The 114,217-nt window shown below is 65.9% G+C and carries 103 protein-coding genes, 3 tRNA genes and 2 pseudogenes (1 of these 108 cut by a window edge); 78 read left to right on the forward strand and 30 right to left on the reverse strand.

The genetic code is table 11. The annotated features are described in order from the left end of the window. The 15 genes and pseudogenes from ACW9UR_RS22360 to aroQ form a co-directional block, all read left to right on the forward strand. Positions 1–372 (forward strand): AMP-binding enzyme (locus ACW9UR_RS22360; RefSeq protein ID WP_458919299.1); only part of this gene is annotated, 372 nt, incomplete at its 5' end. A gap of 13 nt (positions 373–385) precedes the next feature. Continuing rightward, positions 386–1,075 carry an adenylate kinase gene (locus ACW9UR_RS22365; RefSeq protein ID WP_458919300.1) on the forward strand — a complete coding sequence of 230 codons (690 nt, stop codon included), beginning with the start codon at positions 386–388 and terminating at the stop codon, positions 1,073–1,075. A gap of 105 nt (positions 1,076–1,180) precedes the next feature. Beyond that, positions 1,181–1,438 carry a DUF4212 domain-containing protein gene (locus ACW9UR_RS22370; RefSeq protein ID WP_458919301.1) on the forward strand — a complete coding sequence of 86 codons (258 nt, stop codon included), beginning with the start codon at positions 1,181–1,183 and terminating at the stop codon, positions 1,436–1,438. Between the two features lie 12 nt (positions 1,439–1,450). Then, positions 1,451–3,232, forward strand: coding sequence for a sodium:solute symporter family protein (locus tag ACW9UR_RS22375; RefSeq protein ID WP_458919302.1), 1,782 nt, complete (start codon positions 1,451–1,453; stop codon positions 3,230–3,232). A gap of 114 nt (positions 3,233–3,346) precedes the next feature. Continuing rightward, complete coding sequence (locus ACW9UR_RS22380) at positions 3,347–5,176, forward strand: DUF294 nucleotidyltransferase-like domain-containing protein (RefSeq protein ID WP_458919303.1); 1,830 nt, start codon at positions 3,347–3,349, stop codon at positions 5,174–5,176. Between the two features lie 4 nt (positions 5,177–5,180). Beyond that, positions 5,181–5,687, forward strand: coding sequence for a hypothetical protein (locus tag ACW9UR_RS22385; RefSeq protein WP_458919304.1), 507 nt, complete (start codon positions 5,181–5,183; stop codon positions 5,685–5,687). Positions 5,688–5,706: 19 nt separating this feature from the next. Beyond that, positions 5,707–6,090: a response regulator transcription factor gene (locus ACW9UR_RS22390; protein WP_458919305.1), complete on the forward strand. Its 384-nt coding sequence runs from the start codon at positions 5,707–5,709 to the stop codon at positions 6,088–6,090. Next, positions 6,083–8,140 carry a 3'-5' exonuclease gene (locus ACW9UR_RS22395; protein WP_458919306.1) on the forward strand — a complete coding sequence of 686 codons (2,058 nt, stop codon included), beginning with the start codon at positions 6,083–6,085 and terminating at the stop codon, positions 8,138–8,140. Before ACW9UR_RS22390 ends, ACW9UR_RS22395 begins: the two co-directional genes overlap by 8 nt. A gap of 135 nt (positions 8,141–8,275) precedes the next feature. Further along, complete coding sequence (locus ACW9UR_RS22400) at positions 8,276–9,409, forward strand: ABC transporter substrate-binding protein (protein WP_458919307.1); 1,134 nt, start codon at positions 8,276–8,278, stop codon at positions 9,407–9,409. A gap of 48 nt (positions 9,410–9,457) precedes the next feature. Beyond that, complete coding sequence (locus tag ACW9UR_RS22405; protein WP_458919308.1) at positions 9,458–10,378, forward strand: branched-chain amino acid ABC transporter permease; 921 nt, start codon at positions 9,458–9,460, stop codon at positions 10,376–10,378. After that, entirely contained in the window at positions 10,375–11,358 is a 984-nt protein-coding gene (locus ACW9UR_RS22410) for a branched-chain amino acid ABC transporter permease (RefSeq protein ID WP_458919309.1), read from the forward strand. The genes ACW9UR_RS22405 and ACW9UR_RS22410 overlap by 4 nt, the downstream gene beginning before the upstream one ends. Before the next feature lie 64 nt (positions 11,359–11,422). Then, positions 11,423–11,869, forward strand: a pseudogene (locus ACW9UR_RS22415) (ATP-binding cassette domain-containing protein); the annotation flags it as partial. Positions 11,870–11,968: 99 nt separating this feature from the next. Beyond that, positions 11,969–12,100, forward strand: coding sequence for an ABC transporter ATP-binding protein C-terminal domain-containing protein (locus ACW9UR_RS22420; RefSeq protein WP_458919426.1), 132 nt, complete (start codon positions 11,969–11,971; stop codon positions 12,098–12,100). Then, the gene (locus ACW9UR_RS22425) at positions 12,097–12,783 is read left to right on the forward strand and encodes an ABC transporter ATP-binding protein (protein ID WP_458919310.1); all 687 of its coding nucleotides are present in this window, start codon (positions 12,097–12,099) and stop codon (positions 12,781–12,783) included. Before ACW9UR_RS22420 ends, ACW9UR_RS22425 begins: the two co-directional genes overlap by 4 nt. A gap of 81 nt (positions 12,784–12,864) precedes the next feature. Next, positions 12,865–13,305: a type II 3-dehydroquinate dehydratase gene (gene aroQ, locus ACW9UR_RS22430; RefSeq protein WP_458919311.1), complete on the forward strand. Its 441-nt coding sequence runs from the start codon at positions 12,865–12,867 to the stop codon at positions 13,303–13,305. 58 nt (positions 13,306–13,363) lie between these two features. Here aroQ and ACW9UR_RS22435 read toward each other — a convergent pair whose 3' ends face one another. Then, positions 13,364–13,777, reverse strand: coding sequence for a RidA family protein (locus ACW9UR_RS22435; RefSeq protein ID WP_458919312.1), 414 nt, complete (start codon positions 13,775–13,777; stop codon positions 13,364–13,366). Positions 13,778–14,029: 252 nt separating this feature from the next. Between ACW9UR_RS22435 and ACW9UR_RS22440 the strand changes: the two genes are divergently transcribed. Genes ACW9UR_RS22440 through ACW9UR_RS22485 form a run of 10 tightly spaced genes read left to right on the forward strand, consistent with a single transcriptional unit; the run spans position 14,030 to position 24,046 of the window. Next, the gene (locus ACW9UR_RS22440) at positions 14,030–15,037 is read left to right on the forward strand and encodes an ABC transporter substrate-binding protein (protein WP_458919313.1); all 1,008 of its coding nucleotides are present in this window, start codon (positions 14,030–14,032) and stop codon (positions 15,035–15,037) included. Between the two features lie 53 nt (positions 15,038–15,090). After that, on the forward strand, positions 15,091–15,828 hold the full coding sequence (locus ACW9UR_RS22445) for an ABC transporter ATP-binding protein (protein ID WP_458919427.1): 738 nt from the start codon (positions 15,091–15,093) through the stop codon (positions 15,826–15,828). Further along, entirely contained in the window at positions 15,825–16,721 is an 897-nt protein-coding gene (locus ACW9UR_RS22450) for an ABC transporter permease (RefSeq protein ID WP_458919314.1), read from the forward strand. The genes ACW9UR_RS22445 and ACW9UR_RS22450 overlap by 4 nt, the downstream gene beginning before the upstream one ends. A 1-nt stretch (position 16,722) precedes the next feature. Further along, on the forward strand, positions 16,723–18,018 hold the full coding sequence (locus ACW9UR_RS22455; protein ID WP_458919315.1) for a cytosine deaminase: 1,296 nt from the start codon (positions 16,723–16,725) through the stop codon (positions 18,016–18,018). Further along, positions 17,991–19,388: an FAD-binding oxidoreductase gene (locus tag ACW9UR_RS22460; RefSeq protein WP_458919316.1), complete on the forward strand. Its 1,398-nt coding sequence runs from the start codon at positions 17,991–17,993 to the stop codon at positions 19,386–19,388. Before ACW9UR_RS22455 ends, ACW9UR_RS22460 begins: the two co-directional genes overlap by 28 nt. Further along, positions 19,385–19,969 carry an NAD(P)H-dependent oxidoreductase gene (locus tag ACW9UR_RS22465; RefSeq protein ID WP_458919317.1) on the forward strand — a complete coding sequence of 195 codons (585 nt, stop codon included), beginning with the start codon at positions 19,385–19,387 and terminating at the stop codon, positions 19,967–19,969. The genes ACW9UR_RS22460 and ACW9UR_RS22465 overlap by 4 nt, the downstream gene beginning before the upstream one ends. Before the next feature lie 3 nt (positions 19,970–19,972). After that, positions 19,973–20,611 (forward strand): NAD(P)H-dependent oxidoreductase, encoded by a 639-nt coding sequence (locus tag ACW9UR_RS22470; RefSeq protein WP_458919318.1) that lies wholly within the window; start codon positions 19,973–19,975, stop codon positions 20,609–20,611. Positions 20,612–20,623: 12 nt separating this feature from the next. Next, on the forward strand, positions 20,624–21,415 hold the full coding sequence (locus ACW9UR_RS22475; RefSeq protein ID WP_458919319.1) for a creatininase family protein: 792 nt from the start codon (positions 20,624–20,626) through the stop codon (positions 21,413–21,415). Positions 21,416–21,452: 37 nt separating this feature from the next. Further along, entirely contained in the window at positions 21,453–22,463 is a 1,011-nt protein-coding gene (locus ACW9UR_RS22480; RefSeq protein ID WP_458919320.1) for a ligase-associated DNA damage response exonuclease, read from the forward strand. After that, the gene (locus ACW9UR_RS22485; RefSeq protein ID WP_458919321.1) at positions 22,460–24,046 is read left to right on the forward strand and encodes a cisplatin damage response ATP-dependent DNA ligase; all 1,587 of its coding nucleotides are present in this window, start codon (positions 22,460–22,462) and stop codon (positions 24,044–24,046) included. The genes ACW9UR_RS22480 and ACW9UR_RS22485 overlap by 4 nt, the downstream gene beginning before the upstream one ends. Here ACW9UR_RS22485 and ACW9UR_RS22490 read toward each other — a convergent pair whose 3' ends face one another. The 4 genes from ACW9UR_RS22490 to kynU all read right to left on the reverse strand — a co-directional run bounded on the left by ACW9UR_RS22490 (position 24,047) and on the right by kynU (position 27,733). Next, a complete protein-coding gene (locus ACW9UR_RS22490; RefSeq protein WP_458919322.1) occupies positions 24,047–25,408 on the reverse strand; it encodes an alpha,alpha-trehalose-phosphate synthase (UDP-forming) in 1,362 nt (453 codons plus the stop codon). Between the two features lie 26 nt (positions 25,409–25,434). After that, on the reverse strand, positions 25,435–26,154 hold the full coding sequence (otsB, locus tag ACW9UR_RS22495) for a trehalose-phosphatase (RefSeq protein ID WP_458919323.1): 720 nt from the start codon (positions 26,152–26,154) through the stop codon (positions 25,435–25,437). Positions 26,155–26,157: 3 nt separating this feature from the next. Next, on the reverse strand, positions 26,158–26,394 hold the full coding sequence (locus ACW9UR_RS22500; protein WP_458919324.1) for an Lrp/AsnC ligand binding domain-containing protein: 237 nt from the start codon (positions 26,392–26,394) through the stop codon (positions 26,158–26,160). 145 nt (positions 26,395–26,539) lie between these two features. Further along, on the reverse strand, positions 26,540–27,733 hold the full coding sequence (gene kynU / locus ACW9UR_RS22505) for a kynureninase (RefSeq protein ID WP_458919325.1): 1,194 nt from the start codon (positions 27,731–27,733) through the stop codon (positions 26,540–26,542). Positions 27,734–27,830: 97 nt separating this feature from the next. Here kynU and ACW9UR_RS22510 point away from each other — a divergent pair, with 97 nt between their 5' ends. Then, positions 27,831–28,130, forward strand: coding sequence for a hypothetical protein (locus ACW9UR_RS22510; protein ID WP_458919326.1), 300 nt, complete (start codon positions 27,831–27,833; stop codon positions 28,128–28,130). Here ACW9UR_RS22510 and ACW9UR_RS22515 read toward each other — a convergent pair. Beyond that, the gene (locus ACW9UR_RS22515) at positions 28,120–28,656 is read right to left on the reverse strand and encodes a hypothetical protein (protein WP_458919327.1); all 537 of its coding nucleotides are present in this window, start codon (positions 28,654–28,656) and stop codon (positions 28,120–28,122) included. The two genes, ACW9UR_RS22510 and ACW9UR_RS22515, sit on opposite strands and share 11 nt — an antisense overlap. Before the next feature lie 330 nt (positions 28,657–28,986). Here ACW9UR_RS22515 and ACW9UR_RS22520 point away from each other — a divergent pair, with 330 nt between their 5' ends. The 11 genes from ACW9UR_RS22520 (at position 28,987) to ACW9UR_RS22570 (ending at position 40,311) form a co-directional block, all read left to right on the forward strand. Beyond that, entirely contained in the window at positions 28,987–30,030 is a 1,044-nt protein-coding gene (locus tag ACW9UR_RS22520; protein ID WP_458919328.1) for a TRAP transporter substrate-binding protein, read from the forward strand. Positions 30,031–30,102: 72 nt separating this feature from the next. Further along, positions 30,103–30,876: a TRAP transporter small permease subunit gene (locus tag ACW9UR_RS22525; RefSeq protein ID WP_458919329.1), complete on the forward strand. Its 774-nt coding sequence runs from the start codon at positions 30,103–30,105 to the stop codon at positions 30,874–30,876. Between the two features lie 3 nt (positions 30,877–30,879). Beyond that, positions 30,880–32,328: a TRAP transporter large permease gene (locus ACW9UR_RS22530; RefSeq protein ID WP_458919330.1), complete on the forward strand. Its 1,449-nt coding sequence runs from the start codon at positions 30,880–30,882 to the stop codon at positions 32,326–32,328. Then, complete coding sequence (locus tag ACW9UR_RS22535; RefSeq protein WP_458919331.1) at positions 32,318–33,232, forward strand: hypothetical protein; 915 nt, start codon at positions 32,318–32,320, stop codon at positions 33,230–33,232. Before ACW9UR_RS22530 ends, ACW9UR_RS22535 begins: the two co-directional genes overlap by 11 nt. A gap of 35 nt (positions 33,233–33,267) precedes the next feature. After that, positions 33,268–34,161, forward strand: a complete 894-nt coding sequence (locus ACW9UR_RS22540) for a hypothetical protein (protein ID WP_458919332.1) — start codon at positions 33,268–33,270, stop codon at positions 34,159–34,161. Between the two features lie 104 nt (positions 34,162–34,265). After that, the gene (locus ACW9UR_RS22545; RefSeq protein WP_458919333.1) at positions 34,266–35,270 is read left to right on the forward strand and encodes an ABC transporter ATP-binding protein; all 1,005 of its coding nucleotides are present in this window, start codon (positions 34,266–34,268) and stop codon (positions 35,268–35,270) included. Then, positions 35,263–36,255: an ABC transporter ATP-binding protein gene (locus ACW9UR_RS22550; protein WP_458919334.1), complete on the forward strand. Its 993-nt coding sequence runs from the start codon at positions 35,263–35,265 to the stop codon at positions 36,253–36,255. The genes ACW9UR_RS22545 and ACW9UR_RS22550 overlap by 8 nt, the downstream gene beginning before the upstream one ends. A 68-nt stretch (positions 36,256–36,323) precedes the next feature. Then, positions 36,324–38,021: a peptide ABC transporter substrate-binding protein gene (locus ACW9UR_RS22555; protein ID WP_458919335.1), complete on the forward strand. Its 1,698-nt coding sequence runs from the start codon at positions 36,324–36,326 to the stop codon at positions 38,019–38,021. Positions 38,022–38,109: 88 nt separating this feature from the next. Further along, positions 38,110–39,123, forward strand: coding sequence for an ABC transporter permease (locus ACW9UR_RS22560; protein ID WP_458919336.1), 1,014 nt, complete (start codon positions 38,110–38,112; stop codon positions 39,121–39,123). Beyond that, positions 39,116–40,054, forward strand: coding sequence for an ABC transporter permease (locus ACW9UR_RS22565; RefSeq protein ID WP_458919337.1), 939 nt, complete (start codon positions 39,116–39,118; stop codon positions 40,052–40,054). The genes ACW9UR_RS22560 and ACW9UR_RS22565 overlap by 8 nt, the downstream gene beginning before the upstream one ends. A gap of 59 nt (positions 40,055–40,113) precedes the next feature. Further along, positions 40,114–40,311 (forward strand): CsbD family protein, encoded by a 198-nt coding sequence (locus ACW9UR_RS22570; protein WP_458919338.1) that lies wholly within the window; start codon positions 40,114–40,116, stop codon positions 40,309–40,311. Between the two features lie 48 nt (positions 40,312–40,359). Here the strand turns inward: ACW9UR_RS22570 and moaA are convergent, their stop codons facing one another. Beyond that, the gene (gene moaA, locus ACW9UR_RS22575) at positions 40,360–41,373 is read right to left on the reverse strand and encodes a GTP 3',8-cyclase MoaA (RefSeq protein WP_458919340.1); all 1,014 of its coding nucleotides are present in this window, start codon (positions 41,371–41,373) and stop codon (positions 40,360–40,362) included. A 103-nt stretch (positions 41,374–41,476) separates the two neighbouring features. Between moaA and ACW9UR_RS22580 the strand changes: the two genes are divergently transcribed. Genes ACW9UR_RS22580 through ACW9UR_RS22590 form a run of 3 tightly spaced genes read left to right on the forward strand, consistent with a single transcriptional unit; the run spans position 41,477 to position 45,567 of the window. Further along, on the forward strand, positions 41,477–43,108 hold the full coding sequence (locus ACW9UR_RS22580; RefSeq protein WP_458919341.1) for an AMP-binding protein: 1,632 nt from the start codon (positions 41,477–41,479) through the stop codon (positions 43,106–43,108). Further along, positions 43,105–43,752, forward strand: a complete 648-nt coding sequence (locus tag ACW9UR_RS22585) for a YdcF family protein (RefSeq protein ID WP_458919342.1) — start codon at positions 43,105–43,107, stop codon at positions 43,750–43,752. Before ACW9UR_RS22580 ends, ACW9UR_RS22585 begins: the two co-directional genes overlap by 4 nt. 3 nt (positions 43,753–43,755) lie before the next feature. Next, positions 43,756–45,567 carry a cation:proton antiporter gene (locus tag ACW9UR_RS22590; RefSeq protein WP_458919344.1) on the forward strand — a complete coding sequence of 604 codons (1,812 nt, stop codon included), beginning with the start codon at positions 43,756–43,758 and terminating at the stop codon, positions 45,565–45,567. Between the two features lie 69 nt (positions 45,568–45,636). Here ACW9UR_RS22590 and glmS read toward each other — a convergent pair whose 3' ends face one another. Next, entirely contained in the window at positions 45,637–47,460 is a 1,824-nt protein-coding gene (glmS, locus tag ACW9UR_RS22595) for a glutamine--fructose-6-phosphate transaminase (isomerizing) (protein ID WP_458919345.1), read from the reverse strand. Next, positions 47,460–48,812, reverse strand: coding sequence for a bifunctional UDP-N-acetylglucosamine diphosphorylase/glucosamine-1-phosphate N-acetyltransferase GlmU (glmU, locus tag ACW9UR_RS22600; RefSeq protein WP_458919346.1), 1,353 nt, complete (start codon positions 48,810–48,812; stop codon positions 47,460–47,462). Before glmU ends, glmS begins: the two co-directional genes overlap by 1 nt. A gap of 125 nt (positions 48,813–48,937) precedes the next feature. On the opposite strand from glmU, the gene ACW9UR_RS22605 reads away from it, so the two are divergent. Next, positions 48,938–49,597, forward strand: coding sequence for an HAD-IA family hydrolase (locus tag ACW9UR_RS22605; protein ID WP_458919347.1), 660 nt, complete (start codon positions 48,938–48,940; stop codon positions 49,595–49,597). Positions 49,598–49,680: 83 nt separating this feature from the next. Then, on the forward strand, positions 49,681–55,347 hold the full coding sequence (locus ACW9UR_RS22610) for a VWA domain-containing protein (RefSeq protein ID WP_458919348.1): 5,667 nt from the start codon (positions 49,681–49,683) through the stop codon (positions 55,345–55,347). Between the two features lie 35 nt (positions 55,348–55,382). Here ACW9UR_RS22610 and ACW9UR_RS22615 read toward each other — a convergent pair whose 3' ends face one another. After that, complete coding sequence (locus tag ACW9UR_RS22615; protein WP_458919349.1) at positions 55,383–57,002, reverse strand: acyl-CoA dehydrogenase family protein; 1,620 nt, start codon at positions 57,000–57,002, stop codon at positions 55,383–55,385. Positions 57,003–57,138: 136 nt separating this feature from the next. Here ACW9UR_RS22615 and choX point away from each other — a divergent pair, with 136 nt between their 5' ends. After that, positions 57,139–58,059, forward strand: coding sequence for a choline ABC transporter substrate-binding protein (gene choX / locus ACW9UR_RS22620; RefSeq protein ID WP_458919350.1), 921 nt, complete (start codon positions 57,139–57,141; stop codon positions 58,057–58,059). A 49-nt stretch (positions 58,060–58,108) separates the two neighbouring features. Here the strand turns inward: choX and ACW9UR_RS22625 are convergent, their stop codons facing one another. After that, on the reverse strand, positions 58,109–58,423 hold the full coding sequence (locus tag ACW9UR_RS22625) for a hypothetical protein (protein ID WP_458919351.1): 315 nt from the start codon (positions 58,421–58,423) through the stop codon (positions 58,109–58,111). Positions 58,424–58,753: 330 nt separating this feature from the next. Here ACW9UR_RS22625 and choW point away from each other — a divergent pair, with 330 nt between their 5' ends. From choW to ACW9UR_RS22655, 6 genes are all read left to right on the forward strand, one after another. Next, positions 58,754–59,587: a choline ABC transporter permease subunit gene (gene choW, locus ACW9UR_RS22630; RefSeq protein ID WP_458919428.1), complete on the forward strand. Its 834-nt coding sequence runs from the start codon at positions 58,754–58,756 to the stop codon at positions 59,585–59,587. Then, the gene (locus ACW9UR_RS22635; RefSeq protein WP_458919352.1) at positions 59,584–59,994 is read left to right on the forward strand and encodes a GFA family protein; all 411 of its coding nucleotides are present in this window, start codon (positions 59,584–59,586) and stop codon (positions 59,992–59,994) included. Before choW ends, ACW9UR_RS22635 begins: the two co-directional genes overlap by 4 nt. Further along, positions 59,991–61,016, forward strand: coding sequence for a choline ABC transporter ATP-binding protein (choV, locus tag ACW9UR_RS22640; RefSeq protein WP_458919353.1), 1,026 nt, complete (start codon positions 59,991–59,993; stop codon positions 61,014–61,016). The genes ACW9UR_RS22635 and choV overlap by 4 nt, the downstream gene beginning before the upstream one ends. A 63-nt stretch (positions 61,017–61,079) precedes the next feature. Next, the gene (locus ACW9UR_RS22645; protein ID WP_458919429.1) at positions 61,080–61,940 is read left to right on the forward strand and encodes a DMT family transporter; all 861 of its coding nucleotides are present in this window, start codon (positions 61,080–61,082) and stop codon (positions 61,938–61,940) included. Positions 61,941–61,976: 36 nt separating this feature from the next. Next, positions 61,977–62,050: transfer RNA gene (locus ACW9UR_RS22650), tRNA-Gly, on the forward strand. Between the two features lie 278 nt (positions 62,051–62,328). Beyond that, complete coding sequence (locus tag ACW9UR_RS22655; RefSeq protein ID WP_458919354.1) at positions 62,329–64,029, forward strand: alpha/beta hydrolase; 1,701 nt, start codon at positions 62,329–62,331, stop codon at positions 64,027–64,029. A 613-nt stretch (positions 64,030–64,642) separates the two neighbouring features. On the opposite strand, the gene ACW9UR_RS22660 is transcribed toward ACW9UR_RS22655, so the two are convergent. Then, positions 64,643–64,879 (reverse strand): hypothetical protein, encoded by a 237-nt coding sequence (locus tag ACW9UR_RS22660; protein ID WP_458919355.1) that lies wholly within the window; start codon positions 64,877–64,879, stop codon positions 64,643–64,645. A gap of 148 nt (positions 64,880–65,027) precedes the next feature. On the opposite strand from ACW9UR_RS22660, the gene citF reads away from it, so the two are divergent. From citF to ACW9UR_RS22705, 9 genes and pseudogenes are all read left to right on the forward strand, one after another. Continuing rightward, positions 65,028–66,524 carry a citrate lyase subunit alpha gene (gene citF, locus ACW9UR_RS22665; RefSeq protein WP_458919356.1) on the forward strand — a complete coding sequence of 499 codons (1,497 nt, stop codon included), beginning with the start codon at positions 65,028–65,030 and terminating at the stop codon, positions 66,522–66,524. Positions 66,525–66,529: 5 nt separating this feature from the next. Continuing rightward, complete coding sequence (locus ACW9UR_RS22670; protein ID WP_458919357.1) at positions 66,530–68,035, forward strand: fumarate hydratase; 1,506 nt, start codon at positions 66,530–66,532, stop codon at positions 68,033–68,035. A 383-nt stretch (positions 68,036–68,418) separates the two neighbouring features. Beyond that, a complete protein-coding gene (locus ACW9UR_RS22675; RefSeq protein ID WP_458919358.1) occupies positions 68,419–69,450 on the forward strand; it encodes a BMP family protein in 1,032 nt (343 codons plus the stop codon). Then, positions 69,451–70,998 (forward strand): ABC transporter ATP-binding protein, encoded by a 1,548-nt coding sequence (locus ACW9UR_RS22680; protein WP_458919359.1) that lies wholly within the window; start codon positions 69,451–69,453, stop codon positions 70,996–70,998. It begins immediately after the preceding gene. Further along, on the forward strand, positions 70,988–72,037 hold the full coding sequence (locus ACW9UR_RS22685; RefSeq protein ID WP_458919360.1) for an ABC transporter permease: 1,050 nt from the start codon (positions 70,988–70,990) through the stop codon (positions 72,035–72,037). The genes ACW9UR_RS22680 and ACW9UR_RS22685 overlap by 11 nt, the downstream gene beginning before the upstream one ends. 3 nt (positions 72,038–72,040) lie before the next feature. Then, positions 72,041–72,985 (forward strand): ABC transporter permease, encoded by a 945-nt coding sequence (locus ACW9UR_RS22690; RefSeq protein ID WP_458919361.1) that lies wholly within the window; start codon positions 72,041–72,043, stop codon positions 72,983–72,985. A gap of 82 nt (positions 72,986–73,067) precedes the next feature. Continuing rightward, positions 73,068–73,184: pseudogene (locus ACW9UR_RS22695) on the forward strand (IS3 family transposase); the annotation flags it as partial. 672 nt (positions 73,185–73,856) lie between these two features. After that, positions 73,857–75,647, forward strand: coding sequence for an ABC transporter transmembrane domain-containing protein (locus ACW9UR_RS22700; RefSeq protein ID WP_458919362.1), 1,791 nt, complete (start codon positions 73,857–73,859; stop codon positions 75,645–75,647). Between the two features lie 101 nt (positions 75,648–75,748). Then, positions 75,749–77,647, forward strand: a complete 1,899-nt coding sequence (locus tag ACW9UR_RS22705; protein WP_458919363.1) for an acyl-CoA synthetase — start codon at positions 75,749–75,751, stop codon at positions 77,645–77,647. Positions 77,648–77,672: 25 nt separating this feature from the next. Here the strand turns inward: ACW9UR_RS22705 and ACW9UR_RS22710 are convergent, their stop codons facing one another. The 5 genes from ACW9UR_RS22710 to ACW9UR_RS22730 all read right to left on the reverse strand — a co-directional run bounded on the left by ACW9UR_RS22710 (position 77,673) and on the right by ACW9UR_RS22730 (position 80,989). Beyond that, positions 77,673–77,855 carry a hypothetical protein gene (locus ACW9UR_RS22710; protein ID WP_458919364.1) on the reverse strand — a complete coding sequence of 61 codons (183 nt, stop codon included), beginning with the start codon at positions 77,853–77,855 and terminating at the stop codon, positions 77,673–77,675. A 124-nt stretch (positions 77,856–77,979) separates the two neighbouring features. After that, positions 77,980–78,567 carry a MarR family winged helix-turn-helix transcriptional regulator gene (locus ACW9UR_RS22715; RefSeq protein ID WP_458919365.1) on the reverse strand — a complete coding sequence of 196 codons (588 nt, stop codon included), beginning with the start codon at positions 78,565–78,567 and terminating at the stop codon, positions 77,980–77,982. Between the two features lie 110 nt (positions 78,568–78,677). Further along, positions 78,678–79,664 carry a polysaccharide pyruvyl transferase family protein gene (locus tag ACW9UR_RS22720; protein ID WP_458919366.1) on the reverse strand — a complete coding sequence of 329 codons (987 nt, stop codon included), beginning with the start codon at positions 79,662–79,664 and terminating at the stop codon, positions 78,678–78,680. Continuing rightward, the gene (locus ACW9UR_RS22725; protein ID WP_458919367.1) at positions 79,661–80,797 is read right to left on the reverse strand and encodes a glycosyltransferase; all 1,137 of its coding nucleotides are present in this window, start codon (positions 80,795–80,797) and stop codon (positions 79,661–79,663) included. The genes ACW9UR_RS22720 and ACW9UR_RS22725 overlap by 4 nt, the downstream gene beginning before the upstream one ends. Positions 80,798–80,914: 117 nt before the next feature. Next, positions 80,915–80,989: transfer RNA gene (locus ACW9UR_RS22730), tRNA-Thr, on the reverse strand. A gap of 157 nt (positions 80,990–81,146) precedes the next feature. Between ACW9UR_RS22730 and ACW9UR_RS22735 the strand changes: the two genes are divergently transcribed. The 12 genes from ACW9UR_RS22735 (at position 81,147) to ACW9UR_RS22790 (ending at position 88,294) form a co-directional block, all read left to right on the forward strand. Then, positions 81,147–81,338 (forward strand): hypothetical protein, encoded by a 192-nt coding sequence (locus ACW9UR_RS22735; protein ID WP_458919368.1) that lies wholly within the window; start codon positions 81,147–81,149, stop codon positions 81,336–81,338. Then, on the forward strand, positions 81,331–82,599 hold the full coding sequence (gene murA / locus ACW9UR_RS22740) for a UDP-N-acetylglucosamine 1-carboxyvinyltransferase (RefSeq protein ID WP_458919369.1): 1,269 nt from the start codon (positions 81,331–81,333) through the stop codon (positions 82,597–82,599). The genes ACW9UR_RS22735 and murA overlap by 8 nt, the downstream gene beginning before the upstream one ends. After that, the gene (locus ACW9UR_RS22745; protein WP_458919370.1) at positions 82,596–83,069 is read left to right on the forward strand and encodes a DUF2948 family protein; all 474 of its coding nucleotides are present in this window, start codon (positions 82,596–82,598) and stop codon (positions 83,067–83,069) included. The genes murA and ACW9UR_RS22745 overlap by 4 nt, the downstream gene beginning before the upstream one ends. Before the next feature lie 4 nt (positions 83,070–83,073). Beyond that, the gene (locus tag ACW9UR_RS22750; RefSeq protein WP_458919371.1) at positions 83,074–83,565 is read left to right on the forward strand and encodes a GNAT family N-acetyltransferase; all 492 of its coding nucleotides are present in this window, start codon (positions 83,074–83,076) and stop codon (positions 83,563–83,565) included. 44 nt (positions 83,566–83,609) lie between these two features. Next, positions 83,610–84,917 (forward strand): histidinol dehydrogenase, encoded by a 1,308-nt coding sequence (hisD, locus tag ACW9UR_RS22755; protein ID WP_458919372.1) that lies wholly within the window; start codon positions 83,610–83,612, stop codon positions 84,915–84,917. Continuing rightward, on the forward strand, positions 84,917–85,405 hold the full coding sequence (locus tag ACW9UR_RS22760) for a UPF0262 family protein (protein ID WP_458919373.1): 489 nt from the start codon (positions 84,917–84,919) through the stop codon (positions 85,403–85,405). Before hisD ends, ACW9UR_RS22760 begins: the two co-directional genes overlap by 1 nt. A 6-nt stretch (positions 85,406–85,411) precedes the next feature. Then, positions 85,412–85,897, forward strand: a complete 486-nt coding sequence (locus ACW9UR_RS22765; RefSeq protein ID WP_458919375.1) for an arsenate-mycothiol transferase ArsC — start codon at positions 85,412–85,414, stop codon at positions 85,895–85,897. A gap of 206 nt (positions 85,898–86,103) precedes the next feature. After that, a complete protein-coding gene (gene infA, locus ACW9UR_RS22770; RefSeq protein ID WP_154447907.1) occupies positions 86,104–86,322 on the forward strand; it encodes a translation initiation factor IF-1 in 219 nt (72 codons plus the stop codon). 10 nt (positions 86,323–86,332) lie between these two features. Continuing rightward, a complete protein-coding gene (locus ACW9UR_RS22775) occupies positions 86,333–86,905 on the forward strand; it encodes a Maf family protein (protein ID WP_458919430.1) in 573 nt (190 codons plus the stop codon). Further along, positions 86,902–87,972, forward strand: coding sequence for a ribonuclease E/G (locus ACW9UR_RS22780; RefSeq protein WP_458919376.1), 1,071 nt, complete (start codon positions 86,902–86,904; stop codon positions 87,970–87,972). The genes ACW9UR_RS22775 and ACW9UR_RS22780 overlap by 4 nt, the downstream gene beginning before the upstream one ends. Beyond that, a complete protein-coding gene (locus tag ACW9UR_RS22785) occupies positions 87,953–88,126 on the forward strand; it encodes a DNA gyrase inhibitor YacG (protein WP_458919378.1) in 174 nt (57 codons plus the stop codon). The genes ACW9UR_RS22780 and ACW9UR_RS22785 overlap by 20 nt, the downstream gene beginning before the upstream one ends. 93 nt (positions 88,127–88,219) lie before the next feature. After that, a tRNA-Phe gene (locus ACW9UR_RS22790) sits at positions 88,220–88,294 on the forward strand. A 125-nt stretch (positions 88,295–88,419) separates the two neighbouring features. Here the strand turns inward: ACW9UR_RS22790 and ACW9UR_RS22795 are convergent. Beyond that, positions 88,420–91,290, reverse strand: coding sequence for an H-type lectin domain-containing protein (locus ACW9UR_RS22795; protein ID WP_458919379.1), 2,871 nt, complete (start codon positions 91,288–91,290; stop codon positions 88,420–88,422). A 383-nt stretch (positions 91,291–91,673) separates the two neighbouring features. Further along, positions 91,674–93,284 carry a GMC family oxidoreductase gene (locus ACW9UR_RS22800; RefSeq protein ID WP_458919380.1) on the reverse strand — a complete coding sequence of 537 codons (1,611 nt, stop codon included), beginning with the start codon at positions 93,282–93,284 and terminating at the stop codon, positions 91,674–91,676. Between the two features lie 174 nt (positions 93,285–93,458). On the opposite strand from ACW9UR_RS22800, the gene ACW9UR_RS22805 reads away from it, so the two are divergent. Next, entirely contained in the window at positions 93,459–94,928 is a 1,470-nt protein-coding gene (locus ACW9UR_RS22805) for an aldehyde dehydrogenase family protein (protein WP_458919381.1), read from the forward strand. Positions 94,929–95,193: 265 nt separating this feature from the next. After that, entirely contained in the window at positions 95,194–96,171 is a 978-nt protein-coding gene (gene iolC / locus ACW9UR_RS22810) for a 5-dehydro-2-deoxygluconokinase (RefSeq protein WP_458919382.1), read from the forward strand. 6 nt (positions 96,172–96,177) lie between these two features. On the opposite strand, the gene ACW9UR_RS22815 is transcribed toward iolC, so the two are convergent. Beyond that, the gene (locus ACW9UR_RS22815; RefSeq protein ID WP_458919383.1) at positions 96,178–97,188 is read right to left on the reverse strand and encodes a LacI family DNA-binding transcriptional regulator; all 1,011 of its coding nucleotides are present in this window, start codon (positions 97,186–97,188) and stop codon (positions 96,178–96,180) included. A gap of 95 nt (positions 97,189–97,283) precedes the next feature. On the opposite strand from ACW9UR_RS22815, the gene ACW9UR_RS22820 reads away from it, so the two are divergent. Further along, on the forward strand, positions 97,284–98,471 hold the full coding sequence (locus tag ACW9UR_RS22820; protein ID WP_458919384.1) for a phytanoyl-CoA dioxygenase family protein: 1,188 nt from the start codon (positions 97,284–97,286) through the stop codon (positions 98,469–98,471). On the opposite strand, the gene ACW9UR_RS22825 is transcribed toward ACW9UR_RS22820, so the two are convergent. From ACW9UR_RS22825 to ACW9UR_RS22835, 3 genes are read right to left on the reverse strand one after another with little or no spacing between them, the layout of a single operon-like run. After that, entirely contained in the window at positions 98,465–100,024 is a 1,560-nt protein-coding gene (locus ACW9UR_RS22825) for a CRTAC1 family protein (RefSeq protein ID WP_458919385.1), read from the reverse strand. The genes ACW9UR_RS22820 and ACW9UR_RS22825 overlap by 7 nt on opposite strands. Next, positions 100,017–100,796, reverse strand: coding sequence for an ATP-binding cassette domain-containing protein (locus ACW9UR_RS22830; protein ID WP_458919386.1), 780 nt, complete (start codon positions 100,794–100,796; stop codon positions 100,017–100,019). Before ACW9UR_RS22830 ends, ACW9UR_RS22825 begins: the two co-directional genes overlap by 8 nt. 11 nt (positions 100,797–100,807) lie before the next feature. Further along, a complete protein-coding gene (locus ACW9UR_RS22835) occupies positions 100,808–102,031 on the reverse strand; it encodes a sugar ABC transporter permease (RefSeq protein ID WP_458919387.1) in 1,224 nt (407 codons plus the stop codon). 131 nt (positions 102,032–102,162) lie between these two features. Here ACW9UR_RS22835 and ACW9UR_RS22840 point away from each other — a divergent pair, with 131 nt between their 5' ends. Continuing rightward, entirely contained in the window at positions 102,163–103,194 is a 1,032-nt protein-coding gene (locus ACW9UR_RS22840) for a substrate-binding domain-containing protein (protein ID WP_458919388.1), read from the forward strand. 129 nt (positions 103,195–103,323) lie between these two features. Here ACW9UR_RS22840 and ACW9UR_RS22845 read toward each other — a convergent pair whose 3' ends face one another. The 4 genes from ACW9UR_RS22845 to iolD form a co-directional block, all read right to left on the reverse strand. Then, on the reverse strand, positions 103,324–103,680 hold the full coding sequence (locus tag ACW9UR_RS22845) for a hypothetical protein (RefSeq protein ID WP_458919389.1): 357 nt from the start codon (positions 103,678–103,680) through the stop codon (positions 103,324–103,326). Between the two features lie 233 nt (positions 103,681–103,913). Continuing rightward, a complete protein-coding gene (locus tag ACW9UR_RS22850) occupies positions 103,914–104,729 on the reverse strand; it encodes a class II fructose-bisphosphate aldolase (protein WP_458919390.1) in 816 nt (271 codons plus the stop codon). Then, positions 104,726–105,568 carry a 5-deoxy-glucuronate isomerase gene (locus ACW9UR_RS22855; protein WP_458919391.1) on the reverse strand — a complete coding sequence of 281 codons (843 nt, stop codon included), beginning with the start codon at positions 105,566–105,568 and terminating at the stop codon, positions 104,726–104,728. The genes ACW9UR_RS22850 and ACW9UR_RS22855 overlap by 4 nt, the downstream gene beginning before the upstream one ends. A 15-nt stretch (positions 105,569–105,583) precedes the next feature. Then, positions 105,584–107,452: a 3D-(3,5/4)-trihydroxycyclohexane-1,2-dione acylhydrolase (decyclizing) gene (gene iolD / locus ACW9UR_RS22860; protein ID WP_458919392.1), complete on the reverse strand. Its 1,869-nt coding sequence runs from the start codon at positions 107,450–107,452 to the stop codon at positions 105,584–105,586. A 130-nt stretch (positions 107,453–107,582) separates the two neighbouring features. Here iolD and ACW9UR_RS22865 point away from each other — a divergent pair, with 130 nt between their 5' ends. Both ACW9UR_RS22865 and ACW9UR_RS22870 read left to right on the forward strand, forming a co-directional pair. Further along, the gene (locus tag ACW9UR_RS22865; protein WP_458919393.1) at positions 107,583–108,473 is read left to right on the forward strand and encodes a TIM barrel protein; all 891 of its coding nucleotides are present in this window, start codon (positions 107,583–107,585) and stop codon (positions 108,471–108,473) included. Between the two features lie 8 nt (positions 108,474–108,481). Beyond that, entirely contained in the window at positions 108,482–109,633 is a 1,152-nt protein-coding gene (locus tag ACW9UR_RS22870; protein WP_458919394.1) for a Gfo/Idh/MocA family protein, read from the forward strand. Positions 109,634–109,643: 10 nt separating this feature from the next. Here ACW9UR_RS22870 and ACW9UR_RS22875 read toward each other — a convergent pair whose 3' ends face one another. The 3 genes from ACW9UR_RS22875 to ACW9UR_RS22885 form a co-directional block, all read right to left on the reverse strand. Further along, a complete protein-coding gene (locus ACW9UR_RS22875; protein ID WP_458919395.1) occupies positions 109,644–110,639 on the reverse strand; it encodes a LacI family DNA-binding transcriptional regulator in 996 nt (331 codons plus the stop codon). 80 nt (positions 110,640–110,719) lie between these two features. Further along, positions 110,720–111,727, reverse strand: coding sequence for an inositol 2-dehydrogenase (gene iolG / locus ACW9UR_RS22880; protein ID WP_458919396.1), 1,008 nt, complete (start codon positions 111,725–111,727; stop codon positions 110,720–110,722). Further along, positions 111,721–112,686 (reverse strand): aldo/keto reductase, encoded by a 966-nt coding sequence (locus tag ACW9UR_RS22885; protein ID WP_458919397.1) that lies wholly within the window; start codon positions 112,684–112,686, stop codon positions 111,721–111,723. Before ACW9UR_RS22885 ends, iolG begins: the two co-directional genes overlap by 7 nt. A 172-nt stretch (positions 112,687–112,858) precedes the next feature. Here ACW9UR_RS22885 and ACW9UR_RS22890 point away from each other — a divergent pair, with 172 nt between their 5' ends. Together ACW9UR_RS22890 and ACW9UR_RS22895 are read left to right on the forward strand one after the other, a co-directional pair. Then, the gene (locus ACW9UR_RS22890) at positions 112,859–113,887 is read left to right on the forward strand and encodes an NADP-dependent oxidoreductase (RefSeq protein WP_458919398.1); all 1,029 of its coding nucleotides are present in this window, start codon (positions 112,859–112,861) and stop codon (positions 113,885–113,887) included. Between the two features lie 206 nt (positions 113,888–114,093). Beyond that, positions 114,094–114,217, forward strand: the 5' end (the start) of a protein-coding gene (locus ACW9UR_RS22895; protein ID WP_458919399.1) for a hypothetical protein. 230 nt of this gene lie beyond the right edge of the window; 124 of the gene's 354 nt are visible here — the first part of the coding sequence; it begins with the start codon at positions 114,094–114,096; the stop codon falls past the right edge of the window.

Here is a 114,217-nt window from a genome sequence, read left to right on the forward strand (position 1 = left end):
CACCGGATGGGCACCGCCGAGGTGGAAAGCGCCCTGGTCGCCCACCCCAAGGTCGCCGAGGCCGCCGTCGTCGGCTACCCGCACGACATCAAGGGACAGGGCATCTATTGCTACGTCACCTTGATGGAAGGCGTGGAGGAAACCGAGGACCTGCGCGCCGAGCTGGTCAAATGGGTCCGGACCGAGATCGGCCCGATCGCGAAACCCGACATCATCCAGTGGGCGCCGGGCATGCCGAAGACCCGCTCGGGCAAGATCATGCGCCGCATCCTGCGCAAGATCGCCGAGAACGACTTCGGCTCGCTGGGCGATACCTCGACGCTCGCCGATCCGTCGGTGGTCGACGAGCTTATCGCCAACCGGCCGGCCTGAGGGGGAGCGGACGATGACCGTGCAATCCACCAAGGCTGACGGCGTAACGCTGATCCTGCTCGGCCCGCCGGGAGGCGGGAAGGGCACCCAGGCCCGTTTGCTCGCCGAGCGCATGGGACTGGTGCAGCTCTCGACCGGCGATCTGCTGCGCGCCGCGGTGGCGGCGGGCACCGAAACCGGTAAAGCCGCGAAGGCGGTGATGGAGGCCGGCGGCCTCGTCAGCGACGAGATCGTCATCGCCTTGCTGAGAGAGCGGATGGAGCAGCCCGATTGCGCCCGCCGCGTGATCCTCGACGGTTTTCCCCGCACCCGCGTGCAGGCCGAGGCGCTGGACGCGCTGCTGGCGCAGTCGGGTAAGAAGGTCGACGCAGTGGTCAGCCTCGATGTTCCCGACGCGATGCTGGTCGAGCGGATCTCGGGGCGGTTCACCTGCAAAGGCTGCGGCGAGGGCTATCACGACAGCTTCAAGCCGACTGCGAAAGAGGGCGTCTGCGATGCCTGCGGCGGCACCGAGATGGTGCGCCGCGCAGACGACAACGCCGAGGCGGTGAGCGAGCGACTCAAGGCGTTCCATGCCCAGACCGGGCCGCTGATCGCCTACTACCAGGATCAGGGCGCGCTGAAGCGCGTCAACGCCGTCGGCGATATCGAGGCGATCTACGACCGGGTGGCGGCAACGCTGCGCCCGGCGGTGGCCGCCTGACTTCAGACTGCTGACTGCGGCGGGCCGAGCTGCTCGCCGGCGAAGGAATTCGGCGGGCCGAGTGGGCCGCCGGGCAACGAACTCGATACATCGAGAGGGAGAAAAATGTCCGACGAACAGAACAACGACTATTGGAAGGCCAACTTGCGCCTGATCAAGTGGAGCCTCGCTATATGGGCCCTGGTGTCCTTTGGCTTCGGCATCCTGCTGCGCCCGCTTCTGTCGGGCATCACGGTGGGCGGCACCGACCTGGGCTTCTGGTTCGCCCAGCAGGGGTCGATCCTCGTCTTCCTGGCGCTGATCTTCTTCTACGCCTGGCGGATGAACAAGCTGGACCGCCAGCACGGCGTCGACGAGCAATAAGGAACGGGACACATGGATCAGTTCACGATCAACCTGCTGTTTGTGGGCGCGAGCTTCGCGCTCTACATCGGCATCGCGATCTGGGCCCGCGCCGGGTCCACATCGGAGTTCTACGCCGCCGGACGCGGCGTGCACCCTGTCACCAACGGCATGGCTACCGCGGCAGACTGGATGTCCGCGGCCTCGTTCATCTCCATGGCGGGTCTCATCGCCTTCGTCGGCTATGACAACTCGACCTTCCTGATGGGCTGGACCGGCGGTTACGTGCTGCTTGCGCTGCTGCTCGCGCCGTACCTGCGGAAGTTCGGCAAGTTCACCGTGTCGGAGTTCATCGGCGACCGGTTCTACAGCCCGACAGCGCGTCTCGTGGCCGTGATCTGCCTGATCGTCGCCTCGGTGACCTATGTGATCGGTCAGATGACCGGCGTTGGCGTGGCCTTCGGCCGCTTCCTGGAGGTGTCGAACACAACCGGCCTGCTGATCGGTGCGGCGGTCGTCTTTGCTTACGCGGTGTTCGGCGGCATGAAGGGCGTGACCTACACGCAGGTCGCCCAGTACGTCGTGCTGATCCTGGCCTACACGATCCCGGCGATCTTCATCTCGCTGCAGCTGACCGGCAACCCGATCCCGGGCCTGGGCCTCTTCGGTGACACCACCAGCGGCGAGCCCCTGCTGGCGAAACTCGATCAGATCGTCACCGACCTGGGCTTCAACGAGTACACCGCACACAACGGCGACACGTTCAACATGGTGCTCTTCACCCTGTCGCTGATGATCGGCACCGCCGGTCTGCCGCATGTCATCATGCGCTTCTTTACCGTTCCCAAGGTCTCGGACGCGCGCTGGTCGGCGGGCTGGGCCCTGGTCTTCATCGCGCTGCTGTATCTGACGGCCCCGGCCGTGGGCGCGATGGCGCGGCTGAACATCACCGAGATGTTCTGGCCGAACGGTGCCGACGGTCAGGCCGTCTCGGTCGAGACGATCGAGAACGATCCGGCCTATGACTGGATGGCCACCTGGCAGAAGACCGGTCTTCTCGGCTGGGAAGACAAGAACGGCGACGGCATGATCCAGTACTACAACGACGCCAACCCCGCGATGGAGGAGAAGGCGGCGGCTGCGGGCTGGGCCGGCAACGAGCTGACCAACTTCAACCGCGACATCCTGGTGCTCGCCAACCCCGAAATCGCCAACCTGCCCGGCTGGGTCATCGGTCTGGTGGCTGCGGGTGGCCTGGCGGCGGCGCTGTCGACGGCTGCGGGTCTGCTGCTGGCGATCTCGTCCGCCGTGTCCCACGACCTGATCAAGGGGGCGATCAACCCCGGCATCAGCGAGCGGGGCGAGCTGCTCTCGGCACGTATCGCGATGGCGGTGGCGATTGCGGTGGCGACCTACCTTGGTCTGAACCCGCCGGGCTTTGCGGCCCAGACTGTGGCGCTGGCCTTCGGTCTTGCCGCAGCTTCGATCTTCCCGGCTCTGATGATGGGGATCTTCTCGACCAAGATCAACAATCGCGGTGCCGTGGCGGGGATGCTGGCCGGTCTGCTTACCACCCTGATCTACATCTTCCTGCACAAGGGCTGGTTCTTCATTCCGGACACCAACAGCTTCACAGATGCGGATCCGCTGCTGTTCACCGTCAAGTCGACTTCGTTCGGCGCGATCGGTGCGGTGATCAACTTCGGTGTGGCTTACCTTGTCGCCGGGATGACGAAGGAAACCCCGGAAGAGATCAAGGAACTGGTGCGCAGCGTCCGCATCCCACGTGGTGCCTCGGCTGCCCAGGCTCACTGACCGAGACCGGAGGGGGCTCTGCGGCCCCCTCCACCCCGGCGGGGAATTTCCCCTTCGAGGCCGGATCCCTTTTAGGATGATTACCGTTCGCAACCACTTCTTGGAGCCGCGCCCGTGCCCGAGGACAGCCCCAGCATCGCCGAAGGCCTGATGCGACACGCCCCCTTCGACCAACTTCCCGATGAGGCGCGCACACGCCTGGCCGGGTCGGTTGAAAGCGTGACCTGCGCGGCGGGGGAGGTGCTGTTTGACAAGGGCGGGGAACTCGAGGGTCTTTATGTCATCGAAAGCGGCATCGTGCATTCCGAGGCCGCCGGCGGCGAGGTCGTCTCCCGCCGCGGTCCGGGGGACATCCTGGGTGAGCGCGGCCTTTTGCGGGACGGCAAGGCTCAACTGACGGCACGTGTGATCGAGCCTGCGCGGCTCTGGCTGGTGCCTGCGGCCAGCTTCCGTGAACTGGTTCGGACTGTCCCCGTGTTCAGCGAGTGGTTCGGCCGCCCGAAGGCCGAGGACAGCGGCCCCTACGCAACCGGCCTGACCGCGCTGCGGGTCGAGGACCTGATGGCGACGGAACCGGTGTCCTGCTCTCCCGATGCGTCGATCACCAAGGTTGCCCGGATCATGCGCGACCGCGGTATCAACTCGGTGCTGGTGATGGAGGGCAACCAGATCCGCGGCATTGTCACTGCGCGCGATCTGACCGGCAAGGTGCTGGCCGAAGGCCGTGATGGCACTGTGCTTGTGTCCGAGATCATGACCCCCGGTCCGATCACAATCCCACCCGAGGCGTTGGGTATCGACGCGCTGGTGACGCTGGCCGATCATGGCATCAGCCATCTGCCCGTCGAGCAGGGCGGGCGGATTGTCGGGATGATCGGCAAGACCGACCTCTTCCGCCGCCAGGCCGCCACCGCAAGCTACATGATCGCCGAGATCGTCGAGGCGGAGAGCGCCGAGGACATGGCCGCAGTCGTTGCCCGCACGCCCGCGCTGCTGGCGCAGCTCGTGGCCGCCGGGGTACGTCACGACGCGATAAGCCGGCGGATCACAGACATCACCGATGCCGTCACCCGCCGGTTGCTCACCTTGGCCGAAGCACGGCTGGGTCCGCCCCCGGTGCCGTACCTGTGGCTCGCCTGCGGCAGCCAGGGGCGACGTGAGCAGACCGGCGTCTCGGACCAGGACAACTGTCTGATCCTGGACGATGCCGTGGCGGAGGACGACGACGCCTATTTCGCCGCGCTTGCGCAGTTCGTTTCGGACGGGCTGAACACCTGCGGCTTTGTTTACTGCCCAGGCGACATGATGGCGACCGTGCCGCGATGGCGGCAACCGCGCCGGGTCTGGCGGGAGTACTTCGCCGGCTGGATCGCGCAGCCTGACAACGAGGCGCAGATGCTGGCTTCTGTCATGTTCGACCTCCGCCCGATCTCGGGGGCGATGGGGCGGTTCGACGAGCTACAGGAAGAGACGCTGGCGATGGCACGACGCAATTCGATCTTCGTCGCGCACATGATTTCGAACTCGCTCAAGCACACCCCGCCGCTGAGCCTCTTCCGGGGGTTCGCGCTGATCCGCTCGGGCGAGCATAAGAACACGGTCGATCTGAAACACTCTGGCGTTGTGCCGGTGGTGGACCTGGGCCGCGTCTACGCCCTGCAGGCGGGGATCACGAGCGCTGGGACGCGTGATCGGTTGAAGGCGGCGGGCGAGGCCGGGCTGATTTCGGCCGCCGGTGCGGCGGACCTGCTGGATGCGTTCGACCTGATCGCGCAGACGCGGCTGCAGCACCAGGCGGCGCAGGTGCGCAAGAACAAGACGCCGGATAACTTCATGTCGCCTGCGACGCTTTCCGAACTGGAACGCAATCACCTGCGCGATGCCTTCATGGTAGTGAAGACCATGCAGTCGGCGCTTGGGTCCGGCAAACAGATGCTGGGGTAGGATCATGTTCCTTGAACTCGTCGCAACCTTCGCCGCCGCTCTCGTCGCCGCTGGCCTCGCACTGATCCTCCGGCGGATCACGGGCGGACGCCTGCCACGCTGGCTGGTGCCGATCTTCGCGGGCCTGGCGATGATCGGCTACACGATCTGGTCGGAATACACCTGGGCCGGGCGAACCGCTGGCGGGTTGCCCGAGGGCGTCACCGTGGTCGACAGGGTGGCCGAGACCTTCGTCTACAAGCCCTGGACCTACCTCGCGCCGCAGACCACGCGGTTGATCGCACTGGACCATGCGGGGATGCAGACGAACCCGGCCACGCCCGATGTCCGGTTGGCCGATGTCTACCTTTTCGAACGCTGGCAACCGACCGCGCGCCGGCCGCAGCTGATCGACTGCGCGGCCGCAGCCCGCGCCGACGTGACCGAAGCCGCCATCGACGCGCCGGAGAGCGCGGAATGGCTTGCCGTGGGGGCGGAAGATCCGCTTGTGCAATCCGCCTGTGGCGGGTGAACGATATAAGGGGGGAGCAATGCAGCAGAAGAACATCCTGCTGGTCGAGGACGAGGACAACATCGCCTTCGCGTTGGAGTTCCTGATCGGCCGCATGGGCCACAAGCTTCACCGTGTCGACGACGGCGAGGCCGCGCTGGAAGCGCTCGAGACCGAGCCGGTGGACATGGTGGTGCTCGACGTGATGCTGCCCAAGCGGTCCGGTTACGAGATCTGCCAGTACATCCGCAGCAAGGACGCGCTGAAGGACGTGAAGGTCCTCATGATGACTGCAGGCGGCGGTGCTATGGAGCGGCGCAAGGGCCTGGCGCTGGGCGCGAACGCCTTCCTGACCAAGCCTTTCGCGAACACGGAACTGACCGAGAAGATCACCGAGCTTCTGGGCCAGGATACCCATGCATGAGCGCTGGGGACTGCGCCGCCGCTTCGCCCTGTTCTTCGCGGCGCTCGCGCTGGGTGGATGCGTTGCGCTTGCGGTCGGTCTCTGGCTCGGCGCGCGGCGCGGCGGTGGCTCGGTGGACAGCTATGTCATCGCCGGGGTGGTTGGTGGACTGGGGCTGATCGGCCTTTCGGCCTGGATCGGGCTGCTCTTCGACGAGAACGTCGCCAAGCCGATCCTCGCGCTGGCGAAGGATCTCGAGACCCGCGCGACCGTGGACGTACGCGGCACCCGCATCGATGAGCAGCCCGCGCGCTACCTGGGTGCGCTCGCCCCGGCGGCGAACGCGATCAACGAGGCGCTGACCAAGGCGCGCGAGGCGCAGGAACGCGCCGTGGCCGAGCAGACCCGCCGTCTCCAGCGCGAGAAGGTCATGTTCGAGGCGCTGGTCCGCGACCTCGCCGAGGGTGTCGTCGTGGTCACCCCCGACAACCGGGTGATGCTCTACAACCGCGCGGCGCAGGAGTTGCTGGGCGGTTTGGGGCTCGACAGGCCGCTCGACAGTGTGTTGCGTGGCGGGCCAGTGAGGCAGGCGCTTGAGCGGCTCTCTGCCCGGCGCGCGCGTGGTGAACACGGGGCCGAGCCGTTCCTCGCCACCAGCCGCGACGGTGGGAGGATGCTGCTCGGGCAGGTAAGTCATATCGACATGGCCCCGGCGGATCATGTGCTGATCCTGCGCGACACGACTGAGGAACTGGCCGTACGCTCCGAGCGGGACCACCTGTTCCACGCTTTGCTGGAAGGGGTGCGCCGGCCGGTCTCGGCGATCGGCGCGATACTCGATGCGCTCGAAGTCAGCCCGGAGATCGACGCCCCGACCCGGGAGCGTTTCACCGAGGCACAGCAGCAGGAGATGGCCAGGCTCTATGGCGTGTTGCGCGAACTCGAAGAACGCTATGCCGCGCTGGCCCGCCGTCGCTGGCCGATGTCCATGGTCGCCGCCAGCGATCTGATGCACGGGCTCGCCGGGCGCGGGATCGACTGCGGAACCGAGAAGCCGCGGGACCTATTCGTCCGCTGCGACGCGTTCGCGGTGATCGAGATGCTCTCGAACGTCGTCGAGGGCATGCGCGAAGGCGGCACCCGCGAAGGGTTCGCCGCCCGAGTCGAGGCCCGCGGCGACGAAACCCGGCTGGAGGTCCGCTGGGCGGGCGCGGCGCTGCCGGATGGCGAGTTGCAGGATTGCCTGGAGCGCCCGCTTTCGCCCGGATACGGCGCCTACACCGGGCGTGATACCCTGGCGGCCCACGGCACCGAACTCTGGTCCGAGCCTGCAGACGACGGGCACCGGCTTGTGCTTCCGCTGGAGACCGCGACGCCCGGCGCAAGCGAGGCCTCGGACGTGCGGCCCGAATTCTATGATTTCGACCTGCCTCCGGCAGCAGCGGCAGGCGATCTGGCGGAGCGTCGTCTGGCGGAATTGCCGTTCGTTGTCTTCGACACCGAGACCACCGGCCTGTCTCCCAGTAGCGGCGACCGGATCGTGCAGATCGCCGGGGTGCGGATCGTGAACAGCCGTCTGCTTCGCGGCGAACGGTTCGAGACGCTGGTGAACCCGGAGCGATCCATACCCGCCGCCTCGACCGAGGTGCACCGGATCACCGAGGCGATGGTCGCGCACGCGCCCGGCATGGCGGAGGCGGGGCGCGACTTTCACGACTTCAGCTCGGGCGCGGTCCTGGTCGCCCACAACGCGCCTTTCGACATGGCTTTCCTGACCGCCGAGGAGGCGCGCAGCGGTATCCATTTCGAGAACCCGGTACTGTGTACGGTGCTGCTTTCCTCGGCGCTTTTCGGCGAAGGGGCCGAGCACAGCCTCGACGCGCTCGCCGCCCGGTTCGGAATCGAGATCCCGGAGGCCGACCGGCACACGGCAATGGGGGACGCGCTGGCCACGGGCGAGGTGTTCTGCCATCTGCTCGACCTTCTGCGCGAAGCGGGGATCGAGACGCTGCAACAGGCGATTGATGCGAGCGCCAGGCAGACCAGCATCCGCAAGCGGCAGGCCTATTGATATCCGAACCCTGTGGCGCACCGGGCGGAGTTGCACTAACAAGTCTTTGGACGGGTAATATCGTGCACGCGTGCGCGGTGCGCCCGGCAACAAAAAGACAGTGCAACAAGAAGACAGTATCGACAGGGGACAGACATGAACTTGAAAACGCTCGCTCTCGCGTTGTCGACGGTGGCGTTCGCCGGCTCGGCACTGGCGGATGTGAAGGTCGGGATGATCACCACGCTCTCGGGCGGTGGCGCCGGTCTCGGCATCGACGTACGCGACGGCTTCCTGCTGGCAGTGAAGCAGTCGGGCCGCGATGACATCGAAGTGGTGATCGAGGACGATCAACGGAAGCCGGACGTGGCCGTGCAGCTGGCCGACAAGATGATCCAGTCCGAGAAGGTCGACGTGCTGACCGGGATCATCTGGTCGAACCTGGCGATGGCTGTGGTGCCCGCCGCGACCGCGCAGGGCAAGTTCTATCTGTCGCCGAACGCCGGTCCCTCGGCGCTGGCCGGGAAGGGCTGCCACCCGAACTATTTCAACGTCGCCTGGCAGAACGACAACCTGCACGAGGCCGCGGGCGCTTATGCCAACGGTGCGGGTTATGCCAACAGCTTCATCCTGGCGCCGAACTACCCGGCCGGGAAGGACGCGCTGACCGGGTACAAGCGCTTCTTCGAGGGCGAGGTCGCATCCGAGATCTACACCGACCTCGGGCAGACCGACTATGCGGCCGAGATCGCGCAGATCCGCGCGTCGGGCGCCGACAGCGTCTATTTCTTCCTGCCGGGCGGCATGGGGATCTCGTTCCTCAAGCAGTATGCGGACAGCGGCGTGGACATCCCCGTTGTCGGACCGGCCTTCTCGTTCGACCAGGGCATCCTGCAGGCGGTCGGGCCGGCAGCGCTGGGCGTGATCAATACGAGCCAGTGGAGCAAGGACCTCGACAACCCGGCCAACGTGGCCTTCGTCGAGAGCTTCGAGGCCGAGTATGGCCGTCTGCCCTCGCTCTACGCCAGCCAGGGGTTCGATACGGCGAACCTGCTGATCTCGGCGCTGGACAAGGCCGACGTGGCGGATGCCGACGCGTTCCGCGCCGCGCTTGAGGCGGCCGATTTCGAGAGCACCCGGGGGGAATTCTCGTTCGGCCCGAACCATCACCCGGTGCAGACGATCTATGCCCGCGAGGTGATCGAGGAGAACGGCGTTTTCACCAACCGCATCATCGGCACCGCGCTGGAGAACCACTCCGACGCCTACGCCGCCGAATGCGAAATGTAAGCCCTTCGGCGCGGGCCTTTGCCGGCCCGCGCCCCGTTTCCTGAATTCATGACCTCAACACTTCTGGCCGAGCAGATCCTGAACGGGGTGCAGTTCGGCGTCATGCTGTTCCTGATGGCCGCCGGTCTGACCCTGATTTTCGGCGTCATGGGGCTGATCAACCTGGCGCATGGCTCGCTTTACATGATCGGTGCCTTTGCGGCCGCCGGCGTCGCTGCGGCGACGGGCTCGTTCCTGCTGGCGCTGGCCGCCGCGATGACCGCCGCCGCCGTTGCCGGGGCGCTGGTCGAGCTGACGGTGATCCGAAGGCTCTATGACCGCGACCACCTGGACCAGGTGCTGGCGACCTTCGCGCTGATCCTGATCTTCTCCGAGGGCACGCGGCTGGTGTTCGGTTCGTTCCCGCTGTTCCTGGAAATCCCGCCCGCGCTTTCCGGCCCGGTCAGCCTGCCCGGCGGGATCGAGTATCCGCGCTACCGGCTGGCGCTGATCGGCGTCGGTCTGCTGGTGGCGGCGGGCCTTGGCCTGTTCATCGCGCGCACCCGGGTCGGCATCCGCATCCGCGCGGGCGAGAACGACCGCGAGATGGTCGCGGCGCTGGGCGTCGACATCGGGCGGCTCTACACGCTTGTCTTCGCTTTGGGCGCGGCGCTGGCGGGTTTGGCGGGCGCGCTGGTCGGCGCGATACAGTCCGTGCAGGTCGGCATGGGCGAGCCGATCCTGATCCTCGCCTTCGTGGTCATCGTCATCGGCGGCATCGGCTCGATCCGGGGCGCGCTCATCGGCAGCCTTCTAGTGGGACTGACCGACACGCTGGGCGGCATTTTCCTGCCCGAGCTGTTCAAGCTGGTGATGGAACCGGCGCAGGCCACGGCGGTCGGCTCGGCACTGGCGTCGATGGCGATCTACATCCTGATGGCTGGGGTGCTGGTCTGGCGCCCCACGGGCCTCTTCGGGGCGCGCGCATGACCCGCGAGCATCTGACAAACGCCGCCCTTCTGGCGCTGCTGGTCGCCGTGCCGCTTTGGGCGCAGGTCGCGGACGAGCCATTCACGATCACCCTTGCCACCCGCGCCGCGATCCTGGCGCTGGCGGCGGTGGGGCTGAACATCGCGTTGGGCCTCGGCGGGCTGGTGAGCCTGGGCCATGCGGTCTATTTCGGCATCGGCGGTTATGCGATGGGGATCCTCGCCCATCATGCGCAAAGCTACACTCCGCTGATGGAGACGCCGTTCCTGATCGAGGGGACAAAGTCGATGCCGGTGATCTGGCTGGTGGCGATGGCCGCTTCGGCGCTGGCTGCGCTTGGGATCGGGCTGCTGTCGCTGCGGACCTCGGGCGTCTACTTCATCATGATCACGCTGGCCTTCGGGCAGATGTTCTATTTCTTCGCGATCAGCTGGCCCGCCTATGGCGGCGAGGACGGGCTGTCGATCTATGTCCGCAACGAATTTCCGGGGCTGAACACGCTCGACCCGATCCAGTTCTTCGGCATCTGCCTGGTGCTGTTGTGCGCGGCGCTGTGGCTGAACGCCCGGCTGGCGCGCTCGGCCTTCGGGCTGGCGCTGAACGCCGCGCGGCAGGTGCCGCACCGGGTCGAGACCGTGGGGCTCGATCCGTTTCGGCTGAAGCTGACGGCTCTAGTGATCTCTGGCGCGATCACCGGGCTGGCGGGTGCGCTGTTCGCGGATCTCAACCGGTTCGTCAGTCCGACGATGTTCAGCTGGCAGATGTCCGGCGAGATCATGGTGTTCCTGATCCTAGGCGGCGTCGCGCGCCTGTTCGGCCCGGTCGCGGGCGCGGCGCTGTTCGTTGTGCTGGAGCACGCGCTGGGCGGGCTCAGCGACTACTGGCTGATGTTCCTCGGCGCGCTGCTGCTGGCGGTGGTTCTGTTCGGGCGCGGCGGGGTGATCGGCATTGCCGCCGGGCGGGGGCGGGCGCATGGCTGAGCCGGTTCTCGAAACCCGCGCGCTGTCCAAGACGTTCGGCGCGGTTGCGGCCAGCCGCGACGTCTCGCTGACGCTGCTGCCCGGAGAGATCCATGCCGTCATCGGGCCTAACGGCGCGGGCAAGTCCACGTTGATCGGGCAGATCTGCGGCACGCTGAAGCCGGACGCTGGCACGGTGCATTTCCTGGGCCGCGACGTGACCGGGGACACCACCCGGCAGCGGGCGCGGGCGGGGCTTGGGCGGACGTTCCAGATCTCGGCGCTGGCGATGGAGGATACGGTCCTGCAGAACGCCCTGCTGGGCGCAGTCGGAGCGGCTGGCGCGGCGAGCAGTCTGTTCCGCCCGGTGCTGAAGAACCGGACCTTGCGCGAGCGTGCCGAACAGGCGCTGGCGCGGGTCGGCCTTTCGGATCTCGCGGCTGCCCGCACTGGCGAGATCAGCCACGGGCAGCGACGGTTGTTGGAGGTTGCCGTGGCGCTGACGCTGGCACCCAAGGCTTTCGTCATGGACGAACCGATGGCAGGGCTCGGCACTGAAGGCACTCGGCAGCTGACAAATTTTCTGGATGCGCTGCGGCACGAAGCACCGATACTGCTGGTCGAGCATGACATGGATGCGGTGTTCTCGTTGGCCGACCGGATCACGGTGCTGGACTACGGGCAGGTGATCGCTACCGGCACCGTTGCCGAGATCCGCGCCCATCCGGAGGTGCGCCGCGCCTATTTGGGAGAGGACGCATGAGCCTGCTGTCGCTTTCGGGCGTGACCGCCGGTTATGGCGGCAGCCAGGCGCTGCACGGCATAGATCTGGACGTGGCCGAGGGCGAGGTTGTCGCGCTGATGGGCCGCAACGGTATGGGCAAGACGACAACGGTGAAAGCGATCTGCCGAATGCTTCCCGCCAAGGGGGGGCTCAGCTTCGCCGGTCAGGACCTGTCCGCGCTGCCAAGCCACCGGGCCGCGAAACTTGGCATCGGGTTGGTGCCCGAGGGTCGCCGCTGCTTTCGCGACCTGACGGTGGCCGAGAATCTGGTGGTCGCTGCGCGCCCGGGAGATTGGTCGATGCCGCGCGTCTTCAGTTTGTTCCCGCGCCTGCAAGAACGCCAGGGGCAACGGGCCGCCTCGCTCTCGGGGGGAGAGCAGCAGATGCTTGCGATTGGGCGCGCGCTGATGACGAACCCGCGCCTGCTGATCCTAGACGAGGCGACCGAGGGGCTGGCCCCGATCGTCCGGCAGGAAATCTGGGCCGCCATCGCCGCGCTGAAGGCCGAAACCGGGCTGTCGATCCTGGTGATCGACAAGGCCCTGCGCGAGATGCGCGGCGTCTGTGACCGGGTGGTGATCCTCGAGCGCGGGCGGACCGTCTGGACCGGCGCAATGGCTGCCCTGAGCGCGGAGATCGGCGAGCGTCACCTTGGAGTTTGAGCCGCGCGCCTGCGGCTGTCGGCTTGCACGGGGCGGGCAAACGGATAGGGTGCGGCAGCAACGAACCGCGAGGAGATGCCGATGCCCACGATCCTGGTCCTGAACGGGCCCAACCTGAACATGCTGGGCACGCGCCAGCCGGAAGTCTACGGTTCCGAGACCCTGTCCGACGTCGAGCGCATCTGTGCTGAGGCCGCCGGTGGGTCTGGGCTTGAAGTGGACTGCCGCCAGTCGAACCACGAGGGCGAGTTGGTGACCTGGATTCAGGAGGCGCGGCAGTCGGCTGCCGGGATCGTCATCAACCCGGGGGCCTACAGCCATACCTCGGTAGCGATTCTGGATGCGCTCAACATGTTCGACGGGCCGGTGATCGAAGTGCACATCTCGAACATCCACAAGCGCGAGGCGTTCCGCCACCATTCGTTCGTCTCGGGGCGTGCGGATGCGGTGATCGCGGGGGCGGGGACGCAGGGCTACCTGTTCGGGATCGAGCGGGTTGCGGCGCTGCTGGCCAAGGGCTGAGACCGTGCCGAGTCGGGCGCACCTTGCAAGATAGGGACGGTTGGACGCGCCAACCGGGTCAGAGAAACGGATTGCGGGGCGGACGCTGGATTGTTGCCAGGACCTCGATCTCGACCAGGAATTCCGGGCGTGCGAAACCGGACACGATCATCAGGGTGGAGGCCGGCGGCGGCGTGACCGCGCCAAGGTAGCGGTCGCGGGCCTCCATGTAGGGCGCGAGGTACTCGCGCGCGGTTACATAGGCGTTGACGCGCAGGATCGCGCTGCGGTCCGTTCCGGCCTCGGCCAGGATGGCGTCGATGTTGGCGAAGCAGAGATCCGCCTGTGCTCCCGCACCCTCGGGAACGCTTTCGTCGAGCGCGATGCCGAGCTGGCCCGAAAGCGCGATCAGGCCATGCCCGGCAGGGGCTTCTGCCGCGTGCGAGTAACGGGCGAAGGGCGGGCGGATGCCGCCGGGCGTATGTGCTTTCACAAGGAATCTCCGTTCGGTAGGCGCGGTCACGCTGCATCGGAAATTTGCCGCGCTCAAGGGTCGGCGGCGCTTCGAAAGCGGCACGTGGCGGCAATCTGCCCCGGATCGGGCAATGACCTTGATCGAACGGTCAAATTCTGTGCAACAGGCCTTTCCTAGCGCGACGATATGCGAAACGCTTGTGTTCACCGCCCGCATTGGGAACGGTTCGCACACGCGTGACCGCAGCGGAACAACACGGAGGGATCCCCCATGAAACGCATTCTCGTCTCGGCGCTGGCGTTGGCCGCCGCGCTTCCGGCCGCAGCCCAGGACCTGACCGAGGTCAGCTTCGGCACCAACTGGGTCGCCCAGGCCGAGCATGGCGGCTACTATCAGGCCGTCGCAGATGGCACATACGAGGCCTGCGGGCTGAAGGTCACCATCGTCCCCGGCGGGCCGCAGGTGAACAACCGCGCCCTGATGCTGGCCGGGAAGATCGACTTCCACATGGGCGGCAACCTTCTGCAGGCCTTTGCCGCCGTGAAGGAGGGGATTCCGCTGAAAGTGGTCGCCGCCCACTTCCAGAAGGAGCCGCAGGTCATCCTGACCCACCCTGGCGCCGTAGGCAGCTGGGAGGAGCTGGCCACGCTGGACACGCTGTTCATCGGCGATAACGGCTTCCAGAGTTTCTATCAGTGGATGATGGCGGCCTACGACTTCCCGGCCGAGATCCGTCGTCCCTACACCTTCAACCCTGCGCCCTTCATCGCCGACGAGCGCTCTGGCCAGCAGGGTTACGTCACCTCTGAGCCGTTTGCGGTCGAACGCGAGGCCGGGTTCAAGCCCGACGTTTACCTGATGGCGGACCACGGTTTCACAACCTACGCCACCACGGTCGAGACTATGCAGACCACCATCGATGAGACACCCGAGGCGGTGAAATGCTTCGTCGAAGGGTCGGCCATTGGATGGGCGAACTTCCTCTACGGCGACAACAGCGCGGCGCTCGAGGCGATCAAGGCCGACAATGCCGAGATGTCAGACGAGCAGCTGGCCTACTCGGTAGAGGCGCTGAAGGAGCATGGCATCGTCGATTCAGGCGACAGCCTCGAGCTCGGCATCGGTGCGATGACCGACGCGACCTTCAAGGACTTCTATGACAAGATGGTCGCCGCCGGTGTGGTCGAGGAAGGTATCGACATCGCGCAGGCCTACACGCTCGACTTCGCCAACTCGGGCGTGGCACTGGACGTGAAGAAAGAACTGGTCGGAGAGTGAGCTTGACCCCGACACCGATTGCGGAGGCCGGATCCCGGCCTTCGCTTCTGCAGATGCAGGGCGTGACCAAGGTTTTCGGCAAGGACGTGGTTGCCTTGCGCGGCATGGACCTCGACGTGCGCTTGGGCGATTTCATCAGCCTGCTCGGCCCTTCGGGCTGCGGCAAGTCGACGGCGCTGCGACTGATCTCGGGGCTGATGCACCCGACCGCCGGGCGGATCAACTGGACCGGCGCGCATGGCGCCGACGATCTGGGCGTTGTCTTCCAGGAGCCGACCCTGATGCCCTGGGCCACGGTCGAGGACAATGTCTACCTGCCGATGCGCCTGAAGGGGAAACGAAAGGCCGAGGTGCAGACCGCCATCGACGAGGCGCTTGAGCTGGTGGGTCTCGACGGCTTCTCGAAGTCCTATCCGCGCGAGCTGTCGGGCGGGATGAAGATGCGTGTCTCGATCGCGCGGGCGATGGTGACCCGCCCCCGGCTGATCCTGATGGACGAACCCTTCGCCGCACTGGATGAGATCACCCGCTTCAAGCTGAACAACGACCTTCTGGCGATGCGGCAGGCGATCGGCTGCACTGTAATATTCGTGACGCACTCGGTTTTTGAGAGCGTCTTCCTGTCCGACCGTATCGTCATCATGGCGGCGCGCCCGGGCCGGGTAATCCGCGAACTTCAGGTGGACGCGCCCTATCCACGCACCGAGGAATTCCGCACGTCTGCCGAATACGCCGCACATTGCCGCTCGGCCTCGGACGCGCTGCACGAGGCGATGGGAGACGCCGCATGAGCACGATCACCGATCCCGCCGTGAGTGCCGCCACCGACCTGCGCGATGACGAGGAACTGCGCCGCGCGCGGGGGCGCCGCGTCAACAAGATCGCGCGCTGGGTGCTGCCCATCGGCCTGCTGACGCTGACGCTCTTCTGGTGGCACTGGGTGGTCACCGTGAATGAGATTCCGCACTACGTGCTGCCCGGCCCGATGCTGGTCGCGCAGACGCTGGTCGAGGATTTCGCGACGCTTGCGGGCAGTTGGTGGATCACCATCCAGGTGACCTTCATGGCGCTGTTCCTGGCGGTGACCGTGGGCGTGGGGCTGGCGATCCTCTTCAACCAGTCGCGGTTGGTCGAGATGTCGTTCTTTCCATACGCCGTCGTCCTGCAAGTCACGCCGATCATCGCCATTGCGCCTTTGATCTTCATCTATGTCGCAGACATCAACCTGGGACTTTTCACCATCGACGCGCAGCTTGTCGGCCTGCTGATCTGCGCCTGGATCGTGGCCTTCTTCCCGATCCTGTCGAACACGACGCTGGGACTGAACTCGGCCGACCACAACCTGCGCGACCTGTTCTCGATCTACGGTGCGACGCGCTGGCAGAAGCTGCGCTACCTGCAACTGCCCTCGGCGCTGCCGTACTTCCTCGGTGGTCTGCGTATTGCGGGGGGCCTCAGCCTGATTGGCGCGGTGGTGGCGGAGTTCGTCGCCGGCACCGGTGGCGTCGGGTCGGGGCTGGCGTTCCGCATTCTCGAATCGTCCTACCGGCTGCAGATCCCGCGCATGTTTGCGGCGCTGTTCCTGATCGTGCTGACCGGGGTGGCGATCTATCTTGTGATTACCTGGCTGACCCACGTGCTGCTGCACAAATGGCACGAGAGCGCGATCAAGCGGGAGAATTGATTTGGATTTCATCGCATTGCCTGAAACCGGCCGATACCGGCTGGAGAATCTTGTCACGCCCGCCTGCCTGATGGGCCAGCCGGGCGCGGGCTTTGTCCCCGCGCCGGTGACGGTCGAGGACGGGCGGATCGTCGATGGCCTCGCCGACACGGTGCTGGACATGGGCGGGCGCATCCGCCTGCCGCTGGGCGTGGACATGCACACCCACCTGGACAAGGGCCATATCTGGCCGCGTGCCGCCAATCCGGATGGCAGTTTCGACGGCGCGCTTTCGACCGTCGGCGCGGACCGGGTGGCGAACTGGTCCGCAGAGGACGTGCGCACCCGGATGGAGTTCAGCCTGCGTTGCGCGTGGGCGCACGGGACGCGGGCGGTCCGCACACATCTGGACAGTCTTGCGCCGCAGGATGCGGTCTCGTGGCCGGTGTTCGATGAGGTACGCGCCGACTGGGCCGGGCGGATCGACCTGCAGGCCGCCTGCCTCGTGCCCATCGACATGGTCGAGGATGGCGGCGACTTCCGCGTGCTGGCCGACCGCGTACAGAAATATGGCGGTGTCCTGGGCTGCGTTGCGTTCCCGGCGCCGGATCTGGACGACCGGCTGGATACGTTCTTCCGCATGGCGATGGCGCGGGGGCTGAAGGCCGATTTCCACGTCGACGAGACACTGGACCCGGAAAGTACCGCGCTCGACGCCATAGCGCGGTCTGTGCTGCGCACCGGTTTCGGGTCTGGCGTGGTCGTCGGGCACTGCTGCTCGCTGTCCACGCAGGACGAGGGTGTGGCCGAGCGCACACTGGATCGTGTGGCCGCGGCCGGGATCGCCGTCGTCAGCCTGCCGATGTGCAACCTCTATCTGCAAGACCGGCAGCGGGGCCGTACGCCGCGCTACCGGGGCATCACGCTGGTGCACGAGATGCGGGCGCGCGGCATCCCCGTGGCTTTCGCCAGCGACAACACCCGCGATCCGTTCTACGCCTATGGCGACATGGACACGGTCGAGGTCCTGCGCGAGGCGACGCGGATCGGGCATCTCGACCATTCGCGCGGCGACTGGGCCGCGACGGTCAATGCCGCACCTGCCGAGATCTGCGGGTTCGACCCGGTCAGCATGACCACCGGCCCCGCCGACTTCATGCTGCTCAACGCCCGGTCGTGGACCGAACTGTTCGCGCGCCCCCAATCCGACAGGGTGGTGGTGCGCCAGGGCCGTGCCATCGACCGAACGTTGCCCGCATATTCCGAACTCGACGCATTGATGGAGACGACATGTCAGCCGACATCGCAGGCGCAATAGCCGCCCTTTCGCATCTGGATATCGACCAGAAGCCTGCCTCGGTGAAGGCGAAAAGCCGGGACTTCTTCTGGTATTCCCCGGTGCTCAAGGCCCGGATGGATCATCTGGAGGCGGATTTCGTCGTCTCGCCCCGGTCCGAGGCCGAGGTGATCGAGGTGCTGAAGGTCTGCTACGCCCATGACGTGCCGGTGACGACGCGCGGCGCGGGCACCGGAAACTATGGCCAGGCGATGCCGCTTGCGGGTGGCTGTGTCATGCACATGCGCCACATGGCCGAGGTGAAAGAGGTTCATCCGGGCCGCGTCATCGTCGAGCCGGGCTGCCTGCTTAAGGACCTCGACGCGCACTGCAAGGCGCATTCGGGGCAGGAAATCCGAATGTTCTCGTCCACCTGGGCGACTGCGACCATTGGCGGCTTCATCGCCGGCGGCTCGGGCGGTGTCGGGTCGTGCCGCTGGGGCGCGCTGCGCGACCTCGGCAACATCATCCGCCTGCGCGTCGTGACGATGGAGGAGGAACCGCGCGTGCTGGAATTCCGGGGCGAGGAGCTTCACCGCGTCAGCCACGCCTATGGCACCAACGGCATCATCACCGAGATCGAGATGCCGCTGGCCCCGGCCTATGAGTGGGTCGAGATGTTCGTGGCCTTCAAGGATTTCATGGATGCCGTCGAATATGCCCGCGATCTGACCGACGAAAGCGGCATCCTGATCAAGCTGGCGACACCCATCCAGGCCCCCATCGCGCATGACTATTTCCAACGCGTGAAGCCATATGTCGAGCCGGACGACAACCTTGTCGCGCTGATGGTCGCGCCGCAATCGATGGACGGGTTCATGACCTTCCACGCGCGGCGGGACGCGAGGATCATCTATCGTTCGGACGACAACGACTGGGCGAAGAACCCCGGCCCGGTCTTCGAATACGGTTGGAACCACACAACGCTGCGGGCGCTGAAAGTGGACCCCTCGATCACCTATCTGCAGGTGCGCTTCGCGGGCGACGACATGCTGGACAAGATCCGCAAGGTCTCGGAAACCTTTGGCGACGAGATCATCCAGCATCTCGAAGCGATGAAGGAAGGCGGGCGGACCATGTTCGCGAGCCTGCCGATCATCAGGTTCACGACCGAGGAGCGGCTGGACGAGATCGTGCGCATCCACGAGGAACTGGGCTGCATGGTCTTCAACCCGCACCGCTACACGCTGGAGGAAGGCGGGCGGCAAACGGTCGACGACCGGCAACTGGCCTTCAAGCGCGAGGCGGACCCCAAGGGCCTGCTGAACCCCGGCAAGATGATCGCCTGGGATGACCCGAACTGGGCCTATGACAAAATGTACGCCTATCCCGGCATGACGGCCGCGGAATGACCCGCGCGCTGGTATTGTTCTCTCACCCGGTGCCCGAAAGCTTCTCGGCCTCGCTGCACCGGGCGACGGTCGATGTGCTGAAGGGCCGTGGGTGGGAGGTCGACGATTGCGATCTCTACGCCGAGGGCTTCAACCCGGTCCTGTCCTGCGAGGAACGGCGGATCTATCACGATGAGCCCGCAAACATCGAGCCCGTGGCCGAGCATGTCGAGCGTTTGCAGGCCGCCGAGGCGTTGGTGATGGTCTTCCCGGTCTGGAACTTCGGCTATCCGGCGATGCTGAAAGGCTACCTCGACCGGGTGTTTCTGCCCGGCGTTTCCTTCGGGATGCGCGATGGCAAGGTCGGCGGCTGCCTGCACAACATCCGCAAGGTGGCGGCGGTCACGCATTACGGCACGACGCGGCTGCGGGCGACGGTCCTGGGCGATCCGCCCCGGCGCAGCGTCACGCGGCATATCCGCGCCGTCGTTCACCCGCGCGCCAAGATGCGATACCTTGCCCTATATGACATGAATCGGGCCGACGCCGCACGGCGAGAGCATTTCATGGCCCGCGTCACCCGACAGATGGAGTCCTTCTGAGCCATGCGCGCCCTGGTCGTCTATTGCCACCCAAGCCCCGAAAGCTTCACCGCCGCCGTGCGCGACCTCGTCGTCGGGCGGCTGACCGGGGCCGGAGCCGAGGTGCAGGTGCTCGACCTCTATGCCGAAGGGTTCGAGCCGGTTCTGTCCCGGCAGGAGTGGGAGGATTACCTCGATGGCCCCGAGACCGGCAGTCAGCTGGCCGGGCACATCGCCGCCCTGCGCTGGGCCGACACGCTGGTTTTCGTCTATCCGACCTGGTGGTACGGGCTGCCGGCGGTGCTGAAGGGCTGGTTGGACCGGGTGTTTCTACCCGACGTCGCCTTTCGCCTGCCGGAGAAGGGCGACATCATCCCGACGCTGACGCATATCGACCGGCTGGCGGTGTTCACCACCTGCGGTGCAAGCTGGTGGCTGACCCGTTTCATCGGCGCGCCGGGGCGACGCACCATCCTGCGCGGAGTCAAGTTGCTGTGCGGACGCTGTAAGACCGCCTTCGCCGCGCATTACAACATGGACAATTCGACGCCCGAGACCCGCGCCGCGCATCTCAAGCGCGTCGACCGGGTGCTGGATGGACTGATCGGGCAGGGCCGGGCCTCGACCCCCGGCGAGCCGCGCGCCGCGGGCGCTGGCGGCTGAAAAGGAGTAGACATGCGCCGTTACTGGGCGGAATACCGCACAACCGAATACGCCGATATTGATCCGGCGAAGACTATCGCGATCCTGCCGACCGCCGCAATCGAGCAGCACGGGCCGCATCTGCCGGTGGGCGTCGACACGATGATCGCGCAGGGCATGCTGGACCGACTGATTGCCGATGCGCCCGACGACCTCGATTTCCGCATCCTGCCGATCCAGGCGGTCGGCAAGTCGAATGAGCATCTGCACGCCCCGGGCACGCTGACGCTGGCCGCGGATGTTGCGATGAAGGCCTGGATCGACATCGGCCTTTCGGTCGCCCGCGCCGGGGTGCGCAAGCTGGTGATCGTGAACTCTCACGGCGGCAACACCGACATGAACGCGATCATTGCCCGCGAGTTGCGAGTCCACGCCGACATGCTGGTCGCCCGCTGCCACTGGGGCGCGTTCGGCCATCCCGAGGGAATGTACCCGCCCGAGGAACTCGCCTACGGCATACACGGTGGCGACATGGAAACCAGCCTGATGCTGCATTTCCGCCCCGAGCTGGTCGACATGGACAAGGCGCGCGACTTCCGGTCCTCGGCGCAGGATATGGACGACTTCCGCCACCTGCGGCCGACCGGCGGCACCGCATACGGTTGGGTCGCGACCGATCTGAACGCCGCCGGGACCGTGGGCAACGCCTCGGTCGCGACGCCTGAAAAGGGCGCGGCGACCTGTGCGCATCACGTTGCCGGGTTCATCGAGTTGCTGCGCGATGTCGAGCGTTTCGACCTAGGAAAGCTGGGCAACGCGCCCTGACACGCGACAGGCGCGCCGCAGCGCCTATATTCTGGGCATGACGCCCGATGATCTGCTGCACCCGCGCCCCGAGGGGCTCTATTGCCCGTCCGGCGATTTCTACATCGACCCTGTGCGCCCGGTCCCGCGCGCGCTGATCACGCACGGCCATGCGGATCATGCGCGGTCGGGGCACGGCTCGGTGATGGCGACGCGCCGGACGCTAGACATCATGGCGCTGCGCTACGGGGCGGAGTTCGCCGGTACCACGCAGGAGGGGACCCGCGATCCGGTGGACGTGAACGGCGTCACCGTTTCCTTTCACCCGGCGGGGCACGTGCTGGGCTCGGCGCAGATCCGGGTGGAGCGCAAGGGGCTCTCGATCGTCGCGGCAGGGGACTACAAGCGCGGGGTGGATCCGGCATCCGAGCCGTTCGAGCCGGTGCGGTGCACCGTCTTCATCACCGAGGCGACGTTCGGTCTGCCGGTCTTCCGCCACCCGGACCCGATGCAGGAAATGGCCAGGCTGCTCAAATCGCTCGAACAGTTTCCCGAGCGCGCGCACATGGTCGGCGTCTATGCGCTGGGCAAGGCGCAGCGGGTGATCAGGCTGATCCGGGCGGCAGGCTACGAGGACACGCTTTTCATCCACGGCGCGCTCAAGAAACTCTGCGACTACTACCAGTCCGAGGGCGTGGACCTCGGCCCGCTGGAGCCGGCAACCGAGGCGGGCGGCGACAAAGCGCGTTTTGCAGGAAAGATCGTGCTCGCCCCGCCCTCGGCTTTCGCGGCGAAATGGGCGCAGCGCTTCCCCGATCCGCTGATCTGCTTCGCCAGCGGCTGGATGCAGGTCCGCGCCCGCGCAAGACAGCGGGGGGTGGAACTACCGCTGGTGATCTCGGATCATTGCGACTGGCCCGAGCTGACGCGGACGATCACCGAGCTCGACCCCGAGGAGGTCTGGGTCACCCACGGCCGCGAGGAGGCGCTGGTCCGCTGGTGCGCGCTCCAGCAGCGCCGCGCGCGGCCGCTGCACCTGGTGGGCTATGAAGACGAGGCCGCGGAATGAGGCGCTTTGCCGATCTGCTCGAACGGCTGGCCTTCACCCCGCAGCGCTTGGGCAAGCTGCGCCTGCTGCGCGATCATTTCGCTGCCGTGCCGGACCCGGATCGGGGTGTCGCCCTCGCCGCACTGACCGGTGATCTGGATATCCGCGGCGTGAAACCCGCCATGCTGCGCGCGCTGGTCGCCGAGCGACTGGACGAGGAACTGTTCGCGCTCAGCTACGACTATGTCGGCGACCTGGCCGAAACCATCGCCCTGATCTGGGAGCCGCAGGGCACTTTGACCGATCCCGGTCTCTCCGAAACCGTGGACCGTCTGAACGCTGCCGGGCGTCAGGGGGCGCCTTCGGTGGTGCGGGACCTGTTCGACAGCCTCGATACGCCGATGCGCTATGCGTTGCTGAAACTGGCGACCGGTGGGCTGCGCGTCGGCGTCAGCGCGCGGCTGGCGAAACAGGCGCTGGCCGAGTTCGGACAGGTCGACGTCACCGAGATCGAAGAACTTTGGCACGGGCTGAAACCGCCCTATACGGAGCTGTTCGCCTGGCTCGAGGGTCGCGCCGACAAGCCGGTGCAGGCGGCGCTTGCGCCCTTCCGGCCGGTTATGCTGGCGACCCCGCTCGAGGGAGGTGACCTCGGCACGCTTGATCCCGCCGAGTTTGCCGCCGAATGGAAATGGGACGGCATCCGCGTGCAGGCGACCGGTGAGGGCGGCGAGCGTCGGCTTTATTCCCGCACCGGAGACGACATTTCGGGCGCGTTCCCGGATGTGCTGGCGCATCTCGACTTCGATGGCACGCTCGACGGCGAACTGCTGGTGCGGAGCGCCGATGGCGGAACCGCCTCTTTCGGAGATCTGCAACAGCGACTCAATCGGAAAACCGTCGGCAAGGCGTTGATGGCGAAGCACCCGGCCTTCATCCGGGCCTATGACCTGCTGCAGGCGGGGGAGGAGAACCTGCGCCCGTTGCCCTTCGCAGAGCGCCGCGCGCGGCTGGAGTCCTTCATGAAAGACCTCAACCGCGAGCGTTTCGACGTCTCACCACTGGTCCCGTTCGACGACTGGGAGGCGCTGGCCAGCCTGCGCGCCGAGCCACCGCATCCGGTCATCGAAGGGCTGATGCTGAAGCGGCTCGACAGCGTTTATGTCCCTGGTCGCCCGAAAGGCCCCTGGTTCAAGTGGAAGCGCGACCCGTTCCTGATCGATGCGGTGTTGATGTACGCCCAGCGCGGCCACGGCAAGCGGTCGAGCTTTTATTCCGACTACACCTTCGGCGTCTGGACCGAGGAAGAGATGCTGGTCCCCGTCGGGAAGGCCTATTTCGGCTTCACCGACGAGGAGCTGAAGCGTATCGACAAGTTCGTCCGCGACAACACGACTGAACGTTTTGGCCCGGTTCGCTCGGTTCGCGCCGAGGCGGGCTTCGGCCTGGTGCTGGAAGTGGCGTTCGAGGGGCTCAACCGTTCTACCCGCCACAAGTCGGGCGTCGCGATGCGTTTTCCGCGCGTCCATCGCTTGCGGTGGGACAAACCTCCGGGCGAGGCCGACCGGTTGGCAACCCTGCAGGCGATGCTGCCCGAGTCCTGATCAGGCGAAAATCGTCTGCCGCTCCAGCGCCGAAAGAAAGCGTTTCGACCACCAGCGCACGTCCTGCGTCTCGACCACAGACATCAGCCGCTCCCACCGACGCTTGCGTTCCTCGAGCGGCATGTGAAGCGCCTGAGCCATCGCCTGCGCCACCTCCCACGCGTTGTGCGGGTTGATGATAAGCGCCTCGCCCATCTGCTCGGCCGCGCCGGCGAAGCGCGAGAGGATCAGCACCCCCGGATCCTCGGGGTCCTGGGCGGCGACATATTCCTTGGCGACCAGGTTCATGCCGTCCGCGAGCGGCGTGACCAACCCGATCGACGCCTGCCGGTACAGGCCGGCCAGCGTGTCGCGGGGCAGGGGGCGGTGGATGTAGCGGATCGGCGTCCAGTTGATCGTGGCGAACTGTCCGTTGATGCGCCCGGCCAGGTGCTCGGTTTCCTCGCGCAGGTCTTGGTAGGCGGCGATGTCCTCGCGCGTAGGCGGGGCGATCTGCAGGAACGAGATCTTCTCGTGCAACTCCTCGTGATGCTCCAACAGCATCTGGAAGGCGCGGAAACGGTGCGGGATGCCTTTCGAGTAGTCCAGCCGGTCCACGCCGATCATCAGCGCGGCCCCGGTCAGGGACCGCAGCTGGTCCTCGGGGGCGGCATTGCGCGCGGCGCGGGCGAAATCCTCGGCGTCGATCCCGATGGGGCAGCTGGCGACCCGCATTGGCCGGCCGTTCAACTTCAGCCGCCCTTTGCCGAAATCCTCTAGGTCGCCCAACTGCCAGGCGCAATCCAGGAAACTGAGCACGTCGCGGTCCGCCTGCATGCCGAACAGGTCGAAATGCGACAGCCAGTCGATCACTTCGGCGGCGTTCGAGAGGGCCGACAGGTTATGGACGTCCGGGAAAGGGATGTGCAGGAACAGGCCAATGGCGTTCTCGACGCCCAGTTTGCGCAACTCCTGCGCAAGCGGCAGCAGGTGGAAATCCTGCACCCAGATCCGGTCGTCCCGGCGCAGACGGGCTGCGACCTGCCGGGCGATGCGAGCGTTCACGGCGCGATAGGTTTCCAGGTGACCGGGGCGGATGTCGCACAGGTCCGCGCGCCCGTGGAAGATCGGCCACAGCTCGGAATTCGCATAGCCGCAGTAGTAGCCGTCGTACTCGGCCTGGGTCAGATCGAACGCCGCCCTGTCGAAGGGGGCGCCCGGCAGATCCGTCAGGCTGTCGGATGGCGTCTCCGAGGTTTCGCCCCTGTAGCCGATCCAGAGCCCCCCGGTGTCCTTGAGCGCGGAGTCCAGCGCAACCACCAGCCCGCCGGAGGGGTTCGGCCCCAAAGGCAGACGGTTCGAAATGCAGACCAGTCTCGACATGACTTCGCCCCCAAAGTCGTCAATGATTACACGGCGCGTCCCAGCCACTTCAGGAACGCCGCCGGATCCCGCAGCCGGTGCGCGGCCACGCTTGATCCCTCGCCGATCTTGATGCCACAGCCGCCGAACTCTGCCGCAACGCACATCGCGGCCTCGTCGGTGGTGTCATCGCCAGCATACACGGGAAACTTTCCCTGGAAAGGATCTGCGTCCATCAGGTCGCGGACGGCGACGCCCTTGTCGGCGGATCCTGGCCGAAGTTCCCAGGCCATCTTGGCTTCCTGCAATGCGAAGTCGGTATACCGGTCGGCAAGCTCGCCCATGAAACGCGCGACCTCGGGGCCGAGTTCCGGGGCCTGGCGAAAATGCAGGACGACGCTGTGGGTCTTGGATTCGACCAGTAGATCGGGACGTGTCACAGCGTAGTCCGCGACCGCCGCGCGCAATTCCTCGAGGCCTTCGGTGCCGACGGCGACCTCGGGCGTTTCTCCGCGGGCTGCCCGCTCGGCGCCGTGGCTGCCGACGATCGTGCCCGGGAACTCCGGCAGATACCGCCGAATATCCTCGACCGAACGTCCCGAGACCAGCGCCACCGCGCCTTCCAGCCGGTCGTGCAACCGGTCAAGAAGTGCGGGCAAGTGTGGCGGCACGGTGATCGCGTCGGGGCGCGGCGCGATCTCGACCAGAGTGCCGTCGAAATCGAGCAGCAGGGCGCTTTCTCCGGGGATCAGCGCGGGTAGGGACATGGCTCAGAACGCCTTGAACGTCAGCGTGGTCAACGAGCGGTCGATATCCGGGATCGTCAGAACGTTGTCATTGACGTATTTGCCGATGTCCACGCCGTCCTCGATATAGAGCTTCATCAGCAGGTCATACTCGCCGGATGTGGAGTAGAGTTCCGACGCGATCTCCTTGTCATAGAGCGCGTCGGCGACGTCATAGGTACGACCGGGCTTGCAGCGTAGCTGGACGAATACGCAGTGCATGGGAACTCCTTGCGGGTGTGATCTCGCCGCGAAGGTAGCCCGCGCTCGCCGCAGTTCCAAGCCTTCGGCGTGCCTCGCTGGCTTCCACTTTCCGGCAAATATCTCCGCCGGAGGCCCACGCTTGGGCAGGGCGCCGCGCTGGGGATCAGGTCACTGCCGCGCGGGCGTGGAATTCGGGGCGATCCCAGCCACGGGTTTCGAGGATCTCGGCCAGGATTGCCACAGCTTGCCGCACGTCATCCGCGCCCAGGTAGAGTGGCGTCAGCCCGAAGCGCAGCAGGTTCGGCGCACGAAAATCGCCGATCACCCCGCGCGCGATCAAGGCTTGCATCACCGCATAACCCTGCGGGTGCGCAAAAGAGACCTGGCTGCCGCGTGCATTTGCATCGCGGGGCGAAGCCAAGGTCAGTTCGGGGCAATGGGCTTCGACTTCGGCGATCAGCAAATCCCCCAGTTCCTGGCTGGCACGACGGATGTCGGCCATGGACACGCCCTCCCAGACGTCGAGCGCCGCATCGAGCGCTGTCAAGGCGATCACCGGGGGCGTGCCGACCCGCATCCGGCTGCGCCCTTCGGCAGGACGGTAGTTTTGTTCGAAAGCGAAAGGTGCGGCATGGCCCATCCAGCCCGACAGGGCAGGGCGGGCGCGATCGGCCAGCCGGGGCGCGACGTGGATGAAGGCCGGTGCGCCGGGGCCGCCGTTGAGGTACTTGTAGGTGCAGCCCACCGCGAAATCCGTATCGCACCTCGCGAGGTCGACTGGCAGCGCGCCAGCGGAATGCGCAAGGTCCCAGACCGTGACCACCCCAACCGCATGGGCCTTCGCGGTCAGCGCCTTCATGTCGTGCAGCCGTCCGGTGCGGTAGTCCACCTGCGTCAGCATCAACACCGCTATCTCGTCGGTGATTGCTTCCTCGACCTCCTCCGGCGCAACCACCCGCAACTCGTGGCCACGCCCCAGGCTGCGGATCAGTCCCTCGGCCATGTAGAGATCCGACGGGAAGTTGCCGCTGTCCGAGAGGATCACCTTGCGCTCCGGCACCATGTCGAGCGCCGAGGCGAGCGCCTGGTAGACCTTGATGGACAGCGTGTCGCCCACGGTGACGCTGCCTTGCTGTGCGCCAATCAAAGTAGCGATCCGATCGCCCAACCGCTCCGGCAGAGTGAACCATTCGGCACTGTTCCAGCCGCGGATAAGTTGCTGCCCCCATTCGTCGGCCATCATCCTCGCCACGCGCTCGGTAGCGTGACGGGGCAGGGGGCCAAGGGAGTTGCCGTCGAGGTAGATCACCTCCTCGGGCAGATCGAACAGGGCGCGGGTGGCGGAGAAATCGGTCATAACGGGGATGTACCCGCCTTCGCGCCCGCGGGGAAGGGGCGCTAACCGCCTATTAACTCTGATCGCGGAGCTTGTTTCGGTAGCGATGGAGGATGCGATGCGTGTTGTGGCAGTCTTTGTGATGGTGCTGGCGGGCTGTGCCTCTCCCGCGATGCAGTACCAAGGGGTGGAGCCCCAGGTAATGCGGGTCGGCGGGTATGTCTTCAGCGTCTATGCGGGGACTGATGAGGCACAGGTGATCCGCACCAACTTCGTGCCAGTGCCAGATCGGGGCGAGGTGCTGGCCGCCGCGACCGTCGCCGCCGAACAGGCGACCGGCTGCCGGGCGCGCAAGAACGGAGCTGACGGCGATGCAGCCTTGGTCGATGTCAGGTTGATCTGCCCGCCTAGCGGCTGACCGCGCCAACCGAGGTGCGCGGGTTTTCGGGCACCGCGCGCAGCGTCACGATCTCGTAGTCCCAGATCGTTTCGCCTTGTGGAACCGGGACGTCGCGAAAGCTGAACACGGCGTGGAAACTGCGGGCCTGACCCGGCGGGACATCCACCCGCGCGATGCCGTCGTCCTGTGCGATCACCGCGCACTCCGCCAGCGCGCTGTCGGCCGAGGGGCAGTCGTTGAGCGTCGCGAGTATCGTGAATTCGCGCAGTCGGAATTCCTCGGAACCGTTCTCGACCCGCCCCGAGACGCGGAGTAGGCGCGGATCCTGCTCGATCCGTAGATCACTCAGCAAAAGGTCGTCCACCGCCATCTGCGGCGCATCGGGAGTGGACCTGAACAGCTGGTCCCACGTCACGTATACCAGCAGCGCGGCCATGATCGCCGAGAAGATCAGCGCCACGGGACGCAGCTGCCGATCCGAGACGGCGACGATCAGCGAGCCGGCAAGGGCTGCGAAGAAGATGGCAATATGCATGCGTGTCACGGCGGTTCGTCAAAACCCCTAGATAGGGCATGAACCCGGAAATTGCACCTGCGGACGTGTCGCAGGTGGTCGAGCCTCCGAATCTTCCCCGATGTTTTCCGTCGTCTATCGAGGATTGTTAGCAATATTAGAATGTTGTGGTGGGATGTTTGTTTATTTTTTAGAGATTATCGATGATTAAAGCGCTCACTGTATCCAAAAATGGGCGAAATGCCGGCTCCGGTAAAATTTGCCCCTGCGTCGCCCGTATTGCCATTTGGCTATCCGGCAAGCTGTGGTTACGGTGCGGTCGACACATGAAGTTGTCGAACCAACAGGGAAGGAAAACGGATGTACAAGAAGATCCTGGCGAGCACAGCTCTGGCCGGCGCACTGGCTCTTCCGGCGCAGGCGCAGGAGCTGTTCGAGATGACCTCGGGCTACTCGGCCAACCTGCCGATCCTCGGCACCGCGAGCGTGGCGTTCGTCGACAAGATCAACGGCATCTCGGAAGGCGTGGAGTTCGAGCACTTCAACCCGGGCGAGCTGGTCCCCGCGCTGGAGATGCTTGACGCCGTGTCCAACGGCTCGGTCGACGCCGCGTATTCGACCTCGGGCTACTGGCAGGGCAAGATGCCTGCCGCGGGCCTCTTCGCCGCCGTGCCGTTCGGGCCGGAGCCGGGCGAGATGCTGGCATGGATGCTCTACGACGACGGCATGACCATGTTCCAGCGTCTCTATGACGACAACGGGTACAACGTGAAGGTGCTACTCTGCGGCATGTATGCGCCCGAAACGTCGGGCTGGTTCAAGGAAGAGATCACCTCGCTCGAGGATCTCAAGGGCCTGAACATGCGCTTCTTCGGCCTCGGCGCCGAGGTGATGCAGAAACTGGGCGTGTCGACCTCGCTGCTGGCGGGCGGAGACATCTTCCCGGCGCTCGAGCGTGGCGCGATCGACGCGACCGAATTCTCGATGCCGATCGTGGATGCGAACCTCGGCTTTTACAACATTGCGAAGTACAACTACTTCCCTGGCTGGCACCAGCCTGCGACGATGTTCGAGCTGCTGATCAACAAGGATCGCTGGGAGAGCCTGGACGAGCGTGCGCAGAAGCAGATCGAGGTTGCCTGCATGGCTAACCTGGCCGACAACTTCGCCGAGGGCGAGGCCAAGAACTTCCCAGCCATGGTCGAGAACGTCGAGCAGCACGGCGTGACCATCAAGCAGTGGAACGAGGAAGAACTGGCCGCCTTCGAGGCCGCATGGAACGAGGTCGCCGAAGAACTGGCCGCCGAAGACCCGTACTTCGCCGAGGTCTATGCCGACCTGAACGAGTTCCGCGAAGGCTACGCCACCTGGTTCAACAACATCTACCTGCCGCGCCCGCGGTAAGGACCTGAACCCGAAAATGAGCCCCGGTCGGCCTGCCGGCCGGGGCGTCCCGTTTTTCACGGAACGCGCTGTATGGAAAAACCAGAAGAGCTGATCTCGATCTCCGATCCGGGAAAGGTCGGGCGGAACGAGCACAATGCCGCCGACCGCGCCGTCGTCTACGTCGCAAACATCTTTGCCTGGATCTTCCCGATCCTGATCATTGCCATTGTCGCCCAGGTTATCCTGCGGCAGGCGGGCATGAACCAGGCTTGGCTCGACGATCTGCAATGGTGGCTTTATGGCGCCGCGATGATGATCGGCATCGGCTATGCCGTCACCACCAACAGCCATGTGCGGGTGGACATCTTCTTCGCCAATTACAGCACGAAACGGCAGTTGCGGATCGAGATTTTCGGCCTCGTCTGGCTGTTCCTGCCCTTCATCATCTTGTCCTGGGATCTGACGCTGCACTACGCGTTTGCCTCGATCCAGGCGCGCGAAGGGTCCGATAGTCCCAACGGGCTGCACCACCTCTACCTGCTGAAGACGTTCACCAATCTGGCGTTCATCTTCGTCGCCGTAGCGATCTGGGCGGCATACGTGCGTTTCCTCGGCAAGCTGACCTACCCGGCGCTGTGGAAGCAGTTCCTCTTCGCGTTCCCCTCGACCATGTTCCTTCTGAACCTGGTAATTTTCTACGCGCTCTACTGGTGGGTCTTCCTGACCGGTCCCGAGGATCTGAACCCGCGCCAGATCACCAATGAGCCGGTGTTCGAACACACGGTACTGGCATCGGCCATCGCCACCGTCCTGCTGATCGCGCTGGCCTGGGTGCTGCGCCGCAAACCCGCCGAGGACGCCTGATCCATGCAGATCCTGGAATTTCTGGGCCAGTACCTGACCCTCAACGAGCTTGCCGTCGCGGCGATGTTCCTCACCTTCATCGTGCTCCTGTTCCGCGGTGTGCCGGTCGCTTTCGCGCTGGTCGGCGTCGCGCTGATCTTCACTCTGGTGGCCGAGGTGCTGCTGGATCCGAACCGGCAAGCCTTCCGTGATATCATCGAATTCGACCGGACCGGCATCGACTACCGCCGGCTCGGAACGCTCGGCGGGCGGCTGTTCGGCTCGATCATCAAGAACCCGGTGCTCGTGGCGCTGCCGATGTTCATCTTCATGGGCCTGATGCTGGACCAGTCCGGCGTGGCGCAGCGGATGATGCACTCTATGCAGCGGCTGTTCGGCGCGCTGCGCGGCGGTCTTGCGCTCACCGTGCTGCTGATCGGGATCATCCTCGCCGCTTCGACCGGCGTGATCGGGGCCTCGGTGACGCTGCTGGGCGTGATGGCGCTGCCGCAGATGTTGCAGCAGAACTATCACAAGTCGATCGCAACCGGCACGATTGCCAGCGCCGGGACGCTGGGTATCCTGATCCCGCCATCGATCATGCTGGTGATCATGTCGGACCAGCTGGCGATCAGCCTGGGCGATCTGTTCATGGGGGCGCTGTTCCCCGGTCTGCTGTTGGGGGCGCTCTATATAGTCTTCATCGTGATCTACGGCCTGCTGAACCCGCAGGCCATGCCGCTGCCCGAGAAGCACGAGCATGTTGGCTGGCCCGTGGTTCGCGAGGTGCTGCTGTCGGTCGTCCCGCCGATGTTCCTGATCCTGCTGGTGCTGGGCTCGATCTTCGTGGGCCTTGCCACGCCGACCGAGGCTTCGGGGCTTGGCGCGATGGGCGCGACGCTGCTCGCGGCGCTCAACGGCAAGCTCAGCTACACGGTGCTGAAGGAGGTGTCGCGCTCGACGCTCAACACCTGCGGTTACATCGTCGGCATCTTCCTGGCGGCGAACTTCTTTGCCTTCATCCTGCGGCGCTACGGCGGGGACGAGATCGTCGAGGCGCTGGTCACCTCGGCCTTCACCGAGCCCTACATGGTCGTCATCTTCATCCTGTTCATCATCTTTCTGCTGGGCTTCCTGCTGGACTGGATCGAGATCACGCTGATCGTCATGCCGCTGATGCTGCCGATCATTCTGGGCCTTGGACTTGAAATCGACGGCTTCGGCGTGGTGCGGAACCCGTCGATTGTCTGGTTCGCGATCCTCGTTGCCGTGACGCTGCAGACCTCGTTCCTGACACCGCCGGTGGGGTTTGCGCTATTCTACCTCAAGGGCGTCTGCCCGCCACAGGTGAGTCTGTCGCATATCTACCGAGGCATCATCCCGTTCGTCATCTTGCAGCTGATCGGACTCGCGATCGTGTTCAAGGTGCCCTGGCTGGTGACATGGCTTCCTTCGGTCGCCTATGGCAACTGAGGCACCGCCCATCGTGGCGGTGCACCTGGGCGCGCAGAAGACCGGATCGACCTGGCTGCATCAGTTGATGCAGGCGAACGCCGTAGCGCATGCCGAGGTAAGCGTGCGTCTGGTCGACCGGGCCGAGGTTCGGGCCCGCATCACCCGCCCATTGCTCGACCGCAACGCGGTCAGGCCAATGCGGTCGCTTGCGGCTGTCGGCGCGCGGCGATGGCTGGCTGGCGAGGGGCGCGGCGCGGCGCGGCTGGTGATCTCGGACGAGAACCTGATCGGCGGCATCACCGAGGTTTTGCGTACGGGGATGCTCTATCCCTCAGCCGAGCGGCGGATGAGGGCGTTCGCAAGGCTGCTTGGCGCGGGCCCGGTGGCGCTTTTCCTCGGCATCAGGCCGCAGGACCGGTTCTCGTCCTCGCTGACTGCAGAGGCGGTGCGGATAGGCTCTGCCCGGCGCCAGACACCCGAGAGCATCGCCGAACGCTGGTGGCAGAACCGCCCGCGATGGACGCCTGTTGTCGAGGCGTTGGCCACGGCACTGCCGCAGGCGACGATTACGGTCTGGGATTTCGATAGACTGGTTTCCGACCCGGCGGCGGCAGTCAACGCGTTGGCGGGCCTGCCGCCGGATGCGCCTGTTACGAGGCGCGCCCGCTTCCGCCGCGAGAGCCTCTCGGGCCGGGCGATTGAGGAACTGCTAAAGATCCGCGACAGCCGGGGAGTCGACGCCGCCCGCGCCGCCGAGGCGGAAATCCGCGGCCGCTTTCCACGCAGCGATGACTGGCCCGCATTTACGCTCTGGGACCAAAACCGGGCTAACGCGCTGCGGCAGGATTACGCCGAGGACTTGCTGAGGATCGCTGCTCTCGGGCCGCGGGTGCATCTGGTCACCGCGCCGGATCCGGAATAGGAGCGGATACAAGACGGGCGGATCAGGATCACGGTATGAAGATCGCATTGCACCTGGGGGCGCATAAGACGGGCTCGACGTTCATTCAGGATGCGCTGGATGCGGCCCGGCCGATGCTGGAGGAACGAGGTGTCGCCTATGTCCCGCGCCTGGAGTTCCGCAGCGAGGTGACCCGCAAGGTCGGTCTTCATCAGAAACGCGCGCCGGAGCAACGCGCCGCGAAACATGCCGAAGGCGCTGCCGCTCTGGGCACTATGATAGAAGCGGCCTCCGGACTGGATCGGCTGATCCTTTCGGACGAGAACCTGATCGGAAACCCGAACGAGCTGGTTCGGACACGGAAGCTCTACCCGTCTGCCGAACGGCGCCTGGCGATTCTTGCCCCGCTGCTCACCGGGCACGAGGTCGAGATATTCCTGGCGATCCGGCACCACGGGCAATTCGCACGTTCTCTCTATGGCGAGGCGTTGAACGTGCGGTTGCCCCGGTTCATTGGTCCGGACGAGTTTTGCGACGGCTGGGAAGCGGGGCGCCCAAGTTGGGTGCCCCTGATAATCTCTGCGCTGAAAACCTTTCCGACGGCCCGGCTGACGGTCTGGAACTTCCTCGACTTCAAGAAGGATCCGACCCGGTTCCTGAACCTGATCGCCGGACTTGAACGACCCCTCGAATTCGACACCACCGACGCCAGCCGTCGGCCGAGCCTCAGTCACGACGCCACCGAGGCCTTGTTGGAGATCGGAGCGCGCGACGGTATCGAGGCCATGCTCGCCGCGCGCCGGTCTATCGTCCGCAAGTTCCCGAAAGGGCAGGGGAACTGGACCTACCGCATGTGGAGTGACGCCCAAGAGAAGGCGTTTCAGCAGTTGCTCCGCGAGGACCTGAAGCGGATTTCGTCGATTGACGAAAGGGTAACGCTCGTGAGCTGATGTCGTGCATCCGGGCGGGATCGCTCCTTGCAAATTCAAGGGGTTGGTGCATAGTCCGGGCGAGGCGCCGGTATCGTTGTCGCGCCTTCGAAAAGGAGCAGGACATGCCGGATGGCTTCGCGCCGATCCTGGACGTCGAGGATTTGCGCGTTGTGTTCCACATGCGGCAGGGCGCCGTGCATGCGGTCAACGGCATTTCCTTCACGGTCCGGCCCGGCGAGGTGCTCGGCATCGTGGGCGAAAGTGGCTCGGGCAAGTCGGCGGCGATGATGTCGATCCTCGGGTTGCTCCCCAGCCCGCCGGCCGAGGCCTTCTCGAAGCGGGTGCTTTTCGATGGTGCGGACTTGTCTGCGCGGGGCAGCGAAGGCATGCGGGCGCTGCGTGGTGGCGAGATCGGGTTTGTGTTTCAGGACCCGATGACTTCGCTGAACCCCGTTCTGAGCATCGGCTATCAGATCGCGGAACCCATGCGCCTGCATCTGGGCCTGTCGCGCCGCGCGGCCCGCGCCCGTGCAGCCGAACTGCTATCGCTCGTCGGTCTGCCAGACACGAAGCGCCGGCTCGACCAGTTCCCACATGAGCTCTCTGGCGGCCAGCGGCAGCGGGTCATGATCGCCATGGCGCTGGCCTGCGAGCCTCGTCTGCTGATCGCAGATGAGCCGACGACTGCGCTCGACGTCACCATTCAGGCACAGATCCTTGAACTATTGCGTGGTCTCCAGCAGAAGCTCGGGATGGCGATGGTCTGGATCGCGCACGATCTGGGCGTAATCGCCGGTATCGCGGATCGGGTGCTCGTCATGTACGCCGGTCAGATCGTCGAGCATGCGCCGGTGACAGAACTGTTCGCGCGCCCCGTGCATCCCTATACCCGCGCCCTGATCGATGCGCTGCCCCGGACCGACGGGCCGCGTTCTGCAAGGCTCTCGGCGATACCAGGACAACCGCCCGTGCTCCATGCCCCGCCCGCCGGCTGTCCATTTCGGCCGCGCTGCGCGCAGGCGTTCGAGGCGTGCGACGGCCCTTTGCCGGGGCTGCGCGCGACCTCTCCGGGCCACGAGGCCGCCTGTCACCGGGTGCCGCTGCAAGCGGAGACGGTTCTTGTCTGAGCCCGCCGGATCACTGCTGGTCCAAGCCGAAGGGCTCAGCAAGCACTTCCCGGTACGCAGCGGGCTGCTGCGCCGCCAGACGGGGACTGTGCGTGCGGTGGACGGCCTCGATCTGCAGATCAGGGCGGGGGAAACAGTCGCACTGGTCGGCGAAAGCGGCTGCGGCAAGACGACCGTCGGCCGCCTTCTTCTGCGCATCCACCGCCCCACCTCGGGCCGGATAGAAGTCGCTGGTACCGATATCTCGACACTTGAGGGCGAGGCCCTGAGGTCCATGCGGCCCCGAATGCAGATGATCTTCCAGGACCCGATGGCCAGTCTCAACCCCCGGCTGAAGGTTGGCGAGATCATCGCGGAACCTCTGCGCGAGCACAGCCGGATGCGCGCCGTCGAACGGCAGGACAGGGTGGCGGAGCTGATGCAGGCGGTGGGTCTCGACCCGACGCTGATGCGCCGCTATCCGCATGAGTTTTCGGGCGGTCAGCGCCAGCGCATCGGGATCGCCCGCGCCTTGGCGCTGAACCCCTGTTTCGTGGTCTGCGACGAGCCCATCGCAGCGCTCGACGTCTCGATCCAGGCGCAGGTGGTGAACCTGCTCGAAGACCTGCAGGAACGTTTCGGCCTGACTTATCTCTTCATCAGCCACGACCTGGCGGTGGTTCGGCACATAGCCGATCGTGTCGCGGTCATGTATCTGGGCCGAATTGTCGAGATCGGCCCGCGTGACGCCCTCTACGAGAACCCTCAGCACCCGTACACCCGTGCACTTCTATCAGCGGTGCCGCGTCCGGACCCGGTACACGAGCGCAGCCGGGCGCGGATCATACTGTCCGGTGACGTGCCCAGTGCAGAGGCACCGCCGAAGGGCTGCCCGTTTCGTACACGCTGCCCGGTCGCCATGGACATATGCGCGCGGGACCGCCCGGAACTCACCCTGCGCGGCGAGATGCATGCAACCGCTTGTCATCTGCACGACGTCGCGTAGCATGGTGACTATTGTCACGGTCGCGTATCGACCTCTTACCCCCAAACGAGTGCAAGATGGAGCCATCGATGGGACTCAAGATTTTACTGGGTAGCGCTGCGGCGCTGGGCCTCGCCGCCACTTCGGCCTCGGCCGAGCGGGGCAGTGACGGTCAACTCAACCTGCTGTACTGGCAGGCCCCGTCGATTCTGAACCCCTACCTCTCGGGCGGGACCAAGGATCTCGAGGCGTCGTCGATGATCCTCGATCCATTGGCGAATTATGACGAGGCCGGCAACATGGTGCCGGTCCTCGTGACCGAGATCCCAACGGTCGAGAACGGCGGCGTGTCGGAAGATCTGACGTCGATCACGTGGACGCTGCGGGATGACATCCTATGGTCGGACGGCACGCCACTCACCGCCGAGGACGTGAAATTCTCGGCCGAATACTGCATGCATCCCGACGGGGGCTGCAATTCTGCTGCGAAGTTTACGGACGTCGAGACCCTCGAGGTGATCGACCCGCACACTGTGAAGATCACCTTCTCGGTCGCCAAACCGTTTCCCTACGGCCCGCTGGTCGGTGCGATGTCGCCGGTTATTCAGAAGGCACAGTTCGCCGAGTGCACGGGCGCGCGGGCACCAGAATGCACCGAGGCGAATTTCAACCCGATCGGGACCGGTCCGTTCCGCGTGACAGAGTTCCGTGCCAACGACTCGGTGATGCTCGAGGCCAACCCGAACTACCGTGATGCGGACAAGCCTGCCTTCGCGACAGCGCTTCTAAAGGGGGGCGGTGACGCGGCCAGCGCGGCGCGGGCAGTGCTCGAGACCGGCGAATTCGACTATGGTTGGAACCTCCAGGTCGAGCCCGAAATCCTTGCCGGTATGGAGGCTGCGGGCAACGGGGTCGTGGTGTCCTCGTTCGGCCCGGCCGTCGAGCGGTTGCTGGTGAACCAGACTGACCCGAATCTGGATCTCGGCGAAGAGCGCTCCACCGTGGCGCATCCGCACCCCTTCCTGACCGATCCGAATGTGGTGCGGGCTCTCAGCCTCGCCATCGACCGGCAGATCCTGGTCGACGCGGGCTACGGCAGCGCGGGGAAGGTGACCTGCAACATCCTGCCGGCGCCGGACATGATGGTCTCGAGCGCGAACGACTGGTGCATGACCCCGAATGTCGAGGAGGCCAACCGCCTGCTGGACGAGGCGGGCTGGGTGCTCGGCTCGGACGGCGTGCGGGAGAAGGACGGAATGCGCCTGTCGCTTCTCTACCAGACGTCGACCAACTCTGTGCGGCAGGGCACACAGGCGCTCATCAAGCAGATGTGGCAGGCGATCGGGGTCGAAACCGAGTTGCGCAATATCGACGCGTCGATCTTTTTCGGGAACGACCCGGCCAGTCCGGACACGATCCAGAAATTCTATGCCGACATCGAAATGTACACCAATACGTTCGACGGTACCGACCCCGAGAAGTACATGGCGAACTGGCTCTGCGCGGAAGTCCCGTCGCCGAAGAACCAGTGGATCGGCTCCAACAATCCGCGCTTCTGCAATGACGATTACGATGCGCTGGTCGCTCAGATGGGGCAAACCGCCTCGCTGGAGGAACGTGCCGATCTCGCCAAGCAAATGAACGACCTGCTGATCGGCGAAGGCGCATTTATCCCGCTGGTCCACCGAGGCGACGTCTCGGCGCATGCCGTTTCGCTGGAAGGAGTGCGCATGAACTCCTGGGACAGCGAATTGTGGAACGTCGAGGACTGGACCCGCGCAAAGTGACGCCGGACTGCCCTGACTCATGCAGCCCCTCGCCGTGTGCTCGGCGGGGGGTGAATTTTGACAGGAGCGCGCCCGACGCGGCCAGCCGATGTTGACCTATTCTATCCGTCGGCTGCTGTTCGCGATCCCGACACTCCTGCTGATAAGCTTCATCATCTTCGCGGTTCTCGACACCGCGCCGAACGATCCTACCGGCCAGCTGCCATTCACCATCCCGCCAGAGGTCCGTGCGCAAATCCGCGAATCTTTGGGTTTGGATCAGCCGATGCCTGTCCGGTACTTCCGCTGGTGCATTCAGTTCTTCTGGTATGAGCCGCTAAACCTTATCGAGACGTGGACCGGTCTGACAATCGGCGACACGGACGACCGGATACGGGTCCTGAGCTGGCAAACCCGCTCGCCTGTCGTGGACCTGATCGCCGAACGCACGCCGCAAACCCTTTGGGTGATCGGCATGTCGTATGTCTTGGGTGTGTTGATTGCGCTGCCGATCGGGATCATTTCGGCCTACCGGCAATACAGCTGGTTCGACCAACTCGGCACTTTCGTCTCCATGGTCGGCTTCTCGGTGCCGACCTTCTTCTCGGGTCTGGTGCTGATCGTGATCTTCTCGGTGCACCTTCAATGGTTGCCCTCGGTCTACGACACCAGCCACAAGGTCACGGACTGGAACAGTTTCTGGTTCCAGGTCCGGCAGATGCTGATGCCCGTGACGGTCCTGACGCTCTACAACGCCGCGCAGATCAGCCGGTATCTTCGGGCCTCGATGCTGGACAATCTCGGGCAGGACTATGTCCGCACCGCACGTGCCAAGGGCCTGCGGGAGCGCGGCGTGGTCGTGATCCACGTCCTGCGCAACTCGTTGATCCCGGTGGTCACGGTAATCGCGCTCGGCTTTCCGCAGGCGTTGGGCGGCGCAGTAATCACCGAGCAGATCTTTCGCATCAACGGCCTCGGGCAGCTGTTGATCGGCGGAATCCAGGCTGCCGACATCCCGCTGGTGCAGACGCTGACCTTCATGTTTGCCGTGATGATTGTGCTGTTCAACCTGGCGGCCGACCTGATCTACGGCATGCTCGACCCGCGGATCCGCTATGACTGAGGGTGCGGCAGAACCCAATGCGTCGCCGCGACGTAGCGTCTCTGCCAGAGCGGATGTCTGGGCGCAGTTCCTCTCCCATCGCGGAGCGGTCGCCGGGTTGCTTGTGCTGGCCGTCATCGTCGTTTGCGTGATGTTCGGCCCGCTGGTGCATACGGTGGATCCGCAATTCCTGGACTACCTCGACAAGAACCAGGGCATGTCCTGGAAGCACCCGTTGGGCACAGACAACCTTGGCCGCGATACGCTGGCCCAGGTCCTGCAGGGCGGACGGGTCTCGCTTGCGGTGGGGCTGGCCGCGATGCTTTTGAGCCTTGCGCTCGGCGCATTGATCGGAGTTCTGGCGGGCTATGTACGCTGGCTCGATGGACCGCTGATGCGGTTGACGGACCTGTTCCTCGCGCTGCCGCTTCTACCCCTGCTGCTGGTCATAATCATGCTCTATCGCGAGACGTTGCGGGCGCTCTTTGGCCCCGAAGCGGGCGTCTTCCTGCTGATCGTCTTCGTCATCGGAATCACCAGCTGGATGCAGACCGCGCGTATCGTTCGGGGCGAGGTGCTGGCCCTGCGCGAGCAGGAATTCATCCTCGCCGCGCGCTCCATCGGCACGCGGCCGCGGCGGATCATCACCCGGCACATCCTGCCGAACGTGCTGTCCCCGATCATGGTATCGGCGACCCTGGGGGTCGCGAACGCGATCCTTCTGGAAAGCGCACTGTCCTTCCTGGGCCTCGGTTTCCCGTCGGATTTCCCGACCTGGGGGCGGCTTTTGAATGACGGAGTGCAGTTCATGACGGTGACGCCGCAACGGGTGATCTGGCCCGGGCTCGCGATCACGCTGACGGTTCTGAGCGTCAACTACATCGGCGATGGCCTGCGAGATGCGCTGGATCCGCGCATCCGGGGCCGGCGCGGAACCGGCCCGCGGCCCTAGGCGTTTCTCCTTCGACGCGGCGGATGGACCGCCCGTCCTCAGATCAAGGGGGAATGGACATGAATAGCGATCAGTTGGAAGGCAACTGGAAGCAGATCAAAGGCCGCGTGCAGGAAGCCTGGGGCGAACTTACCAACGACGATCTCGATCGGATCGAGGGCAAGCGCGATCAGCTTGTCGGGGTGATCCAGGAACGTTACGGCAAGGAGCGTGCCGAGGCCGAACGCGAGGTGGACGAGTTCCTCTCGCGCCACTGATCGGCCGCAACGACGGGACCCCGGCATCAACGCCGGGGTCTTTTCGTATCAGCCGCCCGTGTGGCTCATGTGTCGTGTCATTGTGCCGCCGACCTTCTGCCGAGAATAATCGAAATCGTGGCCCTTCGGCTTCCGCTCAATCGCGGCGCGGATCGCGGCATCGACCGGTGCGTCGTTGTCATTCTCGCGCAGAACGCGGCGCAGGTCGGCGTCGTCCTCCTGGCCGAGGCACATGTAGAGTTGCCCGGTGCAAGTCAGCCGGACGCGGTTGCAGCTCTCGCAGAAATTGTGGCTGAGAGGTGTGATGAAACCGATCCGCTGGCCGGTCTCTTCGACCCGGACGTAGCGGGCCGGACCGCCGGTCGAGAGGGGAATGTCGGTCAGCGTCCACTGCTTCGCCAGATGCGCCCGCACGTCATCGAGGCTCCAGTACTGGTCAAGGCGCAACCCGTCGCCCATGTCCTCGCCCATGGGCATGACCTCGATGAAGGTCAGGTCGAACCCGCGCTCGCCGCACCACTCGACGAAACGGTAGGCCTCGTCGTCGTTGACGCCCTTGAGTGCCACCGCGTTGATCTTGACGCGAATTCCCGCCTCTTGCGCCGCGTCGATCCCGTCCATCACCTGCGCGAAACGGCCCCAGCGGGTCACGGCCCTAAACTTGTCCTCGTCGAGCGTGTCGAGCGAGACGTTCACGCGCTTCACTCCGCAATCTGCCAGCGGCTGCGCGAAGCGGCGCAACTGGCTGCCATTCGTGGTCAGGGTCAGCTCGTCCAGATCGCCCGAGGCCAGGTGCCGCGACATTCCCTCGAAGAAGGTCATGATGCCCTTGCGCACCAACGGCTCGCCCCCGGTGATGCGCAGTTTCCGCACGCCGAGACTGACGAAGCGCGAGCACAGCCGGTCGAGTTCTTCCAGCGTCAGCAACTCGGCCTTGGGCAGGAAGGTCATGTTCTCGGACATGCAGTAGACGCAGCGGAAATCGCAGCGGTCGGTGACCGAGACGCGCAGATACGTGATCGCGCGCGCGAACGGGTCGATGAGCGGCGGTGTGTCGGACATGATCTTCTCCCTCCCACGAAACCTAGTCCCCGTGCCGGCCCGCTGCAAGCGATAGACCGGCTGCAAACGGCGGGGTAGGGTGCGCCGCAGCAAGGGAGACCTGATGATCCTCGACCGCACCATCGCGGGGCCTGCCCCCTGGGACGAGATGCGCGCCCGCTTTCGCTGGCCGCGTCCCGAACGCCTGAACATCGCCGAGTTCGCCTGCGAGGCGTGGGCCAGGGCCGAGCCTGACCGCCGGGCGCTGACGCTGCTACGCCCCGATGGGGAGGTGCGGCACTACAGCTATGTCGAGCTGTCACGCGCCGCAAACCGGTTCGCCAATGTGCTGCGCGGGCACGGTATCGCGCGGGGCGACCGGGTCGCTGTTCTGCTGCCACAGACCCCCGAAACGGTCATCACGCATCTGGCGGTTTACAAGCTGGGTGCCATTGCCGTTCCGCTGTTCACACTTTTCGGTGAGGACGGCCTGCGTTTCCGCCTGTCCGACAGCGGCTGCAAGGCCTTGGTGACGGACCGGGCGAATCTCGAAAAGGTGCAGGCGATCCGGCCCGAACTGCCGGACCTGGCCGAGGTCTTCTCGATAGACGGAACAGAAGGCGGCGTGCATGCCTTCTGGCAGGAACTGGGCCGGGCCGCCGATGCCTGCCCGACCGCCGACACCGGCCCCGATGATCCGGCGCTGATCTGCTACACCTCCGGCACAACCGGACCGCCCAAGGGTGCGCTCCATGGCCATCGTGTGCTGCTGGGCCACCTGCCCGGCGTGGAGCTTCCGCACGAGTTCCTGCCGCAGAAAGGCGACAGGCTCTGGACCCCAGCCGACTGGGCCTGGATGGGCGGGCTGATGAACGTGATGCTGCCCGCGCTGACCCTCGGCGTGCCGCTGGTGGCGCATCGAATGGCGAAGTTCGACCCGGAACATGCCTGGTGGCTGATGGACCGGCTCGAGGTTCGCAATGTCTTCCTACCGCCCACAGCGCTGAAACTGATGCGGCAGGTGCCGCCACCCAAGCCTCCCGCGCTGCGCTCGGTCGCCTCGGGCGGCGAAGCGCTGGGTGCCGAGATGCTGGACTGGGGCCGGGCGACATTCAGGCGCGACATAAACGAGTTCTACGGCCAGACCGAATGCAACCTGGTTCTGTCCAACGCCGCCAGCGTGCTGCCGCCCAAGCCTGGCTCGATGGGGCGCGCCGTGCCGGGGCACGAGGTGGCGATTCTTGATGCGACCGGGCAGGTGCTGCCATCGGGCGAGCAGGGCGAGATCGCCATCCGCCGTCCCGATCCCGCAATGTTTCTCGAGTACTGGGGCCGGCCCGATAAGACGGCAGAGAAATTCTCCGGCGATTGGATGCGTACGGGCGATGTCGCGGTGATGGACGACGAGGGGTATGTCCACTTCGCGGCGCGCACCGATGATGTGATCACCTCGTCGGGCTACCGCATCGGCCCGACCGAGATCGAGGACTGCCTGGCCGGACACCCGGACGTGGCCATGGCCGCCGCCGTGGGCGTCCCTGACCCGATCCGGACCGAAGCTGTGAAGGCTTTCGTGGTCCTGCGCAGTGGCGCGGTCGCGGACGGGCTTGCCGACGCGTTGATTGACCGCGTCCGCACCCGCATCTCGCCCCATGTCGCGCCGCGCGAGGTGGTCTTCGTGGAAGACCTGCCGATGACCGCGACCGGGAAGATCATGCGCCGCTCGCTGCGCGATGCCGAAGAGGTCGACGCATGATCCTGCGCCTGGTTCTGCTCGGCGGCGGCACCTTCGTGCTTGTTCTGGGGTTTGTCACTGTAAGCGCGCTCTGGCAGGCGCGGGGCCGGCTGCCAGAGAAGGCCGACGTGATCATGGTGCTGGGGGCCCAGACACTAGAAGACGGAACGCTCGCGCGCGCGGCAGTCGAAAGGGTCGAGACGGGTGTCGATCTCTGGCGGCGCGGCCTTGCGCCGAGAATCCTGTTCACCGGCGGGCCTGCATTGCCCGAATACCGTCCCCATGCCGACCTGATGGCCGATGTTGCCCGGAACCTCGGCGTGCCCGAAAATGCGATCATCGTCGAGGATGGCGCGCACTCGACCCTTCAGAACGCGCTCCTCAGCGAGAGACTGATCCCGGGACAGGATGTCATCCTTGTGACCCACGGTTACCACATGGCGCGCTCGCGCCTGTCCGTCGCCTGGGCCGGTATTCCCGTTGCGGGCTATGCTACCCCCGGCGCCTTCACAAACGGCAAAGATGTCGTGCGCGAGGCGCTGGCGACTCCGTTCAACGTCGGGCGCGTCGCGCTCTGGCATGTGCTGGGATGGACGGGGCTTGGCGATCGGGCACGGCTGAGGATGCTGGCGCAGGCGCCCGGCAAGCGGCATCACAAGGGGTAGGGCATGGATCCGGTCACCATCTTCGCTATCATCGGCGTGCTCGGCATAGGCGCGCAGTGGCTGGCGTGGCGTCTGCAAATGCCCGGGATCGTACTGATGTTGGGCGCGGGCCTAGTTGCGGGCCCGGTCACTGGCCTGCTGGACCCCGCCGCCGCGTTCGGAGACCTGCTCAGCCCGATCGTTGCCGTGGCCGTCGCCGTCATCCTGTTCGAGGGCGGGCTGACACTGAACCTGCACGAGTTGCGGGCGACTGGTCCTGTCGTTCGCCGGATGGTCTTGCTCGGCGCGCCGCTCGGTTGGCTGTTCTCGACACTGGCGTGCCACTATGCGGCGGGGCTCGACTGGGCCAGTTCGGCGGTATTCGGCGGCATTCTCGTGGTCACAGGCCCAACCGTCATCATCCCGTTGCTGCGGCAGGCCCGGATGAAGTCCCGCCCGGCGCAGATCCTGCGGTGGGAGGCGATCGTCAACGACCCTGTCGGCGCGCTTTGCGCAGTGCTGGCGTTCGAGGTCATAGCCGCGCTCGCCGGGGCCAGCACGTTGGCCAAGGCGGCCGAGCATTTCGCGCTGGGCATCGGCGTCGCGGCGCTGGCAGGGCTTGTCGGTGGACGTGCCATCGCCTGGGCCTTCCGCCGCGGGCAGGTGCCCGAGTACATGAAGGTGCCGGTGCTCTTCGGCGCGGTGCTGGCCGTCTACGCGTCGACCGACAGCGTTCTGCACGAAAGCGGGCTGCTTGCGGTGACCGTCATGGGCGTGGTGCTGGCGAATGCCAACCTTCCCTCGTTCGACGAGCTGCGCCGCTTCAAGGAGCATGTCACCGTCATCCTGGTCTCGGGCGTGTTCATTCTGCTGGCGGCCTCGCTCGAGGTGGAGCAGATCTCCCAACTCGACTCGCGCGCGGTTCTGTTCATTCTTGCAATCGTCCTTCTGGCACGCCCGCTCGCCGTCGCATTGTCGCTGATCGGCACGGGCTTGCCTTGGCAGGAGAAGCTGATCACGGCCTGGATCGCGCCCCGTGGCATCGTGGCCGTGGCCGTTGCAGGGTTGTTCGGCACCCGCCTCGTCGAACTGGGTTTCGAGGACGGGGCGCGCCTGCCACCGCTCGCCTTCGCCCTGGTCGCAGCGACGGTCGTGCTTTCGGGCTTCTCGATCCGGCCCGTGGCGCGTGCGCTGGGCCTAGTCTCGACAGACGTGCCGGGCGTGCTGTTCGTCGGAGGCAGCCCTTGGGCGGTCGCGCTGGCCGAGCGCCTGCAGGAGGCGGAGCTTCCGGTGCTGATCGCGGACCGCAACTTCCATCGCCTGATGCAGGCGCGGGCAGCCAAGCTGCCCTATTACCACGGCGAGATCCTCTCAGAGGCGGCAGAGCACCACCTCGACATGAATGCCTACGGCACGCTGATTGCCGCCACTGACAACGACGCTTACAACGCGCTGGTCTGCACCGACTTCGCGCCCGAGTTCGGCCGCAACAATGTCTTTCAGCCCGGACGTGCCGACCCGGACGGCAGCCAGCGCGGACTGCCGGCAACGCTCGGTGGGCGCGCCTTCGGCGGCGGCCTGACCCATGCCGAGGTGGCCCGGCGGGCCGCAAATGGCGAAGGCTTCATCTTGACCGACGTAGCCGGTGAGAAACCCGATTGGGACGGCTGGCACGCGGATCACCCCGGCGCGGCGGTCCTCGCGGTGCTGAACGGCGGCACGATCACGTTCCTCGACAAGGCCGCGCCTCCCCGCCTGCGCAGCGGAGACCGGGTACTATGGCTCGCGCCCACGCGGACCGTCCAGCCATCTCCGGCCGACGACGAGGACGACTGACGCCCCTGCCTTCCGCTTTCCTCAAATATTCCCGCCGGAGGCATCCGACGGGGGCCACCGGGCGCCGTGCTACTCGACCGTGACCGACTTCGCCAGATTGCGCGGCTGGTCCACGTCCGTCCCCTTGGTGACCGCCGTGTGATAGGCCAGTAGCTGGGCCGGAACCGCGTAGAGGATCGGCGCGACGAACGGGTCGATCTCGGGCAGGCGCAGGGATTGCCAGATGCCTTCCGAGGCGCGCTCCAGTCCGGGGCGGTCCGAGATCAGCAGGATCCGGCCGCCGCGGGCCATGACTTCCTGCATGTTGCTGACGGTCTTGTCGAAAAGCGTGTCCGACGGCGCAAGAACGATAACCGGTACGGTCTCGTCGATCAGCGCGATGGGCCCGTGCTTCAACTCGCCGCTGGCATAGCCCTCGGCATGAATATAGCTGATTTCCTTCAGCTTGAGCGCGCCTTCCAGCGCCAGCGGGTACATCGCGCCGCGGCCGAGGAACAGCACATCCGAGGCCTTTGAAAGATCCCAACAAAGCGGCCCGTAGACCTCTTCGCGGGCCAGTACCTGCGCCATCGCCGCCGGCACGGATTCCAATGCTGAGACCAGCGCCCCCTCCCGGTCCTCCTCGATTTGCCCGGTCTGACGCGCTGCCAGGATAGCCAGTGCCGCCAGCACGGTCAGCTGACAGGTGAACGCCTTGGTCGAAGCGACGCCGACCTCGACACCTGCGTGGATGGGGAAGACCAGATCCGACTCCCGCGCGATCGAGCTTTCGGGCACGTTGACCACCGCCGCGATCGCCGCGGCCTTGCCCTTCATGTAGCGCAGCGCGGCCAGCGTGTCGGCGGTCTCGCCCGACTGGCTGACGAAGATCGCCAGCGTCCGGGGCGCGACGGGGGGCTCCCGGTAGCGAAACTCCGAGGCGACCTCGATCTCGACCGGGATCCGGGCCAGCTGTTCGAACCAGTATTTCGCGACATGACAGGCAAGGTAGGCGGTACCGCAGGCCACCATCACCACGCGGTCGAAACCGGTAAAGTCGATCTCGATCCCCGGCAGCGCGACGCCGGCACGATCGGCCGCGGTGTACTGCGACAGCGCATAGGACATCACCGTCGGCTGCTCGTGGATCTCCTTCGCCATGAAGTGTTTGTGGACGCCCTTGTCCGCGTAGGCGTTGGCGGCGGCGACCGTGGTGCGATCGCGCATGACCGGGGCGTTGGTCTCGTCATAGACCTGAGCGCCGTTGCGGCTGATCACGGCCCAGTCGCCTTCTTCCAGATAGGTCAGTTCCCGCGTAAGTGGCGCGAGCGCCACGGCGTCCGAGCCTACGAACATCTCGCCCTCGCCGTGTCCGATCGCAAGCGGCGAGCCGCGACGGGCGGCGATCAGCAGGTCCTCTTCGCCCTCGAAGAGGAACAGCAGCGCGAAGGCCCCATCGAGCCGGGCAAGCGTTGCCTCGGCAGCCTCGATCGGCGTGCGGCCGTTGCGAATCTCGCGCGCGGTCAGGTGGGCGACCGCCTCGGTGTCCGTGTCGGTATCGAAGGTGACGCCCTCGGCTTCCAGTTCGGCGCGCAGATCGCGGAAGTTCTCGATGATGCCGTTATGCACGACGGCCACCGGACCCGACCGGTGCGGGTGCGCGTTCGCCTCCGTAGGAGCGCCATGTGTCGCCCAGCGAGTGTGCCCGATGCCGACATGGCCTCGGATCGGGTCCCGCACCAGCAGATCTGACAACGCCCAAAGCTTGCCGGTCGCACGGCGTCGGTCGAGTTGACCCTCGTGAACGGTGGCGATGCCCGCACTGTCGTAACCGCGGTATTCCAACCGCCGCAGCGCGTCCAGGATCAGGGGCGCGACCTCGTGCTGGCCGAGGATGCCTACAATCCCGCACATCAGGCTTTTCCCTTCTGCTTGAGCGATCTCAGACGTTCCATCATCCGTGCGCCTAGCCCCGGCTTGTTGACCTGACGTGCCCGCGCAATCGCAAGATCACCGGCCCCGACGTTCGATGTGACTACGGATCCCGAGGCGACATAGCCGCCATCGGCAATGCTGACCGGGGCGACCAGCGCGCTGTTCGAACCGATGAACGCGCCGGCGCCGATCTCGGTCCGATGCTTGAAGACCCCGTCATAATTGCAGGTGATTGTGCCGGCGCCGATGTTCGCACCTGGGCCGACCGAGGCATCACCGATGTAGGTCAGATGGTTGACCTTGGCGCCCTCGGCGATTTCCGACGCCTTCACCTCGACGAAATTGCCGATCCGGGCCTGCGGTCCGACCCGCGCGCCGGGGCGCAGCCGGGCATAGGGGCCGACAATGGCGCCCGCACCAACGCAAGCGCCCTCGAGATGACTGTAGGCGCGGATACGCGCGCCGTCGGCGACAGTTACACCGGGGCCAAACGTCACGAAGGGCTCGATCGCAACGTCACGGCCAAGCTGCGTGTCATGGGCGAAGAAAACGGTCTCCGGCGCCGTCAGGGTCGCACCGTTGGCCATCGCCTGTGCGCGCGCGCGTCCTTGGAAGATCGCCTCGGCCTCGGCCAGTTCGGAGCGGGAATTCACGCCCAGCGTTTCGGCCTCGTCGCAGGTCACCGCGCGGCAGGGCAGGCCTCGTCCGCGGGCGATCGCAACGATATCCGTGAGGTAATATTCGCCCTTGGCATTGTCGTTGCCGACGGCATCCACCAGCGAAAACAGCGTCTGGGCATCGGCGCAGACGACACCGGAGTTGCAGAGGGTAATCGCGCGCTGCGCCTCGGTCGCGTCCTTGTGCTCGACGATCGCCTCCAGCGCGCCGTCTGCATCGGTGATGAGGCGGCCGTAGCCGGTTGGGTCATCCGCTTCGAAGCCCAGCACCACGACCGCTGCGCCCTGCGCCCGCGCGTCCTGCATGGCCTGGAGCGTTTCGGGGCGCACGAATGGCGTGTCACCGTAGAGCACCATGGCGTCGCCGGAAAAGTCCTCCAGTGCCGGGCGTGCCTGAGCCACCGCATGGGCCGTGCCACATCGTTCTGCCTGCAGGGTGGTTTCTGCATTCGGGTCCAGCGCCTGAGCGGAGTCAGCCACCGCTTCGGCGCCGTTGCCCACGACAATCACGGTCCGGGTCGGGTCCAGCGCGGCGGCAGCGCCCATCACGTGGTGCAGGAGCGGCGCGTGCGCGACCTCGTGCAGGACCTTGGGTAGGTCCGATGCCATGCGTGTTCCCTGGCCGGCCGCCAGAACGATGATCGCGGTGCTCATGGGTGCTCGTCAGTATCCCGTTTCGGCCCTCTTAGCAGCCCTTATGCAAGGCGCAAAGCGGTGCGGCATCAGAAATGGTTTCAGCGGGTTTCCGGCTATGCGATGAGAGACCAAAGGAGCATGCGATGCGAGCGGCAATCTTCGACCTGGACGGAACGCTGGCCGACACGTCGGCGGATCTGATCGCGGCTGCGAACGGGGCTTTCGCCGCGCCGCTGCTGGACCCGGTGGCCGACAGCGCGGTGGCTTTCCGAGGTGGCCGCGCCATGTTGCGGCTGGGACATGCCCGGGCCGGCACTCCGGATGCCGAGATCGAAGCGCGGATCGACGCCGCCTTGCCTGCGTTCCTGACGCGCTACGAGGCAGGGATCGACACGCACACCCGGCTCTATGACGGGCTAGAGCGGACCTTGGACCGGCTAGCCGCCAACGGTTGGGCGCTCGGGGTCTGCACGAACAAGCCCACTGGTCTTGCCGAGACGCTGCTGCTGCGGCTCGGCATTCGGGACCGCTTCTCGGCGATGCTGGGGGCCGACAGTCTGCCGGTCCGCAAGCCCGATCCGAAGCATCTTCTGGAGACGATCGCCCGCGCTGGCGGAGATCCTGCCCGCGCCGTTCTGATCGGCGACACCGAGACTGACGTCGACGCCGCGCGCAATGCCAGTGTACCTTGTGTGCTGGTCGGCTTCGGACCCGAGGGCGGGGGCGTCGCGCGGCTTCGGCCGGCCGCCGTGCTGGATCACTACGATGCGCTACCCGGCCTTCTGGACAGCCTCGTAATGTGATCCCCGCACATCGGGGCGGCCCCTCCGGTTCGCGGAGCGGACGTCGCGTGTTACGGTCGCCCGGCGGAACGGGGGATCCAATCATGAAAGTGCCAGGGTGTTTCGGGGGCAAACTGACTGCGGTGATGGGCGCCCTGGCTGTGCTGGCAGCGATTTGGGCCGCACACGTGCCGGTGGCCCGCGCACAAACCAAGGCCCAGTTGCAGGCTATGGAGGAACAGGCCGGGATCCTCGATGCCGCACCGGTTCTGCAGATCGGCAAAAATAACTTTAGCGAGGTCGACCTTGCCGAAGGGCTGCTGGCGTGGATCGAAGCACCTGAGGACGGGATCTACAGCCTTGCGCTCGACGCCCCCGGGGCTCTCTTCCTTTCGAGTTTCCCAACGCCCGACGGACGGTATGACGGGCGGACCGCACCGCGCCGCCATGTTGCGGCCGGCAGTCTCACCGCGCCGCCGCGGATCGGGCCGATGCTTCTTGCGGCGGGGCAGCCTTACCTTGTCAGCCTCAGTGCTTCGACCGGTGCGACGGCGACGCTGACGCAGGACCGTGCGCTCGGCCCGCTCGACGCGCTGCCCGAACGTGACGCGCCCCTCGAGACGGGAGAGTTGCTCCTGCGGCCCGACGAAGACCTCCGCCTGAGCCTGCCCGCACCGGACGCGCCCCTGAAGGTCGAGGTCATGGCCGAGGCCCGCGCCGACTGGCAAGCGGATCTGGGGGGCACATCGTTCGGCTCTGCAGGGCTCTATCCGTGGGCTGCGGAGGACGACGCCCGCTTCACGCTGCGCGCCCGCGTCACCGGAGACGGGTCGCCGCCGCTGGTTCTGGTCCGTGTCACCCCGGACGATTCGGGGCTAGACGAGGCCGAGCCGAACCGGACGGAGCCCAACCCGATCACCCCAGGCACCGAGTTCACCGGGGCGTTGATCCACGAGAACGACTACGATCTGTTGGGTTTCACGCTCGATGCGCCCCGCGTATTGGAGCTTGCGGTGGCCTCGGACAGCGATGTGGCGTCCTATACGGCGACGCTGATGCGCGAGGAAACCTCAGGCACCGCGACGCTGTGGAGCCGGACAGCGACGCTGGGTCAGGTCGTGGACAGCCCGCTTGCACTGTCGGCGGGAAGCTACCGGCTGGAATTGCATCGTCAGATGGGCGATCGGGACGCGGTGCGCTATTCGGTCATTCTCTCCGACAGCGCGCCCGCCGCGACCGGCCACGAGATCGAGCCTAATGACACATCGGACGCTGCAATGGCCTTGCCCGAGTCGCTACGGGTGCGCGGTGCGCTGACGCCCGATGATACGGACATGTTCGGCTTCACGGTACCCCACGGCGTCTCCGACAACCTTTGGAGGCTTATGACCGCGGGCGCCGAGCGGCTCATCCTGCACGGGCGGGATGGCGTGGTCGCGGATGTCCGCGCGAAAGGTGGCCGCGCGGTCGCGGACGCACTTGCGCTGGTCCCGGGCGACTACCGGGTCGAGTTGCGCGGTGACGGAGACTACAGCCTGAGAGTAATGGACCTGGGCACGCGGCCCGGGGACTATGAAGGCGAGCCGAACGATGCAGCGAAGGACGGGCAGAGGCTGGAGTTCGGCAGGCAGGTCCGCGGCGCGTTCCACTCGGTAGAGGACACCGACAGCTACCTTTTCCGGCTCGACGCGGAAAGCCCGGTCGAGATCACCGTCACCCCGCCCGGCGATGGCGAACTGGATGCTCGGCTCATGCTGGAAGGCACGCAACACGGAGGCAAGCGGTTGTTCCGGCCGGGCGAAGGCGCCTACAGCTACCGCGCGACCCTGCCGGCGGGCGATTGGGAGGTCCGCGTGCGGAGCACTCAAAAGCGCCCACAGGGGACATATTCGGTGCGCGTCGAGCGGCTTGCGGCAATCGTTTCGCAAGAGCCGGACGACCGTCCCGTCGACGCGGTCAAGTTGCCCCGCGACGGCGACATCTCGGCCGAAATCGGAGCTTTCGACGGTATCGACCACGTCTTCCTGCCCCTGCCCGAGGGCAGCGGAACGGCGGCGGTCATCTGCGATGGCGGCCCAGCCCTCAGAAGCTGGGCGTTGTGGAACTGGTCGACTGGCAAGAAGATCCTGAACCCGACGCGCGGAATGACCGTTCAGCAATACGACCCGGATCTCGGAGGCGCGGTGCGGCTGCAGATCGATGGCGGGGAAGAGACTGGTTCGTATGACTGCCGAATGCGCTTCGCGCCGGAAGCGTGGCCCGATCCTGGCGCACCAATCACGGCGTTCGAACAGCCGCTCACGCTGGCCCCGGGCGAAAGCGTTGCGGTGACCTGGGTGGCTGGCGCCCCGCGTCCCGGTTTCACGCTGGACTTGCCCGAGGGCGCAGTCGGCGCTTTCGGGTGTCGCGGCCCCGGCGGTCCGCTCGCTTTCGACACCGGCCTGATGGCCAGCAATCTCGATCTCGTAAGGGACGCGGCGCTCGAAGGCCTCTACGTGCTGCGGGCACGCGACAAGCCGCTGATGCGGCTGCGCGATCCCGCGCTCGAGGACATGCCGTTCTCTGCGACCTGCACGCTGCTCGGACCCGACGATCTGGCTCGTCCCTCGGACATGGGCCCGCCCGCCGAGTTCCGCCTGATCCCGCCCGAGGACGCACCCGCCGAGGCGGATGACGCGCCCGTTCCGCCGCCTCCGGGAATGGCCGAGTTGATGGCCCGCAAGGTACCCGAGCAGCAGCCGACCGGCGATCTGCCCGTCGCGATCTCGTTCCAGCCTGCGCCGACGCTGGCGGCTTATGACAACAATGGTCAGCACTTTCCGATGACCGCGACGCTGCGCAATTCGGGCGACATTGCGCTTGAGCTTGACCTGAGCGCGCGCGTCGATGCCGATGGTTGGCGTCTGGCGCTGGAGCATCAAACATTGGCGCTGGCGCCGGGCGCAGAGGCAAAGGTCAAGGCCAGTTTGACGGCGCCACCCTGGCTTAGCCCCGTGATCGCGCCGGGGCTGGTGTTGCGTGCCGACAGCGATGACGACTTCGCGGCCGGGATGACCACGCTTCCCGCCGCTCCAGGCGCGATCCCGGTCAATCCGGCGTCCTATTGGCTTGCGCCGGAGGCTCTGCGTGGCGGACTCAATGTGCTGCATCACGGGCTCGGAGCACGGCTGGTCCGCGCCGACGGAATTGCGGCGGACGAGAATGAGCAGACCGGGCGCGCCTATCTCCACGACGGGTTTGTTCCTCACACCAGCACCCGTCCCACCGCGCCGGATCTGGAGTTCAGCCTTGCGGCGCCTGCGACATTGGTGGGCGGGATGGTCCAGTTGCGATCGACCGCACCGCCCAAGGACTGGCCGTCGAGCGTCGAGATCTATACATCCGCCACCGGTGAGGACTGGAAACTGGCGGCGGCGCGGCAGCTTGCCTCGAGCCATGCGCCGCAATACCTGGTGTTCGACACGCCGACCCCGGCCAGCCACGTTCGGGTGCGTTTTCCCGAGTGCCGTGGCGGATGCGCGCGGCCCACGGTCCAAGAGATTCAGATGATTGCCGTGCCCGGGACGCACCCCGAGGGCCTGCCCCCGATCAACGCTGGCGACCCGGCGTTGGGCGGGCATGTGGTGCATACCGCTCCGAACCTCGGCGGCGACTGGAACAGCACGTTGCTCGTGGCCGAACCCGACCGGACGAACCGTCCCTGGTCCGTGAAGACCGGAAAGGTTGAGCAGGTGGTAGCCTTTCACCAGAACCGCGCCGCCCTGCTGTCGGGTGTGGCCTGGGTGGGCGATCCTGACGAGGAGGGGCGCTTGCCCGAGGCCGAGGTTTCGGTGAGCACCGACGGTCCGTCCGGGCCGTGGCAGCCGGTCGGCGCGCTACCCTCACCTGGGGCGGGGGAACTGCGCACGGACCTTCGCTTCGAGGCCCCGGTCTGGGCGCGATACCTGCGCCTGACCTATCGCATTCCAGAGGGCGAGAAGCTCGCCGGGCCTGATGCCATCGAAGCGCTGGAAGTTCCCGGCACCTCGGTTCTCGGTCTCTGGGAGGATGAAAGTCCCCGCGCCGCTTACGAGGCGCGGGAGGCGCATAGCGCGCTGGCCGCCGTCGATCCGGCAGGTGGACCAGAGCGCGAAGCGGCAGTCGCGCTACTGACCGGCACACCGGTTGCCTCCTCGGTGCTGATCGAACGCAACGAGGACTGGTGGCGCATCGATGTTCCCGACGGTCCCGCGCAGGAACTTGTACTAGATTTCGGCACGGCTGCACCCGATGTAGCCGCCGAACTGGAAGATGGTGGCGGCACACCGCTGCCGTTGACGAGGAAAGAGGATGGTCGGCTCAGTGCGGTGCTTCGGCCCGGTCCTCACTACCTCAGAATCCACGAGCCGCCGCGTTCGGTCATGATCAGCTGGGACACCTCGGGCAGCGTCGCCGCCTATCTGCCGCGCACGCTGGCGGCGGTGCGGACATGGGCGCGCTCGCTCAAGCCTGGGCGGGATGCGCTGAATCTTCTGCCCTTCGGCGTTGATGCGCCTTTGCTGGCGCAATGGGCCGAAAGCCCGGACGTGCTGGAGCCGGTGCTCGCCGATCTTCCGCAACAGGGCTCGAGCGATGCGGAGGGCGCGATGCGGATCGCCTCGGAAGCCCTGATGGGGCGGGAGGGCGCGCGCGGGATCGTGATCATAACCGATGCGGAAACCGGCATGGACCCCGAACTCTGGTCGCCACTGCTGCGGGCCGCACCGCGTGTGGTTGCGCTTTCGGTCGATTCAAGCGAGAGGCAAAACGCGGCGATCCTGATGGACTGGGCCGCGGTCAACGGTGGCCGTTTCCAGCGCGTCATCGGCCCGTTGGGGCTGGCGGACGGGATGGATATGGCCGCCGCGCTGTTCCGCTCGCCCAAGGCCTACCGGTTGACCGCCTCGCTGGAAGAGATCGTCGAACCCGAAGGAGAGATCACGCTGACCATTTCGGCTGCACCCGAGCCTGAAGCGGTCCGCGAGGGCGCGATCGAGGTGATCCTCGATGCCTCGGGGTCGATGTTGCAAAGGCTCGACGGTCGGCGGCGGATCGAGGTCGCGCACGAGGCGCTGTCCAGCCTTGTGCGGGAGACCCTGCCCGAGGGTACACCTTTTGCTTTCCGTGCTTTCGGGCTGGAAGAAGACGCTTGCCGGACCGAACTGCGTCTGCCGCTGGCGCCTCTCGATCGGGCGCGCGCCGAGGCCGAGATCACCGGTGTGCCCGCGATCAACCTCGCCAAAACCGCCATCGCCGATAGCCTGCGCGCCGCCGGTTCGGACCTGGCCGGGGCCTCCGCGCCACGTGTGATCGTGCTGGTGACAGACGGAGAGGAAACCTGCGACGGCGATCCCGCTGCCGCGATCGAGGAGTTGCGGGCTCAAGGTTTGGACGTTCGGGTGAACATCGTCGGTTTCGCTATCGACGATGCCGACCTAGTCCAGACCTTCTCGGCCTGGGCCGAGGCCGGGGGCGGGACCTATTTCGACGCCGGCAGCGCCGAGGCGCTGAACGACGCGGTGGCGCAGGCCCTCATCCCCCGTTTCGAGGTCGTGCGGACCTATTTGGACGGTCGGGTTGAGACCGTCGGCCGCGTCGCGCTTGGTGAAACGGTGGTGCTTCCGGCGGGGCGATTGACGATCCGGCCTGCTTCAGCCGCGACGGGCGAGCCCCTGGAGCTTCAGGTGCTGCCGGAGGAAGTGGTGGGCGTAACCTATGGGGCAGGCAGGGGAATGGTTCGGGCCGAAGAGTAGATTATCGAACTGAACATCTGCTCAGTTAGCCGAAATCAGCTTTCCGGTGCCAGCCGCGCTAGGATGGCACCGGTATCTAGACCGGTGACGGACCCGGGGACGCGGCCCCGTTTCCCACCCAGTCGGGTTGCGACGAAACCTTCGGCCACCGGCTCGGACGCGCTGCGCAGCAGTACCGACGCCGCGAGCAGTTCGGCGAGGCTTTCCGCGAACCACCGCGCCTCTGCCTCGTCGGGCAGGCCGGGCCAGCGCTCGCGATGTGCTTCCAATGCCGCGTCATAGGCTGGATCGGTGCCCTTCGCGGCGGAAAGCTCGGCGCGCAGCGCCTCTGCCGCTTCCCCGGACTTTGCCAAGGTCCGCAGGATGTCCAGGCAGATCACGTTGCCCGAGCCTTCCCAGATCCCGTTGAGCGGGGCCTCCCGGTAGAGCATCGGCAACGGCGTCTCCTCGACGTAGCCCATGCCGCCGAGCGCCTCCATTGCCTCGGCCACCACGGGACCGCAACGCTTGTTGTTGTAGAACTTCGCCAGCGCCACGGCGATGCGCGCAAAGGCGCGTTCCGCCGGGTCGTCGAAGGCGCGGGCGGCGCGGAGGGCCAGTGCCAGCGCAGCCTCCCAGTCGAGCGCGAGGTCCGCCAGTACCGCGCGCATCAGCGGCTGGTCGATCAGCTGCCGCTGGAACACGGTCCGGCCGCAGGCCCAGTGATGCGCCTCGGCGAGCGCCGCGCGCATCAGCCCGACCGGGGCCATCGCGGTATCGAGCCGTGTGTAGTGCACCATCTCGATAATCCGTCGAACGCCGTCGCCCTCGTCGCCCAGTCGGTGGGCCAAAGCGCCATCGTATTCGATCTCGGCCGAGGCATTAGCTACGTTCCCCAGCTTGTCCTTCAGCCGCACAAGGTGGACGGGGTTGCGTTCGCCTTCCAGCCAGCGCGGAACCACGAAACAGGTCAGTCCGCCCGGCGCCTGTGCCAGTGTCAGGAACCCGTCCGACATCGGCGCCGAGCAGAACCACTTGTGTCCGGTCAACCGGTAAACATCGCCATCGGGTTCGGCCCGCGTGGTGTTCGCCCGCACGTCCGAACCGCCTTGTTTCTCGGTCATGGCCATGCCCATCGTGGCCGCCCGCTTCGCCGCCACCGGAGCAATGGACGGATCGTAGCGGGCAGACGCCAGCTTCGGCCGCCAGGCATCCAGAAGAGCCGCATCCGCCGCCAGCGCCGAAATTGCCGCATAGGTCATGGTCATCGGGCAGCAGACGCCGGGCTCGACCTGGCTCATCAGATAAACAAGGCCCGCATGGGTCACGTGACCGCCCGCCGAGCCGTCCCAGGGGATCGAAGCATAGCCCAGTTCCAGCCCGGTCTCGATCAGCCGGTGGTAGCCCGTGTTGAACCGGACCTCGTCGATCCGCGCGCCGGTCCGGTCGTGGGTGACAAGACGCGGCGGATCGCGGCGGGCATCCTCGGCGGCGTGCCGCAGGTCAGCCCCTGACAGAAGGGTTCCTGCGCGTTCCAGCACGCTATTGCGCCCCCCATGCCTAAGCACATGGTCGCGAAACGCAGGATCATGCGCCCACAGATCCGGGTGCAGAGCGCCCGGCTGGTTCTCGACGGAATGGGTGCGCAGGTCCCGATGTCCCGGCGGCTGGGTCACGGCGTTCTCCCGGTGGTGGAAGTTGTCCCGCAAGATACCCCGGGCGGATAAGGCACGAAAGCCGCGAGGGGTTGCAAGCCCGGCGTGACGCGCTCTTTACTGTGGCATCGATCACTCGACTGGGAGGGAAATGAGGATGCGAACCGCGATAGCCGCCACCGCGCTGACACTGACGGCGGGAATGGCCGCCGCGCAATGCGAGCAGGTGATCTTCTCGGATGTGGGCTGGACCGACATCACCGCGACGACCGCCGCGACCACCGTGGTGCTCGAAGCGCTTGGCTACGAGACCGACGTTAAGGTGCTGTCTGTGCCGGTGACTTATACCTCGATGGCCAATGGCGACATCGACGTGTTCCTCGGCAACTGGATGCCCACGATGGAGGGCGACATCGCGCCCTATCGCGAGGCCGGAACAGTGGACACGGTACGCGAGAACCTTGAAGGCGCGAAGTACACGCTTGCCACCAACGCTGCGGGCGCGGCTCTGGGCATCGCGGATTTCGCCGACATTGCAGAACATGCTGACGCGCTCGACGAGACGATCTATGGCATCGAGCCGGGCAACGACGGCAACCGGCTGATCATCGATATGATCGACCAGGACGCCTTCGGCCTGTCGGGCTTCGAGGTGAAGGAAAGCTCGGAGCAGGGCATGCTGGCGCAGGTCGACCGCGCGACCAAGCGGGACGAGCCCATCATCTTCCTCGGGTGGGAGCCGCATCCGATGAACGCCAATTTCGAGATGACCTACCTGACCGGGGGCGACGAATTCTTCGGCCCGGACCTGGGCGGCGCGACGGTCTATACCAACACTCGTGCCGGTTATGTCGAGGAATGCGCCAATGTCGGTGCGCTTCTGCAGAACCTGGAGTTCTCGCTGGCGATGGAGAACGAGATCATGGGAGCGATCCTCAACGACGGCGAGGATCCGCAGGACGCGGCGCGGGCCTGGATGGCGGCCAATGCGGACATGGTCATGGGCTGGCTGGACGGTGTAACCACCGCCGACGGTGGAGACGCGGCCGCCGCAGTCAGCGAGGCGCTGGACCTCTGAGAGACCGGCGCGGCACCCGAGCGGTGCCGCGCCGTCGCTGCTCGCCGGATCAGGGTGATTTCTGAATGCGGTAGGGCAGATCCATTGGCGGGTGCGCCACCTTCTCGATCGTGTTGATCGAGATATGTGGCAAGCGGATCAGCCCGGTCCACCCGTCACGACGCTGGAAAAAATCCAGGAAGATGAACCGCGAAAAGAACAGGATGTGCCGCGGGTTCCCCAGCGGGCCTTCCTCGTCCCGTTCCAGAATCCAGAAGGTCGAGCGCATCAAAGCGGCGTCCGCCTGTCGTTCGATGAACGGGATATTCACGATCCCGACTTCCAGCGGATCGGTGCCGAGTACCAGCGCGATCAACCTAGGCACCTTGTCTCGGATTTCGTCGAGGCCGAGCTTGAGAAGCTCGTTAGCATCAAGCGGCCCAAGCGCCGGATCGCCCTCGACGGCGGGACAGATGTCTCAGATCTGCGGAACCGTATTGCGAGCGAAGTCCTCTGAAGTCTGCTCGGTCTGGTCAGTAATCATCGATTCTCACCTGCAGATCAGTTTCATGGCTTGGGGGATTTGCGGCCAATGGCCCAAGTACAGGATGGCCAATGCCAAAATTCAAAAACCGCCATATGTCACTGATGCGGCCTTCACATCCGGTCGTGCAGCCGTCATGGTCGTCGTCCAAGGGAAGACGAGGGGGCGACACTGGACTGGCTGACTGAAAACAAGATCCCTGTAGGCGACGGTGCCGCCGCGGTCTTCGACTGGTTGCAGACCCATGGCGGCTGGTTCTTCGACGGGCTGGCCGATGCGCTCGAATCGCTGGTGGATGGTATCCTCTGGGTCCTGCAGTCGCCGCACCCGCTGCTGGTGATCGCCGCTTTCGTTGCGCTGACCTGGGCGGTGCAGCGCAACTGGCGCACCTGCCTGCTGGTTGCCGCCGGGTTCCTGTTCATCCTCAACCAGGATTACTGGGAGGAGACGACCGAAAGCCTGACCCTCGTGCTGTCGGCCTGCGTGATCTGCATGGCCATCGGGGTGCCCATCGGGATAGCGGCGGCGCACAGGCCGCGGCTGTACAAGAGCATGCGCCCGGTGCTGGACCTGATGCAGACGCTGCCGACCTTCGTCTACCTCATCCCGGCCATCGTGTTCTTCGGCATCGGAATGGTGCCGGGCCTGATCGCCACGGTGATCTTCGTACTGCCCGCGCCGATCCGGTTGACGCATCTGGGGATCAGCTCGACGCCCAAGCACCTGAAAGAGGCGGTCGAGGCTTTCGGCGCGACGCCCCGGCAGGCGCTCTGGAAGGTCGAACTGCCCTACGCCTTGCCGCAGATCATGGCGGGCCTGAACCAGACAATCATGCTGTCCCTGTCGATGGTTGTCATCGCCGCGCTGGTCGGGGCCGACGGCCTCGGCGTGCCGGTGGTCCGGGCGCTGAACCAGGTGAACACCTCGCTGGGCTTCGAGAGCGGCTTCATCATCGTCGTCGTCGCCATAATGCTGGACCGAATGCTGCGGATGGAGGGGAAATGAAGCTGAACGGCTCCTGCCATTGTGGCGCGGTGCGGTTCACCGCCGAGATTCCCGAAGGCCTGGCCAGCGCCCGCCGCTGCGACTGCTCGTTCTGCGCCATGCGCGGAGCAGTTGCCGTCACCGCGCCGCTGGATGGGCTGAAGGTCACGCAAGGCGCCGACAAGCTGACGCTCTACACGTTCAACACCGGTGTGGCGCAACATCATTTCTGCTCGGTTTGCGGGATCTATACGCACCACCGACGCCGCTCCAATCCCAACGAGTACGGCGTGAACCTCGCCTGCCTCGAGGGCCAGACACCCTTCCTTCCCGAGATCGATGTTGCGGACGGACGCCACCATCCCTCCGACGGCGGCGCTGACAGCGTCGCGGGCGTGCTGCGCTATACGCCCAAGGTGCCCGGATGACCGAGGCCGCCGTCACATTCGATAGGGTTTCAATCGTCTTCGGCGACGAGCCGGAGGCGGCGCTGCCGCTGATGGACAAGGGCTTCGAACGCGGCGAGATTCAGGAGCGCACAGGCCAGGTGCTTGGCGTCCACGATTGCTCGCTTCAGGTCGGGCGGGGCGAGATCGTCGTGCTCATGGGCCTTTCCGGCTCTGGCAAGTCGACCTTGCTACGCGCGGTCAACGGCCTGAACCCGGTTGCCCGCGGAAAGGTCACCGTGCGGGACGAGGGCTGGTCCTGCACCCCCGGCACCTGTCCGCCCGAAGACCTGCGTCGTTTGCGCCGCGAGTGCGTGGCGATGGTCTTCCAGCAGTTCGGCCTGCTGCCTTGGCGCAACGTGCGCGACAACGTCGTGCTGGGACTGGAACTCGCTGGTGTGTCGCGCGCCGAGCGCTATCGCCGCGCTGATGCACAGCTGGAAATGGTCGGCCTCGCCGACTGGGCCGAGCACAAGGTGGCCGAGCTGTCGGGCGGCATGCAGCAACGCGTCGGCCTAGCCCGGTCCTTCGCCACCGAAGCGCCGATCCTGCTGATGGACGAGCCGTTCTCGGCCCTGGATCCACTGATCCGTACCCGGCTTCAGGACGAGTTGATCGAGCTGCAGCAGAAGCTGAAACGCACGATCATCTTCGTAAGCCACGATCTCGACGAGGCGTTCAAACTGGGTGATCGTATCGCGATCATGGAGGGCGGTCGGATCGTCCAGTCCGGCACGCCGCAGCAGATCTATTCGGCGCCGGCCAGCGACTATGTCGCGGATTTCGTTGCCCACATGAACCCGCTCGGCGTTCTGACCGCTGCCGACGTGATGCAGCAGGCACAGGGCGACTGCTCCGACCAGGTGCCTGCCGAAATGCCGATCCGCGAGATGATGCAGCATTTCGTCGAGGGGCAGGGACCCCTCGGCGTTTTGCGCGACGGTAAGCTGGTCGGCATGGTCACCCGCGACGGAATCCTGCGTCGTCTGTCGCAGGGCGAATGACCGCCCCGTCGCCGAGCGTAACCGCGACCGCCCCCCCGCGCGTCGATCCTCGAGGGGATCTGCATCCGCCTGCTCGCCGCGTTCCTGATCACCGCCATGTCCGCCGTGGTGCACGCGGTCTCGGACGAGGTTCCACTGGGGCAGATCATCTTCTGGCGCTCCGCCGTCGCGTTGGTGCCGATCTGCGGCTACATGGCCCTGCGCCACCAGTTCCCGGCGGCGCTCGCCACCCGCAATCCCCGCCTGCACCTGACCCGGGGGCTGTTCGGCGCGCTTTCCATGGCGCTCTCCTTCGTTTCGCTGGCCTATCTGCCAGTCGCGAACGCACAAGCGCTGGCCTTTCTGGCCCCGGTACTGACCCTGCCGATGGCGGCGCTGATGCTGAAAGAGCGGCTTGCCCCGGCGGTGATGGCGGCTTCGGCGCTGGGCTTCGGCGGCATGATCGCAATGCTCTGGAGCGCCCTCGAGGCACCGGGGCAGGGCGCGCTGATCGGCATCGCGGCGGGCCTCGCCTATGCACTGACGATGGCGTTCGTGCGTGTTCATATCAAGGCGATGACCGCGACCGAGCCGCCCGCGACGATCGCTTTCTGGTTCGCGGTGATCTGCTCGGGCGTCGGGCTTGCTACGCTGCCGTTTGGCTGGGTGACACCGGATCTTCCGACGCTCTGCCTGTTGGTTGGGACCGGATTGCTGGGAGGGCTCGGCCATATCGCGGCGACCGAAGCGACGGCCCGTGCGCCGGTCTCGGTGCTTGCCCCGTTCGACTTTACCGGGCTAATCTGGGCGCTCGGCTTGGACATCCTGCTTTTCGCGGTAGTGCCTGGACCGCTCGCGTTGGCGGGTGTCGCCGCAATCACTTTGGCGGGAGTTATGGTCACGGTCGCCGGCGCGCGCCCCCTGCCGCTACGCACCGGGCCTTGACCCTGACCGGCGCTTGGCCTAGCAGTTTGCACCAGCGCGGGCATGGTGAAATGGTATCACACGAGCCTTCCAAGCTCTTGGTGCGGGTTCGATTCCCGCTGCCCGCTCCACCTTGACGCTGTAATTCCCGTAATTTTCTGGCGATAATCGTGCGCCTGGGTTTCCGGCCCCCAAAGTAGCCGCGCAAGCTGCCGGTGTCGGGATCTCCCCCGGCCTCTCCGAATATTCGGAGGAGAGTAGGCTATCGGGGCATGCCACGGCGTGTAACGGATGAGCGAAACATCTGCGGAAAATGTTGGCGTTTCAACTGTATCCGCATGGCGCTGGCACGCATATTATGGTGATCATCATAGTAGCGGGTGCCAGAACGAGAAACCGTGGGGGCGACATGATAGAATTGCGACGACGTTCGGCAATACAGGACACCGGCATCGTGCGTGTACGGGTGCTTGGGGTGGCCGTCCTCCCGCTACTGATGGGCCTCCTGTTCTTTGCAGCATCCCTGACCCCGTCCTTGATTCCACGCCCCTGGCTCTTGCAAGGCGTTCTGGCCGGTCTCGTTACCGGCATCGGTTACGCGATCGGTCAGCTCCTGAATACAGTTTGGCGAGGACTGGATCTGCCAACGCTGTCTGCGACAGCGGTTCGAAAGATGTGCGTGATCCTGGCCGTTCCGATTTTCGGGGTTCTGGCCTGGACGTTGCTGCACGCCGCAGAATGGCAGAACTCCATAAGAGTACGCTTCGGTATGGAGCCTCTGGAGGCCTTCAGCACCTTTGGTATCGTCGGAGTTGCCACCGCGGTCTTTCTCATTTGCGTCGCGATCGGTTGGACGGCGCAGTTGTTGTTCGACCGCATCAGGTACGCGCTCTACCGGATCATGCCGATGCGGACAGCAAATGTTCTGGGGCTGTGTCTCGCGATTTTTATCGGATTTGTCGTAACCCGCGATGGGGTGGTGCAATCCGGGTACGATCTCGCTGACAGATCCTATGCGGCAGCCCAGAAGCTGTTCGCCGACGCGCCGCCTGCGCCCCGCGATTCCAGACTTCCCGGGAGTCCCGATTCCCTGATCGACTGGGGCGCGATGGGACAACCGGGGCGGAACTTCATCATCGAAGGGCCGGACGCGCAGGCGATCTCGGCTTTCAGCGGTCGCCCTGCAAGGGATCCAATTCGGGTCTATGTGGGCCGCGCGCAGGCTGAATCGCCAGAAGCACGGGCAGAACTGGCGCTCGAGGAGTTACTGCGGCTTGGCGCCTTCGACCGAAAGATTCTGATCGTCGCGAGCCCGACAGGTACCGGATGGCTCGATCCAGGCGGGCACGAGCCTATGGAGTTCATGCATGATGGGGATGTGGCGACTGTGGCCGTCCAATATTCCTACCTTCAATCTCCGCTGGCGCTGATCTTCGAGACCCAGTCCGGTCTTGAGCAGGCAACCGCTACCATGCGGGCAATCTACGCATACTGGACCACGCTACCGCCGGAGACCCGGCCAAAGTTCTACATGCACGGAATCAGTCTAGGTGCCTGGTCGTCGATGTACTCATTCAACGTCTTCAGGGTGCTGAATGACCCCATCAATGGTGCGCTCTGGACAGGGCCACCTTTTCCATCGCGGCTCTGGAGGCAGGCCGTCGCCGCGCGCAGCCCGGACTCGCCCTATGTCCTGCCAGAAGTAGGAAACGGCGAATTGGTGCGGTTCGCCTCGCAATATGGCGGGCTGGAGCGCTCACCAGGGCCATGGGGACGGTTGCGCGTTGTGTACCTGCAGCACGCCTCCGATGCGATCGTGTTCTATGAGCCGGCCTCGCTCTGGCGGGCGCCGGAATGGATGAAGGAACCGCGGGCGCCGGATGTCTCGCCCGCTATGCGCTTCATCCCGGTGGTCACGCAGCTTCAACTGGCGCTCGACATGGCCCTGGCTTTGGGCGTGCCCGGAGGCTACGGCCACAACTACATCGCGGAGAACTACGTCGATCCCTGGGTGGCACTGACCGACCCGGAAGGATGGAGTGACAACGATAGCGCGCGATTGAAGGAATGGTGCGGTCAGGAATGGGGTCTGGGATGCCGCAGAGAATAATCTGGTGTTTTCAGAAGAACCTGGCGTGATGTGGGGTGGGGTGCAGGTTTGCGTTTGGCCATGACTGAACCCTGCCCATTCAAGCGCGTCAAGACGGGCTCCGAGATCAGCCGACCGATGGTAATGCGTAATTGGACGACCGCGGACGCTGCGGAGGTCTGGGGCTTTGTCAGTTGATTCTTCAAACTCATCCTCTTTACGAGACATTCTCGGAAGCGCACGCAAACTGGATTAGCTGTTGGTCGGATAGAACCCGATCCTATCGAAGGCGTGCAAGCCAATCCTGTTAGTGTACGCTCTGCCTCTAGGCTTCCACGCCGACCCCAAGGGGCTCCTTGGGGAATGAGCATCTCCTTGGGGCTGGCGAACCGTGTTGCTACAAACCGCCGGCTGCACTGATATCTTAATTCCGCGTCCGGTGGACTTTGACCGGATGGGCAAGGATTTTAGATTTCGTGCCATAACGAAGTCTTCGCCGCCCAAGCTGAAGAATATTTTACCCCTGCGGCGCTAGCTGAAGTGTTGCACGGGTTTAACTGCAAGCAGCGCGCCGGCATCACGGCGCAGATCCGCGAGTTCACCCAATTTCCGGTCTACTCAGACAGCTTGAGCTTCAGGCATAGCCGAGTTCCCCTGTGGTGTTCGTACCGATTACATCAAGATGTTGAAGTCGCTCGCCATGCTCGACGCGCATTTGGTTTCCAAGAACGACATTCTGCGCGGCCTGCTTGTCGCCGACGCTGACGTCGGGCTGAGCGACTTCAGCCGCCCAGAGCCGGGTACCGCCGTGAGAGTCTAGTGGATGATCGATTAGCAATATCCCACGATTGACAGGTCGTGAACCTGTCACGTTTGTTGTCCTACTCGCGCTGGACGGGAGCTATGGATAGCGCTGACTCATTCGCCGGCACGGTAGCGACCAATGGCGCTTTGCTCTTGGCTCAGAACGAGCGAGCTGGATACTTGAATCCCGTCTGCCCAATCTAGGAGTGATTGCGATGCTGGATCTGCCCCGAACGCTTGAGGGCTATGGCCCGATCCGCGCCTACTTCGGCACTCAAACTTCGGGAACCGCGAAACCTTCTCGCCATTCTAAGCTCCTGCCGAACCTCGACGCCGCCATCGACGCCTGCGGGTTGAAGGACGGCGCGACGGTGTCGTTCCATCATCACCTGCGGAATGGCGACGGGGTGCTGAACCTCGTGATGGAGGTCCTGGCTCGCCGGGGGCTGAAAAATCTGCACGTCGCCGCTACCTCGATCTTCCCGGTGCACGCACCCCTGGTCGAGCATATCCGCGATGGCACGGTCGGGCGGATCTCGACGAGCTTCATCTCCGGTCCGGTGGGAGAAGCCGTCGCGCGCGGCGCGCTTCTCGATCCGGTGGTACTGCGGACCCACGGGGGGCGCACCCGCGCGCTTGATAACGGCGAGTTCAAGATCGACGCGGCCTTTGTCGCCGCTCCAGCCGCGGACGATCTGGGCAACATCTCCGGGCGTGCCGGCAAGACCGCCTGCGGCGCACTCGGCTACCCCATGACTGACGTTGAGGTCGCGGCTCACGTTGTCGCGGTAACCGACACGCTGGTGCCATTTCCCGCGCAACAGATCGACATCTCTCATGAGAAGGTTGATTTCGTCGTGGCGGTCGACCGGATCGGCGATCAGGCTGGCATCGCCTCTGGAACGACAAGGCCGGCGGAAGATCCGGCCAGCCTTGCCATCGGGGAGCGCGCGGCCAAGGTCATCTCTGCAAGCGGGCTGCTAGAGGATGGCTTCTCGTTCCAGACCGGCGCGGGCGGGGTGTCGCTGGCCACCGCGGCGGCGGTTGGCCGGGAAATGGCCGCGCGGCGCGTGACCGGCAGCTTCGCTTCGGGGGGCATCACCGGCTTTCACGTCGAGATGCTGAATGCCGGGCTGTTCCGGACGCTGATGGACGTCCAATGCTTCGACCTGACGGCAGTGAAATCTTATCAGACAGATCTCCGCCACCAGGCCATGTCGGCGGCGACCTATGCCGGCCCACACGTCGGAGGAGCCGTGGTGGACCGGCTCGATGCGGTAGTTCTGGGCGCGACCGAGGTCGATCTCGGGTTCAATGTTAACGTTACTACCAAGGCAGGTGGCGCGATCGTTGGCGGCTCGGGCGGGCATGCCGACACCGCAGCGGGCGCCCGACTCACCGTCGTCACCACGCGGCTCACTGCCGGCGGTTACGCAAAGATCGTGCCCGAGGTGGGTACCCTGACGACACCAGGCGCAACGGTCGACGTTGTAGTCACCGACGCTGGTATCGCAGTAAATCCCTTGCGCGCTGACTTGGCCGAGCGGGTGCGAGCGGCAGGGTTGCCGGTGCTGGAGATCGAAGCGCTGGTAGCGCAGGCGGAGAAAGCCGCGAGGCGTCCCACACCGGTCCGCGCCACTGGACGCGTGGTCGCGGTGTCCGAGTATCGCGATGGCAGCGTGACGGACGTGGTGCGTCAGATCGAGGAGTGAGCCCGATGGCTGTAATCCGGGAAGCCGACCTTATTCTGTCCATCACCGATGCACTACAATACGTTTCTTACTACCACCCACCCGACTTCATCCGGGCTATGGCGGCGGCGTGGGAGCTAGAGGAGAGCCCTGGTGCGAAGGATGCGATGGCGCAGATCCTCGTGAACTCGCGGATGGCTGCGCTGGGCCGCCGGCCGATCTGCCAGGATACCGGCACTGCAATCGTATTCATCAGGATCGGCCACCGCGCGCGGCTCGATCTGTCGCGGCCGCTGCAGGAGGTCGTCGACGAGGCGACGCGGCGGGCCTACCTGCTCGACAGCAATCCGCTGCGCGCCTCGGTTGTCGTGGACCCGCTGGGAGAGCGCACGAACACCGGCGACAACACCCCGGCGATGCTTACGGTCGAGATCGGCAAGGGCGACACAGTCGAGGTGCATGTCTCGGCCAAGGGCGGCGGCTCAGAGAACAAGGCGAAGTTCGCTGTGCTGAACCCCTCCGACTCGCTCGCCGACTGGGTGGTGCAGACGGTCGAGACGCTGGGCGCCGGCTGGTGCCCGCCCGGCATTCTCGGCATTGGCGTCGGGGGCTCGGCAGACAAGGCGATGGTGCTGGCCAAGAAGGCGCTGAACGAACCCATCGACATGCCGGAGTTGCGCCGTCGGGGTCCGCAGAACCGCACCGAGGAGCTTCGCCTGGAAATTCACGACCGCGTAAATGCTTTGGGTATCGGCGCGCAAGGACTCGGCGGGCTGACCACGGTCCTCGACGTTAAGATCGCCAGTTTCCCGACGCACGCGGCCAGCCTGCCGGTGGGGCTGATCCCCAACTGCGCCTCCACCCGGCATGTCCACTTCACGCTGGACGGATCTGGCCCGGCAAGGCTTGACCCGCCGGACCTTTCCGATTGGCCCGAGATCGTACTCGATCACGCTCACGCCAATACGCGCAGGATTGATCTGGATGCGCTCACCGAAGATGTTATCGCCTCTCTGACGCCCGGCGAAACGCTGCTGCTGAACGGCACACTCTACACCGGCCGCGATGCAGCCCATAAACGCATGGTGGCCCTGCTCGACAAGGGCGAGCCACTTCCTGTCGACTTGAAGAACCGCGCGATCTACTACGTTGGTCCGGTCGACCCAGTGGGCGACGAGGTCATCGGACCCGCTGGTCCCACCACGGCCACGCGGATGGACAAGTTCACCGACCGCATCCTACGCGACACTGGACTGAAGCTGATGATCGGCAAGGCTGAGCGCGGGCCCGCCACGTTAGAGGCAATCGCACGGCACCGGGCGGCCTACCTGATCGCAGTCGGTGGCGCAGCGTACCTTGTGTCCAAGGCGATCCGCGAGGCTAGGCCCGTGGCGTTTCAGGATCTGGGGATGGAAGCGATTTACCGGCTGCAGGTCGAGGATATGCCCGTTACTGTCGCCGTCGATGTTCAGGGCAATTCGATCCATACGACGGGCCCGGCGCAGTGGCGACGACCCGCAGTTTCTGGCTGAGAACGGGTTATGGCGTTGGCGCTGCTGCGAAAAAGTCCCCTTCCGTTTGTCTTTGCGAAAGGGATCTATGGCGGTGCCATCCCTCGATCATCGCAGGTGGAAACGTTCTTTCTGGTCGAGCCAATCTCCAGATCTTTCGAGTCGCCGCTCTAGTCGAGTGGTGGTCACGCAGAGCGTGTCTGAGTAACAGGGCTTCTTGCGCGCTCTGCGGTGCATCTCTCTTTGCACAGGTTTCGGGCAGGGCATCGTATTTTGCATAACTTCTCGCCTATCCAATCTGGTCTTCATAGGACGCTTAACCTTCTATTGGAAAATAGCCGGGTTACCTTTACCGTTTGGTCAAACAATCGAGGCAAGCCTCGCTCATCAGGGGGACCAATTCCATGACAAGAACCTGCAATACCGGCCAGCACGCCCTTTCCCGTCGGCGTTTCCTCGGCACGACCGCCGGCACTGCGCTTTTCGTTGCGGCGGGCGCGGCGGGAGTTCTTAAGGCGGCAGAGCCGCTCAAGGTCGCGGGCATCTATACCGTGCCGGTGGAACAGCAGTGGGTCAGCCGCATCCACAAAGCCGCTGGTATCGCGCAGGAGCGCGGCGACATCGAGTACGTGTTCTCCGAGAACGTCTCGAACACCGACTACGCCCGCGTCATGCGTGAATATGCCGAGCAAGGTTATCAGTTGATCATCGGCGAGGTCTTCGCGGTCGAGCAGGAGGCGCGCGAGGTGGCCGCCGAGTATCCCGATATCGCGTTCCTGATGGGTTCCAGCTTCAAGCCGGACGACGCTCTGCCCAACTTCGCCGTGTTCGACAACTACATTCAGGATGCCTCGTATCTGAGCGGTATCATCGCGGGTGCGATGACCGAAACAGGCAACATTGGCATGGTCGGCGGTTTCCCCATCCCCGAGGTCAACCGCCTGATGCACGCCTTCATGGCGGGCGCGCGCGAGATGAACCCGGACATCACCTTCCAGGTCAGCTTCATCGGCAGTTGGTTCGATCCGCCCAAGGCCAAGGAAACGGCGTTTGCGATGATCGAGAACGGCGCCGACATGCTTTATGCGGAACGTTTCGGCGTCTCGGACGCGGCACAGGAGAAGGGCATCCTTGCCATCGGCAACGTGATCGACACACAGGCCGATTACCCCGAGACCGTCGTGGCCTCGGCCATCTGGCATTTCGAGCCTACGCTGGACAAAGCGATCGCCGAGGTCAACGCCGGCACCTTCACCGCCGCCGACTACGGGGTCTATTCCTTCATGAAGGAGGGCGGCGCGTCGCTGGCCCCTCTGGGGACGTTCGAAGGAAAGGTCCCGCAAGAGGCGATGGACCTCGTCAAACAACGGACCGACGAGATCATGTCCGGCACGTTCGTGGTCGAGATCAACGACGAAGAACCCAAGTCGTCGTAAATGGCTGGCGCAGAGGCGGCGCAGGTCGTCCTGCGTCTCGATTCCATCACCAAGCGGTTCGGTAAGCTGGTCGCGAATGACGCGGTCAGCTTGTCGCTCCGTGAGGGCGAGGTGATAGCTCTTCTCGGCGAGAATGGCGCGGGGAAGACCACGCTGATGAACATCCTTTTCGGCCAGTACACGGCGGACGAGGGGACGGTCGAAGTCTTCGGTCACCAACTGCCGCCGGGCAACCCGCGCGCCGCGCTCGATGCCGGCGTCGGCATGGTGCACCAGCATTTCACGCTGGCCGACAACATGACCGTTCTCGAGAACGTCATTCTCGGCACTCAGCCGCTGCTGTCCCCGAAGTTGAACCGGAGTGCGGCGCGGTCGAAGCTCGAGAAGCTGGCCTCGGATTTCGGCCTGCAGGTCCACCCCGATGCGAAGGTCGGCAGCCTGACGGTGGGCGAGCGTCAGCGGGTCGAGATCCTCAAGGCGCTTTACCGCGATGCCCGGATCCTGATCCTGGACGAGCCGACCGCCGTGCTGACCCCGCAGGAAACCGAGGACCTGTTCGCCACCCTGCGCAAGGCGATCGCGCTTGGCCTGTCTGTGGTGTTCATCTCGCACAAGCTGCACGAGGTCATGGCGATCTCGGACCGGGTGCTGATCCTGCGGCACGGTCGTCTGGTCGCCGAACGGCCGATCGCAGAGGTGGACAAGGAAACTCTGGCCGCGCTCATGGTCGGGGCCGAGGTGTCGGCGCCCAAGGTGGCCCCGGGCAGGCCTGGCGATGTGCTCATGCGCCTGCACGAGGTCACGACGCCCGCGCGGGGGAATGCCCCGGGGCTCAGCCGGGTTTCCCTATCGCTGCACGCTGGGCAGATCGTGGGGCTTGCAGGCGTTTCCGGCAACGGACAGGGGGCGCTGGCCGATCTGATCGGCGGGCTGATCGCTCCGGCCACGGGGCGGCTGGAACTGGACGGCGCGCAACTTGAAAGCTGGTCCCCGCGCGAGGCGGTGCAGTCGGGCATCGCCCGCATCCCCGAGGACCGCCACAAGACCGGCACCATCGCAGAATTCGACCTGACCGAAAACGCGATCCTGGAAACCTATGCCCAGCCCCCCTACAGCCGGTCGGGGCTGATGAACTGGCGTCAGGCCGAGGCGTTCACGCGCGAGATCATCGAAACCTATGACGTGCGCTGCCCCGGGCCGGGCACGCGCATCCGGCTGCTGTCGGGCGGGAACATGCAGAAATTGATCCTAGGCCGCGTACTCGAGGCCGATCCGCGCATCATCCTGGCCAACCAGCCGGTACGCGGTCTGGATATCGGCGCGGTCAACTATGTGCACTCGCAACTTCTGGCCGCACGCGACCGGGGAGCCGCGGTGCTGCTGATCTCGGAGGACCTCGACGAGATCATGGCGCTGTCGGACGTGATCCATGTCATCTCGGAGGGGCGGTTATCGCCGGGGTTTGCGCGTGGGACGGCGAAGCCAGCCGAACTGGGCGCATGGATGGCGGGCCAAGGGTTCGAAGAGGAAACCGTTCATGCGTCTTGAGCCAGTCGCCAACACCTCTCTCTGGCGCACGACCGTACCGCCCGCGATAGCCATCGGATCGACCGTGGTGATCGCCTCGCTGCTGGCGATGGCGGCAGGGGCCAATCCGTTTTCGGTGCTCGGGCTGATCATCAAGGGCGCGTTCGGGTCGAAATTCGCGCTTCTTGAAACGCTCAACCGGGCGACGCCGCTGATCTTCACCGGGCTTGCGGTGGCCGTCGCCTTCCGCGCGCGCCTTTGGAACATCGGCGCCGAGGCGCAGCTATACGCGGGCGCTCTGGTCACCGTCGTTTTGGGCACCGGCATGTTGCAGTGGGGCGCACTTGCCCTGCTGCCCACCCTGGCGATCGCGTCGATGCTTGCGGGTGCGCTGGTGCTGCTGGTGCCGGCGCTTCTGAAAGTGCGCTTCGGCGTGGACGAGGTGGTGACGACGCTGTTGTTCAACTTCATTTTCCTGCTTTTCGTCTCGATGCTGCTGGAAGGGCCGCTGAAGGATCCGATGGGCATGGGATGGCCCAAGTCGGAGCGCCTGGTGGACGCGGCGCGGCTGCCGCGCATCGTCGAGGGGCTGCGCCTGCACTGGGGCTTTGCGCTGGCGCTGATCGCGGCGGTCGTGGTGTGGGTGATCGAACGGCGCACGACGCTGGGCTACGAGATGCGTGCCGTGGGCCTGAACCGCGAGGCTGCAGGCTTTGCCGGGATTCCGGTGAACCGCGTGCTGATAAAGACGGCACTGCTTTCGGGGGGCCTGGCGGCGCTTGCGGGGTTTTCCGAGGTCGCGGGGCTCAAGGGTAACCTGACGCTCGATCTCAGCCCCGGCTACGGCTACACCGGCATCATCGTGGCGATGCTGGCGCTTCTCAACCCGCTGGCAGTGGTCGCGGCTGCCCTGTTCGTCGCAGGAATTTTCGTGGGGGCGGACAGCATGAGCCGCGCGGTCGGGGTGCCCAGCTACCTTGCCGACATCATGCTGGCCACGGCGCTTCTGTTGATGGTGCTGGCGATCCTGCTGACCCGGTTCCGCGTGGCGAGGGAGTAGGCGATGGACATCTTCGAGATCCTGCTCTCGGCCAGCTTCTGGACCGCCGCGATCCGCATCGCCAGCCCGCTGATCTTCGCCACCCTGGGCGAGCTTATCTGCGAACGCGCCGGCGTACTGAACCTGGGGATCGAAGGGATCATGGTCGCCGGGGCCTTCGCGGGCTGGATGGCAGTCTATTCCGGCACGGACCTGTGGACAGGCGTGGCAGTCGCCATGGCGGTGGGGATGCTGTTTGGGCTGATCCACAGCGTTCTGACGGTGCCGTTCGGCCTGTCGCAGCATGTTGTCGGGCTTGGCGTCACGCTCCTGGCGACCTCGTTGACGTACTACGCCTATCGCCTTGCGCTGCCCGAGGTGACGAGCCCGCCCAAGATCGAGGCTTTCCGGCCGCTCGAAATCCCGCTGCTGTCCGATATTCCCCTGATCGGCCCGGCGCTGTTCGCGCAAACGCCGCTGACCTACCTGGCCTTCATCCTGGTCGGTGTCGTGGCGGTGGTGCTTTATCGCACGCCGCTTGGCCTTGCGCTGCGCGCCGCCGGAGAGAACCCCTCGGCCGTGGCGGCACAGGGCCTGTCGGTCACCGGCATCCGGATGGGCGCGGTGATCGTGGGCAGCGGGCTGATGGCAGTGGGCGGTGCGTTCCTGACCATGTCGGCCTTTGACAGCTTCTTCTTCGAGATGGTCAACGGGCGCGGCTGGATCTGCATAGCGCTTGTGGTGTTCGGCGCGTGGAAACCCGGCAAGGCGCTTCTGGGCGCAATCCTGTTCGCCGCTTTCGACGCGCTTCAGATCCGGGTCCAGCAGACGCCGATTGGCGCCGATATCCCCTATCAGGTGTTCCTGATGATGCCCTATTTCCTGTCGATCCTTGCACTCATCGTCATGTCGCGGCGGGCCGAGGTGCCTGCCGCGCTGATGGTGCCGTTCAATAAGGGGGAACGCTGATATTTGATCTGATGCTCAGGGGGGACATTGCCCGATAGACGCCGCGCCGACATCAGGTTTGAGTGGGACTGAGCCTCTCCCAATCGTCATCGAGGGCTCACGACGCCACTGTCATACAAAGCGACGGCACAGCGCCCTCGGATACCGGCCACCAGCATCGGAAAGCATAGTCTCCGTAGCCCGTGGGCGAGGCATGCACGAATCTTCAAACTGGACCAGTCAGATTGGGCGGGTCGCTGCCATTGTCCGGATTGGGACGATTCGAGCGTCGTGACCCAGCATGACGTAGCAGCACTTCCTGCACATGCCTCTCCGCGTTCGGGTCGCGACCTTGCGCCAGTCCTGTCGCCGAGGTGTCCGCAGATCTGCGGGCGTCGGCGAGCGAGACAAGCGATAGGAGCCAGACTCGATCTCCGGGCGCTTACCCAAATGAGAGTAGCGCCAGATCCACTTCTCGCCGCTCCCCTTCGTCTGGCGCATGAGACCACCTCCACATTGGAGTGTGCTGTCCGGAGAGCTGTTTCGCGAAGTTCCTGAGCTTGTGCATAGGGGTGTTCGATCTGTTTCCGCAGGGGGCGAAGTCGATCCTGAAGGTTTTCTTCCTGTCTAGGGCTATCAGCCCCCCAAAGGAATGCACCAGAATCACAGGCAGGGTCGAGCTTCCACAAGAGGAGGTGGCCCGGCATAACGTTTAGATTGCTGAGAAAGTAATGAATGTTGCCGTGCTGAGGTACTATTGGGTGCTGCGTACTTCTTTCGCCTCGCGCTGCCCGCTCCACTTTCCCGAATTGATAGCGCACCTTGCCGCACCCGCTTGCCCTGACTTGGCCAGCCGCCTAATCAGGGGCGGATCCATACCAAGCGGGGCCGCATGGCTGACAGCGAAGTGAAGACTGCGTCGGAAGAACGCGCGAAATCAAAGCGGGTGAGCGCGCTGGGGGGACTCGCTCCGTTCATCTATCCCTACCGCAAGCTCGCCGCACTGGCAGTGCTGGCACTGGTCTGCACCGCCGGACTGTCGTTGGCGCTGCCGCTGGCCGTGCGCCGGGTGATCGACGGGTTCAACGAGGACCTGGCGATGATGGACGCTTATTTCGGCGCTGCCGTGGGCCTCGCGGCGCTCCTCGCGCTGGGCACGGCGGTCCGCTACTACTTCGTCACCCGGCTGGGCGAGCGGGTCGTCGCCGATATCCGGCTGGCCGTTTATCACCGTGTCATCGGCATGAGCCCCGCTTTCTTCGAGCGGGTGATGACCGGAGAGGTGCTCTCGCGCCTGACCACGGACACGACGTTGATCCTGTCGGTGATCGGTTCGTCGATTTCGGTCGCCATGCGGATGGCGCTGACGCTGCTCGGCGGCATCGTGCTGATGCTGATCACCTCGGCCAAGCTGACCGGGCTGGTGCTGCTGCTGGTCCCGGTCGCGGTTCTGCCGATCATCCTGCTGGGCCGCCGCCTCAGGGTCTTGAGCCGCCAGAGCCAGGACCGGATCGCCGACAGCTCGGCCCAGGCGTCCGAGACGCTGCTCGCCGCGCAGACCGTGCAGGCCTATACCAACGAGACCGCCAGCCGGCAGGCGTTCGGCTCGCTGACTGAAAGCGCCTTCAGCACGGCGCTGCAGCGGATCCGCACCCGCTCGTTCATGAACGCCATCGTGATCTTCTTCGTCTTCACCGGCGTTGTGGGCGTGCTCTGGATCGGCGCCCGCGATGTGCGCGCCGGAGAGATGAGCGCGGGACAGCTGGTCCAGTTCGTGATCTATTCGGTGATGGTCGCGGGGGCGGTCGGCTCGCTGTCTGAAATCTGGGGCGAGGTGCAGCGCGCGGCCGGGGCGACCGAGCGGCTGGTGGAGCTTCTGAACCTGCGCGACGCCATCGTCGACCCGGAGAACCCGCAGCAGCTGCCGCAGCCCGTGCGCGGCCGGATCGCCTTCGAGAACGTCCGTTTCCACTACCCGGCGCGTCCGACCATCGCGGCGCTCGAGGATTTCTCGCTGACCGTCAATCCGGGCGAGACTGTCGCGCTGGTCGGCCCCTCCGGCGCGGGCAAGACGACCGTGTTCCAGCTGTTGATGCGGTTCTTCGATCCCGATACCGGGCAGGCGACGCTGGACGGCACACCCATCGACGCGCTCGCCCGGGAGGATCTTCGCCGCCAGTTCGCGCTCGTCCCGCAGGAGCCGGTGATCTTCGCAGCCTCGGCGCGCGAGAACATCCGCTTCGGGCGGCCCGACGCAACCGACGCCGAGGTCGAGGCCGCCGCTCGTGCCGCCGCCGCACACGAATTCCTCACCGCGCTGCCCGAGGGCTACGACACCTATGTCGGCGAGCGCGGCGTGATGCTCTCGGGTGGGCAGAAGCAGCGGATCGCCATCGCCCGCGCGATCCTGCGAGATGCGCCTGTGCTGCTGCTGGATGAAGCGACCTCGGCACTGGACGCGCAGTCCGAGCGGCTGGTGCAGCAGGCGGTCGAGGACCTGTCGCGCGATCGCACCACGCTGGTCATCGCGCACCGGCTGGCGACCGTAAAGAAAGCTGACCGTATCGTCGTGATGGAGGGCGGGCGCATCGTCGCCGAGGGCACCCACGAAGCCCTGGTCGCGCAGGATGGGCTTTACGCCCGGCTCGCCCGGTTGCAGTTTACCGACGGGCAAGCGGCGTAACCCACCCGCCGTGGCGTCATGCTTGCACGGTGGGATTGCGCACCGCATCCTAAGCGCGCGCACCCGGAAGAGGTGCCGGGATAACCCTTTGGGAGGACATGTTGGCCAAGGTCGTCACACTCGCCGACAAGATCGCGATCGAGCAGGAAATGCCCTACGAGCAGCGGATGACCGCGCGCTCGCTCTACGAGATGCTGTGCCAGACCGCCGACAAGTTCGGTGAGCGACCCGCGCTCAGCTTCCAGATCAAGTCCGGCCCGAAGGACAAGAAAGAGACCCTCAACTGGGATCAGCTGCGCGGCAAGGTTACACAGACCGCCAACCTCTTCCGCCGCATCGGCATCGGCGACGGTGACGTGGTCGCCTATGTGCTGCCGAACTGCAACGAGACTGTCACCGCAATGCTCGCCGGGGCGACCGCCGGGATCGTGAACCCGGTGAACCCGCTACTCGAGGCCGAGCAGATCGCTGCCATCCTGCGCGAGACCGGCGCAAAGGCCGTGGTGACGCTCGCCCCGTTTCCCAAGACCGACGTGAACGAGAAAGTCTCGCGCGCCGTTGCGATGGCGCCGGACGTCCACACGGTTCTCGAGGTCGACCTCGCGCACTACCTGTCGCCGCCGATCCGCTGGCTGGTGCCGCTGCTGCGCCCCGCCGCGAAGCGCGATCACAAGGCCAATGTGATGGATTTCAACCTGTCCGTCGCAGGCGAGCCCTCGGACAAGCTGACATTCGCGGAACCGCTGGATGATCGCGTCTGCGCCTATTTTCACACGGGCGGGACCACGGGTATGCCCAAGGTCGCGCAGCACCGCGCGTCGGGGATACTCTATAACGGGTGGTGCGGGCAGTCCTACATGTTCACCGAGCAGGACGTTCTGCTGTGCCCGCTGCCCATGTTTCACGTTTTTGCTGCGTACCCGGTTCTGATGAGTTGCCTCGTTTCCGGCGCGCAGATGGTCATGCCGACCCCGGCGGGCTATCGCGGCGACGGGGTGATGGACAACTTCTGGAAGCTGGTCGAACGCTACCGCGCCACCTTCATGATCACTGTGCCGACGGCGGCCTCGGCGCTGATGCAGCGCAAGGTGGATGCGGACGTTTCGTCCTTGCGTCTGGCGGTCAGCGGCTCGGCCCCCATGCCGCTGGAGCTGTTCAAGCGCTTCGAAGAGGCGGTGGGCGTCAAGATCCTCGAGGGCTACGGCATGACCGAGGCGACTTGCCTCGTTTCGATCAATCCGCCGCACGGCGAGCGCAAGGTCGGCTCGGTCGGCCTGCCGTTCCCCTATACCGAGGTGAAGATCCTGTCCTGCGACAAGGAGGGCGGGGTGATCCACGAATGCGGCGTCGACGAAGTCGGCGAGATCTGCATCGCCAATCCAGGTGTCTTTACTGGCAGCACCTATACCGAGGAAGACAAGAACCACGGCCTCTTCGCGCATGACATCTACCTGCGTACCGGGGACCTGGGCCGGATCGACGCGGACGGCTACATCTGGATCACCGGGCGGGCGAAGGATCTTATTATCAGGGGCGGCCACAACGTCGATCCGGCGATGATCGAAGAGGCGATGATGAAGCACCCCGACGTCGCCTTTGCCGGGGCAATCGGGCAACCGGACGCGCATGCGGGCGAGGTGCCCGCCGTCTACGTGGAACTGCGGGATGGGGCGGGGCCCGACGATGACGGGCTCATCGCCCACGCCCGCGAGCACATCGGCGAGCGCGCCGCCTATCCGAAACATCTCGAAGTGCTGCCAGAGCTTCCCAAGACCGCCGTCGGCAAGGTCTTCAAGCCGGAGTTGCGCAAGCTCGCGATCACCCGCGTCTATGGCAAGGCCCTGGCAGATGCCGGGATCGGCGCCGAGGTAGATCATGTCTACGAGGACAAAAAGCTGGGCCTTGTGGCCGGGCTGAAGCGTTTGGACGCGGACGTCACCGACCAGCAGGTGACCGGCGTTCTGGGCAGGTTCTCGGGTCCGTGGGCCTGGGTGGAGTAGATCGGAAAGTTAGCGCCGCGTCGGATCAGTGCCGTCGCGGCCCGTGCGGGGCGCCCCGGTGCTGCAGGGGCCGGCGCTCGGCCATGGCCAGATGCAGCCGCGCGTCAGCCAGCACTTCGGTCACTGCAGAGAGTTCCTCGACAGCTGCATAATCCTGCAGGGCTTCGAGGATATCGGCCAGTTCCTGCCTGGATTTCGGCGCGTACATCGGCAGATCTCCGTTGATGCCGGTTTAGGTCGGGGGCGGTTCCCCCCGACCTAACGCGCTTCCCGTTCAGCGGAAAGCGCCGGCACTCGGAGTGGTTAAGCGCGGGTGAAGCCGCGCGAACCGGTCAGCGCGGAAGCGGCGCGGTCTCGACCGTGACCAGCGCACGGCGCAGCAATTCGCCCAGCTCGCGCATCTCGCTCTCGTTCAGCCCGTCCGAGAGCAGTTCCTCGGCGGGCGCCTGCGCCTCGCGAAGCGCGGCTTCGGCCGCCTCGATGCCCGCGTCGGTCAGGCAGGTCAGGGCGCTGCGGCCGTCGGTGGGGCTGGGCGCACGCTCGATCAGGCCGCGGTCCTTCAAGCGGTGCATGATCTTGGTCAGACCGCCCGGGGTGATGTTCAGCGAGCGGCACAGTGCCGTCGGAGTCATCGCGTGCGGTGCGGGTTCGCTGCGCAGGCGGATCAGCAGATCGTAGTCGCCGGCGGCAAGGTCGAACTCCGCGCGGGCCTGACCGCGCACACGGCTCTGCAGCCCTTCGGCCAGACGCACGAGGCGCAGCAGAACATCGGACGGCAGCGAGGCGGCCGCGGGCCAGGTCTCGCGTCTGCCGCTCAGCAGCGCTTCGGTATCGCGCCGAGTCTGTACGGCCGGCCCGGTGGCCGGGGTCGCGTTCTGGAAACTGGCTTCGGTTTCGCTCTTCATGGTGCTGTCGTCCACTTCTGCCCGCCCGACGGTCTGGTTATAGTCAAGTGATAATCGGCACCTTTGCCCGCCGGATGGCGAGGGCACCGAGCGGCCACCTAATCAAAAGAACGCTGGCAAGCAAGTCACGCGTGACTTTTACCTTGGGGAAACTTCGGGTGTTCACCGGTTTGTGAAACGGCCAGGTCCGCCAGTGGATTGCCCGCGGAAAGGATCGTATCGGCAGCGCGCGCGGCGCAGGCTGCGGCCATGTCGCGGGCCTCGTCGGTCCGGCACCAGGCCAGTTGTTCGTCCATCCAGGCCTCGTTGGCCTTGTCCAGCGTTGCGACGACCGGCCAGCCGACCGAGGCCGCCTGTGCCGTCAGCTTGCCGCCGCCCTCGATCCCGTCGACGGCGATCGCGGGAACCCCGGCGCGCAGCGAAAAGACCAACCCGTGCAGACGGTTGGTCAGCAGCACCTCGCAGCGGCTGATGGCTGCCAGCAGGTCGCGCGAGCCGGTCAGCCCTGTCGCGTTTCGCTCTGGTGGCCAGCGGGTGTCGATGTCGAGCCGGGCCAACCCGTTCCGTGCGATCGCCGCGTCGATCACCCGCGCAGCGTCGGCCAGCCTCTCGCGCGCGCCATACTCCTTCTGCCGCTCGATCACGCAGCGGCCGACGACCGGCGGCGCATCGTAGGGCGCGAGAAAAGCGAGGTCCGGCCGCGTGGCGCGGTCCGAGTCGCGCTCGATCAGGTGATCGAACGGGTTCCACTCGTCGAGGGGGGCGATCATCGTCAGGTTGACGCCGATCCAGGTGCAGTGCCCGAAGCGGGCAGGGGTCACGCCCTGCTTGTCCAGGTACTCTTTCCAGCAGGGTCCGCAGACGATCAACAGATGCGAGTATTCGCCCGGATGCACCCGGCGTAGGTGCAGCGCGCCGGGGATCGCTTCGGCGACTGGCTTCGCAAAGGCGGCGGTGTCGTGGGGCAGGCCAATTTGGTGCAGCCATCGCGTCACCACGTCCAGGCATTCCGTATCGCCCATGGTAGAGAAGAAGCCCAGCACCAGCGCGCGAGGGCGGGCCGGCGTCTCGAACGGACCACGGGTCCGGAGCCGTTCCAGCAGTTTCCTCATCGCGCGCCTCCGTCCTCGACCGACAGGCCCATGATATCGCGCAATCGCCCGATGGTGTGTTCCAAGGAGAACTGCCGGATTGCCCGTTCACGCCCGGCGGCGCCCATCGCCTCGGCGCGGGCCGGATCGGCCAGAAGGTCGGCCATCGCCTGCGCGGTACCGGAGAGGTCATGCTCGGGTACGAGGATCCCGTGCGTGCCGCTTTCCACAGCTTCGGGAATGCCGCTGTGCTGCGTCGAGATCACCGGCAACGCTGCATTCATCGCCTCGAGGATCGATACCGGCAGCCCTTCGGTATCGCCGTTCGGTGCGGTCACCGAGTGCAGCACGAATACCGAGGCGCGGCGTAGCAAGTCCAGCACCTCGTCGTGGGTCAGGAACCCGGAAAGGCGGATGCGGTCCTCAAGGCCGTGCCGCGCGATGGCCTTCTCGCATTTCTCGCGCAGCGGCCCGTCGCCGATGATATCAAGGCGCGCGTGCGGGAAGTCGGCGGCGATGCTCGCGAAGGCGTCGATGGTCAGCAGCGGCGACTTCTTGTCGACCAGCCGTCCGACCGAAAGGATCCGCCCCGGCTCGTCACGCGGGGCAGGCGGTTCGGTGATACGGACGCCGCAAGGCACGACATGGGTCTTCTCGCGTGGGCAGCCCATCTCGACCAGCGCGCGGCGCAGGAAATCCGACGGCGCGATGATCGCCTTGGCCTGATCGAACAGGCCGCGATACGCCCGCCGGATCCAGAACTTGCGAACCCCGCGCGAGACGTCGCGGCCGTGGAAATGAACATGGAGCGGTACGTCCGCGTCCGAAGCCGATCCGCGCAGCGCGACACCGGTGCCGCCGAACTCGGTCATCAACCGGGTTACCCCCGATTCGCGCAGCACTTTTGCAACCGCGCGCCGGTCCGAGGGTCCCAAGGGGCCGAACAGGTCGCGCACCAGCCCGCGACGCGGCACGGGTATGCGGGCGCGGGGCAGGTCGATGGCGGTCTCTTCGCCATCCCAGCTCAGGCACAGGGTCCGGTCTGGCGCGATCAGCGTCGCGTGATGTCGCACGAAGGTTTCCGAAGGCTTCGAGAAGCTCGACGAGGCGATCGCCAGCACAAGGTTCCGCTTGGTCGTTTCCGGATCGAACATGGCAATGCCCCGCGCGCTGCTGCTCAGCGCACGTAGCCTTTCGAACCGTTTCGGGCAAGACTGCGCGAAGCGCCGCGTCGGTAAGAGGCGCTTTGTCTGAAGGTGGGGTCTGGAGGCTGGTGCTGCTGGAGAGAATTGAACTCTCGACCTCTCCCTTACCAAGGGAGTGCTCTACCTCTGAGCTACAGCAGCGTCCGAAGCGTGGCGCGCGTTTTAGCCCATATGCCGGAGAGCGCAACCGGAAAATTTCGCAATCTGTCCGCCGCCCGCGTTTTCCGCCGCCGATATGGGCCGCGCGGCCCGCAATGCTGGACGGAACGGGCGAACTTGCGTAAATCCCGACTGCAGAATGACACGAGACATGTCCGGCAAGTCCAAGACAGACAGCGACGCCAGGGCCGAGCGCCTTGCAGAGCAGCTGCGCGCCAACCTGCGTCGCCGCAAGGCGCAGGCCAAGTCGCGTGCGGGCCGGGATGAGGCAGAGCAGAGCGGGACCGCCGATGCGGCCACCCCGGAACGGGAGAACGACGACGATGGATAGCATCATGGTCACCGGCGGCCGTCCGCTGGAAGGCGAGATCCAGATTTCCGGCGCCAAGAACGCCTGTCTGACGCTGATGCCGGCGGCGCTGCTCAGCTCGGAGCCGCTGACGCTGACCAACACGCCGCGCCTGTCGGACATCCGGACGATGGCCGAGCTGCTCGAATCGCTGGGCTGCGAGGTCGCCGCGCTGCAGGACCGACGTGTGCTGGCGATCGGCGCCGAACACATTACCAATCACGTCGCGCACTACGATATCGTGCGGAAGATGCGGGCCTCGATACTTGTGCTCGGTCCGCTGCTGGCGCGCGAGGGGCGGGCAGTCGTCTCTCTGCCCGGCGGCTGCGCCATCGGTGCCCGGCCCGTCGATCTGCATCTGAACGCGCTCGAGGCGCTCGGAGCGAAGCTCGACCTGCGCGAGGGCTATGTGCACGCCGAAGCGCCTGCGGGCGGCCTCCAGGGCGGGCGCGTGACCTTCCCGCTGGTGTCCGTGGGCGCGACCGAGAACGTGCTGATGGCAGCGACCCTCGCCAAGGGCACCACCGTGATCGAGAACGCTGCGCGCGAGCCCGAAATCGTCGACCTCGCCCGCTGCCTCAAGGCGATGGGTGCCCAGATCGAAGGCGAGGGAACGTCGACCATCACCGTGCAGGGCGTCGATCGCCTGCACGGCGCGACCTACCGCGTCGTCTCGGACCGGATCGAGCTGGGCACCTACATGCTGGCCCCGGCCATTGCCGGCGGTTCCGTTGAGCTGCTGGGCGGCACCCGCGAGCTGGTGTCCGCATTCGCCGATAAGCTGGAAGCCACCGGTGTCGAGATTGCCGAGACGGACCGGGGCCTGCGCGTTACTCGTGGCAACGCTCCGCTGCGTCCCATCGACGTGCGGACCGAGCCGTTTCCCGGCTTCCCGACAGACCTTCAGGCGCAGATGATGGCCGCGCTGACGCTGGCCGATGGCGTCTCAGTGCTCGAAGAGACCATTTTCGAGAATCGTTTCATGCACGCGCCCGAACTGTTGCGCATGGGCGCACACATCGATGTGCATGGCGGCACCGCCAAGGTGACGGGCGTCGAAAAGCTACGCGGTGCGCCGGTCATGGCGACCGACCTGCGGGCCTCGGTCTCGCTGATTCTGGCGGGCCTTGCCGCCGAGGGCGAAACCACCGTGGCCCGCGTCTATCACCTCGACCGCGGCTACGAGCGCCTGGAAGAGAAGCTGGGCGCCTGCGGGGCGCGGATCCAGCGGGTCGCCGCATGAGCGACGCCCGCTTCGAGGATGCCGCCGAGGCGCCGCTGCGCCTACGCGCCGAGACGCACGAGGACGTGCCGGTGCTCTCGGCTCTGTTGCAGGACGCGGTGCTGCCGTCGAACGAGATCTCCTGGTCGCGCACCGGTCTGCGCTTTGCCGCGCTGGTCAACCGGTTCCGCTGGGAAGACAAGAACGCTGCCGAGGCTGCCCGCCGCCCCTATGAGCGCGTCCGCTCGGTTCTGACCGTGCGCGGGGCATTGAAAGTTGCGTCGAACGGCGTCGACCCATCGGACAAGGACCTGGTCCTGTCGATTCTCGCGCTGGAGTTCGATCCTGCCGAGGATGGCACCGGCCGCGTCCGCCTGGTGCTGGCCGGCGACGGCGAGATCGCCATCGACGTGGAATGCATCGACCTGGCCCTTGAGGACGTGACAAAGCCCTATGCCGCGCCCAGCGGTAAGGCTCCGGCCCACAAGTAGCGCGGTGGAGTATCGCCGCCTCCGTTCAGGGGATGCCGCGCTCTGGCGCGATATCCGGCTGGAGGCGCTGAAGACCGCGCCCACCGCATTCGGCGCCGTCCATGAAAACTGGGCGGACCGCCCGCTCTCCGATTTTGCCGACTGGCTGGAGAAGTCCTGGCTCTACGCGGCGCTCGATGGTGACGCGGCTTGCGCAACCCTCGGCTGGTACCGCACCGAACCCCGAACCGAAAGCCACCGTGCCTCGGTCATCGCCGCGTATGTCCGTCCGTCGGCGCGCGGTCGGCGCCTGATGGACAGGCTGTACGACGCGATCCGTGCTGACCTGCCTGACGATATCCTGCAACTCGAGCTAGAGGTTGCCGCGGACAACTTTCCGGCCATTGCCGCCTACCGCCGGTTGGGGTTCGAGACCACAGGCCGCTTCCCCCGCGCCGCCCGTCACGGCGACGCCTTCGTCGACCGGCTTTTCATGGTGCGCCGCCTCGACGCTTGAGGCGCGTCCCGCCGCTTTGTATGTGAAGCGGCAAGGAGACCCGAATGCCCCAATTGCTGAACGCCGCCGATCCCGACTTCGAGAGCCGCTTCGCCGCCTTTCTCGACGCCAAGCGCGAGGACGCGCCGCGCGTCGACGCCGCGGTCGCGCAGATCCTTGCGGACGTGGCCGCGCGCGGCGATGCGGCGGTGATCGAACTGACCGAGAAGTTCGACCGTCTGGCGCTGACCCCCGAGACACTCGCGATCCCGGCTGGTGAGATCGACGCCGCCATCGCGCAGGTGCCGCAGGACGAGCGCGACGCGCTGGACCTCGCCGCTGCGCGCATCCGCGCCTACCACGAACGGCAGCTTCCCAAGGGCGAGAGCTGGACCGACGACAGCGGCGCGACGCTCGGCTGGCGCTGGACCCCGGTCGAGGCGGCCGGCCTCTATGTGCCCGGTGGCCTTGCATCCTATCCGTCCTCGGTGCTGATGAACGCGATCCCGGCGCAGGTCGCAGGCGTCGAGCGGCTGGTGATCTGCGCCCCCACGCCCGACGGACAGGTGAACCCGCTGGTGCTCTATGCGGCACGGGTGGCGGGGGTCGAGACGATCTATCGCATCGGCGGCGCGCAGGCGATCGGCGCGCTGGCCTACGGCACTCAGACGATCGGCAGGGTCGACAAGATTACCGGTCCCGGCAACGCCTATGTCGCCGAGGCAAAGCGCCAGGTCTTCGGCCGCGTCGGCATCGACATGATCGCTGGTCCTTCGGAAATCCTGGTGATCGCCGACCGCGACAACGACCCGGACTGGATCGCGCTCGACCTGATGAGCCAGGCCGAGCATGACGAGAGCGCCCAGTCTATCCTGATCACCGACGACGCCGGCCTCGCCCGCGAGGTGGCCGAGGCCGTCGAGGCACGGCTTCAGACGCTCGAGCGCCGCGCCATCGCCGGGGCCAGCTGGCGCGACCACGGCGCGATCATCGTCGCCCGCGATCTCGAGCAGGCCGCGGCGCTGTCCGACCGCATCGCGCCCGAGCACCTGGAACTCTGCGTCGGCGATCCCGACGCGCTTTCGGCCCGGATCCGCCATGCAGGCGCGATCTTCCTTGGCCAGTGGACGCCCGAGGCCATTGGCGACTACGTCGGTGGCCCGAACCACGTCCTCCCGACCTCGGGCTCGGCGCGGTTCTCGTCGGGCCTGTCGGTGCTCGACTTCATGAAACGCACCACGCTCGCCCGAATGACTCCCGGTAGCCTGCGCGCTATTGGTCCCTCAGCCGAAGCGCTGGCACGCTCGGAAAGCCTCGAGGCCCACGGCCTCAGCGTCACGGCCCGACTTGAACGCCTGAACGAGGAAACCTGATGAGCAGCACGGACCGCCTGATCGACATCACGCTCGACGACAGCGGTCTGCCCGCGCCCACGCCCGAGATCGAGCAGGAGCGTCGCGTCGCCATCTTCGATCTGCTGGAGGAGAACAGCTTCTCGGTCCCGCCCCGCGACGGGCAGGAGGCGCCCGCCGGCCCCTACCGGCTGGCGCTGGCGATCCGCGACCGTCGCCTGGTCTTCGAGGTAGGCACCGAAGCGGGTGAGCATGTGGCCGCCTTCCACCTGTCGCTCAGCCCCTTCCGCCAGGTCGTCCGCGACTATTTCCAGATCTGCGAAGCCTATTTCGACGCGGTGAAACGGCTGCCGCCCAGCCAGATCGAGGCGATCGACATGGGGCGACGCGGCATTCACAACGAAGGTGCGCGCATCCTCGCCGAGCGGCTGGAGGGTAAGGTCGTCACAGACAACGACACCGCGCGCCGCCTGTTCACGCTGATCTGCGTCCTGCAAGCCAAGGGGTAACGGCGGGTGAGCGCGGACCAGCCGACCTCCGTCCTGTTCTGCTGCGACTACAATTCCGTCCGCTCCCCGATGGCCGAGGGGATCATGAAGAAGCTCCACGGCCACCGGATCTACGTGCAATCCGCCGGGGTCCGGCACGAGCAGGAGGTGGACGGTTTCGCCGTCGCCGTCTGCCAGGAGATCGGGGTGGAACTGACCCGGCACCGGACCCGCTCCTTTCAGGAAATGGAGGAGTGGGGCGACCAGATCGACGGCTACGATCTGATCGTTGCGCTCAGCCCGGCCTCGCTTCTGCGGGCGCAGGAATACACCCGCTACCACGCGATCGAGGTCGAGTACTGGCCGATATTCGACCCCACCGGCCTTGGCGAGACCCGAGACGAGAAGCTCGAGGCCTACCGCCAGGCCCGAGACCAGATCCTCGAGCGCATCGTCGAGCGTTTCCCAGCCATGGAGCCGCCCGAAGACGCGGACGGGACGGAAAGCGATTGAGCCGCGCAGCCTTCGCCGCTAGGCTCGCCTCGACTTGGGTCGCACATCCTTGCGAATCACCCTTGGCCGCCTAGCCGCAAGACTGGCTTTTCGGCACCATTCCCCTTTCGCTCGTCGTTTTCGACTTGAAATTGCCCCATTTCGCCCCCATCTTCCCCACGCGCGAAGAAGGCTTCGCGCGCACGGAAACACAACTCGGAGAGACCATGGCCAAGGAAGAGCTTCTCGAATTCCCGGGTGTCGTGACCGAGCTTCTGCCGAATGCGACATTCAGGGTAGAGCTCGAGAACGGCCATGAAATCATCGCCCACACCGCTGGCAAGATGCGCAAGAACCGCATCCGCGTGCTGGCCGGTGACAAGGTCCAGGTGGAAATGACCCCCTACGACCTGACCAAGGGCCGGATCAACTATCGCTTCAGATAAGTCCGGACCTCTGGCCCTTACACTTGCCTCCGCGAGCCCGCGGCGCTTGTCGCTGCTGGCTCAGATCGGCGTCGTGCCCGATGCCGTGATCCCCGCCGACATTGACGAGACCCCCCGGGAGGGCGAACTGCCCCGGCCCTATGCCCTGCGCCTTGCGCAGGAAAAGGCCGCCGCCGTGCCGGGTGACGTCGTGCTGGCGGGCGATACCGTCGTAGCTGCCGGCCGCCGCATCCTTGGCAAGCCCGGGGACGAGGCCGAGGCGCGCGCCTTCCTGAACCTGCTGTCGGGCCGCCGCCACACCGTCTACACCGCCGTCGCCGTGAAATCCGACCGGATCCGCGCCCGTGTGGTCGCTACCGCCGTCAAGATGAAGCGCCTGACCAAGGCGGAAATCGACGGCTACATTGCCTCGGGCGAGTGGCAAGGCAAGGCCGGCGGCTATGCCATCCAGGGCATCGGCGGCGCGTTCATCCCCTGGATTGGCGGTTCCTACACAGCCGTCGTTGGCCTGCCGCTGACCGAAACCGTGCACCTGCTGGAAGCCTCCGGTGTACCGGTGCGATTCGACGGAGTTGCCGCATGAAGGGCAGGGCGGTCGCGCTCGACGTGCTTGCCGACGGCCGCCGCGCCGCCGCGCTGATGGTGGACGGTCGCCTTGCCGACGTTTTCATCGATGCGCCCGAGGCCTGGGGCCCGGCGCAGCCCGGCGCGATATTCCTCGGCAAGATGGGCCGCCCGATGAAAGGGCAGGGCGGCGCGATGGTCGAGCTTGGCGACGGGCTGAGCGGCTTCCTGCGCGAAAGCAGGGGCCTTGCTCCCGGTGCGCCGGTGCTGGTCCAGGTCACCGGCGTGGTCGAGCCAGGCAAGGCGCCGCCGGTTACGCCCCGCGTTCTGTTCAAAAGTCGCTATGCCATCGTCACCCCCGGCAAGCCCGGCCTGAACCTCTCGCGCCGCGTCAAGGACCAGGAGGCGGCCGATGCCGCGCTCGAGGCCGCTCACGCCGCGATGGACGGCGCCGCCGAAGACATGGGCCTGATCCTGCGCTCCTCGGTCGCCGGGGCGGACCCGCAGGCGATCCTCGACGATGCGTCCGAGATGCGGCAACTGGCCGAAGCGATCCTCGCCGAAGCTGGCCTCGCGCCGCAGCTTCTGCTGGACACGCCCGATGCGCACCTGCTGGCTTGGCGCGACTGGGCCGAGCCGGCGCCGGACCTCGTGGACGACGAACCCGGCGCGTTCGACCGTCTGTCGGTCTGGGACGCGCTGGCCGAGGCTCTGACACCGCGCGTTGCGCTCCAGGGCGGTGCCGACATGTATATCGAGCCGACCCGCGCCCTGATCGCCGTGGACGTGAACACCCGCGGCGACACCTCTCCGGCGGCGGGCCTCAAGGCCAATGTCGCTGCCTTCCGCGCGCTGCCCGGCGCCCTGCGCCTGCGCGGCCTCGCTGGGCAGGTGACTGTCGACACCGCACCCTTCCCCAAGAAAGAACGCAGCCAGCTGGAACAGGTCATGCGCGGCGCGATCCGCCATGACGGCGGCGAGATCACCCTTGCCGGCTGGACCCCGCTGGGCCATCTGGAACTGCAACGCAAACGCGACCGGCACCCGTTGAAGGAGCTTCTGAAGGATGCGCTGCCCGATCTGTGACAAACCGACCGAGAAGCAGTACCGCCCGTTCTGCTCGCGCCGCTGCGCTGACGTCGACCTCGGCCGCTGGATGACCGGCGGCTACGTGATCGAGGGTCAGGATTCCCCCTCGGACGAGGACGACGAACGCCCCGTGCGCCCGCCACTAAACTGAGCTGCACTTTTCCACAGGAATTTTGCGCCGGCCCTCTGGACACCCCCGCCAGCATGGCCTAGAACCGCGCAGCCTTTAAGGCAAACCCCTCGTGCCCGGGTAGCTCAGGGGTAGAGCAGCGGATTGAAAATCCGCGTGTCGGTGGTTCAAATCCGCCCCCGGGCACCACTTTCGCAAACACTGTGTACTTGGCTCGAGGCCATTCATGGTCCCCCCGAATGGATCGACCCGCAAAGCGCGGGCCGACCGTCTGCATATGGCGCCGACTGCCAAGCCGGCGCGTATTCCTCATTTCAGACGAACAACATGCCGTTGTCGTCGAAGGCGATGCCGGCGACAGTTTCTTCGAGGTGCCAGACTTCCGGATCGGCGCTCTTTTCCTCTTGAACCTTGAAACTTGCTGTCGCTGCAAGCTGATCACTGGACATGTCAGTAAGACGCAGCACTGCCGGGTTGATGCCGTTCACGCTCGTGATCATGGCGGAGACCAATGGATCGTGGCCAACGGCGGGGTCGAAAACAAAGCTGTCGCCAGTGTGGTCGACGGAATCTACCATCGCGAACGTCTGCGCCGTTATACCGCCCCAGTCAACGATACCTGACTCTTCCCCCGCATCTATTGCAGCCCAACCCAGTACTTCAGCTTCATGAAGCCTGTCAGCGGCTTCTTCCTCCTGGAGCATGAAATCGAAACCTGTCGTGGTCACATTGTCTACTCGGACTATGGTCCAGTCGGTTCCATTTTGGGTTTGGAGTTGGGCCATCACGACAGGGGCTTCGTCGAATGCTTGATCGAAGGTGACCGAGTGGAATGTGTTTGTAGCTCCGGCGGCCAGACCAAGACTACCGGCTTGGACGACTGTCCCGTCGTCGAGTGCCCAGGTACCCTCTTCGAATGCGACGAGGCTGACATCCTCGCGTCTGTGCCATTGGTCGAGATAGTTCGGCTCGTCGATGAAGACGCTGAAGGAATCCCTCGTAACTTCGGTTACCTTCACTGAGGCGGTATGCCAGCCGTTGAAGGTCGCCGGGTTCGCGAATACGACCGGTGCATTGTAGACCGCGCCGTTCTGGAAGCTCAGCGTCTGCTCATTGTGGTTCAGCCCGCTGACCATCTGCACGCTGCCGATGTAATCGTCGCGATACTCCAGTTCGAGCTGGATGTCGTAGAGCTGTGCCGAATCCTGCCGGTCGCCCTTCACGTAGACGGCCGTGTCCAGGAAGTTCTGGGTGAGGTTCATCCCGTTGGGCGACACCGCCGATAGGATCGGGCCGGTCGGCAGGGCATCCCCCGCCCCCAGAGTGCCGTTCACCGCCGACCAGCCTTCGTCGATCAGGCCGTCGCGGTTCTCGTCCAGTCGGCCGGTGTCGACCAGCATCCAGCCGGAGCTGTGCCCGAGAGGGGAGGAATCGTCCGCCCAATCAAGCAGGTTGAGGCGTGTGGTGGTCTCAACTCCAGTCTCGTACTTGATGTTGTCCTTTTGGTACGGCGGCGACGTGTTCTCCTCCAGAGGTACCTCGAGGCCGGGCAGATCCTGCCCGAACTTGTTTGGCGTCAGACGCCAGCGCGGACCGGAGACCAGGTCGTCCTCGGTGTATCCGGCCACCGCCGCCTCCTCGGGGCTCCGGAAGCTCTCGAACACCTGCTTGTACGGGTCGTCCGCGAACTTGTCATAGGACCACTCGAAGGGTTCGCGGTCGACCGATGTGTACCAGGCCGCAGTGAAGCCGGCTTCCAGATCCCCGGACGTGAACTTCAGACCGGCGCTCGCGTTCTTGGCCGCAAGGGCCATGTCGCGCAGAACGGTTCCGATCGGATTGCCTCCCTCGTCCTCGTTCCGGTAGCCGACCAGTACGCCGTTCGGATCATAGACCGCGATGCCGCTGGCCGCGAGGTCGATCTCGCCGCCTGCCGTCAGTTTGAAATAGCTCGGCAATGCAGTTCCCTGGCCGTCGAAGCTGTCGACGGGCGAAACCCAGAGCGTGTTTGTCGCATCATCCGGATCCTGCACGACGTAGTAGGACGGCAAGCGCCCGATGGCGGCCTCGTTCTCGTAGTCCTCGGGGCGCACCTGGTCGTTCGGGTTGTTGGTGATGTCGTGCCGGATGACCAGTTCGGCCCGGGTGACGACGAAGCCGCGGCTGCCTTCTTCCAGGCTGTCGGCGATGCCGTTCTCGTCTTCGTCCAGGGTCCACTCGTCGGGCAGGTCGAGATTGACCTCCATCCGGATGTCATTCGGCCGCTTGACCGCGGTGCCCCAGCGATAGAGCAGCTTGCCGTCGTCCTTGAGCGTGACCGAGTAGTCCTGCCCGTATGCGATGTCCGAAAGGACCGTGGACTCGTTCGGCTCCAGCAGATCCACCAGATCGGCTTTCTCGCCAAGTCCGTTAAGCGGGCTGTCGACGATGTCGGCGATACCGTCGTCGTCGAGGTCGATGCCGCCGACGGTCACCGTTTCGACGGTACCGTCTCCGTCGCTGTCATAATCAATGTCGACCGACAGCGTGGTGAACGCGTCTTTCACGCCGTCGCGGTCGAAATCGATATCCGTGTAGGTCTGCGGGTTGAGCCCATCTTCAGCGTTGTTGATGGCCCGCTGCAAGGCAACCGTCAGGCCCCGGACGTACATGTCGTGCTTCAGGCCTTCGACCAGGTCACCGGAGTCATTGATGAAAAGGTCGCGCAGCCGCAGGTCGTCGTCGAGCGGCCGTATCGCGTCCGGATCGCCAGGGAAGGCCGCATCGCTCAGCACCTGCTGCATCGTGACGTAGTGCTCGGTCGAAGCCTTGACGGTCTGCCCGCCGAGGCCGAGCGCCCAGGTTCCGAGCGGCAGGCCCGACAGGAAGATGTCGGTTTCTGCGTTCTTGATGGCCAGACCCTCGACGATGCTCGGGTCCAGATCGTTCAGGATGTTTCCGGCGTGACCTTCGGCGAAATCCCCGTCCAGAACCTTCTGTTCTGCGCCCAGGAAATCCGTGACGTAGAACCCGAACTCGTTGTCGATGCCGTAGAGTTCGTTGCCGTCCTTGTCGACGATCGGCGCCATTATGGCGCCTGCCTCGTCGATATGGGAACTGTCGTCGCCCAAGGTCAGGCCCCCGAAGGTGACCGTGATGTCGTCGACCGAGAATATGTGCAGACCGGACGTAAATGCCGTGGCCATTTCGACCTCCTTATTGCTCCGGGCTGCTCAGAACTCGAACGCGATTTCGGGGAGAGAAGCCCGCTTTCCTCACAAATCAATCAATTGATCAATTGAATGTTAGATTATTTGATGTGGATCAAATATCGATTTCGGAATGTGTATGGGGCGCAACTGGGAACTTCGACGATGCGCGTTCCATTCGGGTCTGCGGGGCTGAAATGTCTAGCTAGATTAGCAGCTTGCGTCCGAAGGCGGCTCACGGCGCGCCAAGGTCAGGGGGATACGGTTGGTGGGCTGCGTCAGGATGGCGCATCAGTTCAAGACCGAGCCGCACTTTTCTCTCAACGGCGCTGAGAAACAAGAACGTGGTCTGCGGCGGTGTGGTAAACCAACCGCCCCGGTCAATACTGACCCAGGATAAGGTCCGCGCAGCGGTCGCCCAGCATCATCGCCGGCGCGTTGGTGTTGCCCGCGTTGATGTCGGGCACGGCGGACATGTCGCAGACACGCAGCCCCTCGACCCCGCGCACGCGCATCTTGGCGTCAAGTACCGCCATCGGGTCACCGTCCGCGCCCATGCGCGCGGTGCCCGCCGGGTGATAGTTCGTCTTCACCTGGGCGCGGCAATGAGCGCGCAGGGCTTCGTCATCGTCCGAGGCGGGCAGGGCCACGGCTTCGACCACTTCGGCCAGCGGTGAAGTTCGGAAGGCGCGCAAGAAGAAGCGCTGCCCCGCGACCATCTCGGCAAGGTCGGCAGGGTCCTTGAGCAGGGCGGGGCTCACCAGCGGCCGCGCCGCCGGATCGGCCGAGGCCAACCGGACCCAGCCGCGTGAGCGCGGCTTGACCACCACCGTCGTCACCGTCAGTCCGTACCCATCCTTCACGGCGGCCTTGTTGTCCCGGTCGACATAGACGATCGGCACGCAGAACGCCTGGATCGTCGGCGGCGCCTCGGGATCGTCCGGGTTCACGAAGGCGCCGGCCTCGACGCCCGAGGTGGTGATCGGCCCGCTGCCGAACAGCTTGAACTGCAACCCGTTGCGCAGCATCCGCCAGCCTTCGCCCTGTCGGTAGTAGCCCAGCTTGCCCTTCACATGGCTGGTGATCGGAACTTCGGGGTGGTCGATCAGGTTCGCGCCCACGCCGGGCAGGTCGGCGACTACCTCTAGCCCATGCTCGCTCAGCTGGTCCGCTGGACCGATCCCCGAGAGCATCAGCAGCTTTGGTGTCACCAGCGCGCCCGCGGCGAGGATCACCCCGCCCGAGCACGCCACCCGGGTCCGGCCCGCCTTCGGATCGCTATAGGTCACGCCGGTCACGCGGCCAGCCTCGGTCTCGATCCTCTCGACCGGACTGCGCAGGCGAACGGTGAGGTTCGGGTTGTCCTTCAGCGGCTCGACATAGGCATAGGCTGCCGAGCAGCGCCGCCCGTTCCGGTTCATGAACTGGTAGAAACCGACGCCGCGCTGCGAAGGCCCGTTGAAATCCGGGTTGAACGGCTCGCCCAGACCCTGCACCGCCTGCACGAACAGCCGCGAGAGCGGATCGACATGTCCGGGGTCCGAGACCTGCAGCGGCCCTCCGGTGCCATGCAGGTCGTTCGCCAACCGATTGTTGTCCTCCATCCCCCGGAAATGCGGCAGCACGTCCTGCCAGCCCCAACCGACCCGGTCGTTGTTGCCGCGCAGAACCTCGTCCCAGGCGTCGTAGTCCGAGGGCCGACCCCGCATGTAGACCTGCGCGTTCACCGAACTGCCGCCGCCCAGCACGTTGCCCTGCGGGATGTCGTGTCGCCGCCCGCCCAGGTGCTCCTGCGGGACGGTCTGGTGATAGGTCATGTATTTCGAGCCGTTGATCATTTTGAAGATCCCCGGCGGCATGTCGAGCAGCGGGTGGTGGTGGGAATAGCCGGCCTCGAGCAGCAGTACCCGCCTTCCGGCGCTCGCAAGCCGTGCCGCGGCGACGCAGCCCGAGGCCCCGCCGCCGATCACGACATGATCGAACTCCTGCATTTCCATCCCCTGCGACTTTTATTGTCGTACCAAAATTTCGAGCAGTTTGCGGGGCGAGGGCCCAGCAATCAACTGTAATTTCGTAGAAATCGTGCGGTCCGATGCATGATCCTTGACGACTCGCGCCCTGAACGCCTAGGCAGTGCGTAGTTTGGTCATACCGAAAGGCGAAAGATGCAGGGGTTTGAACTGGGCGCCGACGCCCCGCTTGCCGGACGCATGTACATCGACGGCGCGTGGACGGACGCCGGTGCCTCTGCGCGGATCGAGGTCGAGAACCCGGCCACCGAAGCGGTGATCGCCACCATCCCCGAGGGCGGTGCCGAAGCGGCCCTCGCGGCCCTCGAGGCGGCACGCAAGGCCCAGCCCGCCTGGGCACGTACCCCCGCCGTCGAGCGCGGCCGGGCCGTCGAGGCGCTGGCCAGGCTGGTCGAGGAGCGCGCCGACGGCTACGCCCGCATCATCACTGCCGAGCAGGGCAAGCCGCTGTCCCAGGCGAAGGGCGAGGTCGGCGCCGTGCTGATGTTCCTGCGCCATGCCGCCAGCAACGCCCGTCGGATTGAGGGCGACATCGTCACGTCGGACAACCCGGACGAGGAAGTGCAGATCCGGCGTCATCCCTACGGCGTCGTCGTGGGCCTGACCGCCTGGAATTACCCGGCGGCGCTGGCCGCGCGGAAGCTCGGCCCGGCGCTGGTCGCGGGCAATGCCTTCGTCCTGCTCTCGCACGAGATCACCCCGCTGTCGGGCCTGTTCCTCGCCCGCCTGGCCGAGGAAGCGGGCCTGCCCAAGGGCCTTTTCAACGTCGTGACGGGCCGTGGTCCGGTCGTCGGCGCGGCGCTCGTGGAAAGCCCGCTGACGAACATGGTGACGATGACCGGTTCGACCCGCGCCGGGAAGGAAATCTACCGCGCCGGGGCCGACACGCTGAAGGTCCTGCGGCTCGAACTGGGCGGCAAGGCGCCGTTCATCGTGATGGAGGATGCGGATATCGACGCCGCCGTCGCAGCCGCCGTGACCGCGCGCTACACGAACTGCGGCCAGATCTGTACCTGCAACGAGCGGATGTACCTGCACTCGGCCATCGCCGACGAGTTTCTCGAGAAGTTCATCGCCCGCAGCCAGGCGCTGACCATCGGCGATCCGATGACCGACCCGGATATCGGCCCCAAGGTCAGCGGCGTCGAGGTCGACAAGATCGCGCATATGGTCGAGGGCGCCGTCGCCGCCGGGGACGAAGTTCTGCTCAAGGGCGGTCCGCTTCGCGACGGCCAGTACGCGCGCGGCCACTGGTATTCCCCGACGGTTCTGGAAACCCGCTCCAACGCCTCGCCGCTGGTTCAGGGCGAGGTCTTCGGCCCCGTCGTGCCCAGCCTGCGGGTCGACAGTTTCGAGCAGGCGGTCGAGCTGGCGAACGACACGGTCTATGGCCTGTCGGCCTATCTTTTCACCCGCGATCTGAAGCGGATGATGCGCGCGCCCTACGAGCTGAAATTCGGCGAGATCTACTTCAACCGTGCCAATGGCGAGCAGGTCCAGGGCTTCCACACTGGCTGGAACCAGTCGGGCCTGGGCGGCGAGGACGGCAAGTACGGCTTTGACGGTTACCTGCGCAAGCAGACCACCTACCTGAACTGGGGCTGAGCTGGCCCAAGCGGTCGGCTCAGGCGAAGGCCGAGCCGACCGCTCAGAGGCCAAAGTCGATATGCACCGCGTAAACACCATCGGCCAGGGCCCACCGGTGCCCTTGGCGGCGAAGCCCCGCCTGAGCTGCGGTTGATGCACAGCGCCCTGATCCGGCCCAGCGGTCGCCGCAGCGCGCCCCGCGGAAGGACTGCCGCTTGCCTTCCCGACCCGTTCCCCCGTATGACTATTGAAACCGGTTGCAAAATGCTGGGAGGAGACGGGAATGGACAGGATCGAAAGGTTGACCAGCGGGCGCCCGGTGCTGGTGCTTGGCCGCGCCGGAATGGACTTTTACGCCGATCCGCCTGGCACCAAGGCTGACGAGGCCAGCCAGTTCTATGCCTGTCTCGGTGGCTCCTCGGGCAACATCGCTGCGGGTCTCTGCCGGCAGGGCGTCGCCTCGGCGATCCTGACGTCGGTCTCCGATGATGCCGTGGGCCGGTTCGTCCGGAACCAGTTGCAGCACTATGGCGTCGCGACCGACCACCTGCGCACCGTGACCGGCGAGGCGCGGACCTCCCTCGCCGTCACCGAGACCCGGCTCGAAGGCACGCAGACTGTCATCTACCGCAACGATGCTGCCGACTTCCTCATGACCCGCGACGATGTCGAGGCGGTAGACTACGCCGCCTGTTCAGCGCTGGTGCTGACCGGCACCGCACTGGCCGCACAACCCTCGCGCGATGCTACGCTGCACGCGATGGCACTGGCCCGCACCGCCGGACTGCCGGTGATCCTGGATATCGACTACCGCCCCTATTCCTGGCCTTCGCCCGAGGAGGCCGCCGAGGTCTACACGCAGGCCGCCCGTGCCTCCGACATGGTGATCGGCAACGACGAGGAGTTCGACGTGGTCGCCGGCGGCGCGAGCGGGCAGGGGCTGGCGAGGGACCTTGCCGCCGAGGGGCGCATCGCGATCTACAAGCTGGGCGCGCGCGGCTCGGTCACCTATCGCGACGACAGCCAGTTCGCCTCGGGCATCTTCCCGGTTCAGGCGATCAAGCCGATGGGGGCAGGGGACAGTTTCATGGCCGGACTGCTGGCCGGGCTGGCCGCTGGCCGCACGCTCGAGACGTCCGTCGCGCGCGGGTCCGCCTCGGCCGCCATCGTCGTGCGTGGCATCGGCTGCGCGCCCGCCATGCCCACGACCGAGGAACTCGACGCTTTCCTGGCCGAAAACCGGATGTCGCCAGCCGCCTGATCCGGGCTAGTCCACCATCGGCGGGATCACCATGCGCAGCGCCGCGCCATCGGCCGGTGCGGGCATGGTGCCCCGGCTGTGCGCCGCCATGATGACACGGCAGGCATTGCGCAGATCTTCGGCGAAGTCGTGGTACAGCACCATGTCCAGCCGTTCCTCACGCAGCAGCGCCCGGTTCTCGGCGTCGAGGTCGTGGCCGATCATCAGCGGCCTGCGCCGCCCGCCCGCCTCGAGGCTGTCCAGCAGGCGACGGTTGCCGCCGCCGATCGAGTAGACCGCCGCCAGCCCCTTGGCCGCCAACTCCCGCACCTTGGCATGGAACCCGGCATCGTCCGGGTCCTGCACTAGGACGTGCAGCTTTGCGCGCGGCATCGCCTCGGCCATTGCGGCGCGGAACCCGGCCTCGCGCGCTTCCTCGCCCCGGAACCGGTCATTGCGGATCGTCACCAGCACCCGGTGCACACGCCCCGGTGCCAGCCAGCGCCGCAATACCCAGGCCGCCGTCTGCCCGGCGCGCGCGTTGTCGAGGCCCACATAGGCCCGCCGCGCCGTCCCCGGCATGTCCGTCGCCAGCGTCACCACCGGCACGCCCGCCGCCGCCAGCCGGTCGACCGAGGCGCGCACCCGCGCCGCATCCGGGGCCATCAGGATCACCCCGTGACTGCCCAGCCGTTCGGCGCGCCGCAAAGCCTGTTCCAGCTCCGCCACCGGGAAACGGCCACGCATGTCGCGCCGTACCCGGAACACGGCGGGCTGCATCAGCGGCAGTTCGGCGGCCAGCGCCTCGTCCAGAGAATCGCGGAAACTCCGGGGGGCTTCGACCACGAGATCCACGATCAGCTTGCGCCCGGTCAGCGCCAGCTGCCCCGCCTGCGATTCAAGCTCGGCAATGGCGTGATGTACCCGGTCGACGGTCTGCCGCCGCACGCCGCCGCGCCCGTTCAGCACCCGGTCGACGGTGGCGGTGCCCAGCCCGGCTTGCAGGGCAATGTCCTTGATCAGAAAGCGATGGCTCATGGTTTTGATTGATTTTTGATGGATTCTGCCCCTGCCGCAAGGCCCGCGCAAGCGTATCCTGCACCCAACGACAACCCTTGAAGGGAGATGAGGAAATGCTCGACCGCAACCCGCCCGCCGACCCGGTCTGGCTGTCCGAGGACAGCTGCGACATCACCGAGTTCGCCGCGCATGTCAGCCAGACCACCGATCCGGCCGACTACCCGTTCGCCGCCGAGATCGCGAAGAACATCCCCGTCTACGACGGCGACGCGCTGCGCAAGGCCTTCGTGGACGACGCCACCGCCAAGCCGGTCATGGCCGAGATGAACCGCGCGTTCCTGTCCGGCCCCGGCATCATCGCCGTCAAGCGCGGCTACGATGACCTGGCGCTGGTCGACGAAGTGACCGAGGCCCTTTCGGCGATCATCCGCGAGGAAGAGGCCGGAAACTCCGGCAAGGGCGACCATTTCGCCGCCGCTGGGGCCAACAGCCGGGTCTGGAACGCGCACGAAAAGCTCTGCGTCGCCAACCCCGAGCTTTTCGCCCGTTACAACGCCAACGAGCTGATCCGCCGCATCAGCGAGGCGTGGCTCGGCACCGGCTACCAGATCACCACGCAGGTCAACGTCGTCCGGCCCGGCGGCAAGGCGCAGACCGCGCACCGTGACTATCACATGGGCTTTCAGACCGTGCCCGACCTGATGACCTACCCGGCGCAGCAGCACGCACTGTCGGCCAGCCTGACGCTGCAGGGCGCGGTGGCGCACTCGGACATGCCGTTGGCATCCGGCCCGACCAAGCTGCTGCCCTATTCGCAAAGCTATCTGCCCGGCTACCTGGCCGTGCTGCTGCCGCAGTTCCGCGAGTATTTCGAGAAGCACCACGTGCAGGTGGCGCTGGAAAAGGGCGATCTGCTGTTCTTCAACCCCGCGACCTTCCACGCGGCGGGGGAGAACAAGACGACGGACGTGCAGCGCTTCGCGAACCTGATGCAGATCGGCTCCGCCTATGGCCGCTCGATCGAGATCGTGGACCGCGTCCGCATCTCGAAGGCGGTCTATGCCAGCCTTTCTAAACTGGCCGCGAGCGGCGCGCTGGACGCGCGACAGGTCGACAACGTGATCGCCGCCACTGCCGAAGGGTATCCGTTCCCGGCGAACCTCGATATCGACTCGCCGCTTTCGGGCATGGCCCCGCCCAGCCAGCAGTACGTCATGCGCCAGGCGCTGGCCGAAGGCTGGACCGAAGAGAAGTTCGCCGCCGAGATCGACGCCCAGCAGGGCCGGAAGCGCTCTCACTGAGCGGGCAGCGCCTCGGTCCCGATCGAGGCGCCGTCGCCCCGCCGCACAAGGACATGCCCGTTCGCGGGCATTTCCGCCCAGTCCGACAGGCCACCATCGGGCCAGCGCACCCGCAATCTCACGGCCTTGGCGTCGCCCAGCCCGAAATGCTCCGGCCCGGCCTGTCCGCCCGCGTGTCCGCCGCCGACCTGCACCTCGCGCCAGCGCGTCTTGCCCCCGGCCTCCAGCTCGATCCGCGCGCCTACGGCGAAGGCATTGCCGCCCGGCTGTGCCAGCGCCACCGCAAGCCAGTTTCCCGCGCCCTCGGTCACGTTGCGATACAGCCCCATCTCCGCCCGCCTGCGGACCACCACAAGGTCCAGCAGCCCGTCGCGGTTCAGGTCCACCAGCGCCGCGCCCCGGCTGCGCTCGGGCGAGCCGATTCCCGACGTGCCGCCCGCCTCGACAAAGCGACCGTCCGCACCCTGCATCAGCAGGTTGTCCGGGTCCTTCATCGCCGCATCCGGCATCTGGTCCACGTTGCCCTTGGCAATGAACAGATCGTCCAACCCGTCATTGTCCACGTCGCCGAACTGCACATGCCAGCCGGTCGAGGGCCGCCCTTCGTCGCCCAGGTACGGGCGATGCGCGGTCGTGCCCCGGTCATAGGCGACGGGCTCATAGGCCGGCCCCGCTCCACCGTTCAACTCGAAAAGCTTCTGGTCCGCCATGCTGGTCACGGCCACCTCGGGCCGCGCATCGCCTGTCAGGTCGCGGCTCGCGATCCCCATGCCCCAGAGCATGTAGGGCTGCCAGCCATCCTCCGGCCCGTATTCGCTGAGCTCGGGCGTGATGCGGAACAGCTGCTCCTGCCCGCCGCGCACATAGTAATGCCGGTCATTGCTGACCCACAGATCCGCGCGCCCGTCGCCGCTCCAGTCGGTGAACAGCATCGACAGCGTGCAATACCCCGGCGCGATGTCCTCCGCGCGATAGCCCTCGGGGCCGGGGCGCAGCAACTGGTGCGTGTCGCAGGCGCGGAACGGCCCGTTCGGGTTCTCGCGGTCGACATAGTTGCCCACGGCCAGCGTCGGGCGCTCGGCTCCCGGCTCCCATGTGGCCGAGAACGCCGTGCTCCAGCCATTGCCGGGGTCGATCCCCCAGGCCCCGGTCGCATCCTCGAACCGGCAGCCGCCCAGGCCCCGCAGGGCGACGTTCGGCCCGGCGCGCAGCACGAATAGGTCCAGCACCCCGTCGGCATCCATGTCCAGCGGATAGGCCCCGGTGACACCGGTCAGCGTCTCGCCCTCGACCGGCTCGAAGGCCAGAGAGGCGCCGGCCTCTCCGGTCACATTGCGCAAGAGCAGGGCAGGGGCCTCGCCCCCGGCAGCGAACAGGTCCGGCCAGCCGTCCGCGTCGCAGTCCATCACCGCGACGCCGCCGCCGACGAAATGCTCCCAGCCGCCGGAATAGACATGCGGGGGCAATACGCCTGACAGGTCCTCGAAAACGGGCTGCGCCGCGGAACTCCCCGCGGCGCAGATCATCGCAAGAAGCGAAACGCCTCTACGCATCCTCGGTCGTCAGGATGCCGGGCGCATAGCTGCCGTCGGGCAGCTTGCCGAGGATCACCATCTGCAGAACCTCGTCCTTGTTGGTCTCGCCGGTGGCGCCGGTCCAGACATGCCGCCCGTTCTTCATCACCGCGATCCGGTCCGACAGGTCGAACACGTCGTGCAGGTCGTGAGAAATCATCACGATGGCGATGCCTTCCTTCTTCAGCGCCTTGATCAGGTCGGCCACCATCTGCGTCTCGTGCGGGCCGAGCGCGGCGGTGGGCTCGTCCATGATGATGATCCGCGCGTTGAACTGCAAGGCGCGCGCGATGGCCACCGACTGCCGCTGACCGCCCGACAGGTTGCTGACGGGATCGTGGAACTTGCGGAATTGCGGGTTCAGCCGCTTCATCACCTTGATCGCCGCATGTTCCATCGCCGGTTCGTCCAGCGCCCCCCAAGGGGTCAGGATCTCGCGCCCGAAGAAGATGTTGGCGGCGGTGTCCAGGTTGTCCGCCAGCGCCAGCGTTTGGTAGATCGTCTCGATCCCCAGTTCCTTGGCGTCGATCGGATTGCGGATCTGCACCGGCTGGCCGTCGATCCGGATCTCGCCCGAATCGATCTGATAGGCGCCCGACAGCATCTTGATGAAGGTCGACTTGCCCGCGCCGTTGTGGCCCAGCAAGCCGACGACCTCGCCCGGATGTAACTCCAGGCTCATGTCCTCGACCGCGTGGATGCCGCCGAAACGTTTGTGGATGTTCTTCATCTCGACAAGAGGTTTGGTCATGTCGCTGCTCCTCACACCCGGCGTTTCTGGTAGATGACGTCGAACCAGACGGCGAAGATCAGCACACCCGCCATGATCATTTGCTGCGGGGCCGACTGCACGCCCAGAAGGACCATGCCGTTCTGCAGGCTCTGCATCAGCAGCGCGCCGATCAGCGCACCCAGGATCGTTCCCGTGCCCCCTGAAAGCGAGGTGCCGCCGATCACCGCCGCCGCGATCACCTGCAATTCCAGCAGGTTGCCGATCGACAGCGGCGCCGCGTTCAGCCGTGCGGTCGAGATCACTGCTCCGATTGCCGTCAACGCCCCGATCAGCGCGAAACTGGTGATGACGACGCGCCGCGTGTTCACACCGGCCAGTTGCGCGGCCTCGGGATTGCCGCCGTAGCCGTAGATGTAGCGGCCGAAACGGGTCATGTTGGCGACATAGATCATCACCGCCGAGATCACGATCAGGATCAGCACCGGCACCGGTATGCCGCGCCCGTCCTCGGTCCGCGGGAAGTCATAGCTGTTCATGGTCATCACGAAGGCGGCGATCAGCACGCCGACCGCGGCGACGATGCCCAGTTCCACGCCCATCGGCTTGACCTGGAAGCCCAGCGCGGCGCGCCGCCGGCGCTTCCAGAAGGTCAGGGCGACCAGAAGGACGAAACCGATTGCACCGACAATCCAGCTCCAGGTCTCGCCGATCGAGCCACCGCCGAAGACGCTGTAGGTGGTGTCGAGCGGCGTAACGGTGCGACCCTGCGTGAACAACCAGCCCGCGCCGCGCCAGAACATCAGCCCGCCGAGGGTGACGACGAAGGCGGGGATCGCGAACTGCGCGATCAGCCAGCCCTGCATCCCGCCCGCGATGGCGCCCGCCACGATCATCACCGCGATCGAGATCCACCAGCTGTGCGTACCTTCAAGCGGCAGCACCTCGGTCTGCACGAACCCGCCCAGAATGCCCAGGAAAGCCAGCAGCGAGCCCACCGAAAGGTCGATGTTCCGGCTGACGATGATCAGCACCATGCCCGTCGCCAGCAGCGCGGTCACGCTGGTCTGCACCGACAGGTTCCACAGGTTCCTGGGCGAGAGGAAGATCCCGCCCGAGGCAATCTCGAAAAAGACCCAGATCGCGGCCACTGCCCCGATCATGGCCAGCAGGCGTGTATCCATCTGAACGGTGCCGGTGATCTGGCGCAAATGTTCGCCAAGGCCGACCGGCCGCTCCGCGGCGGTTCGCTCCATCGTTCCCTCCCAAGTTGCCGGGTCGCGGTCTGCGCCCGATCCTTGGGAAAAATATTGCAACCGGTTGCATCGTGTGTCAACCTGTCCTCGTGCCCGACAAGAGGCACGCGTTAACTCAGGGAGGAAGGGACATGAAAAGCCGTCCTATCCATCGCGCAATTATCGGTGCGGTCGCCGCATCCTTCGTTGCCGGCATGGCTCCGGCGCAGGACATCACCGTCGGCGTCAGCTGGTTCAAGTTTGCCGACGAGCGCTGGAAGATCGACGAGGCCGGCATCAAGTCCGTGCTCGAAGAGGCCGGCGCCGAGTACATCTCGGCGGATGCGAACTTCTCGCCAGAGAAATCCGTCGCTGACATCGAGAACCTGATCACCCGCGGCGCGGACGTCCTGATCGTAATGTCGGGCGTCGCCGATGCCGTCGGCCCGGTGATCCAGCGCGCCCTCGACGAAGGTATCCCCGTCGTCGCCTACGACCAACTGATCGAGGTGCCGGGCACGTTTTACGTTTCCTTCGACGCCCGCTCGGTCGGCAAGGAACTGGCCGAAGGCATGCTCGCCGTCGCCCCCGAGGGCAATTATGCGATCATCAAGGGCGATGACGGCGACCCGAACACCCACCAGATGTTCGGCGCCTACCAGGAGGTCATGCAGCCGAAATACGACGCCGGCGAGATCACCGTCGTGGGCGAGCAGTTCATCGACGGCTGGCGCCCCGAGACCGCCAAGGACACGATCGAGCAGATCCTCACCGCCAACGACAACGACGTCGATGCGGTGATGGTGATGAACGACGGCATGGCCTCAGGCGTCGCGCAGGCGCTTGAAGAGCAGGGCCTCGACGTGCCGATGTCGGGCCAGGACGGTGCTCCGGGCGCGCTGAACCGCATCGCGCGCGGCCAGCAGACCTTCACGATCTGGAAGAACGCCTACGAACTCGGTCAGACCGCCGCCACCGTCGCCCTGGCGCTTGCCAATGGCGAAGAGGTCGAGGGCAAGGGCACGTTCTCGGGCGGACCGCAGGGCGTCGAGCTCGACTCGTTGCTGCTTCCGGTCACCCGGATCGACGCGAGCAATCTGGACAAGACTATCGACATCGGCTGGGCGACCAAGGACCGCGTCTGCGCCGGCGTTTCCGACAATCCTCCGGCCGTGTGCCAATAGGCGCCTCCCGGCCTGTCATCACACGGTCATTGGCCACCGCTTCGGCGGTGGCCTTTTTCGATGTGAACCCACCGCTCAGGCAGTTGTCGATCTGGATGGCGGTATGATCCGCAGCACCGATTGATCCCGTCAGAGCGGCAGCAGATCGATGACCGCACCCGGGGACCAGACCAGGCTCGCAGCGATCCCCACGACAACCCCGACGAGGAACGAGAGGTACTCGAAGCGCCTGCCACGCCGCTCCTCCTCGATGTCGCGTTCCTCTTCCGCGGCGCCATAGCGCGTCAACACACGCATTATCGGGTTCATCCCGGCATCTCTTACCTTGTCGCTGAGGTAGAAATACCCGAGCGCCAGCAGGATCAGGGCCAGACCCGCGATCCAGCCGGGAAATCCCAGGAAGTTCGCAAGTCCGACGGCGGCGCTCCCGGCGATCACGCCGAGCAGCAGCATGACCACGCGGATGAAGATATCTATCACGACCATCGTATGGGGGCCTCTCTCATTCCGAACCTCCGCCCGGAACCGACTGTAAAGCCCCTAAGCCGGTCGGAAAACGAATGAGTCCCGCCAAGCGGTCTGAACGAATTGCGCGGTAGTCAGTCCCAGTGCGCCTGGCCGCCGGCAGTCCACGCGAAGCGGGACCTTGCAACCGCCCGCCTTCTACGTTCCTTAAATATCCCCGCCGGAGGCATCCGCCGCCAGCCACGGGCGCACACTCAGTCAGCGAGGTTCCGCATCACGCTCCGCGCGCAGGCAACCATCGGTCCAATCACCTCGGACAGGATGGCCAGCCGGTCGAACCGCCCGGGATTCGCCTCCAGCCCCGCCCGCAGCGAGGCGCCGAAGACCTGCCGCAGCTCGGTGCCGACGTTGAACTTCGCGACCCGCGTTTCGAGCGCCAGCCGCCGTCGCACCTCCGCTGGGATCCCCGAGCCGCCGTGCAGCACCAGAGGCACATCCGTCACCGCCTCGATGGCGCGCACCGCATCGAAGTCGATCTCGGCCTTGGCGCTGGTCTGCAGATGCACGTTGCCGACCGAGACCGCCATCGCGTCGACCCCGGTGCCGCCCGCGAAGGCCCGCGCCTCTTCGGGCGTCGTCCGGGCCGAGGCCTCGCCCTCGTCATAGCCGACGAAGCCGACCTCCCCCTCGACCGACACGCCCCGCGCGTGAGCCATCGCGACGACCTCGGCAGTCGCACGGATGTTCTCCTCCAGCGGCAGGCGAGAGCCGTCGAACATCACCGAGGTGAAGCCCGCATCGATCGCCGCCCGGCATTCCTCAAGCTCCCGCGAATGGTCGAGATGCGCCACCACAGGCACCGAGGCGCCCTCGGCCAGCGTCCGGAACATCGCGCCCCAGACCGCCAGCGGCATGTGCGCCCGCGCGCCCGGCCCGGCCTGCAGGATCAGCGGCAGGCTCTCGGCCTCGGCGGCCTTGACGAAGGCCACCGCATCCTCCCAACCCAGCACGACCAGTCCGGCCAGCGCGCCGCGCTCTATCGGCAGAACCTCGGCCAGCGTGGCGATCATTTGAACTTCGCCACCATGTCCTTGATGCCGGGGATCGTCTCCAGCTGCGCGGCATGGGTCGGCTGGAAATACTGCACCAGCGACCGCTGGCTCTTTCCGGCGAGGATGGTGAAATAGTACATCTCGTAGCCCGGCAGCGCGCAGCAGGGGTGATAGCCCTTGTCCAGCAGGATCGTCGAGCGGTCCATGATGTGATAGGCCTCGCCCGGCTCGTTATCGACGCGCTGAAGCATCTGCACGCCCGAGCCGTAGTTAGGCTTGAAGCGGAAGTTGTAGGCCTCGTCGTGATGCGTCTCCAGCGGCAGCCGGTCGGTGTCATGCTTGTGGCTGGGGAAGCCGGACCAGCCGCCGGCGCCCACGGTGAACAGCTCGGAGACCAGCAGCCGCCCGACCTTGTCCGCCTGCTTCTGGCCCAGGATATGCTTGATCTTGCGATGCGTCTTGGTGTCGTCCGAGCCGTACTGCACAAGGTCGATTTCCGGTTCCAGCACCGCGAAGGGCGCCAGAGCCTCTTCATAGACGCCGCCCGCGATGAAGACCTCGGTGTCGTCCGAGACGCAGGTGAACTTCGCGGGCGCGTCCACGGGCACATAGACGCCCTCGGGCTCGCCGTCCCAGACATCCTCGCCGCGCTTGCCGACCGGGCCGAAACGCTCGCCCGCGGCCTCGATCTCCAGCGTGCCGGTGGCGGGGACGATGCAGGTCTCGTGGCCCTTAAGGCGGTAGTCGAAGCTCTCGCCCTTCTTCAGCTTGACGATGTTGAAATAGACCAGCGGGATGGTCTCGTTGCCCTCGGCGACGATGGGCTCGTTACGGTTGTCGTGCGGCGCGATGTGCATGTCGTTCTCTCCCTGTTACACGCCGGCGCGCTGGCGCGCGCGTCCGGCTTCCTGCCGGTCGCGGGCATCGCGCACGGCGGGGCTGTCGCTGACTTCGGGGGTGCCGACCTCCCACCAGGCATGGCCCTGCTTGGTCCAGCCTTCGTAGGCGTCCACCTTCATCACGATGACCTGCGTCTTGTCCGAGGCCTTGGCGGCGGTGAACGCCTCGGCCAGCGCGGCAGGGGTGTCCACGGTCACGGCCTCGGCGCCCAGCGCGCGGGCATGGGCTGCGAAATCCACGTCGACCGGGTTCGTCACCGTCGGCGTGTCCGCGAAAAGGTTGTTGTAGCTGGCGTTGCCGGTGTTGTTCTGCAGCTTGTTGATGACCGCGAAGCCGCCATTGTCCAGCACCAGCAGGATCAGTTTCTTGCCGGTCAGCACCGCCGAATAGATGTCGCTGTTCAGCAGCAGGTAAGAGCCGTCGCCGACAAAGACGATCGTGTCCTTCTCGGGCTCGTCCTCCATCTGCGCGATCCGTGCGCCCCAGCCGCCGGCGATCTCGTAGCCCATGCACGAAAAGCCGAACTCCACGTCCACCGTCCCCGGCGACAGTGTGCGCCAGTTCGCGGCGATCTCGGCGGGCAGGCCGCCCGCCGCGGCAACCACTCGGTCGCGCGGATCGCAAGCGGCGTTCACAGCGCCGATGGCCTGCGCATAGCTGTTCGGCCCGTTCCCCGCGCGGGTGTTCTCGGCCACATAGGCATCCCAGTCGGCGCGCTCCTTCTTCGCGCCGTCGGTCCAGGTCTCGGGCGCGCGATAGCCGTCAAGGGCCGTGCCGAGCGCCTCCAGCCCGGTACGCGCATCGCAGACCAGCGGCAGCGACTGGTGCTTGCCCGCGTCATGCCGCGCGGCGTTCAGTCCGATCAACCGGGCGGACTTGTCGAAGACGGTCCATGATCCGGTGGTGAAATCCTGCAGCCGCGTGCCCACGGCCAGCACCACATCGGCCTGCCCGGCCACAGTATTGGCGCTGTCCGACCCGGTCGAGCCGATCGGCCCGATGTTCAGCGGATGCTCGGCGGTCAGGTTCGCACGGCCCGCGATGGTCTCGACCACCGGGATGTTGTGCGCCTCGGCGAAACGGGTCAGTTCCTCGACCGCGCCAGAGTACTGCACGCCACCGCCCGCGATGATCACCGGGCGCTCGGCCTGCGCCAGCAGGCGCGCGGCATCGACCACCTCGGCCGGGTCGGGGGCAGGGCGGCGGATGCGATGCACGCGCGGTTCGAAGAACGCCTCGGGGTAGTCCCAGGCCCAGCCCTGCACATCCTGCGGCAGGCCCAGGAACGCCGGGCCGCACTCCGCCGGGTCCAGCATCACCGCCAGCGCGGCGGGCAGGCTGGTCACGATCTGCTGCGGGTGCCCGATCCGATCCCAGTAGCGGGTGACCGAGCGGAACGCGTCGTTCACGCCAAGGGCCGGATTGCCGAAATGCTCGACCTGCTGAAGCACCGGGTCGGGCAGGCGGGTCTGGAACGTGTCGCCGCACAGGAACAGCACCGGCAGCCGGTTGGCATGGGCCAGCGCGGCAGAGGTCACCATGTTCGTCGTGCCCGGACCGGCCGAGGCGGTGCAGAACATGATCCGCTGCCGCAGCTTGGCCTTGGCATAGGCGGCGGCGGCGAATCCCATGCCCTGCTCGTTCTGCCCGCGATAAAGCGGCAGTGTCTCGCGCGCAGCGTATAGCGCCTCGCCCAGGCACGTCACGTTGCCGTGGCCGAAGATCCCGAAACCACCCGCGAAGATCCGCTCGCGACCCTTGTCGGTCTCGATGAACTGGTTCTCCAGAAAGCGCACGATGGCCTGCGCGGTGGTCAGCCGGATGGTGCCGGTTGCCGTCATCACTGCCCTCCCATAGGCAAGAATTGCGCCGGGTTCATTTTTGCATTTGACCCAGCCTCGGGATGCAGGCTAGGGAGAAATGCAACCGGTTGCAAGAAAGAATGCGACCGAAGGCTCTGGGAGGAAACCAATGGCACTCGAAATCGGCAACGCGCCCTGTTCCTGGGGCGTGGAATTCGCGAATGATCCCCGCAATCCGGACTGGCGTACGGTGCTGTCCGAATGCGCGCAGGCGGGCTACACCGGGATCGAACTGGGCCCCGTCGGCTACATGCCCGAAGACCCGAAGGTTCTGGGCCCCACGCTGGCCGAGAACGGCCTGACGCTGATCGGCGGGGTCGTCTTCCGGCCCTTCCACGACGCAGACGCCTGGGACGAATTGCAGGACGCCGCCCGCCGCACCTGCGAGGCCCTGACCGCCCACGGGGCGAAGCACCTGGTGCTGATCGATTCGATCTCGCCCCGTCGTGCCGCCACCGCCGGCCGCCCTGACGAGGCCGAGCAGATGGGCGCCGAGGAATGGACAGGTTTCGTAGACCGCGTCCGCACCATCGCCCGCATGGGCACCGAGGACTACGGCCTGATAACCAGCCTGCACCCCCACGCGGGCGGCTTCATCGACTTCCTGCCCGAGGTCGAGAAGATGCTGGCCGAGATCGACCCGGCGATCCTGAAACTCTGCGTCGACACCGGTCACTGCACCTATGCCGGGTTCGACCCGCTCGCCTTAATCGAGAAATACCAGGACCGGCTGGCCTACGTGCACTTCAAGTCCACCGACGCGGCCGTGAAGGCGAAGGCGATCGAGAACCGCACCGGCTTCTACGACGCCTGCGGCGAGGGCATCTTCTGCAAGCTGGCCGATGGTGAGATCGACTTCGCCGCCGTGCGCGACCTGCTGGGCCGGATCGGCTATGACGGCTGGTGCACGGTCGAGCAGGACTGCGACCCGACCATCGCCGCCTCTCCGCTGGACGACGCCCGCGAGAACCGCGCATACCTGCGCAGCATCGGCTTCTGAGGTTTGACATGGAACGATTGAACTGGGGACTGATCGGCGGGGGCGAGGGCAGCCAGATCGGCCCCGCGCACCGCCTGGGCGCCCGTATCGACGGGCTGTTCGAAATGGCCGCGGGGGCGCTCGACGCGAACCCCGACGCGGGCCGCGCCTATGCGCAGAAACTGGGCATCGCCCCCGACCGGGCCTATGGCGACTGGCGCGAGATGCTCGAGGGCGAGAAGAACCGGCCCGACCGCATCGACCTGGTGACCGTGGCGACCCCGAACCACACCCATTTCGAGATCACCCGCGCCTTCCTGGCCGAGGGCATCCATGTGCTCTGCGAAAAGCCGATGACCATGACCGTCGAAGAGGGCGAGGAAATCGTCCGCACGGCGCAGGCCTCGGGCGCGATCTGCGCGGTGAACTACGGCTATTCCGGCTACGCGCTGGTGCGCCACATGCGCGCGATGGTCGAGCGCGGCGATCTGGGCAAGGTCCGTCTGGTCATGGCCGAGTTCGCCCACGGCCACCACTCCGACGCCGCCGACGCAGACAACCCGCGCGTCCGCTGGCGCTATGACCCGGCGCAGGCCGGGGTCTCGGCGGTGATGGCCGACTGCGGCATCCACGCACTGCACATGGCCAGCTTCGTGATCGGCCAGTCGCCCGAGAAACTGTCGGCGGACTTCGTCTCGCTGGTCGGCGACCGGGTGCTGGAAGACGACGCGATGATCAACTTCCGCATGTCCGGCGGCAGCACCTGCCGGCTCTGGACCTCGGCGGTGGCGCTGGGCCACCAGCACGGGCTGCGGGTGCAGGTCTTCGGCGAGAAGGGGGGGCTCTCCTGGGCGCAGGAACAGCCGAACCAGCTGCTCTGGACCCCGCTGGGCGGCCGGACCGAGATCATCGAACGCGGCGGGCCGAACCTCTCGCCGCAGGCCGATGCCGCCTCGCGTGTGACCGTGGGCCACGCCGAGGGCATGCCGCTGGCCTTCGCCAACCTCTACACCGACCTCGCGACCGCAATCAGTGCGCGCAAGGCGGGGCAGGCGGCGGCCGAGAACTGGTGCCCGATGGCCGAGGACGGTCTGCGCTCGGTCGCCGCGGTCCATGCTGCCGCCGAATCCGCGAAAGCGGGCGGCGCCTGGGTGGACGCCCGTCCGCCCATGTACCGGTAAGATTGTACCGCTAGACCCCGCGCAGGGTCTTTCGAAGGACGACGCGGCACGGAAGCAGTCGCGTCTCCGGAACCGCGTCCGGCTCGGCGATCAGGGAAATCACCTGGTCCACGGACGCGGTGATGATCTCGGACACAGGCTGGGCGATGGTCGTCAGGTCGATGCAGCGCCAGCGCGCCAGGTCCATGTCGTTGAACCCCATGATCCCGACATCGCCCGGCACGTCCAGCCCGGCTTCGGCCAGCGCGTCCATTGCGCCCACCGACAGCACGTCGTCACCGCAGAAATAGGCCTCTGCCAGGTCCCCGGCCTCGATCAGCCGCGCCATTTCGGCCCGGCCCGCATCATAGCTGTAGGCCCCGGCGAAACTGCGCGGAAACGCGGGGTCATGCGCCTGCATCGCGTCGGTGAAGCCGCGCAGGCGGTCGATGGTCGAGGTCGCCGTCTCGGGTCCGCCCATGAAGCCGATCCGCTGGTAGCCATGCTCGATCAGCGTCCGCGCCGCCATGCCGCCGCAATAGACGTTGTCGACGCCGACGACATGGGCATGGCTCTCGCCGGAATAGCGCCCGAAACTGTGCACCACCGGCAAGCCCGCGTCGCGGAAGGCTGCGGCAAAACTGGGGGGCAGCGTGGACGAGGCGACGATCACACCATCGACCGAATACTGCCGCAGCATTCTCAGCGAATGCTGCGGGTCGGTCTCGCCCGAGAGGTTCACCAGCAGCGGGCGAAACCCGCGCTCCTGGATCAGCTTGGTAAAGAGGTCGAAAATCAGCAGGAAGGTCGGGTTGCGGAAGTTGTCCGCCACGAGCCCGATCAGCTTGGTGCGCCGCGTGGTCAGGCTGCTGGCCAGGACGTTGGGGCTGTAGCCCAGCTCGTCCGCGGCCCGCATGACCTTCGCCCGCGTCTTGGCCGAGACCGAGGCCCCTTCGGTGAAGGTGCGCGACACGGCCGAGCGCGACACGCCGGCCCGCTCGGCCACCTCCTTAAGGGTCACTCTCATCCCGGCTCGCTTTGTCATCGTATACGTCGTTTGCCGGATTATTTCGTTTCACGCAGGTCTTGCAACTGCAACGATGTATATTACCCGGCGTCAACCGCGATGGCGCGCTTCTCGGCCAGCGAGGCATAGGCCGCCTCGGCCAGCATCAGCGCCCGCCGCCCGTCTTCGAAGCTCACCTCGGCCTTGCGACAGGTCTGGGCCGTTTCCAGAAAGCTGTCCAGCTGCGCCCGGAAGGCTTGTTCGTATCGCTCGATGAAGAACGGCTGATAGCCCTCGCCGGCAGCGGTCGTGCCCGCGGTGAACCGCGCCAGCCCGTGCGGCGTGCGGTTGGTGCTTTGCAGCATCCCTTTCGGCCCCACGGCCTCCAGCCGCTGATCATAGCCATAGGGCGCCTGCCGCGCGTTGTTGATCAGCACCTGCGCCCCCGAGGCCGTCCGCATCGAGATCATCGCGCAATCAACTTCGTTCAGCCGCGCGCCTCGCGCAGGATCGATCAGCGCGCCCGCGTTGGCGAACACCTCGACCACCTCGTCCTCGCCCAACACATAGCGTGCCAGATCGAAATCGTGGATCGTCATGTCGCGGATCATCCCGCCCGCGCCCGTCAGGTATTCATCGCTCGGCGGCTCGGGATCGCGCGAGGTCACCAGCAGCTGCACTAGCCCGCCCAGCTCGCCCCCCGCGACCGCCTCGCGCAGGGCGCGATGGCCGGGATCGAAGCGCCGGTTGAAGCCGATCTGCACCGGCACGTCGCTGCCCGCGATGGCGGCGCGGCAGGCCTCGACCCGGTTGATGTCCAGGTCGATCGGCTTTTCGCAAAGCACCGGCTTCCCGGCGGCAACGGCCTTCTCGATATAATGCGCATGTGTCGCCGTGACCGAGGCGACGATCACCGCATCAACGCCCGCATCGGCGAACACCGCCTCGGCGCTGTCGGCGACCGTCGCGCCGGTCTCCTCTGCCAGCGCCTGCGCGGCGGCGGCCACCGGGTCATGCACCACGGCCAGCCGCGCGTCCTTGTGCGCATGCACCAGCGAGCCATGCATCCGGCCGATCCGGCCGCATCCGATCAGCGCAATGTTCAGCACGGTTTGTACTCCCGGTTCGCTTCCGGATCTTCGCTCGAATAGGGCAGGGCCATCAGCGCGTCCCACGCCTCTTGCGGGATGTCACAGGTCGCCCACTCCACCGTCTGCGCCACCCGCTCGGGCTTGGACACACCGCAGATCGTCGAGGTCACGCGCGGGTCCCGCATCGAGAATTGCAGCGCCGCCGCGCCCAGCGGCACGTCGTACCTGGCGCAGATCTCCTCGATCGCGCGGACCGGAGCCATGTCCTCGTCGCTGGCCTCCTGATAGGTGATCATCGTGCTTTTCGCCGAGCCGCGCGCCAGAACGCCGCCGCAATAGGGCGCCGCGTTGAAGATCGCGATCCCCCGCGCATGGGCGTCCGAGAACATCTGGTCCGCCTCGCGGTTCAGCAGCGTGTAGCGGTTGTGGTTGACCAGCGCATCGAACTCCCAGTCCGGCAGCAGCCTGGTCATCAGGTCCAGCTTGCCCATCGCCAGCCCGACCGCCTGCACCAGCCCTTCTTCCTTCATCTTGAACAGCTCTTCCAGCGCGCCGCCGGGACCCGCGATCTCGTCCAGGTCGCGGCAGTATTCCGGGTCGTGCAGGTGAAGAATATGCAGGCTGTCCAGTCCCAGCGCCTCGAGGCTTTCCTCCACCGACTGCCGCGCGCGGGCGGCGTCCAGGCGGTTGTCCTCCCACGCCCGGTCCAGCTTGGTCGCCAGCACGCAGTGCTCCGGCAGGCCGCGCTCGCGGATCACCGCGCCCAGCCGTTCCTCGCTGCGGCCCATGCCGTAGTTGCGCGAGGTGTCGATGAAGCTCGGGTTCAGGTCGAACATGGCGTTGATCGCGTCGCGCGCCTGCGCCTCGCTGACCTCGTAGCCATAGGTGTCGGGCATGCTGCCGAGCGGCGAGGTGCCGAAGCAGACCGCGGCCACGTCGAAAGGCAGCCGCGCAGCAGAGCGCGTGGGCAATGTCATGATGGATCCTCCCCAGGATTGAATTGCGCTCAGGCTAGGGCGCGTGGCGTGGCAATGCAACGATTTTTGCAACCGGTTTCAATTTGCCGTCGGGAACATTGCCCGCAAAGAATTGTTGAAGCTCCGACAGCAGTCCCCACCTCAGCGGGGACACGCAAATCAAAGGTGATTCATGACCGATCAGATGCAGCGCATCGTCCTTGCCAGCCGCCCCGAGGGCGCGGCGAGTCTCGACAACTTCCGCCTCGAAGGCGCCGAGATTCCGAAACCGGGGCAGGGCGAGGTGCTGGTCCGCACCCTCTTCCTGTCGCTCGACCCCTACATGCGCGGCCGGATGAGCGCCGCGAAATCCTATTCGGCCCCGGTCGAACTGGACGAGACCATGGGCGGCGGCACCGTCTCGGAGGTCGTCGAAAGCAACGCTGAGCACCTCAAGCCCGGCGACATCGTGCTGGGCATGGGCGGCTGGGCGACCCACGCGGTGCTGCCCGCAAACCAGGTGCAGAAGATCGACCCGTCGGTCGCGCCCGTCTCGACCGCGCTGGGCGTGCTGGGCATGCCCGGCTTCACCGGCTGGTACGGTCTGACGCAGATCGGCCAACCGAAAGAGGGCGAGACGCTGGTCGTCGGCGCCGCCACCGGCCCGGTCGGCTCGATGGTCGGCCAGCTTGCCAAGGCCAAAGGCCTGCGCGCCGTCGGCGTCGCGGGCGGCGCGGACAAATGCCGGTTCGCGGTCGAGGAACTGGGCTTCGACGCCTGCATCGACCACCGCGCCCACGATACCGCAGACAGCCTGCAAGCCGCGCTGAAGGCCGAGGCCCCGGACGGCATCGACATCTATTTCGAGAACGTCGCCGGCAAGACGCTGGAAGCCGTGCTGCCGCTGATGAACGTCCACGGCCGCATCCCGCTCTGCGGCGCCGTGGCGTGGTACGAGGGCGGCTCGGACGCCGACCACGACCAGTTGCCCGCCGCCTGGCGCGGTCTGCTGACCAACCGCCTGACCGTGGGCGGTTTCATAATCGCCGACCACTACGACCGCTTCCCCGAGTTCCTGAAGGAGGTCGCCCCGCTGGTTTCCGCCGGAAAGATCGCCTACCGCGAGGACATCGCCGAAGGGCTGGAGAACGCCCCCGAGGCCTTCCTCGGCTTGCTCAAGGGCAAGAACTTCGGCAAGCAGCTGGTCCGCGTGGCCGAATGACAGGGCAGGGCGGCGCGCGACCGACCGGTTGGCGCCGCCCCGTCTGCCGAGACGCAGGCGCGGCTTCAGGGCTTGAGCGGATTTTCACGCCCGGGCACCCGAAACCTGCATCGTGCGTTTCGTAACGCCCATACGCACTTGATCCACTATCCCGACGCTGCGATCTAGGGTCTCGTCCCAGGTGTCTTGGCCGAAAGCAGGCGGGAATGTCTTATATCTACTGCGCAATGATCGCAGGTGTGATCGGATTTCAGGTCGCGCTGATCCTGGGCGCCCCGTGGGGCAGGATAACTCAGGGCGGCCAGGTCGAAGGTCCCTTGCCGAGGTCCG

This window comes from Halovulum sp. GXIMD14794, from assembly GCF_054457455.1.

Bases quoted from the DNA above. Each gene is read 5' to 3' on its own strand.
- ACW9UR_RS22365 (WP_458919300.1), top strand. From the start codon at position 386: ATGACCGTGCAATCCACCAAGGCTGACGGCGTAACGCTGATCCTGCTC.
- ACW9UR_RS22370 (WP_458919301.1), top strand. From the start codon at position 1,181: ATGTCCGACGAACAGAACAACGACTATTGGAAGGCCAACTTGCGCCTG.
- ACW9UR_RS22375 (WP_458919302.1), top strand. From the start codon at position 1,451: ATGGATCAGTTCACGATCAACCTGCTGTTTGTGGGCGCGAGCTTCGCG.
- ACW9UR_RS22385 (WP_458919304.1), top strand. From the start codon at position 5,181: ATGTTCCTTGAACTCGTCGCAACCTTCGCCGCCGCTCTCGTCGCCGCT.
- ACW9UR_RS22390 (WP_458919305.1), top strand. From the start codon at position 5,707: ATGCAGCAGAAGAACATCCTGCTGGTCGAGGACGAGGACAACATCGCC.
- ACW9UR_RS22395 (WP_458919306.1), top strand. From the start codon at position 6,083: ATGCATGAGCGCTGGGGACTGCGCCGCCGCTTCGCCCTGTTCTTCGCG.
- ACW9UR_RS22400 (WP_458919307.1), top strand. From the start codon at position 8,276: ATGAACTTGAAAACGCTCGCTCTCGCGTTGTCGACGGTGGCGTTCGCC.
- ACW9UR_RS22405 (WP_458919308.1), top strand. From the start codon at position 9,458: ATGACCTCAACACTTCTGGCCGAGCAGATCCTGAACGGGGTGCAGTTC.
- ACW9UR_RS22410 (WP_458919309.1), top strand. From the start codon at position 10,375: ATGACCCGCGAGCATCTGACAAACGCCGCCCTTCTGGCGCTGCTGGTC.
- ACW9UR_RS22420 (WP_458919426.1), top strand. From the start codon at position 11,969: ATGGATGCGGTGTTCTCGTTGGCCGACCGGATCACGGTGCTGGACTAC.
- ACW9UR_RS22425 (WP_458919310.1), top strand. From the start codon at position 12,097: ATGAGCCTGCTGTCGCTTTCGGGCGTGACCGCCGGTTATGGCGGCAGC.
- aroQ (WP_458919311.1), top strand. From the start codon at position 12,865: ATGCCCACGATCCTGGTCCTGAACGGGCCCAACCTGAACATGCTGGGC.
- ACW9UR_RS22440 (WP_458919313.1), top strand. From the start codon at position 14,030: ATGAAACGCATTCTCGTCTCGGCGCTGGCGTTGGCCGCCGCGCTTCCG.
- ACW9UR_RS22445 (WP_458919427.1), top strand. From the start codon at position 15,091: ATGCAGGGCGTGACCAAGGTTTTCGGCAAGGACGTGGTTGCCTTGCGC.
- ACW9UR_RS22450 (WP_458919314.1), top strand. From the start codon at position 15,825: ATGAGCACGATCACCGATCCCGCCGTGAGTGCCGCCACCGACCTGCGC.
- ACW9UR_RS22460 (WP_458919316.1), top strand. From the start codon at position 17,991: ATGTCAGCCGACATCGCAGGCGCAATAGCCGCCCTTTCGCATCTGGAT.
- ACW9UR_RS22465 (WP_458919317.1), top strand. From the start codon at position 19,385: ATGACCCGCGCGCTGGTATTGTTCTCTCACCCGGTGCCCGAAAGCTTC.
- ACW9UR_RS22470 (WP_458919318.1), top strand. From the start codon at position 19,973: ATGCGCGCCCTGGTCGTCTATTGCCACCCAAGCCCCGAAAGCTTCACC.
- ACW9UR_RS22475 (WP_458919319.1), top strand. From the start codon at position 20,624: ATGCGCCGTTACTGGGCGGAATACCGCACAACCGAATACGCCGATATT.
- ACW9UR_RS22480 (WP_458919320.1), top strand. From the start codon at position 21,453: ATGACGCCCGATGATCTGCTGCACCCGCGCCCCGAGGGGCTCTATTGC.
- ACW9UR_RS22485 (WP_458919321.1), top strand. From the start codon at position 22,460: ATGAGGCGCTTTGCCGATCTGCTCGAACGGCTGGCCTTCACCCCGCAG.
- ACW9UR_RS22490 (WP_458919322.1), bottom strand. From the start codon at position 25,408: ATGTCGAGACTGGTCTGCATTTCGAACCGTCTGCCTTTGGGGCCGAAC.
- otsB (WP_458919323.1), bottom strand. From the start codon at position 26,154: ATGTCCCTACCCGCGCTGATCCCCGGAGAAAGCGCCCTGCTGCTCGAT.
- ACW9UR_RS22500 (WP_458919324.1), bottom strand. From the start codon at position 26,394: ATGCACTGCGTATTCGTCCAGCTACGCTGCAAGCCCGGTCGTACCTAT.
- kynU (WP_458919325.1), bottom strand. From the start codon at position 27,733: ATGACCGATTTCTCCGCCACCCGCGCCCTGTTCGATCTGCCCGAGGAG.
- ACW9UR_RS22510 (WP_458919326.1), top strand. From the start codon at position 27,831: ATGCGTGTTGTGGCAGTCTTTGTGATGGTGCTGGCGGGCTGTGCCTCT.
- ACW9UR_RS22520 (WP_458919328.1), top strand. From the start codon at position 28,987: ATGTACAAGAAGATCCTGGCGAGCACAGCTCTGGCCGGCGCACTGGCT.
- ACW9UR_RS22525 (WP_458919329.1), top strand. From the start codon at position 30,103: ATGGAAAAACCAGAAGAGCTGATCTCGATCTCCGATCCGGGAAAGGTC.
- ACW9UR_RS22530 (WP_458919330.1), top strand. From the start codon at position 30,880: ATGCAGATCCTGGAATTTCTGGGCCAGTACCTGACCCTCAACGAGCTT.
- ACW9UR_RS22535 (WP_458919331.1), top strand. From the start codon at position 32,318: ATGGCAACTGAGGCACCGCCCATCGTGGCGGTGCACCTGGGCGCGCAG.
- ACW9UR_RS22540 (WP_458919332.1), top strand. From the start codon at position 33,268: ATGAAGATCGCATTGCACCTGGGGGCGCATAAGACGGGCTCGACGTTC.
- ACW9UR_RS22545 (WP_458919333.1), top strand. From the start codon at position 34,266: ATGCCGGATGGCTTCGCGCCGATCCTGGACGTCGAGGATTTGCGCGTT.
- ACW9UR_RS22555 (WP_458919335.1), top strand. From the start codon at position 36,324: ATGGGACTCAAGATTTTACTGGGTAGCGCTGCGGCGCTGGGCCTCGCC.
- ACW9UR_RS22560 (WP_458919336.1), top strand. From the start codon at position 38,110: ATGTTGACCTATTCTATCCGTCGGCTGCTGTTCGCGATCCCGACACTC.
- ACW9UR_RS22565 (WP_458919337.1), top strand. From the start codon at position 39,116: ATGACTGAGGGTGCGGCAGAACCCAATGCGTCGCCGCGACGTAGCGTC.
- ACW9UR_RS22570 (WP_458919338.1), top strand. From the start codon at position 40,114: ATGAATAGCGATCAGTTGGAAGGCAACTGGAAGCAGATCAAAGGCCGC.
- moaA (WP_458919340.1), bottom strand. From the start codon at position 41,373: ATGTCCGACACACCGCCGCTCATCGACCCGTTCGCGCGCGCGATCACG.
- ACW9UR_RS22580 (WP_458919341.1), top strand. From the start codon at position 41,477: ATGATCCTCGACCGCACCATCGCGGGGCCTGCCCCCTGGGACGAGATG.
- ACW9UR_RS22585 (WP_458919342.1), top strand. From the start codon at position 43,105: ATGATCCTGCGCCTGGTTCTGCTCGGCGGCGGCACCTTCGTGCTTGTT.
- ACW9UR_RS22590 (WP_458919344.1), top strand. From the start codon at position 43,756: ATGGATCCGGTCACCATCTTCGCTATCATCGGCGTGCTCGGCATAGGC.
- glmS (WP_458919345.1), bottom strand. From the start codon at position 47,460: ATGTGCGGGATTGTAGGCATCCTCGGCCAGCACGAGGTCGCGCCCCTG.
- glmU (WP_458919346.1), bottom strand. From the start codon at position 48,812: ATGAGCACCGCGATCATCGTTCTGGCGGCCGGCCAGGGAACACGCATG.
- ACW9UR_RS22605 (WP_458919347.1), top strand. From the start codon at position 48,938: ATGCGAGCGGCAATCTTCGACCTGGACGGAACGCTGGCCGACACGTCG.
- ACW9UR_RS22610 (WP_458919348.1), top strand. From the start codon at position 49,681: ATGAAAGTGCCAGGGTGTTTCGGGGGCAAACTGACTGCGGTGATGGGC.
- choX (WP_458919350.1), top strand. From the start codon at position 57,139: ATGCGAACCGCGATAGCCGCCACCGCGCTGACACTGACGGCGGGAATG.
- ACW9UR_RS22635 (WP_458919352.1), top strand. From the start codon at position 59,584: ATGAAGCTGAACGGCTCCTGCCATTGTGGCGCGGTGCGGTTCACCGCC.
- choV (WP_458919353.1), top strand. From the start codon at position 59,991: ATGACCGAGGCCGCCGTCACATTCGATAGGGTTTCAATCGTCTTCGGC.
- ACW9UR_RS22655 (WP_458919354.1), top strand. From the start codon at position 62,329: ATGATAGAATTGCGACGACGTTCGGCAATACAGGACACCGGCATCGTG.
- citF (WP_458919356.1), top strand. From the start codon at position 65,028: ATGCTGGATCTGCCCCGAACGCTTGAGGGCTATGGCCCGATCCGCGCC.
- ACW9UR_RS22670 (WP_458919357.1), top strand. From the start codon at position 66,530: ATGGCTGTAATCCGGGAAGCCGACCTTATTCTGTCCATCACCGATGCA.
- ACW9UR_RS22675 (WP_458919358.1), top strand. From the start codon at position 68,419: ATGACAAGAACCTGCAATACCGGCCAGCACGCCCTTTCCCGTCGGCGT.
- ACW9UR_RS22680 (WP_458919359.1), top strand. From the start codon at position 69,451: ATGGCTGGCGCAGAGGCGGCGCAGGTCGTCCTGCGTCTCGATTCCATC.
- ACW9UR_RS22685 (WP_458919360.1), top strand. From the start codon at position 70,988: ATGCGTCTTGAGCCAGTCGCCAACACCTCTCTCTGGCGCACGACCGTA.
- ACW9UR_RS22690 (WP_458919361.1), top strand. From the start codon at position 72,041: ATGGACATCTTCGAGATCCTGCTCTCGGCCAGCTTCTGGACCGCCGCG.
- ACW9UR_RS22700 (WP_458919362.1), top strand. From the start codon at position 73,857: ATGGCTGACAGCGAAGTGAAGACTGCGTCGGAAGAACGCGCGAAATCA.
- ACW9UR_RS22710 (WP_458919364.1), bottom strand. From the start codon at position 77,855: ATGTACGCGCCGAAATCCAGGCAGGAACTGGCCGATATCCTCGAAGCC.
- ACW9UR_RS22720 (WP_458919366.1), bottom strand. From the start codon at position 79,664: ATGAGGAAACTGCTGGAACGGCTCCGGACCCGTGGTCCGTTCGAGACG.
- ACW9UR_RS22725 (WP_458919367.1), bottom strand. From the start codon at position 80,797: ATGTTCGATCCGGAAACGACCAAGCGGAACCTTGTGCTGGCGATCGCC.
- ACW9UR_RS22735 (WP_458919368.1), top strand. From the start codon at position 81,147: ATGACACGAGACATGTCCGGCAAGTCCAAGACAGACAGCGACGCCAGG.
- murA (WP_458919369.1), top strand. From the start codon at position 81,331: ATGGATAGCATCATGGTCACCGGCGGCCGTCCGCTGGAAGGCGAGATC.
- ACW9UR_RS22745 (WP_458919370.1), top strand. From the start codon at position 82,596: ATGAGCGACGCCCGCTTCGAGGATGCCGCCGAGGCGCCGCTGCGCCTA.
- hisD (WP_458919372.1), top strand. From the start codon at position 83,610: ATGCCCCAATTGCTGAACGCCGCCGATCCCGACTTCGAGAGCCGCTTC.
- ACW9UR_RS22760 (WP_458919373.1), top strand. From the start codon at position 84,917: ATGAGCAGCACGGACCGCCTGATCGACATCACGCTCGACGACAGCGGT.
- infA (WP_154447907.1), top strand. From the start codon at position 86,104: ATGGCCAAGGAAGAGCTTCTCGAATTCCCGGGTGTCGTGACCGAGCTT.
- ACW9UR_RS22780 (WP_458919376.1), top strand. From the start codon at position 86,902: ATGAAGGGCAGGGCGGTCGCGCTCGACGTGCTTGCCGACGGCCGCCGC.
- ACW9UR_RS22785 (WP_458919378.1), top strand. From the start codon at position 87,953: ATGCGCTGCCCGATCTGTGACAAACCGACCGAGAAGCAGTACCGCCCG.
- ACW9UR_RS22795 (WP_458919379.1), bottom strand. From the start codon at position 91,290: ATGGCCACGGCATTTACGTCCGGTCTGCACATATTCTCGGTCGACGAC.
- ACW9UR_RS22800 (WP_458919380.1), bottom strand. From the start codon at position 93,284: ATGCAGGAGTTCGATCATGTCGTGATCGGCGGCGGGGCCTCGGGCTGC.
- ACW9UR_RS22805 (WP_458919381.1), top strand. From the start codon at position 93,459: ATGCAGGGGTTTGAACTGGGCGCCGACGCCCCGCTTGCCGGACGCATG.
- iolC (WP_458919382.1), top strand. From the start codon at position 95,194: ATGGACAGGATCGAAAGGTTGACCAGCGGGCGCCCGGTGCTGGTGCTT.
- ACW9UR_RS22815 (WP_458919383.1), bottom strand. From the start codon at position 97,188: ATGAGCCATCGCTTTCTGATCAAGGACATTGCCCTGCAAGCCGGGCTG.
- ACW9UR_RS22820 (WP_458919384.1), top strand. From the start codon at position 97,284: ATGCTCGACCGCAACCCGCCCGCCGACCCGGTCTGGCTGTCCGAGGAC.
- ACW9UR_RS22825 (WP_458919385.1), bottom strand. From the start codon at position 100,024: ATGCGTAGAGGCGTTTCGCTTCTTGCGATGATCTGCGCCGCGGGGAGT.
- ACW9UR_RS22830 (WP_458919386.1), bottom strand. From the start codon at position 100,796: ATGACCAAACCTCTTGTCGAGATGAAGAACATCCACAAACGTTTCGGC.
- ACW9UR_RS22835 (WP_458919387.1), bottom strand. From the start codon at position 102,031: ATGGAGCGAACCGCCGCGGAGCGGCCGGTCGGCCTTGGCGAACATTTG.
- ACW9UR_RS22840 (WP_458919388.1), top strand. From the start codon at position 102,163: ATGAAAAGCCGTCCTATCCATCGCGCAATTATCGGTGCGGTCGCCGCA.
- ACW9UR_RS22845 (WP_458919389.1), bottom strand. From the start codon at position 103,680: ATGGTCGTGATAGATATCTTCATCCGCGTGGTCATGCTGCTGCTCGGC.
- ACW9UR_RS22850 (WP_458919390.1), bottom strand. From the start codon at position 104,729: ATGATCGCCACGCTGGCCGAGGTTCTGCCGATAGAGCGCGGCGCGCTG.
- ACW9UR_RS22855 (WP_458919391.1), bottom strand. From the start codon at position 105,568: ATGCACATCGCGCCGCACGACAACCGTAACGAGCCCATCGTCGCCGAG.
- iolD (WP_458919392.1), bottom strand. From the start codon at position 107,452: ATGACGGCAACCGGCACCATCCGGCTGACCACCGCGCAGGCCATCGTG.
- ACW9UR_RS22865 (WP_458919393.1), top strand. From the start codon at position 107,583: ATGGCACTCGAAATCGGCAACGCGCCCTGTTCCTGGGGCGTGGAATTC.
- ACW9UR_RS22870 (WP_458919394.1), top strand. From the start codon at position 108,482: ATGGAACGATTGAACTGGGGACTGATCGGCGGGGGCGAGGGCAGCCAG.
- ACW9UR_RS22875 (WP_458919395.1), bottom strand. From the start codon at position 110,639: ATGAGAGTGACCCTTAAGGAGGTGGCCGAGCGGGCCGGCGTGTCGCGC.
- ACW9UR_RS22885 (WP_458919397.1), bottom strand. From the start codon at position 112,686: ATGACATTGCCCACGCGCTCTGCTGCGCGGCTGCCTTTCGACGTGGCC.
- ACW9UR_RS22890 (WP_458919398.1), top strand. From the start codon at position 112,859: ATGACCGATCAGATGCAGCGCATCGTCCTTGCCAGCCGCCCCGAGGGC.